General features: G+C 65.5%; 101 protein-coding genes, 1 tRNA gene and 1 pseudogene (1 of these 103 running past the window's edge). 60 read left to right on the top strand and 43 right to left on the bottom strand.

All coding sequences use genetic code 11. From position 1 onward, the window contains the following. The 9 genes from sucC to sdhC all read right to left on the bottom strand — a co-directional run. Positions 1–726 carry the 5' portion of an ADP-forming succinate--CoA ligase subunit beta gene (gene sucC / locus ATB98_RS11885; protein WP_066873809.1) on the bottom strand. Its footprint begins 471 nt before the window's first position, so only the first 726 of its 1,197 coding nucleotides appear in the window; its start codon is at positions 724–726; the stop codon falls past the left edge of the window. 33 nt (positions 727–759) lie between these two features. Beyond that, complete coding sequence (gene mdh, locus ATB98_RS11880; RefSeq protein WP_066873807.1) at positions 760–1,722, bottom strand: malate dehydrogenase; 963 nt, start codon at positions 1,720–1,722, stop codon at positions 760–762. Between the two features lie 180 nt (positions 1,723–1,902). Continuing rightward, the gene (gene zapE / locus ATB98_RS11875; protein ID WP_066873805.1) at positions 1,903–3,057 is read right to left on the bottom strand and encodes a cell division protein ZapE; all 1,155 of its coding nucleotides are present in this window, start codon (positions 3,055–3,057) and stop codon (positions 1,903–1,905) included. A 156-nt stretch (positions 3,058–3,213) separates the two neighbouring features. Continuing rightward, on the bottom strand, positions 3,214–3,753 hold the full coding sequence (locus ATB98_RS11870; RefSeq protein ID WP_066873803.1) for a protease inhibitor Inh/omp19 family protein: 540 nt from the start codon (positions 3,751–3,753) through the stop codon (positions 3,214–3,216). 389 nt (positions 3,754–4,142) lie between these two features. Beyond that, positions 4,143–4,736, bottom strand: coding sequence for a peptide-methionine (S)-S-oxide reductase MsrA (gene msrA / locus ATB98_RS11865; protein ID WP_066873800.1), 594 nt, complete (start codon positions 4,734–4,736; stop codon positions 4,143–4,145). A 152-nt stretch (positions 4,737–4,888) separates the two neighbouring features. Next, on the bottom strand, positions 4,889–5,668 hold the full coding sequence (locus tag ATB98_RS11860) for a succinate dehydrogenase iron-sulfur subunit (RefSeq protein ID WP_066873798.1): 780 nt from the start codon (positions 5,666–5,668) through the stop codon (positions 4,889–4,891). Between the two features lie 18 nt (positions 5,669–5,686). Further along, positions 5,687–7,528 (bottom strand): succinate dehydrogenase flavoprotein subunit, encoded by a 1,842-nt coding sequence (sdhA, locus tag ATB98_RS11855; protein WP_066873796.1) that lies wholly within the window; start codon positions 7,526–7,528, stop codon positions 5,687–5,689. A gap of 7 nt (positions 7,529–7,535) precedes the next feature. Then, positions 7,536–7,916 (bottom strand): succinate dehydrogenase, hydrophobic membrane anchor protein, encoded by a 381-nt coding sequence (gene sdhD, locus ATB98_RS11850; protein WP_066873795.1) that lies wholly within the window; start codon positions 7,914–7,916, stop codon positions 7,536–7,538. A gap of 12 nt (positions 7,917–7,928) precedes the next feature. Further along, a complete protein-coding gene (sdhC, locus tag ATB98_RS11845; protein ID WP_066873793.1) occupies positions 7,929–8,321 on the bottom strand; it encodes a succinate dehydrogenase, cytochrome b556 subunit in 393 nt (130 codons plus the stop codon). A 307-nt stretch (positions 8,322–8,628) separates the two neighbouring features. Between sdhC and ATB98_RS11840 the strand changes: the two genes are divergently transcribed. Further along, the gene (locus ATB98_RS11840) at positions 8,629–9,270 is read left to right on the top strand and encodes a hypothetical protein (protein ID WP_066873791.1); all 642 of its coding nucleotides are present in this window, start codon (positions 8,629–8,631) and stop codon (positions 9,268–9,270) included. A 109-nt stretch (positions 9,271–9,379) separates the two neighbouring features. Here ATB98_RS11840 and ATB98_RS11835 read toward each other — a convergent pair whose 3' ends face one another. From ATB98_RS11835 to tsaD, 5 genes are all read right to left on the bottom strand, one after another. Next, on the bottom strand, positions 9,380–10,036 hold the full coding sequence (locus tag ATB98_RS11835) for a class I SAM-dependent methyltransferase (RefSeq protein ID WP_066873789.1): 657 nt from the start codon (positions 10,034–10,036) through the stop codon (positions 9,380–9,382). Positions 10,037–10,104: 68 nt separating this feature from the next. Next, on the bottom strand, positions 10,105–10,536 hold the full coding sequence (locus tag ATB98_RS11830) for an EVE domain-containing protein (protein WP_066873788.1): 432 nt from the start codon (positions 10,534–10,536) through the stop codon (positions 10,105–10,107). A 7-nt stretch (positions 10,537–10,543) separates the two neighbouring features. After that, a complete protein-coding gene (locus tag ATB98_RS11825; protein WP_066873786.1) occupies positions 10,544–10,837 on the bottom strand; it encodes a YciI-like protein in 294 nt (97 codons plus the stop codon). Between the two features lie 79 nt (positions 10,838–10,916). After that, positions 10,917–11,906: an NAD(P)H-dependent glycerol-3-phosphate dehydrogenase gene (locus tag ATB98_RS11820; RefSeq protein WP_066873784.1), complete on the bottom strand. Its 990-nt coding sequence runs from the start codon at positions 11,904–11,906 to the stop codon at positions 10,917–10,919. A 10-nt stretch (positions 11,907–11,916) separates the two neighbouring features. Further along, a complete protein-coding gene (gene tsaD, locus ATB98_RS11815) occupies positions 11,917–13,020 on the bottom strand; it encodes a tRNA (adenosine(37)-N6)-threonylcarbamoyltransferase complex transferase subunit TsaD (RefSeq protein ID WP_066873782.1) in 1,104 nt (367 codons plus the stop codon). Positions 13,021–13,195: 175 nt separating this feature from the next. Here tsaD and hemC point away from each other — a divergent pair, with 175 nt between their 5' ends. The 8 genes from hemC (at position 13,196) to ATB98_RS11775 (ending at position 20,228) form a co-directional block, all read left to right on the top strand. After that, positions 13,196–14,125, top strand: a complete 930-nt coding sequence (hemC, locus tag ATB98_RS11810; RefSeq protein WP_066873781.1) for a hydroxymethylbilane synthase — start codon at positions 13,196–13,198, stop codon at positions 14,123–14,125. Positions 14,126–14,129: 4 nt separating this feature from the next. Then, the gene (locus ATB98_RS11805; protein ID WP_066873779.1) at positions 14,130–14,837 is read left to right on the top strand and encodes a uroporphyrinogen-III synthase; all 708 of its coding nucleotides are present in this window, start codon (positions 14,130–14,132) and stop codon (positions 14,835–14,837) included. 235 nt (positions 14,838–15,072) lie between these two features. Continuing rightward, positions 15,073–16,332, top strand: coding sequence for a COG4223 family protein (locus ATB98_RS11800; protein ID WP_066873928.1), 1,260 nt, complete (start codon positions 15,073–15,075; stop codon positions 16,330–16,332). Positions 16,333–16,353: 21 nt separating this feature from the next. Next, positions 16,354–17,934: a heme biosynthesis protein HemY gene (locus ATB98_RS11795; protein ID WP_066873777.1), complete on the top strand. Its 1,581-nt coding sequence runs from the start codon at positions 16,354–16,356 to the stop codon at positions 17,932–17,934. Between the two features lie 98 nt (positions 17,935–18,032). Further along, positions 18,033–18,515, top strand: a complete 483-nt coding sequence (locus ATB98_RS11790; protein WP_066873775.1) for a tellurite resistance TerB family protein — start codon at positions 18,033–18,035, stop codon at positions 18,513–18,515. 2 nt (positions 18,516–18,517) lie between these two features. Continuing rightward, complete coding sequence (locus ATB98_RS11785; RefSeq protein ID WP_066873774.1) at positions 18,518–19,246, top strand: glutamine amidotransferase; 729 nt, start codon at positions 18,518–18,520, stop codon at positions 19,244–19,246. A 364-nt stretch (positions 19,247–19,610) separates the two neighbouring features. Continuing rightward, a complete protein-coding gene (locus ATB98_RS11780; RefSeq protein ID WP_153435933.1) occupies positions 19,611–19,907 on the top strand; it encodes a YggT family protein in 297 nt (98 codons plus the stop codon). Beyond that, on the top strand, positions 19,908–20,228 hold the full coding sequence (locus tag ATB98_RS11775; protein ID WP_066873770.1) for a DUF167 domain-containing protein: 321 nt from the start codon (positions 19,908–19,910) through the stop codon (positions 20,226–20,228). It abuts the gene before it with no gap. Here the strand turns inward: ATB98_RS11775 and ppa are convergent, their stop codons facing one another. The 4 genes from ppa to ATB98_RS28915 all read right to left on the bottom strand — a co-directional run bounded on the left by ppa (position 20,229) and on the right by ATB98_RS28915 (position 23,966). After that, positions 20,229–20,762: an inorganic diphosphatase gene (gene ppa / locus ATB98_RS11770; RefSeq protein WP_066873768.1), complete on the bottom strand. Its 534-nt coding sequence runs from the start codon at positions 20,760–20,762 to the stop codon at positions 20,229–20,231. 175 nt (positions 20,763–20,937) lie between these two features. Continuing rightward, the gene (locus ATB98_RS11765) at positions 20,938–21,444 is read right to left on the bottom strand and encodes a GNAT family N-acetyltransferase (RefSeq protein ID WP_066873766.1); all 507 of its coding nucleotides are present in this window, start codon (positions 21,442–21,444) and stop codon (positions 20,938–20,940) included. Positions 21,445–21,838: 394 nt separating this feature from the next. Continuing rightward, entirely contained in the window at positions 21,839–23,665 is a 1,827-nt protein-coding gene (gene typA, locus ATB98_RS11760; RefSeq protein ID WP_066873764.1) for a translational GTPase TypA, read from the bottom strand. A gap of 139 nt (positions 23,666–23,804) precedes the next feature. Further along, a complete protein-coding gene (locus tag ATB98_RS28915) occupies positions 23,805–23,966 on the bottom strand; it encodes a hypothetical protein (protein ID WP_153435934.1) in 162 nt (53 codons plus the stop codon). Positions 23,967–24,308: 342 nt separating this feature from the next. Here ATB98_RS28915 and ATB98_RS11755 point away from each other — a divergent pair, with 342 nt between their 5' ends. Then, positions 24,309–24,815 carry a hypothetical protein gene (locus ATB98_RS11755; RefSeq protein WP_066873762.1) on the top strand — a complete coding sequence of 169 codons (507 nt, stop codon included), beginning with the start codon at positions 24,309–24,311 and terminating at the stop codon, positions 24,813–24,815. Positions 24,816–24,888: 73 nt separating this feature from the next. Here ATB98_RS11755 and ATB98_RS11750 read toward each other — a convergent pair whose 3' ends face one another. Further along, a complete protein-coding gene (locus ATB98_RS11750; RefSeq protein WP_153435935.1) occupies positions 24,889–26,154 on the bottom strand; it encodes a hypothetical protein in 1,266 nt (421 codons plus the stop codon). Between the two features lie 185 nt (positions 26,155–26,339). Then, positions 26,340–26,429, bottom strand: a tRNA-Ser gene (locus ATB98_RS11745). A gap of 304 nt (positions 26,430–26,733) precedes the next feature. Here ATB98_RS11745 and rplU point away from each other — a divergent pair. The 14 genes from rplU (at position 26,734) to ATB98_RS11675 (ending at position 39,213) form a co-directional block, all read left to right on the top strand. Further along, positions 26,734–27,108, top strand: a complete 375-nt coding sequence (gene rplU, locus ATB98_RS11740; protein ID WP_066873758.1) for a 50S ribosomal protein L21 — start codon at positions 26,734–26,736, stop codon at positions 27,106–27,108. Positions 27,109–27,141: 33 nt separating this feature from the next. Beyond that, the gene (gene rpmA, locus ATB98_RS11735) at positions 27,142–27,411 is read left to right on the top strand and encodes a 50S ribosomal protein L27 (RefSeq protein ID WP_026615463.1); all 270 of its coding nucleotides are present in this window, start codon (positions 27,142–27,144) and stop codon (positions 27,409–27,411) included. Positions 27,412–27,541: 130 nt separating this feature from the next. Beyond that, positions 27,542–28,174, top strand: a complete 633-nt coding sequence (locus ATB98_RS11730; RefSeq protein WP_066873756.1) for a GNAT family N-acetyltransferase — start codon at positions 27,542–27,544, stop codon at positions 28,172–28,174. Beyond that, entirely contained in the window at positions 28,171–28,755 is a 585-nt protein-coding gene (locus tag ATB98_RS11725) for a GNAT family N-acetyltransferase (RefSeq protein WP_066873754.1), read from the top strand. Before ATB98_RS11730 ends, ATB98_RS11725 begins: the two co-directional genes overlap by 4 nt. Before the next feature lie 116 nt (positions 28,756–28,871). Further along, positions 28,872–29,882 (top strand): GTPase ObgE, encoded by a 1,011-nt coding sequence (gene obgE, locus ATB98_RS11720; RefSeq protein ID WP_066873752.1) that lies wholly within the window; start codon positions 28,872–28,874, stop codon positions 29,880–29,882. 1 nt (position 29,883) lies between these two features. Next, positions 29,884–31,065 carry a glutamate 5-kinase gene (proB, locus tag ATB98_RS11715; RefSeq protein ID WP_066873750.1) on the top strand — a complete coding sequence of 394 codons (1,182 nt, stop codon included), beginning with the start codon at positions 29,884–29,886 and terminating at the stop codon, positions 31,063–31,065. Beyond that, positions 31,058–32,341, top strand: a complete 1,284-nt coding sequence (locus ATB98_RS11710) for a glutamate-5-semialdehyde dehydrogenase (protein ID WP_066873748.1) — start codon at positions 31,058–31,060, stop codon at positions 32,339–32,341. The genes proB and ATB98_RS11710 overlap by 8 nt, the downstream gene beginning before the upstream one ends. A gap of 68 nt (positions 32,342–32,409) precedes the next feature. After that, positions 32,410–33,003, top strand: coding sequence for a nicotinate-nucleotide adenylyltransferase (locus ATB98_RS11705; RefSeq protein WP_066873926.1), 594 nt, complete (start codon positions 32,410–32,412; stop codon positions 33,001–33,003). A 142-nt stretch (positions 33,004–33,145) separates the two neighbouring features. After that, complete coding sequence (gene rsfS, locus ATB98_RS11700; RefSeq protein WP_174551904.1) at positions 33,146–33,637, top strand: ribosome silencing factor; 492 nt, start codon at positions 33,146–33,148, stop codon at positions 33,635–33,637. Positions 33,638–33,799: 162 nt separating this feature from the next. Beyond that, the gene (gene rlmH / locus ATB98_RS11695; protein WP_066873746.1) at positions 33,800–34,282 is read left to right on the top strand and encodes a 23S rRNA (pseudouridine(1915)-N(3))-methyltransferase RlmH; all 483 of its coding nucleotides are present in this window, start codon (positions 33,800–33,802) and stop codon (positions 34,280–34,282) included. A gap of 169 nt (positions 34,283–34,451) precedes the next feature. Continuing rightward, positions 34,452–35,885: a murein hydrolase activator EnvC family protein gene (locus tag ATB98_RS11690; protein ID WP_066873744.1), complete on the top strand. Its 1,434-nt coding sequence runs from the start codon at positions 34,452–34,454 to the stop codon at positions 35,883–35,885. After that, complete coding sequence (locus ATB98_RS11685) at positions 35,875–37,200, top strand: S41 family peptidase (protein WP_066873742.1); 1,326 nt, start codon at positions 35,875–35,877, stop codon at positions 37,198–37,200. The genes ATB98_RS11690 and ATB98_RS11685 overlap by 11 nt, the downstream gene beginning before the upstream one ends. A 221-nt stretch (positions 37,201–37,421) precedes the next feature. After that, complete coding sequence (locus tag ATB98_RS11680) at positions 37,422–38,621, top strand: divergent polysaccharide deacetylase family protein (RefSeq protein ID WP_066873740.1); 1,200 nt, start codon at positions 37,422–37,424, stop codon at positions 38,619–38,621. A 64-nt stretch (positions 38,622–38,685) separates the two neighbouring features. After that, positions 38,686–39,213: an RNA pyrophosphohydrolase gene (locus tag ATB98_RS11675; RefSeq protein ID WP_066873739.1), complete on the top strand. Its 528-nt coding sequence runs from the start codon at positions 38,686–38,688 to the stop codon at positions 39,211–39,213. Positions 39,214–39,428: 215 nt separating this feature from the next. Here ATB98_RS11675 and bfr read toward each other — a convergent pair whose 3' ends face one another. The 5 genes from bfr to ATB98_RS29980 form a co-directional block, all read right to left on the bottom strand. Continuing rightward, the gene (gene bfr / locus ATB98_RS11670; RefSeq protein ID WP_066873737.1) at positions 39,429–39,914 is read right to left on the bottom strand and encodes a bacterioferritin; all 486 of its coding nucleotides are present in this window, start codon (positions 39,912–39,914) and stop codon (positions 39,429–39,431) included. Further along, the gene (locus ATB98_RS11665; RefSeq protein ID WP_066873735.1) at positions 39,880–40,191 is read right to left on the bottom strand and encodes a (2Fe-2S)-binding protein; all 312 of its coding nucleotides are present in this window, start codon (positions 40,189–40,191) and stop codon (positions 39,880–39,882) included. Before ATB98_RS11665 ends, bfr begins: the two co-directional genes overlap by 35 nt. A gap of 402 nt (positions 40,192–40,593) precedes the next feature. Continuing rightward, a complete protein-coding gene (locus ATB98_RS11660; protein WP_066873733.1) occupies positions 40,594–43,944 on the bottom strand; it encodes an error-prone DNA polymerase in 3,351 nt (1,116 codons plus the stop codon). Then, positions 43,941–45,440, bottom strand: a complete 1,500-nt coding sequence (locus tag ATB98_RS11655; RefSeq protein WP_268801788.1) for a DUF6504 family protein — start codon at positions 45,438–45,440, stop codon at positions 43,941–43,943. Before ATB98_RS11655 ends, ATB98_RS11660 begins: the two co-directional genes overlap by 4 nt. Further along, on the bottom strand, positions 45,391–46,344 hold the full coding sequence (locus ATB98_RS29980) for an ImuA family protein (RefSeq protein WP_066873729.1): 954 nt from the start codon (positions 46,342–46,344) through the stop codon (positions 45,391–45,393). The genes ATB98_RS11655 and ATB98_RS29980 overlap by 50 nt, the downstream gene beginning before the upstream one ends. A gap of 209 nt (positions 46,345–46,553) precedes the next feature. On the opposite strand from ATB98_RS29980, the gene ATB98_RS11645 reads away from it, so the two are divergent. Further along, positions 46,554–46,988 carry a metallopeptidase family protein gene (locus ATB98_RS11645; RefSeq protein ID WP_066873727.1) on the top strand — a complete coding sequence of 145 codons (435 nt, stop codon included), beginning with the start codon at positions 46,554–46,556 and terminating at the stop codon, positions 46,986–46,988. A gap of 219 nt (positions 46,989–47,207) precedes the next feature. On the opposite strand, the gene ATB98_RS11640 is transcribed toward ATB98_RS11645, so the two are convergent. After that, a complete protein-coding gene (locus ATB98_RS11640; RefSeq protein WP_066873725.1) occupies positions 47,208–47,414 on the bottom strand; it encodes a DUF1737 domain-containing protein in 207 nt (68 codons plus the stop codon). Beyond that, positions 47,411–48,316 carry an HpcH/HpaI aldolase/citrate lyase family protein gene (locus ATB98_RS11635; RefSeq protein WP_066873721.1) on the bottom strand — a complete coding sequence of 302 codons (906 nt, stop codon included), beginning with the start codon at positions 48,314–48,316 and terminating at the stop codon, positions 47,411–47,413. Before ATB98_RS11635 ends, ATB98_RS11640 begins: the two co-directional genes overlap by 4 nt. A 107-nt stretch (positions 48,317–48,423) precedes the next feature. Between ATB98_RS11635 and ATB98_RS11630 the strand changes: the two genes are divergently transcribed. The 3 genes from ATB98_RS11630 (at position 48,424) to ATB98_RS11620 (ending at position 49,830) form a co-directional block, all read left to right on the top strand. Further along, positions 48,424–48,669, top strand: a complete 246-nt coding sequence (locus tag ATB98_RS11630; RefSeq protein WP_066873719.1) for a hypothetical protein — start codon at positions 48,424–48,426, stop codon at positions 48,667–48,669. Positions 48,670–48,826: 157 nt separating this feature from the next. Beyond that, positions 48,827–49,432, top strand: coding sequence for a 3-isopropylmalate dehydratase small subunit (leuD, locus tag ATB98_RS11625; protein ID WP_066873717.1), 606 nt, complete (start codon positions 48,827–48,829; stop codon positions 49,430–49,432). A 14-nt stretch (positions 49,433–49,446) separates the two neighbouring features. Next, a complete protein-coding gene (locus ATB98_RS11620) occupies positions 49,447–49,830 on the top strand; it encodes a RidA family protein (protein WP_066873715.1) in 384 nt (127 codons plus the stop codon). Positions 49,831–50,097: 267 nt separating this feature from the next. On the opposite strand, the gene ATB98_RS11615 is transcribed toward ATB98_RS11620, so the two are convergent. The 4 genes from ATB98_RS11615 to rlmN all read right to left on the bottom strand — a co-directional run bounded on the left by ATB98_RS11615 (position 50,098) and on the right by rlmN (position 54,348). Then, positions 50,098–50,892 carry an ABC transporter ATP-binding protein gene (locus tag ATB98_RS11615; RefSeq protein WP_066873713.1) on the bottom strand — a complete coding sequence of 265 codons (795 nt, stop codon included), beginning with the start codon at positions 50,890–50,892 and terminating at the stop codon, positions 50,098–50,100. Then, positions 50,889–51,767, bottom strand: a complete 879-nt coding sequence (locus ATB98_RS11610) for an ABC transporter permease (protein ID WP_066873711.1) — start codon at positions 51,765–51,767, stop codon at positions 50,889–50,891. The genes ATB98_RS11615 and ATB98_RS11610 overlap by 4 nt, the downstream gene beginning before the upstream one ends. A 181-nt stretch (positions 51,768–51,948) precedes the next feature. Further along, a complete protein-coding gene (locus ATB98_RS11605; RefSeq protein ID WP_066873709.1) occupies positions 51,949–52,902 on the bottom strand; it encodes an ABC transporter substrate-binding protein in 954 nt (317 codons plus the stop codon). 210 nt (positions 52,903–53,112) lie between these two features. Next, positions 53,113–54,348: a 23S rRNA (adenine(2503)-C(2))-methyltransferase RlmN gene (rlmN, locus tag ATB98_RS11600; RefSeq protein ID WP_066873707.1), complete on the bottom strand. Its 1,236-nt coding sequence runs from the start codon at positions 54,346–54,348 to the stop codon at positions 53,113–53,115. Between the two features lie 344 nt (positions 54,349–54,692). Here rlmN and pyc point away from each other — a divergent pair, with 344 nt between their 5' ends. Together pyc and ATB98_RS11590 are read left to right on the top strand one after the other, a co-directional pair. Then, positions 54,693–58,151, top strand: a complete 3,459-nt coding sequence (pyc, locus tag ATB98_RS11595) for a pyruvate carboxylase (protein ID WP_066873705.1) — start codon at positions 54,693–54,695, stop codon at positions 58,149–58,151. Positions 58,152–58,316: 165 nt separating this feature from the next. Further along, a complete protein-coding gene (locus ATB98_RS11590) occupies positions 58,317–59,093 on the top strand; it encodes a hypothetical protein (protein ID WP_234781909.1) in 777 nt (258 codons plus the stop codon). Between the two features lie 211 nt (positions 59,094–59,304). On the opposite strand, the gene ATB98_RS11585 is transcribed toward ATB98_RS11590, so the two are convergent. The 3 genes from ATB98_RS11585 to ATB98_RS11575 form a co-directional block, all read right to left on the bottom strand. After that, complete coding sequence (locus ATB98_RS11585; protein WP_066873701.1) at positions 59,305–60,066, bottom strand: amino acid ABC transporter ATP-binding protein; 762 nt, start codon at positions 60,064–60,066, stop codon at positions 59,305–59,307. Continuing rightward, a complete protein-coding gene (locus ATB98_RS11580; protein ID WP_066873699.1) occupies positions 60,063–60,743 on the bottom strand; it encodes an amino acid ABC transporter permease in 681 nt (226 codons plus the stop codon). The genes ATB98_RS11585 and ATB98_RS11580 overlap by 4 nt, the downstream gene beginning before the upstream one ends. 331 nt (positions 60,744–61,074) lie before the next feature. Further along, positions 61,075–61,848 (bottom strand): amino acid ABC transporter substrate-binding protein, encoded by a 774-nt coding sequence (locus ATB98_RS11575; RefSeq protein ID WP_066873697.1) that lies wholly within the window; start codon positions 61,846–61,848, stop codon positions 61,075–61,077. A gap of 270 nt (positions 61,849–62,118) precedes the next feature. Between ATB98_RS11575 and ATB98_RS11570 the strand changes: the two genes are divergently transcribed. From ATB98_RS11570 to ispG, 3 genes are all read left to right on the top strand, one after another. Then, positions 62,119–62,901, top strand: coding sequence for a DeoR/GlpR family DNA-binding transcription regulator (locus tag ATB98_RS11570; RefSeq protein WP_066873695.1), 783 nt, complete (start codon positions 62,119–62,121; stop codon positions 62,899–62,901). Positions 62,902–62,970: 69 nt separating this feature from the next. Continuing rightward, complete coding sequence (locus ATB98_RS11565) at positions 62,971–64,164, top strand: MFS transporter (RefSeq protein ID WP_066873694.1); 1,194 nt, start codon at positions 62,971–62,973, stop codon at positions 64,162–64,164. Positions 64,165–64,610: 446 nt separating this feature from the next. Beyond that, positions 64,611–65,864: a flavodoxin-dependent (E)-4-hydroxy-3-methylbut-2-enyl-diphosphate synthase gene (gene ispG, locus ATB98_RS11560; RefSeq protein ID WP_066873693.1), complete on the top strand. Its 1,254-nt coding sequence runs from the start codon at positions 64,611–64,613 to the stop codon at positions 65,862–65,864. A gap of 384 nt (positions 65,865–66,248) precedes the next feature. Here ispG and hisC read toward each other — a convergent pair whose 3' ends face one another. Both hisC and ATB98_RS11550 read right to left on the bottom strand, forming a co-directional pair. Then, positions 66,249–67,304, bottom strand: a complete 1,056-nt coding sequence (hisC, locus tag ATB98_RS11555) for a histidinol-phosphate transaminase (protein WP_066873691.1) — start codon at positions 67,302–67,304, stop codon at positions 66,249–66,251. Positions 67,305–67,308: 4 nt separating this feature from the next. Further along, positions 67,309–68,223, bottom strand: a complete 915-nt coding sequence (locus tag ATB98_RS11550; RefSeq protein ID WP_066873689.1) for a polyprenyl synthetase family protein — start codon at positions 68,221–68,223, stop codon at positions 67,309–67,311. A 171-nt stretch (positions 68,224–68,394) separates the two neighbouring features. Between ATB98_RS11550 and mtgA the strand changes: the two genes are divergently transcribed. The 3 genes from mtgA to rpmF all read left to right on the top strand — a co-directional run bounded on the left by mtgA (position 68,395) and on the right by rpmF (position 70,213). Then, positions 68,395–69,141, top strand: a complete 747-nt coding sequence (gene mtgA / locus ATB98_RS11545; RefSeq protein WP_407695292.1) for a monofunctional biosynthetic peptidoglycan transglycosylase — start codon at positions 68,395–68,397, stop codon at positions 69,139–69,141. A gap of 76 nt (positions 69,142–69,217) precedes the next feature. Continuing rightward, positions 69,218–69,865, top strand: coding sequence for a glutathione S-transferase family protein (locus tag ATB98_RS11540; protein WP_066873685.1), 648 nt, complete (start codon positions 69,218–69,220; stop codon positions 69,863–69,865). A 162-nt stretch (positions 69,866–70,027) separates the two neighbouring features. Beyond that, positions 70,028–70,213, top strand: a complete 186-nt coding sequence (gene rpmF / locus ATB98_RS11535; RefSeq protein ID WP_012067326.1) for a 50S ribosomal protein L32 — start codon at positions 70,028–70,030, stop codon at positions 70,211–70,213. Between the two features lie 245 nt (positions 70,214–70,458). Here the strand turns inward: rpmF and phaR are convergent, their stop codons facing one another. After that, on the bottom strand, positions 70,459–71,037 hold the full coding sequence (phaR, locus tag ATB98_RS11530; RefSeq protein ID WP_065997962.1) for a polyhydroxyalkanoate synthesis repressor PhaR: 579 nt from the start codon (positions 71,035–71,037) through the stop codon (positions 70,459–70,461). Positions 71,038–71,263: 226 nt separating this feature from the next. On the opposite strand from phaR, the gene ATB98_RS11525 reads away from it, so the two are divergent. The 8 genes from ATB98_RS11525 to ATB98_RS11495 all read left to right on the top strand — a co-directional run bounded on the left by ATB98_RS11525 (position 71,264) and on the right by ATB98_RS11495 (position 80,642). Continuing rightward, positions 71,264–72,445: an acetyl-CoA C-acetyltransferase gene (locus ATB98_RS11525; RefSeq protein ID WP_066873683.1), complete on the top strand. Its 1,182-nt coding sequence runs from the start codon at positions 71,264–71,266 to the stop codon at positions 72,443–72,445. A gap of 112 nt (positions 72,446–72,557) precedes the next feature. Beyond that, positions 72,558–73,283, top strand: a complete 726-nt coding sequence (phbB, locus tag ATB98_RS11520; RefSeq protein WP_066873681.1) for a beta-ketoacyl-ACP reductase — start codon at positions 72,558–72,560, stop codon at positions 73,281–73,283. Next, complete coding sequence (locus ATB98_RS30640) at positions 73,261–73,452, top strand: YunG family protein (protein WP_084435443.1); 192 nt, start codon at positions 73,261–73,263, stop codon at positions 73,450–73,452. The genes phbB and ATB98_RS30640 overlap by 23 nt, the downstream gene beginning before the upstream one ends. A gap of 677 nt (positions 73,453–74,129) precedes the next feature. Continuing rightward, positions 74,130–77,168, top strand: coding sequence for a helicase-related protein (locus ATB98_RS11515; protein ID WP_066873921.1), 3,039 nt, complete (start codon positions 74,130–74,132; stop codon positions 77,166–77,168). A 9-nt stretch (positions 77,169–77,177) separates the two neighbouring features. Continuing rightward, on the top strand, positions 77,178–77,591 hold the full coding sequence (locus ATB98_RS11510) for an RNA-binding S4 domain-containing protein (protein ID WP_066873679.1): 414 nt from the start codon (positions 77,178–77,180) through the stop codon (positions 77,589–77,591). 503 nt (positions 77,592–78,094) lie between these two features. Continuing rightward, positions 78,095–78,433, top strand: a complete 339-nt coding sequence (fdxA, locus tag ATB98_RS11505) for a ferredoxin FdxA (protein WP_066873677.1) — start codon at positions 78,095–78,097, stop codon at positions 78,431–78,433. Positions 78,434–78,839: 406 nt separating this feature from the next. Then, positions 78,840–79,409, top strand: coding sequence for a CarD family transcriptional regulator (locus tag ATB98_RS11500; protein WP_026615362.1), 570 nt, complete (start codon positions 78,840–78,842; stop codon positions 79,407–79,409). A 366-nt stretch (positions 79,410–79,775) separates the two neighbouring features. Further along, positions 79,776–80,642, top strand: coding sequence for an RNA polymerase factor sigma-32 (locus ATB98_RS11495; protein ID WP_066873675.1), 867 nt, complete (start codon positions 79,776–79,778; stop codon positions 80,640–80,642). A gap of 189 nt (positions 80,643–80,831) precedes the next feature. On the opposite strand, the gene ATB98_RS11490 is transcribed toward ATB98_RS11495, so the two are convergent. Next, a complete protein-coding gene (locus ATB98_RS11490; protein ID WP_066873673.1) occupies positions 80,832–82,004 on the bottom strand; it encodes a dihydrodipicolinate synthase family protein in 1,173 nt (390 codons plus the stop codon). 310 nt (positions 82,005–82,314) lie between these two features. Here ATB98_RS11490 and ATB98_RS11485 point away from each other — a divergent pair, with 310 nt between their 5' ends. The 13 genes from ATB98_RS11485 to ATB98_RS11425 all read left to right on the top strand — a co-directional run bounded on the left by ATB98_RS11485 (position 82,315) and on the right by ATB98_RS11425 (position 98,392). After that, positions 82,315–83,358 (top strand): LacI family DNA-binding transcriptional regulator, encoded by a 1,044-nt coding sequence (locus ATB98_RS11485; protein WP_066873671.1) that lies wholly within the window; start codon positions 82,315–82,317, stop codon positions 83,356–83,358. Next, a complete protein-coding gene (locus ATB98_RS11480; protein ID WP_066873670.1) occupies positions 83,355–84,356 on the top strand; it encodes a Gfo/Idh/MocA family protein in 1,002 nt (333 codons plus the stop codon). The genes ATB98_RS11485 and ATB98_RS11480 overlap by 4 nt, the downstream gene beginning before the upstream one ends. A 5-nt stretch (positions 84,357–84,361) precedes the next feature. After that, positions 84,362–85,981 carry an acyl CoA:acetate/3-ketoacid CoA transferase gene (locus ATB98_RS11475; protein WP_066873668.1) on the top strand — a complete coding sequence of 540 codons (1,620 nt, stop codon included), beginning with the start codon at positions 84,362–84,364 and terminating at the stop codon, positions 85,979–85,981. Continuing rightward, a complete protein-coding gene (locus ATB98_RS11470; protein WP_066873666.1) occupies positions 85,974–86,753 on the top strand; it encodes an enoyl-CoA hydratase/isomerase family protein in 780 nt (259 codons plus the stop codon). Before ATB98_RS11475 ends, ATB98_RS11470 begins: the two co-directional genes overlap by 8 nt. After that, positions 86,753–88,261: an aldehyde dehydrogenase family protein gene (locus ATB98_RS11465; protein WP_066873664.1), complete on the top strand. Its 1,509-nt coding sequence runs from the start codon at positions 86,753–86,755 to the stop codon at positions 88,259–88,261. Before ATB98_RS11470 ends, ATB98_RS11465 begins: the two co-directional genes overlap by 1 nt. A 229-nt stretch (positions 88,262–88,490) precedes the next feature. After that, positions 88,491–89,735 (top strand): ABC transporter substrate-binding protein, encoded by a 1,245-nt coding sequence (locus ATB98_RS11460; protein WP_066873662.1) that lies wholly within the window; start codon positions 88,491–88,493, stop codon positions 89,733–89,735. Between the two features lie 217 nt (positions 89,736–89,952). Further along, positions 89,953–90,831 (top strand): carbohydrate ABC transporter permease, encoded by an 879-nt coding sequence (locus tag ATB98_RS11455; protein WP_066873660.1) that lies wholly within the window; start codon positions 89,953–89,955, stop codon positions 90,829–90,831. After that, positions 90,831–91,712 (top strand): carbohydrate ABC transporter permease, encoded by an 882-nt coding sequence (locus ATB98_RS11450; RefSeq protein ID WP_066873658.1) that lies wholly within the window; start codon positions 90,831–90,833, stop codon positions 91,710–91,712. Before ATB98_RS11455 ends, ATB98_RS11450 begins: the two co-directional genes overlap by 1 nt. Positions 91,713–91,716: 4 nt before the next feature. Then, complete coding sequence (locus ATB98_RS11445; protein WP_066873656.1) at positions 91,717–92,829, top strand: ABC transporter ATP-binding protein; 1,113 nt, start codon at positions 91,717–91,719, stop codon at positions 92,827–92,829. Further along, positions 92,826–94,328, top strand: coding sequence for a GMC oxidoreductase (locus ATB98_RS11440; RefSeq protein WP_066873654.1), 1,503 nt, complete (start codon positions 92,826–92,828; stop codon positions 94,326–94,328). The genes ATB98_RS11445 and ATB98_RS11440 overlap by 4 nt, the downstream gene beginning before the upstream one ends. Next, positions 94,328–95,101, top strand: coding sequence for a 3-ketoacyl-ACP reductase (locus tag ATB98_RS11435; protein WP_066873653.1), 774 nt, complete (start codon positions 94,328–94,330; stop codon positions 95,099–95,101). The genes ATB98_RS11440 and ATB98_RS11435 overlap by 1 nt, the downstream gene beginning before the upstream one ends. A gap of 225 nt (positions 95,102–95,326) precedes the next feature. Further along, a complete protein-coding gene (locus ATB98_RS11430) occupies positions 95,327–96,982 on the top strand; it encodes a GMC family oxidoreductase (protein ID WP_066873651.1) in 1,656 nt (551 codons plus the stop codon). A 138-nt stretch (positions 96,983–97,120) separates the two neighbouring features. After that, positions 97,121–98,392, top strand: a complete 1,272-nt coding sequence (locus ATB98_RS11425) for a glycerate kinase type-2 family protein (protein WP_066873648.1) — start codon at positions 97,121–97,123, stop codon at positions 98,390–98,392. A gap of 212 nt (positions 98,393–98,604) precedes the next feature. On the opposite strand, the gene ATB98_RS11420 is transcribed toward ATB98_RS11425, so the two are convergent. After that, a complete protein-coding gene (locus ATB98_RS11420) occupies positions 98,605–99,942 on the bottom strand; it encodes an aspartate aminotransferase family protein (protein ID WP_066873646.1) in 1,338 nt (445 codons plus the stop codon). A 148-nt stretch (positions 99,943–100,090) separates the two neighbouring features. On the opposite strand from ATB98_RS11420, the gene ATB98_RS11415 reads away from it, so the two are divergent. Continuing rightward, a complete protein-coding gene (locus ATB98_RS11415) occupies positions 100,091–100,639 on the top strand; it encodes a cupin domain-containing protein (protein WP_066873643.1) in 549 nt (182 codons plus the stop codon). Between the two features lie 211 nt (positions 100,640–100,850). Here the strand turns inward: ATB98_RS11415 and ATB98_RS11410 are convergent, their stop codons facing one another. The 4 genes from ATB98_RS11410 to hglS are packed head-to-tail and all read right to left on the bottom strand — an operon-like array spanning position 100,851 to position 106,529. Next, positions 100,851–102,083, bottom strand: coding sequence for a pyridoxal phosphate-dependent aminotransferase (locus ATB98_RS11410; protein WP_066873640.1), 1,233 nt, complete (start codon positions 102,081–102,083; stop codon positions 100,851–100,853). A gap of 50 nt (positions 102,084–102,133) precedes the next feature. Continuing rightward, positions 102,134–103,666 (bottom strand): L-piperidine-6-carboxylate dehydrogenase, encoded by a 1,533-nt coding sequence (gene amaB / locus ATB98_RS11405; protein ID WP_066873637.1) that lies wholly within the window; start codon positions 103,664–103,666, stop codon positions 102,134–102,136. A gap of 30 nt (positions 103,667–103,696) precedes the next feature. Continuing rightward, the gene (locus ATB98_RS11400) at positions 103,697–105,118 is read right to left on the bottom strand and encodes an FAD-binding oxidoreductase (protein ID WP_066873919.1); all 1,422 of its coding nucleotides are present in this window, start codon (positions 105,116–105,118) and stop codon (positions 103,697–103,699) included. A 10-nt stretch (positions 105,119–105,128) separates the two neighbouring features. Beyond that, on the bottom strand, positions 105,129–106,529 hold the full coding sequence (gene hglS, locus ATB98_RS11395) for a 2-oxoadipate dioxygenase/decarboxylase HglS (protein ID WP_066873634.1): 1,401 nt from the start codon (positions 106,527–106,529) through the stop codon (positions 105,129–105,131). A gap of 113 nt (positions 106,530–106,642) precedes the next feature. Here hglS and ATB98_RS11390 point away from each other — a divergent pair, with 113 nt between their 5' ends. Next, positions 106,643–107,536, top strand: coding sequence for a LysR family transcriptional regulator (locus ATB98_RS11390; protein ID WP_066873630.1), 894 nt, complete (start codon positions 106,643–106,645; stop codon positions 107,534–107,536). Between the two features lie 502 nt (positions 107,537–108,038). Then, positions 108,039–115,262: pseudogene (gene ndvB / locus ATB98_RS11385) on the top strand (cyclic beta-(1,2)-glucan synthase); the annotation flags it as partial. Positions 115,263–115,343: the final 81 nt, after the last annotated feature.

Below are 115,343 nucleotides of genomic sequence, written 5' to 3'. Positions count from 1 at the left end.
CAGCGCGACGACGTCCTCGTGGCGGAAGAGCGCATTACCGTCGAACGAGACCTTGGCGTCGAGGACGCGCATGCGGCCGTTCTTCATGACGATCAGCGGGTTGACCTCGAGCAGGCTCATGTCCTTCTCGACGAAGGCCTTGTAGAGGATCGGGAAGAGCTTCTCGGCGTCGGCGCGCGCCTCGCCTTCGAGCTTCAGCGCGTCGGCGAGCGTCTTCAGGTCTTGCGCCGTGACGCCCTTGTCCGGGTCGATGGCGACCGTGACGATCTTCTCCGGCGTATGCTCGGCAACCGCCTCGATGTCCATGCCGCCCTCGGTCGAGACGACGAAGGCGACGCGGCCGACGGAACGGTCGACGAGGATCGAGAGGTAGAGCTCACGGTCGATGTCGGCGCCGTCCTCGATATAGAGGCGGTTGACCTGCTTGCCGGCCGGACCGGTCTGCTTGGTCACCAGCGTGTTGCCGAGCATTTCCCTGGCGTTGGAGACGACCTCTTCCACCGACTTCGCCAGGCGCACGCCGCCCTTGGCGTCGGGGCCGAGTTCCTTGAACTTGCCCTTGCCGCGGCCGCCGGCATGGATCTGGCTCTTCACCACGTAAAGCGGTCCCGGCAGCTTTTTCGCGGCCGCCTCGGCCTCGTCGGCGGAGAAGATCGCGACGCCTTCGGCGACCGGCGCGCCGTAGCTCTTCAGGAGAGCCTTGGCCTGGTATTCATGAATGTTCATGGTTCTTTCCTGTCTGATAGGCCGGTTCGGCGATTACTTCAGGCTGGGTGCGATGTTGATGCAGGCCTCGCAGAGACCGGCGACGGCCGCGACCGACTTGTCGAAGGCTTCCTTCTCGCCCTTGTTGAGGTCGATCTCGATGATGCGCTCGACGCCGCCGGCACCGATGACGGTCGGCACGCCGACATACATGTCCTTGACGCCGTACTGGCCGGAGAGGTGCGCCGCGCAGGGCAGCACGCGCTTCTTGTCCTTGAGGTAGGCTTCGGCCATCTCGATCGCGGAGGCGGCCGGCGCGTAGTAGGCCGAGCCGGACTTCAGGAGGCCGACGATCTCGGCGCCGCCGTCACGGGTGCGCTGGATGATCTGGTCGAGCTTCTCCCGGGTGGTCCAGCCCATCTGGACGAGGTCGGGCAGCGGAATGCCGGCGACCGTCGAGTAGCGGGCGAGCGGCACCATCGTGTCGCCATGGCCGCCGAGCACGAAGGCGGTGATGTCCTTGACGGAAACGTTGAATTCCTGGGCGAGGAACAGGCGGAAGCGCGACGAGTCGAGGACGCCGGCCATGCCGACGACCTTGTTCTTCGGCAGGCCGGAGAACTTCTGCAGCGCCCAGACCATGGCGTCGAGCGGGTTGGTGATGCAGATGACGAAGGCGTTCGGCGCGTATTTCTTGATGCCGGCGCCGACCTGTTCCATGACCTTCAGGTTGATGCCGAGCAGGTCGTCGCGGCTCATGCCGGGCTTGCGCGGCACGCCGGCGGTGACGATGCAGACGTCGGCGCCTTCGATCGCCACATAGTCGCTGGCGCCCGTAAGCGATGCATCGAAGCCTTCGACCGGGGACGACTGGGCGATGTCGAGGCCCTTACCCTGCGGGATGCCGTCGGCAATGTCGAACAGGACGATATCGCCCAGTTCCTTGAGGCCGGCGAGATGGGCCAGCGTGCCACCAATCATCCCTGAACCAATAAGTGCGATCTTGTTGCGGGCCATGAAAGTGCTTCCTTTGTGATCCATGATCGAGGCCTGGAACGCGGCAAACGCCAAACCTTCGCGGACAGCCACTTAAACGCCAAATGGTAAAATATCAATCGATACTTTTCGGCGAAGCAAATTCAATCGGTTAGATCATAAAGTTCTTACGTAAACGTAAGAACTGCTGCCGTCATTGTGTCATTCGGCTGGCGATTCCGCCGGATGCGCGGCGGCATATTCCTCGCTCTGCATCTCGATCAGGCGCGAAACGGTGCGGTCGAACTCGAAGCCTTCGGTGCCTTTCCTGGCGGTCAGGAGGTCCTGCGGCTCGGCGGCCGCCGAGGCGAAGAGCCGGGCGCCGCGATCGTAAAGGGCGTCGACGAGAATGATGAACCGCTTCGTCTCGTTGCGCATGTGCGGGCCGAGATGCGGCACGTGGTCGAGGAAAATCGTGCTGTAATGCGCGAGGATGGCGAGGTAGTCGGCAGCGCCGAGCGGCTGGGCGCAAAGATCGGCAAAGGTGAAACGCGCGCTGCGGCCGGCGGCGGCCGGCACGCGGATCATGCGCCCCTTGCGGCCGATCTCGGCCGCCGACACCGGCGCCCCGCCCGTCTCGCGATACCAGGCCCGGTCCATCGCCGCCTCCGCCTCGGGCCCGAGCGGCGACAGCCAGACGGGCGTGCCATCCGTCTTCTGCAGGCGATAGTCCGTCTCCGTGTCGAGCGAGACCACTTCCGCATTCACCTTCAGGAGATCGATGAAGGGCAGGAAGAGGCCGCGGTTGAGACCGTCGCGGTAGAGATTGTCCGGCTCGACATTGGAGGTCGCGACGAGCACGCAGCCCTTGGCGAAGAGTTCGCCGAAGAGTCGCGCCAGGATCATCGCATCGGCGATGTCGGTGACGGTGAACTCGTCGAAGCACAGGAGCCGCGCCTCGCCGAAAAGCTCGGCGGCGACCGGCGGGATCGGGTCGGCCTGCTTCGTCTCGCCGTTCTTGAGCTTCTGCCGATGCTTGTAGATGCGCTCGTGCACATCGGCCATGAACGCATGGAAATGCGCGCGGCGCTTGCGCTGGATCGGCACCGCGTCGAAGAACATGTCCATCAGCATGGTCTTGCCGCGGCCGACGCCGCCATGGATGTAAAGCCCCTTGACCGGCGCGTGATCCCTCTTGCGGGCGGCGAACAGCCAGCCGAGCGCATTGGCCTTGCGCGAGGGGCGGCTGGCGAGCAGCTCCGCCGTCAGATGGTCGAGCCGTCTGGCGATCGCAGATTGGGCGGGGTCACGCTGCCGCTCGCCGGCCGTGACGAGGGCTTCGAGCTTGTGGTGGATGCTGTCGTCGGGATTGAGCACGATAGGTCCGGGGTGCGCTGCTGCAGGTTCCTCAAATCGACGCCGATCCAAGGATGTGGGGCCGCTTGCACGAAGCCGGATCAGCGGCGGGCCGGGGAAACCACCCTGCCGCAGGCCGCTTCGTCTCCCGGCCATGAAGCCGGCGTGAAGTGATCCTTAGCGGCTGAGGCTGACCGGCTGTCCGCTGTTGGTCGAGCCGTCGAAGCGCGAATCGGCCGTCTTGTAGAGCCGGGCGATCGGATTGCCGCCGCGGTCCTTGAGCACGACCTGCTTGCCCGCCACTTCCCAGGATCCCATCGTCGTCAGCTCGCCGGCGCAGCCGCGGGTGCCGCCGCGCGAGCCGCTGCCGAGATTGGTGAGCGTCAGGAACATGTCGCAGGAGCTGCCGGCGCTCGAAACGCGCCAGTTGCCGACCATCGATTCCTTGGTGACGTCGAGCGCATTGGTCGCCGCCGCCACCTCGGTGCCGGCAGCAGCGCCGGGCGCTGCGGTGCCGGCCGCCGGTGCGGCCGGGAACTGCGATGCGCCGGCCGGCGGCGGCAGCTGGCCCGCCGAAACCGACGGCACGGGCTGGGCCTGCAAGGGCGCGGGAGCGGGAGAAACATCCTGAGAACCGAAACCGCCGAAGGACGTCCGCTGGCACCCGGTCAGCGCAAGTACAACCGCCAGCCCGGCCGCCGCATGAGAAACCCGCATATCTTCACCCCCAAATATTGTCCGCGAACCATGATGCAACGCGATAATAAAGGCCGAATTACAGCAAAACCACCTTTCAAATCAAGGCGAGCCTCTTCACTCTTGTTGGTTGCACGGCACAAACGCCGACGAAGTTGATCATCATCGGAAGTTCCGTGGCGAGCCGGATGGTCGCCATAGACGACGGCAATTATCTTCGCCGGCTGGCGCCGGGAGGGCGTCTCAGCCGCACGCCGCCGTCGCCGACGAATGCGCCTGGCTGAGCACGGCGCGGGGCTGGAATCGATTGGGATCGAGGAGGAGTCGGCATGCGCAAGGTATGGGCCGAATTCCGTCCTCTGGCGAGAACGGCGCGAGGTGCTTGCGAGCGGAAGAACAGGACCGGCCGATCAGTGATTGACGCCGGCATAGGCGCGGTCGCCCCAGAGCGTCTCGACAGCCCGGTTCCGGCCGCAGCCGTTGCGATAGTACCAGTAGCGGATCGGATTTCGCGCCCCGAAATCCTGGTGGTAGTCTTCCGCCGGCCAGAATTTGACCGGCCCTTCGACCGGCGTGACGATCGGCCTGCCGAGTTCCGCCTCGGCCTTGATCTTCTCCGCCTTGGCGTCCATCGCCTGGCGGTCGTTCAGGGCATAAATCGCCGTGCTATAGGCAAAGCCGCGGTCGCAGAACTGGCCGCCGGCATCGGTCGGGTCGGTCGTGCGGAAGAGAACGCCGACGAGCTCCGCATAGGAGACCCGGTCGGGATCGAACTTGATCCGCACCACTTCGCGGTGGCCGGCCTTCGCATAGTCTTCATAGGTGGGCTTCTCCCTCTTGCCGCCCGCATAGCCGGAGATGGTCTCGAGAACGCCCGGAACATTGTCGAAATCGCTCTCGACGCACCAGAAGCAGCCGCCTGCAAAGATCGCATATTGCGGCTCGGCCGCCCGCGCAGGCAACAGCAGGCAAGTCGCGGCAAGTCCAATGAGCAGGCGACGCATCGGCAATCTCCATCCCCCGGATTATTACCTATGCGTCTCGCTGCGGCTTTCAAATCACTTACCGACACGTCGGTGTGAGCGTCGTGAAAACTGAAAACGGCGGGCTGGAGGCCCGCCGCCGAATTCGCCATGTCGAACTGGAGAGGCGCCGGTCAGAGCCTCCGTTCGACCAGCATCTTCTTGATCTCGCCGATCGCCCTCGCCGGGTTCAGCCCCTTCGGACAGGCCTGGGCGCAGTTCATGATCGTGTGGCAGCGATAGAGCCGGAACGGATCCTCGAGATTGTCGAGCCGCTCGCCGGTCGCCTCGTCGCGGCTATCGATCAGCCAGCGATAGGCCTGCAGCAGCACGGCCGGCCCGAGATAGCGGTCGCCGTTCCACCAGTAGCTCGGACAGGATGTCGAGCAGCAGGCGCAGAGGATGCATTCATAGAGGCCGTCGAGCTTCTGGCGGTCCTCATGGCTCTGCCGCCATTCCTTGGCCGGCGTCGGCGACACCGTCTTGAGCCAGGGCTCGATCGACCGGTGCTGGGCGTAGAAATTGGTGAGATCCGGCACCAGGTCCTTCACCACCGGCATGTGCGGCAGCGGATAGATCTTCACCGCACCGTTGATCTCGTCCATGCCCTTGGTGCAGGCGAGCGTGTTGGTGCCGTCGATGTTCATCGCGCAGGAGCCGCAGATGCCTTCGCGGCAGGAGCGGCGGAGCGTCAGCGTCGGGTCGATCTTGTTCTTGATGTAGAGCAGGCCGTCGAGCACCATCGGCCCGCAATCATCGATGTCGATGTAATAGGTGTCGATGCGCGGGTTGCGGCCGTCGTCCGGGTTCCAGCGGTAGACGCGGTATTCGCGGAGATTGGTCGCGCCTGCCGGCTTCGGCCAGACCTTGCCTTCGGTGATCTGCGAGTTCTTGGGAAGAGCGAGTTCAACCATGTGCCTTAATCCTCGAGATCAGTAGACGCGCGCCTTCGGCTCGATCTTCTTGGGATCGATGCCGTCGGCGATGAGCTCGGTGTGGACCGGGCGATAGTCGAGCCGGACGTCGCCCGCCTCGTTGACCCAGGCGAGCGTGTGCTTGCGCCAGTTCACGTCGTCGCGGCCGCCGAGCGGGCCTTGTGAATAGTCCTCGCGTGCATGCGAGCCGCGGCTCTCCTTGCGGGCCTCGGCGCCGTAGATCGTCGTGATGGCATTGGCCATCAGGTTTTCGAGTTCCAGCGTCTCGACGAGGTCGGAATTCCAGATCATCGAACGGTCGGTGACCTTGACGTCCGGCAGCTCCTTCCAGATCGCCGACAGGCGGCGGCAGCCGGATTCGAGCGATTCCTGCGTGCGGAACACCGCCGCGTCCTCCTGCATGGCGCGCTGCATCTTGTCGCGCAGCACCGCCGTCGGCGTGCCGCCATTGGCGTTCCGCAGCCGGTCGAAGCGGTCCATGATCCGGTCGCAGGCGGCCGTGTCGACCGCCGGCACCGACTCGTTGCGGTCGATGATCTGGCCGGCGCGGATCGCCGCGGCGCGGCCGAAGACGACGAGGTCGATCAGCGAGTTCGAACCGAGCCGGTTGGCGCCGTGCACCGAGGCGCAGCCCGCCTCGCCGACGGCCATGAGGCCGGGCGCGATGCGCTCCGGGTTCTGGGCGTCGGCATTCAGCACCTCGCCCCAATAGTTGGTCGGCACGCCGCCCATGTTGTAGTGCACCGTCGGCAGCACCGGGATCGGTTCGCGGGTGACGTCGACGCCGGCGAAGATCTTCGCCGATTCCGAGATGCCCGGCAGGCGCTCGGCGAGCACCGCCGGATCGAGGTGGTCGAGATGCAGGAAGATGTGGTCCTTGTTCTTGCCGACGCCGCGGCCCTCGCGGATTTCCATCGTCATGCAGCGCGAGACGACGTCACGCGAGGCAAGGTCCTTGGCCGACGGGGCGTAGCGCTCCATGAAGCGCTCGCCTTCCGAGTTGACGAGATACCCGCCCTCGCCGCGGGCGCCTTCGGTGATCAGGCAGCCGGCGCCGTAGATGCCGGTCGGATGGAACTGCACGAACTCCATGTCCTGCAGCGGCAGGCCGGCACGCGCGATCATGCCGCCGCCGTCGCCGGTGCAGGTATGCGCCGAGGTCGCCGAGAAATAGGCGCGGCCGTAGCCGCCGGTCGCCAGCACCACCATCTTGGCGGCGAAGCGGTGGATCGTGCCGTCATCGAGGTTCCAGGCGACGACGCCGGTGCAGCGGCCGTCGTCCGACATGATCAGGTCGATGGCGAAATATTCGATGAAGAACTCGGCGTTGTTCCTGAGCGACTGGCCGTAGAGCGTGTGCAGGATCGCGTGGCCGGTGCGGTCGGCGGCCGCGCAGGTGCGCTGCACCGGCGGGCCTTCGCCGTAGTTCTGCATGTGGCCGCCGAAGGGGCGCTGGTAGATCTTGCCTTCCTCGTTGCGCGAGAAGGGCACGCCGTAATGCTCGAGCTCATAGACCGCCTTCGGCGCCTCCATGGCGAGATATTGCATGGCATCGACGTCGCCGAGCCAGTCCGAGCCCTTCACCGTGTCGTAGAGGTGCCACTGCCAGCAGTCCGGCGTCATGTTCCTGAGCGAAGCTGCGATGCCTCCTTGCGCCGCGACCGTGTGCGAGCGGGTCGGGAAGACCTTGGTGACGCAGGCGGTCTTGAGCCCCTGCTCGGCCATGCCGAGCGTCGCGCGAAGCCCCGCGCCGCCGGCGCCGACGACGACGACGTCGAAGGAATGATCGACATACTGGTAGGCCTTGCCGTTTGCAGCGGGTGAACTGATCGAAGCCATGACGAAATTACCCTGCAAAAGCGATCTTCAGGATGGCGAAAAGACAGAGCCCGCCGACCAGGATCGCGAAGAATGTGTTGAGCATGAGAAGCGCGATCTTGGCGCCCTCCGCATGAACGTAGTCCTCGATGATGACCTGCATGCCGATCCGCATGTGGACGAGCGCGGACGTGACGACCAGGCCCATGATCACGGCGACGAACGGGTTCGAGAGCGCGGCGACGAGATCGGCATGCGGCGCGCCGGCATAGCGGGCGACGAAGAAGACGAAGAAGATCAAGAGCGGAACATTGGCGACGGCCGTCAGCCGCTGCCGCCAGAAGTGCTCCGTGCCCTCCTTGGCGGAGCCGAGACCGCGGACCTTGCCGAGGGGTGTGCGCATATCCATGATTTGTCCCCCTCAGCGAACCAGGTAGCCGACGATCCAGATGATGAGCGTCAGCGTCGCCGATCCGATGATCGTCGCCTTCGCCATCTTGGTCGCGAAATGCTTTTCGTAGCCGTAGCCGAGGTCCCAGATGAAGTGGCGGATGCCGCCGAGCATGTGATGCACCAGCACCCAGGTATAGCCGAAGAGCACGATCTTGCCGATCAGCGTGCCGAACAGCCAGCTCACCCAGTCGTAATGGGCCGCGCCCGAGGCGGCGGCGATCAACCACCAGGCGACCAGGATCGTGCCGAAGTAGAGCGCGCCGCCGGTGATGCGGTGCATGATCGACATGACCATGGTGGGAATCGGCTTGTAGATTTGAAGATGCGGCGAGAGCGGCCGGCTTCTTGTGACATTCGTCATCGGAACCTCACGGAATGACCGGATAGATCCCCTCAAAACTAGAGATTTACCATCCGGTTTCGCACCCGATTGTGCGCAATTCAGTCCTTCGGACCTTTAATCACCATAATGCTTAACGACAAGTGTGTTTGCAGTGCAAAATAAATAAAATCGATTAGACGAAAAACGCCATTTTCCGGCCTCGCAGAGACATGCGCCGGCGTTAACGATCAGCGCGAAAAACCCAAGCAATTCCGTGACATTCGCCCGCTTTTGCCGCAGGATGCGGTCTTAATGATTTGTTAACCCGATCGGAGGCGAGGGCAGAATGAGTCTGTTGCGAGCGGCCCGTGCGACCAAAGTTCTACTTCTGGCGTTCGCGCTTGCGATGCCGGTTGGCCTGCCGGCGGAAACCGTTGCCGCTGAGGGCTTCTCCGAGGCGCAGACGCGTGTCCGCCATGTCCGGCTCAAGCATCGGCTCCCCCATCACGCCTTTCGCAAGCGCCATCACGGCGCCCGCTTCTTTGCCGCTCACAGGCGGCACCGCTCGGTCATGCGCGGCATCGATGATTTCCCGTCCTTCGTGTCGGGCGGTCTCCCGGATGTCAGCACCCGCACACGGCATGTCCGGCTGAAACACCGCTCGAGGCACTTCGCGCGGCGCGGGTGGAATGGTGGTTCCCTGATCGTCATCGACGCCGGCGGTCATGGCTTTGACGGCGATAGCGGTTACCTGGGCTACGGCCTTCCCTCCCCGGTCTCGGGAATCGGCACCTATGCCGGCAGCCTCTCGGCCTTCCGCGAGGACGGTAACGGCATCTTTTTCAGCCGCGAAGACGGCTACGGCTATTTTCCGGGGGAGTCGTCCGGGGCCGCACCGTCGAAACGCGCCAAGATCATCATCGTCTCGCCGCAAACGAACGCCAGCGCCTGCGCATGGGAGCACGGCGTCTGCATCGTCCGGCCGTAGGTGTTCGCGGCTTTACCCCTCCCCAACTTTTCCACACAAGGGGTCCACAAGGGGGAGGGCTTGAGGAGGGGGTCTTCGAAGGGGTCTTCCTGGCGAATCGAGAGGCACCTCAACCGGCCGCCGGCCCGAACCGCCAGACCGTCGTGCGTTTCACCTCGCTGTCCTCGAGCGCTCGCGTCACCGGCACCTCGTAGGTCGCAAGCGCCGTCATCCGCTCGCGCGGGCAGTAGGCGCGCCCCGGATCGCCGACGAGAACGGCGGCGCCGGCGCCTTCGAGCGCGTCGAACCAGGGGATCAGCAGGTCAGCGAAGCCCTTGTCGTAGAACACGTCGCCGGCCAGGTAGACGTCGGCCGCCCTTTCTTCGCCGACGATGTCCGCGCCCGTGAAGGCAATCTCGACCCCATTCAGCTCGGCATTGAGCCGTACCGCCGTTTCGGCCCAGGGGTCGATGTCGGCGGCGACCACCTGCGCGGCGCCGGCGAGCCTGGCCGCGATGGCGACGAGGCCGGAGCCGGAGGCGAAGTCGATGACGCGCCGGCCGCGCACCGTTTCCGGATGATCGAGGACATAGCGGGCAAGCCCCTGCCCGCCGGCCCAGGCGAAGGCCCAGAAGGGCGGCGGCAGGCCGATCGCCTCGAGTTCCTCCTCGGTCTTCAGCCAGAGGTCATGCGCCTCGCTGGCGAGGTGCAACCGGACTTCCGGCACATGCGGCGGCGCGAGGATGGCGGTATTGGCGCGGATGAAGCTTTCGGGGTCGGTTTTCAAACGGGGACTCTCGAGCGCGAACCGACAACCGGGAGCCGGTTCTCGGACAAATCATGCGGCAAACAAAGCTACTTCGGCGGGTTGTCGAGCCCGCCCATGCGGCAGACCTCGATCCACTCGTCCTCCGTCACCGGCTGCACCGAAAGACGCATCGAGGTGACGAGCGACATCTTGGCGAGCTTGGGGTTCTCCTTGATCGCCTTCAGCGAGACCGGACGCGGCATGTCGGTGACGGCGCGGATGTCGACGCAGTCCCAGCGGGCGTCACCCTCGGCCGTCGAATCCGGATGCGAGAGGGCGCAGACCTCGGTGATGCCGACGATCTCCAGCCCCTCGTTGGAGTGATAGAAGAAGCCCTTGTCGCCGATCTTCATGGCCCGCATGTTGTTGCGCGCCAGGTAGTTGCGCACGCCGGTCCATTCGGTGCCCTTCTCGCCGGCGTCCTTCTGCATCTGCCAGGACCATTTGTTGGGTTCGGATTTATAGAGCCAGTACGCCATCGCCGCCTCAAGCCTCGGGATTGTTGAAGACCCAGTTGTAGGCCTTGATCTCGACATTCGAGAAGAGCCCTGCCTTCGCGTAGGGATCGGCCGCGGCGAGCGCCTGCGCCTCCTCGATCGTTTCGGCCCTGACGATCACCAGGCTTCCCGTCGGCTTGCCGTCTTCACCGAGAAAGGGCCCGGCGATCTTCAGGATACCCCGGGCGTTGAGCTCGTTGAGATAGGCGAGGTGGTCGGGGCGCGTGTCGAGCCTGAGCTGCAGCGCGCCGGGCTTGTCCGTGCAGATGAGTGCGAAGAGCATGGTTCCTCCTGATTTTGATGACTGGTGCGGGATACGGGGAACGAAAACCCGCTTCACTCGTCCCCATCCCGCTGCCGGATTATTCCTGAGTGATCGGCCGCGACATCAATTGTTCGAGCGCCGTGCGGACGTCGAGTTTTCCCTCGATGATGGCGGCGACGGCCTCGGTGATCGGCATGTCGACGCCGAGGTCCTTCGCGACGCGAGCGGCGACGGACGCGGCAAAGGCGCCCTCGACGAGTTCCCCGCCCTGCCCGTCGGAACGCCCGTTCCGCCCGAGCGCAATGCCGAAGCGCAGGTTGCGCGACTGGTGGCTCGTCGCCGTCAGCACGAGGTCGCCGAGGCCGGAAAGGCCGCGCACCGTATCCCCCTCGCCGCCCTTCGCAGCGATGAAGCGCGACATTTCCGCAAGCCCGCGGGAGATCAGCGCCGCGCGGGCCGAATCGCCGAGTCCCGCCCCTTCGACGATGCCGCAGGCGATCGCCAGCACGTTCTTGAGGGCGCCGCCGAGCTGCACGCCGATGCGGTCGGCCGATGGATAAAGCCTGAACGTCGGCCCCGACAGGATGCCGGCAAGCTCCGCGGCGACATCGCCGTCCGCTGCCGCGACCACCATCGCCGTCGGCAGCCCCTTGGCGATATCGGCGGCAAATCCGGGACCCGAGAGCACGCCGATGGTGTGGCCCGGGAGCTCCTCGTCGAGCACGTCGGTCAGGAGCCGGCCGGTCGATTGCTCCATGCCCTTGGCGCAGGTGACGATCGTCGCGTCGGTACGGATGGAGGCGCCATAGCTCTGGGCCGCCGCCCGCTGCTCCTGCGACGGCATGGCGAAGAGGACGATATCGGCATCCATGAGAACTGCGGTATCGGCGGAGAAGGCAAGGCCGGCCGGCAGCTCGATGCCGGGCAGGACAGCCTCGTTGCGCCCGGTCCGGCGGCATTCGGCAGCCACCTCCTCCCGCCGTGAAAGCAGGGTGACGTCCGCCTTCTCCTTTGCCGCCGCGACGGCCGCGAGCGCCGTTCCGAAAGCGCCCGCACCAACGACCACGATCTTCGGATTACCGTCCATCTTCCATCCATCACGCCTTGGCGCCGCGTTTGCCGGAGCCGATCAATGCCTGAGCCTCGCTGTCGAGCGGCCAGCGCGAGCGCGGTGCCGCATCGAGACCGTCCGCCGGCAGCCCCGCCGCCAGCCGCTCGGCCCCGGCCCAGGCGATCATCGCCGCATTGTCGGTGCAGAGCGCGAGCGGCGGCGCAACGAAGCGGAAGCCGAGCGCGTCGCAGAGCGACTGCAGCGTCGTCCTCAGCATCTCGTTGGCGGCGACGCCGCCGGCGACGACCAGAGCGGGATGAGCCGCCTCGCCGGCCGCGGCAAACTCGGCCTTGAACCGCTTCAGCCCCCGACCGACGCGGTCCTTCAGCGTGCGCGAGATGGCGCGCTGGAACGAGGCGCAGATATCGGCGATATCCTTGTCCGTCACCGGCTCCAGCGCCTGCGCCGCCTGGCGCACCGCCGTCTTCAGGCCGGAAAAGGAGAAGTCGAGCCGGGCGTCGCCGACGAGCGGCCGCGGGAAATCGAAGCGCTCCGGATCGCCGGCCCGCGCCGCCCGCTCCACGGCCGGCCCGCCAGGATAGGGAAGGCCGAGCAGCTTGGCGGTCTTGTCGAAGGCCTCGCCGAGCGCGTCGTCGATCGTCGTGCCCCAGCGCTCGTAGCGGCCGACGCCCTTGACGAGGATGAGCTGCGTGTGGCCGCCGGAGACGAGCAGCATCAGATAGGGAAAGGAAAGCCCGTCCGTCAGCCGTGCCGTCAGGGCGTGCCCTTCGAGGTGGTTGACGGCATAGAGCGGCTTGCCGGTCGCCCGGGCGATCGCCTTGCCGGTCATCAGCCCGACGATCAGGCCGCCGATCAGGCCGGGACCACTTGTCGCAGCGATCGCGTCGATCTCCCGGAGCGTCACGCCGGCGCGCAGGAGCGCCTCCGCGATCAGCGCGTCCAAGGCCTCCACATGGGCGCGCGCCGCGATCTCGGGAACGACGCCGCCATAGGCGCTGTGCTCCTCCAGCTGGCTCAGCACCACATCGCCGAGAATCCGGCCGCCGCCCTCGTCATCGCGCAGCACGACCGAAGCCGCGGTTTCGTCGCAGCTTGTCTCTATGCCGAGAATGCGCAAGGGCGGGGACATCGCGTGATATACTCAAAGATTGCGGTCGCCGTGAAAGGTGGCTACACGAAACTCTCCGGCGCCGTGCGTCTTTCAGGCGCACAAAGGACGCTGTAACGCATTGAAGTGCTGCATGGTTTAGTCCTTAAATCGATTCCGATTTAAGGAACCATGCAGTAACAACGGATGGCCACGGATGCAAACAAAACCTTTCCGCATCGGCACGCGCGGCAGCCCGCTGGCGCTCGCCCAGACGCATGAAGTGCGCGACCGGCTCGCCGCCGCGCACGGTCTGCCGCCGGAAATGTTCGAGGTCGTCGTTCTTTCGACGAAGGGCGACCGGATCACCGACCGGGCGCTCTCGGAAATCGGCGGCAAGGGCCTGTTCACCGAGGAACTCGAGCAGCAGCTGTCGTCGGGCGATCTGGATTTCGCCGTGCATTCGTCGAAGGACATGCCGACGCGGCTGCCGGACGGCCTCATCCTCTCCGCCTTCCTGCCGCGCGAGGATGTCCGCGACGCCTTCGTCGGCCGCACCGCGAAGCGGCTCGTGGAACTTCCGCAGGGCGCCACCGTCGGCTCCTCGTCGCTGCGCCGCCAGGCCCTGATCCGGCGGCTCAGGCCCGACATCAACGTCATCACCTATCGCGGCCTGGTCGAAACGCGGCTGCGCAAGCTCGCGGAAGGCCAGGTCGACGGCACGCTGCTGGCTTACGCCGGCCTCAAAAGGCTCGGCCTCGCCGACGTACCGACCGAGCTCCTCGACCCGGAAGAGTTCCTGCCGGCACCGGCCCAGGGGGCGATCTGCATCGAGAGCCGCATCGGCGACGAGCGCGTCAACGCTCTTCTCGCCGCGGTCGACGACGCCAGGACGCATCAGGCCGTTTCCTGCGAGCGCGGCTTCCTCGCAACGCTCGACGGCTCCTGCCGCACGCCGATCGCCGGCTACGCCCGGTCGGACGGAACGCATGTCCGCTTTTCCGGGATGATCCTGACGCCGGACGGCACCACCTGCCATCGGATCGCGATCGAGGGCAAGGCGGCGGACGCGGCGGAGCTCGGCCGCAAGGCCGGCGAACGGATCCGGGCGAAGGCCGGACCGGGATTCTTCTCGAGCTGGACTTGATTCAATGCGCGTGCTGGTGACCCGGCCCCACCCGGCGGCCGAAAGGACGGCGGCCAGGCTCGAAGCAAGAGGACACCAAGCGGTCATCCTGCCGATGATGCAGGCCGAGCATTCTGTGGCAGTGGTGCGGGCGGCGCTCGACAGGCGTCACGACGCGATCGCCGTCACCAGCGCCGAGGCAATCCGCGTGCTCGCGGCACTCGGACCCGCGCTCCACCCGCATCTCGCGACACCGCTCTTTTCGGTCGGCGACGCGACCGCGCGCGCTGCCGCCGATCTCGGCTTTGCCGATATCCACGCCGGACCGGGAACCGGCGAAGGCCTCGCCGGGACGATTGCCGCCCGCATGCGCCCGGGCGGGACGCTGCTCTACCTCGCCGGGTCGCCGCGCGCCGACGGCCTCGAGCGCCGCCTGCGCCAAGGCCGGATCGACCACGTCACCGTCGAATGCTACCGGATGGCGCCGGTCGCCCATCAGCCGGATACGCTTGCCGAGCTCATCCGCAACGGAGCTTTCGACGCGGTGCTCCTCTATTCGCGCGAGACCGCGCGGCGCTTCGCCGCCCTCCTTGACGAGAACGGCGTCGACGCCGCCGCCTTCGCCGCCCGCTATCTCTGCCTGAGCGCGTCAGCCGCGAAGGTTCTGCCGGGCGGCATCGCCGCCGAGGTCGCCGCAGCGCCCGACGAGGACAGTCTTTTCCGGTTGATTTGACGCGCGATGCGGATCGAGGACGGGATCAGCACAGTCGGCAGCGGATTCCCGCCCGCATCGGGTCCGCGACTGAGGTCATCTGATGCGATTCTTCTAAAAAGGGGGGTGCAGGGACTTTCCCCGCCGGATTTCCCTGACTAGGTTTGGCGTCAGAGGAAGAGGAGAATGCGGTTTGACCCGCATCCTGCTTCGACTGGATCTGCCGCCCGAAGGCAACGAGAAGCAAGAGGTCACCATGGTATCGGAAAAGCCGCCGCGCCGCTCGAAACCCGAGAAGGAACCGCTGACGATCGACCTCGAGGCGGAGAGAACCGCGGCCGAGGAGACCGAGTCCCTCGCCGACCGGGAGGCAGTGACCGACGAGCCGGCGGAGATTTCCGCGAGCCAGGCGTCCGAGGCAGGCAAGGCGGCGGAAGCGGAGCCCGTGCAAACCGAGGCGGCGGCCGAAGCGACGGAAGAAACGGAGGAGGCGCGCGCCGACGCCGCCGCGGCGGCCTTCGACGAAGAGCCGCCGCACCTGAGCGAGAGCGCCGCCCCCGAGCCGCAGCGGAAACAGGCGACGAGTGCCGGCGCGCTCGCCGCCGGCATCCTCGGCGGTCTGGTGGCGCTCGCCGGCGCCGGCGTCCTTCAATATGCCGGCTATGTGCCGGCGCCCGGTCCGCAGCGGCCCGGCGTAGAGCAGGACCTCGCGAGCGAGATCGAGGCGATCAAGGCCGAGCTGCAATCGCGGCCGGCGCCGGCGGCGGTGGATGTCGCCCCGCTGGAAAGCCGCCTCGCCGCGCTGGAGGCCCGCGAGCCGGGCGCGGCCGGAGCGCCTGACGTGAAGGCCCTCGAAGCCGAGGTCACCAATCTCACCAGTGAAATCGCTGCCCTGAAGACCGCCCTTGCCGAGGCGCGGCAGGCGGCGGATGCCGCCAGAGCCGAGCTCGCCGGCCGCATCGACCAGGCGGAACAGAAGCTGAATGCACCACTGAACGACATCGAGATGGCGAAGGCCGTGGCCGTGACCGCGCTGAAGACGGCGATCGACCGCGGCGGACCTTTCCTCGCCGAGCTCGATGCCCTGCGCAGCGTTGCGCCGGAGGACGCGGCGGTGAAGGAGCTGACGGAGGTCGCCGCAACCGGCGTCGCGACGCGGACGGAGCTCCGGGAGAGCTTCCCGGCAGCGGCGGACGCGATGCTCGACGCCCTCCAGCAGCCAGATCCGAATGAGGGCATCTTCTCCAGGCTCTATTCCAGCGCCCTTTCGGGCATCCGCATACGCCCCGTCGGCAGCGTCGAGGGCGACACGCCGGAGGCGGTGATCGCCCGCATCGAGGACAAGCTCGACAACGGCGACCTCAAGGGGGCATCGCTGGAATGGGCGAGCCTCCCCGAGCCGGCAAAATCCGCCGGCGAGGCGTTCAAGGCCAAGCTCGACCGCCGGCTCAAGGTCGAGTCCGTCATCGATGCGGCCGTCGCCGCGACGATGACGCGAACCGGGACGCAGGGCTAAGGGGCAAGGAAAGAAGACCACATGATCCGAATTCTGTTCTTCATCCTCCTCGTCCTCGCGCTTGCCCTCGGCTTTGCATGGCTTGCGGATCGTCCGGGAGAGTTGTCGCTGATCTGGCAGGGGCAGCTCATCGAAATGAGCCTGATGCGCGCCGCGTCGATCCTGATCTCGCTCTTTGCCGCGGTTCTGATCGTCATCTGGCTGGTCCGCGCGGTCTGGCAGTCGCCGCACACCGTCACCCGCTATTTTCGCGCCCGCAAGCGCGATCGCGGCTACCAGGCGCTGTCGACCGGACTGATCGCGGCCGGCGCCGGCGATGCCAGCCTCGCCCGCAAGATGGCGCTTCGCACGCGCAGCCTCATCAGTGCCGACCAGGAGCCGCTCATTCATCTGCTCGAGGCACAGACGGCGCTGATAGAAGGCAAATACGACGACGCGCGCAAGAAATTCGAGCTGATGGCGGACGATCCCGAGACGCGCGAACTCGGGCTGCGCGGGCTCTTTCTCGAGGCCAGGCGGCTCGGCGCCCATGAGGCCGCCCGCCAATATGCCGAGCGCGCCGCCGAAAAGGCGCCGCACCTCCCGTGGGCGACGCTCGCCACCCTCGATCATCGCGGCCAGGCCGGCGAGTGGGACGAGGCGATCCGGCTCCTCGACCAGAGCCGCGCCGCCCGTGTTCTCGAAAAGAAGGAGGCGGACCGCAAGAAGGCGGTTCTCCTCACCGCGCGGGCGATGGAGAAGTTTGACCGGGATGCCAGGGGCGCGCGCGACGATGCGTTGGCGGCGCTGAAGCTCGACGACAGCCTGGTGCCCGCCGCCCTCATTGCCGCCAAGGCGCTGTTTCGCGAGGACAATCTCCGCAAGGGCGCCTCGATCCTCGAAAAGATCTGGAAGCTGGGGCCGCATCCGGAAGTGGCGCGCCTCTATGTCAGGGCGCGCGGCGGCGATTCCGCCGTCGACCGGCTGAAGCGCGCCAAAAGGCTCGAATCCATCCGCAGCAACAACGCCGTCGCGCTCGCCACGGTCGCCGAGGCGGCGCTCGAGGCGCGCGAGCTTGCGCTCGCCCGGGAGAAGGCCGAGGCCGCCGCCCGGCTCGAGCCGACCGAGAGCATCTTCCTCCTGCTCGCCGATATCGAGGAGGCGGATACCGGCGACGAAGGGCGCATCCGCCACTGGATGGCGCAGGCGCTGCGCAGCCCGCGGGACCCGGCCTGGACCGCCGACGGCGTGACCTCGCCGACATGGCTGCCGGTCTCGCCGGTCAGCGGCCGGCTCGACGCCTTCGAATGGAAGGCGCCGCCATTGCAGCTTTCGGGCGCGACCGAAGACGGTCATCCGAACGCCGACGAGGCGATCCGCAGCCTGCCGCCGGTATCGGCGACGCCCCCGGCACCGGAGCCGGAGCCCGCCAAGCCCCCGGCCACCATCGAAGCCGAGCCGGCGATCCGGGTTCCGGAACAGAGCGAGCCGAGCGAGGCAGCCGGCAAGGCAAAAGAGCCCGAAGAGGCCCCGGATCCCTTCTTCGGCCGCCCGCCGGACGATCCGGGCGTCCGCGACCCGGCCGCGGGGAACAAGGACAAGGCCGGCTTGCGGCTTTTCTGAACTTCGATAGCGCGCGATCACGGAAAGTCGCCTCGGCTTTCCGCCGGCCATCGCGCGTCTCAACTCTTGGACTTGATCGGGCTTGCGGGCAGGAAGACATGTTTGAACGGTTTCGAGCGTTTCTCGAAGGATTGACGGGACCCGGCCCGCGGATCGAAAAGGATGATCCGCGCATTGCCGTGATCGGGCTCTGTTTCCAGGTCATGGAGGCGGACGGCGCGGTCCGCTTCTCCGAGCGCCGCAAGATGCGCAAGCTCATCAAGGAGCACTACAGGCTCGACAAAGCAGCCCTCGATGCGCTCATCGAGGCGGGAGAGACGGCCGAAAACGAGGCGATCGACTTCTATCGCTTCACCGCGGAGATCAAGCGCCACCTTTCGGAGGAGCAACGGATCGAACTCGTCGGCATGCTGTGGGAAATCGTCTATGCCGACGGCAAGCGCAGCGAGATGGAAGACCACGCCATCTGGCGGATCGCCGACCTGCTCGGCGTCTCCGGGCGCGACCGGGTCTTGAAACGGCGGGAAGCTGCCGCCAAGATCGACATCGAGGAGGACAACGAGGCGCAACAGGAAAGCTGACGATGCCGCAGGAAGCGAGCGACGCCAAAAGACCCGTCCTCATCGTGCTCCACCAGGAGCGGTCGAGTGCTGGCCGGGTGGGCCACATTCTGCAGCAGAAGGGCTTCCCGCTCGATATCCGCCGCCCGGCGCTGGGCGACGAGTTGCCGCCGACGCTCGAGGGCCACTCGGGCACGATCATCTTCGGCGGACCGATGAGCGCGAACGACGAGGAGGACTTCGTCCGCCGCGAGATCGACTGGCTGTCGGTGCCGCTTCTCGAAAACAAGCCCTATCTCGGCATATGCCTCGGGGCGCAGATGCTCGCCCGCAATCTCGGCGGCAAGGTCGCGCCCCACCACGAGGGCATGACCGAGATCGGCTGGTATCCGTTGCGGGCCACGGAGGCCGGCAGGGCGCTGATGGACTGGCCGGCCATGGTCTATCATTTCCACCGCGAGGGCTTCGACCTGCCCAAGGGGGCAGAGCTCTTGGCAACCGGCGATACCTACCCGAACCAGGCCTTCCGCTACGGCGAGAACGCCTGGGGCATCCAGTTCCACGGCGAGCTGACGCGGGCGATGATGCACCGCTGGGTCGTGCACGGCGCCCACCGCTTCGTCCTCCCGGGCGCCCAGATGGGCAAGGCGCATCTCGAGGGCCGGATGCTCCACGACCACCCCTTGCGCACCTGGATGGAGAATTTCCTCGAATTGATCTTCCTGCGCGGCGAGGCGACAGAAACGCCCTGAGTGGCAACAAATGCCCCTCACCCCAGCCCTCTCCCCGTTTTGACGGGGAGAAGGGGCTGAGGCGGCGCCGCGTGTCCCCTCTCCCCGCCAAAACGGGGAGAAGGTGCCAGCAGGCGGATGAGGGGCCTTCTCCAACGGTACGATCACCCCCAACATAGAAAGAAGATGCGCGGCAAGCGAAAGACGCCCCTCGCCCGGAAGAGGCCGCCGCTCCATCTGTTTGTTTGTGCCGCATTTGTGCCACGTCAGGTGATTCCACCTGGCTGCAAAATGCTCCAAACATGATCGCGCCGCGCCCCGCAGCGCACTTGCCCGTTCAGTTCCCAATGTCTACATGTCGGTAGACAACGAATTGGAGACTGGCATGATTGCTGTCATCGCAACCTTGAACTTCATTATCAACATAGCCTGGTTCCTGATCATAGCCTCGGCCATCTTCTCCTGGCTCTATGCCTTCAACGTGATCAACGTGAACAACCACGCGATCAACATGATCGGCCGCTCGCTCTATCAACTGACCGAGCCGCTCTACAGGCCGATCCGCCGCGTGCTGCCGGACATGGGCGGCGTCGATCTCTCGCCGCTGGTCGTTTTGGTTATCCTCTATTTCATCTGGTACTTCCTCAACACCACGGTCGCTTCGGCGGTGATCGGCATATAAGTGCACGCGGCGCTGACCAGCCACGAAGACCATGTCCGCCTGACCGTGCGGCTGACGCCGAACGGCGGCCGCGACGCGATCGACGGCTTTGAAACGGCGGCCGACGGCGCGGAGCACCTCAAGGTGCGGGTGCGCGCGGTACCGGAAAAGGGCAAGGCGAACGAGGCGCTGGTCATCGTCCTCGCCAAGGCGCTCGGCATCGCCAGGAACCGGATCACGCTCGTCTCCGGCGACACGCAGCGCAAAAAAATCCTCCGGATCGAGGCCGACCCGGAGGAGATCAGGAAACGCCTCGCCGAACTCGTCGGCGGGACGGAATGATTACTTCTTCGCCTTGGCGCGCTCGATCGCCTCGACGATCAGCTGACGGGCGACGCTCGCATCCTTCCAGCCGAAGATCTTCACCCACTTGCCGGGCTCCAGATCCTTGTAGTGCTCGAAGAAGTGCTCGATCTGCTTGAGGGTGATTTCCGGCAGGTCGGTATAGTCGTGCACCTTGTCGTAACGCTTGGTGAGATGTCCCGACGGCACGGCGATGACCTTCTCGTCCTTGCCGGAATTGTCTTCCATCATCATCACGCCGATCGGCCGGACATTGATGACGCAGCCCGGGATGAGCGGACGCGTATTGCAGATCAGCACGTCGATCGGATCGCCGTCATCGGAAAGCGTGTGCGGGACGAAGCCGTAATTGCCCGGATAGGTCATAGGCGTATAGAGGAAGCGGTCGACGACCAGCGTGCCGGCCTCCTTGTCCATCTCGTACTTGATCGGATGCCCGCCGACGGGGACTTCCACGATCACATTGACATCTTCCGGTGGATTCTTTCCGATGGAAATCGCGTCGATCCGCATGAGCACCTCCAGGTTATTGAAAAGTCGCCCCGTCGGATAAAGGGAAACATGCCGCGATGCAACATGACTTTCGTCCGACGGGCAGATTGCTCTAGGCGGACGACGCGGCCAAATGTGGGCGAAGCCGCGCCGGGGCGTCCGCCTACCGTGGAACGCGCAGAGACGGTGGAAGCACTCACTTCCAGACGAAGCCGACCTTCTTCAGGTGCTTTTCGCCAAAGTCTTCCATGCCCTCGGCGACATCGCGGCCGCCGGCCGAAAGGAAGAAGTTATAGGCGAGCTCGCTGTCCTCGAGGCACCAGACGACGAGGCCCTCGCAGCCGAGCGAATTGAGGAGGCTCTTTGCCTCGCCGAAGAGGATGCGGCCGAGGCCGATGCCCTGATATTCCGGGCGCAGGTAGATCTCGTAGATCTCGCCCTCCTGCGGCAGCGCCCGCGCCCGGCTCAAGCCCAGCGTCGCATAGCCGGCTATCGTCCCCGCAACGTCGACGACGAGCAGCGTCGCCGGCCCCCGCGTCGCCTTCCGCCACCACGTTTCGCCGCGGCGGTTGACCATCCGGACCAGGGGGCGGTGCGGGATGAGACCGCCATAGGTCTGCAGCCAGGAAACGCGATGCACGTCGGCGATCGCCGCCGCCTCATGCGGCTCCCCGGGCCTGACCTCGATCGAAACAGTCTTCATGACTCGACTCTAACCACACGCTCCGCCGAACCGGAATCCCGCCGGCCCGCCGCCTGGCGTTAACCCACAGGCAACTTTAACGGCTTCTTGCCGAAGGTTAACGCCTTTTTAACTTTGTCCGCAAGCCGGTCGCGAAAGGCACACACAGCAAAAAACCCCGGATCGCTCCGGGGTTTGCAAACGCGGCGGACGGGCATGTGTTTGCCCCTCGATTGGCCTGCCGGCCACCTTCGCCCCGTAAAGACGGGCGAAGGGAGTTCGCGGGCAGCACCGTGGTTTATTTCCGTATTCGCCGGGGACTTTAACGGCGCGGCATACCCCTTCTCCCCGTCAGAACGGGGAGAAGGTCGCGGCAGCGGGATGAGGGGCGTCCCCCTAAGAATAAGAAGGCCGCTTACGCCGCGCCGGCCGTGCGGGCCTTCTCGAAGCGCTTGCGCTCGTGCGGGTCGAGGTGGAGCTTCCTCAGCCGGATCGACTTCGGCGTCACTTCGACGAGCTCGTCGTCCTGGATCCAGGAGAGCGCCCGCTCGAGCGTCATTCGGATCGGCGGCGTCAGGCGGACGGCCTCGTCCTTGCCGGCGGCGCGCATGTTGGTGAGCTTCTTGCCCTTCAAGACGTTGACCTCGAGGTCGTTGTCGCGGGTGTGGATGCCGACGATCATGCCCTCATAGACCTTCTCGCCCGGCTCGATCACCATCGGGCCGCGGTCTTCGAGGTTGAAGAGCGCGTAGGCGACCGCCTCGCCCGGCTCATTGGCGAGCAGCACGCCGTTGATGCGGCCGCCGATCTCGCCCTTGTAGGGCTGATAATCGTGGAACAGCCGGTTCATGATCGCCGTGCCGCGCGTGTCGGTCAGAAGCTCCGACTGGTAGCCGATGAGGCCGCGGGTCGGGGCGAAGAAGACGAGGCGGACGCGGTTGCCGCCCGACGGACGCAGTTCCACCATCTCGGCCTTGCGCTCCGACATCTTCTGCACGACGACGCCGGAATGCTCCTCGTCGACGTCGATGACCACTTCCTCGATCGGCTCGAGAAGCTGGCCGCTCTCGTCCTTGTGCATGACGACGCGCGGCCGCGAGACGGCAAGCTCGAACCCTTCGCGGCGCATCGTCTCGATCAGCACCGCGAGCTGCAGTTCGCCGCGGCCGGAAACGTAGAAGGAATCCTTCTCGGAGGATTCCTCGATCTTCAGCGCGACGTTGCCCTCCGCCTCCTTGAACAGCCGGTCGCGGATGACGCGCGAGGTCACCTTGTCGCCCTCAGTGCCGGCAAGCGGCGAATCGTTGACGATGAAGGACATGGTGACGGTCGGCGGATCGATCGGCTGCGCCTTCAACGGCTCGGTGACAGAGGGATCGCAGAAGGTGTCGGCGACGGTGCCCTTGGTGAGGCCGGCAATCGCGACGATGTCGCCCGCCTGGCCTTCCTCGATCGGCTGGCGCTCGATGCCGCGGAAGGCGAGGATCTTCGAAATACGCCCGGATTCGAGCACCGTGCCGTCCTGCGCCAGAACCTTGACCGACTGGTTGGGCTTGACCGAGCCCGAATGGATGCGGCCGGTGATGATGCGGCCGAGGAAGGGGTTCGCCTCGAGGATCGTGCCGATCATCCGGAACGGGCCTTCGGCCACCGTCGGCTCCGGCACGTGCTTCAGCACGAGGTCGAAGAGCGGCGCCATGCCCTGGTCCTTCGGCCCTTCCGGATTGACGTTCATCCAGCCGTCGCGGCCAGAACCGTAGAGTATCGGGAAGTCGAGCTGCTCGTCGGTCGCGTCGAGATTGGCGAAGAGGTCGAACACCTCGTTGATGACTTCCTCGTGACGGCCATCCGGGCGGTCGATCTTGTTGATCGCGACGATCGGCTTCAGCCCCACCTTCAGCGCCTTGCCGACGACGAATTTCGTCTGCGGCATCGGCCCCTCGGAGGCATCGACGAGCACGATCGCGCCGTCCACCATGTTGAGGATGCGCTCGACCTCGCCGCCGAAATCGGCGTGGCCGGGGGTGTCGACGATATTGATGCGCACGCCCTTCCAGACGACCGAGGTCGCCTTGGCGAGGATGGTGATGCCGCGTTCCTTTTCCAGGTCGTTGGAGTCCATGACGCGCTCGGCGACGCGCTGGTTGTCGCGAAACGCGCCCGACTGCTTCAGAAGCTCGTCGACGAGCGTCGTTTTCCCATGGTCGACGTGCGCGATGATCGCGATGTTACGAATGCTCATTTTTTCTCTCGGAAAGTTCTGGGCACGCGCAGCAAGGCGGGCACCGCTTTTTCAGTTGCCGCGCTCATACAGGTTTTTTTGCGATCGCGAAAGGGGCCAGAGGGGTCACTCAGCCGCACATTGCCGCTTGGGCGTCGCCTCAATGCATGGTCCGCGACGGCCACTCCTCGTCGAGGATGCGCAATGCGTCCTCGAGCGCGGCGACCAGGACATCGGTCAGTTCGTCGCCGTCATTGTTCAGGAGAAACAGCGCAACGGCCGCGTCCTGCGGGTCGCTGTAAGGCTCAACATCGTCAGACATCTCATCGTCCTTCCTTCGCCGGATTGCATTCCGGCCGTGCCCGCGACGATAGGAAGGCTGACTTGCGCAAAACTTGAGCGCGGCATTTGCTCGCGCCGCCCTTCTGCGCGCTGGAGCGGGATGCGGTCCCATGCGTTCGCGCCGCTCATCTGTCTGTTTTTGCCGCATTCGTGCGCCGTCAGGTGATTCCACCTCCATGCAAAATGCTCTAATGCCTGTCGCCCGAAAGGGTGCAGCGGTCTTGCGACACGACAGGCATGAAAGCAGGGCCCTGAAGCGCGTCGCCTGAATGCATTCGAGCGCGGCGCTTTCGGACGACGGAAATCACCTTCGGAGCAGACGATGGCGAAGAAGACGAAGCGCGACGAGGCCTATCACCTGCAGCGGCTCAAGGCCGAGTTTCCGGACCTCCACGCCGCCTTCGCGGCCGGCCGGATCCCGTCATTGCGCCAGGCGCTCGTGCTTGCCGGCCTGAAGCCCGAGCGCACGCGGCTGGAGAAGCTCAAGAATTCCTGGCTGAAGGCGAGCGACGCCGAGCGCGACGGCTTCCTCGCCTGGCTCGCCGCCACCGGCGCGCTCCCCCCGGCCGACGCAGCCCCCTCCACCGTCTGTCCGGCCGACCTGTTGGCCGCGCCGATCGCCAGCGGCCGCTACCTGCTTCCCGCGACGGTGGCCGCGATCCGGTCGATAATGGCGCGGCGCCGGCTGAAAGCCGACGAGGTAATGGCCGAGCTGGGCTTCCCGCCCGACGGTCGCCCGCTCGCCCGCGCGCTCACCCGCAACGCCAGTCTGAGACTATCGGTAATCGCGGCCTTGGAGCCGTGGCTGAAGAGGAATGCAGGAGAATAACGCGAAAGGCTGTGTCGCCGGCGCCAGGCCAGGGCACCGCACGAGGCGCGAACGCATGTGAGCGCATCCCGGTCTAATTGAGCGCTGAGGTGCCGCATATCCTTGAATTGACAAGAACCTCGCCGATCGGCGCGTTGGTCTCGGTCGTGTAGACACCGCGGATGTCGAGGTCCACCGCCATCATTGCCTTGAACTGATCAGTCTGGCACCACCTGTTCTTCATGTATTCTTTCCACGCAGGATCCCGCGGCAGCAAAGCAAACGTGTAGTAGTAGCTGAAGGTGCCGTCCTTGTAGTCGGCGCCCATCAATGTGGTGACCTCATCGAGCTTGGTCGGTCCCTTTATGGCGTTGGCGGCGTCCTCCATGGCCTTCTGGAACTGGGATCGCCATTGCTCACACAACGCCGTGCTGACCCGCAAGCTGGCAAGCTGTTGTCCGTCTTGCGATACGTACTTTCCTTCGACGGTTGCGCCTAAGTCGATCATCGCCTTGAAGTCCGGCGACTTGCACCACCTATTTGTCATTATATCCTGCCAACTACTGGAAAAATTGGCGTTTTTATCCGAAATTTCATAAACGTAACGGAACGTCTCCTTGTCGACCTCTACCGCCTTCAGGCTGGTGATGGCATCGAGCTTCGCTGGCACGGGAATGGCTTCCGCCGCTTCCTTCAGAGATGCCTCCAAGCCATTATTCTGCACCTCGTACCGGATGACTTTATCTTGCAATTGCGCATCATTCTGTGCTCCGTCGGCTGCCTGAGCCGCCTGCCTCTCGACCCACCGGCTAACCCCTTCTGCTGCTCCCATCATCAGGACGCCCAACGTGACGAGCACGATGCTCCTCACGACCCGCGGGATACCCGATTCCGGCCTTTCCAGGGACGCCGCGAACAGCAAGGCCAGGTTCGCGAATGGGACAAAGGACAGGAACCACTTGTCTCGCGTGCCATAAGCATCGTTCGACCGCGCCGCTGCGCTGATCCCGGCAAGAGCCCCGATTGGGATTAGCGAACCATAGCTCAGGGCGACGATTGCCGCGAGGTAGTCATTCTTAATGGCGTCCTGGATTCCAAGAGCAAAAAGCGAAGTCATTGCACAAAGGAGGAACGACAGACCCGTTATCAGGAAGTATGCTGGCCGGCTGAGCTTAAGTTCGTACTTTGTGAAAGCCAGGGCGGCCGCCGCCGAGACGAATAGGACCGCCCATGCCAACGCGAGCGAGCCTAATTCTCCGATCTGTAGAATTCGATAAGCTAAAGCTTCCATGTCGCCGCCTCGGTAGAATTGTGGCACACCTTTCCTAGCCTGCAGGTGCTCTGAACCGACAACGTCCATGGTAAGAGCGCGCCTCTCGGCAAGTTATGCGAGAAATACCGGTTCCACATGACTGATGAGTAAACGGACGCGGGAAAGAATCTCCGCGCGAAACGTCAGCCGTAACTAAGCGTGTGAGCCAGACGGCATCCCGGGTGTGAGCTGGGGACAGATCCGCATTTGGGGCGATCGCCGAGATTTGCCTATGGCGGAGAGGGGGGGATTCGAACCCCCGATGGGCTTGCACCCATGCCGCATTTCGAGTGCGGTGCATTCAACCACTCTGCCACCTCTCCGCGGGGCCGGTTGGCGCTGTTTGAGCGCGGGCGGTACATAGCGGCAGTTTTTGCCGCTGGCAAGGGCTCTTTGGAAGAATATCTGCCATCGGGCGGCTTCCGCCTTGACAAGCAAGGGCGACTCCCGTAATCCGCGCCATGAGGTGGTGTGGGGTCATCCCGCGCCGCGACCCGGGTGTTCGTGCCCGTTCACTGGCGAAGGTCGAGGGTTTCCCGAGGCGCTTCGCTCTAATGTAACGACTGATAAAAAGACGGCCTTGCCTTTTTAAGGCAAAGAGCCGGACCGAACATGAAAGGACAAAATATGTTCGCAGTCATCAAGACCGGCGGTAAGCAGTACCGCGTGGCGGCCAACGACGTCATCACCATCGAGAAGCTGGAAGGCGTCCAAGGCGACAAGATCGAATTCACCGAGATCCTGATGGTCGGCACCGGCGCCGATGCCACCATCGGCGCTCCGTTTGTCGAAGGTGCCGTCGTCAGCGCCGAGGTCGTGGGACAGGGCCGCGCCAAGAAGGTCATCGCCTTCAAGAAGCGCCGCCGCCAGAACTCCAAGCGCTCGCGCGGCCATCGCCAGCATCAGACGACCGTCCGCATCCTGGACGTCGCAGCCAGCGGCGGCAAGGCGAAGAAGGCTTCGAAGAAGACCGAAGCCGCCGCCGAAGAAGCCGCAAACTGAGTTCCGGGATCGAAGGTTTAAAGGAGAACACCAATGGCACACAAGAAAGCTGGCGGTTCGTCGCGCAACGGTCGCGATTCTGAGTCCAAGCGCCTTGGCGTGAAGAAGTTCGGCGGCGAAGCCGTCGTTGCAGGCAACATCATCGTGCGCCAGCGCGGCACCAAGTGGCATGCCGGCGCCAATGTCGGCCTGGGCAAGGATCATACGATTTTCGCGCTTACGGCAGGCAACGTGGACTTCCGTACGAAGGCCAACGGCCGAGTCTACGTGTCTGTAATGCCAAAAGCCGAAGCAGCGGAATAAGCCGGTAGCGCTCTAAAACAGCCGGCGTCTCATCGACCCGGCTGACGCACCTGCAAGGTTCAAGGCCAGACTTCAAAGGGGAGATGGGACGGTACCCAACTCCCCTTTTCGCATGTCTGGAGGAAGAACCATGCAAACCGAGCTCTTGAGGGAAGACCAATCCCGGTCTCCCGAACAAAGGCTGAGGCCTCTAAGGTCAAGGACCGACTGCCCGATATTGTTATCGCCCCGGCTCGTTTTGCGTGCGCCGCATGAAGACGATATCGACGCCCTTGCCCATCTTGCCAACAACGCCAACATCGCCACCATGGTCTCGCGCATGCCGCACCCCTACACCACGGCGGATGCGGCCGATTTCGTGCGACGCGCAAAAGCCGGCACGATTGGCAAGTGCGTCTACGCGATCACGAAAGCGGACAATGGCGCATTCCTCGGCTGCTGCGGGATCGAGCCGCATTCCGACCAGAGGACAGTCGAGCTCGGCTACTGGCTGGGCGAGCCCTACTGGAACCAGGGCTATGCGACGGAAGCCGCGCAAACCCTGACCGACATGGCCTTCCGCACCCGCGACATCGACCAGATCGATGCGCGCTGCCGGGTCATGAACGTCGCCTCGCGCCGGGTCATCCAGAAGTGCGGCTTCCAGTTCCAGGGCTCCGGCATGGTCGGCAGCCTCGCTGTCGGGGGCATGGTCCCGGTCGAGTGGTACCGGCTCGACCGCAAGACCTGGGTATCGCTCAGGAGCTGGGGAGGAAGCCGATGAACGCGCACGTTTCTGAACGCGCGCGCGTCGTCGCGCGTCATGATCCCGGCCCCTGCCCCTCGATCGAGACGGCGCGGCTGAAGCTTCGGCCGCACCGGCTTTCCGATGCGCCGGCGATCGCCGGATCGCTTGGCGACTTCGAGGTCGCGCGAATGCTTTCGCGCGTGCCGGCGCCCTATCACCAACAGGACGCACTCGACTGGCTCACCCGCCAGAGCGCCAGGGCGCTGCCCGATTGGACCCTCGCCGTCACCACGGGCGAGGATGTCCATATCGGCTGCGTCGGCATCGAGCTCAGGAACGGCGAATGGCATGTCGGCTATTGGCTGAACCGCTTCCATTGGGGCAAGGGGCTGATGAGCGAGGCGGTCCATGCCGCGGTCGAGCGCTTCTTTTGCCACATGCCGGAGGCGGTGCTCCGGTCCGGCGTCTTCGCCGACAATCCCGCCTCGCTCAAGGTGCAGGAGAAGCTCGGCTTCAAGATCACCGGCTGCAGCCAGATCTATGCGCTCGCCCGCAATGCAATGGTGGCGCATATCGAAACGCGGCTGACGGCCGAGGACCTCCGGCGGCCGAATTGAACACGCGAGAACCCGCCGGAGCCACGCGTCGGCGGGTTCTTTTTACACGATAATCTTTGACCTCTGCGGGAAGCGCCTATATCGATGGCGGCCTACTGAAATGAGATGGCGAGCCGATGAAATTCCTCGATGAAGCAAGAGTCTATATCCGGTCCGGGGATGGCGGCGCGGGCGCCGTCTCCTTCCGCCGCGAGAAATTCATCGAGTTCGGCGGCCCTGACGGCGGCGACGGCGGCCGCGGCGGCGATGTTTGGGTCGAGGCGGTCAACGGCCTCAACACGCTGATCGACTTCCGCTACCAGCAGCATTTCAAGGCGAAGACCGGCATGCACGGCATGGGCCGCAACCGTACCGGCGCCAAGGGTGCCGACGTGACGCTGAAGGTCCCCGTCGGTACGCAGATCTTCGAGGAGGACAACGAGACGCTTATCGTCGACATGGTGGAGGAAGGCCAGCGCTATCGGCTCGCCGCCGGCGGCAATGGCGGCTTCGGCAATGCGCACTTCAAGTCGTCGACGAACCAGGCGCCGAACTGGGCCAATCCCGGCCTCGAGGGCGAGGAGAAGACGATCTGGCTGCGGCTGAAGCTGATCGCCGATGCCGGTCTCGTCGGCCTGCCGAATGCCGGCAAGTCGACATTCCTCGCCGCCTGCACCCGGGCAAGGCCGAAGATCGCCAATTATCCGTTCACGACGCTCCACCCGAACCTCGGCGTCGCCACCATCGACGAGCAGGAGTTCATCATCGCCGACATCCCGGGCCTGATCGAGGGCGCCCATGAGGGCGTCGGCATCGGCGACCGCTTCCTCGGCCATGTCGAGCGCACCCGCGTGCTCCTGCATCTCGTCTCCGCGCAGGAGGAGGATGTCGCCCAGGCCTACAGGACCGTGAAGCACGAACTCGAGGCCTATGGCGGCGGTCTGGCGGAAAAACCGCAGATCGTCGCGCTCACGCAGATCGACGTGCTTACCGACGAGGATCTGAAGGCGAAAGCGAAGGCGCTCGCCAAGGCCTGCGGCGCGCCGCCGCTCCTCATCTCCGCCGTCACCAACAAGGGCATGAAGGAGGCGCTTCGGGCGCTGCGCGACGTGATTGCCGCCGCCAAGGCCGGCGAGGAGAAGGCGTGAGATGACGAAGACCCGCAAGGCGCTCGAGAAATACCGCCGGGTCGTCATCAAGACCGGCTCTGCCCTCCTCGTCGACCGCAAGAGCGGGCTGAAGAAGGCCTGGCTCGACGCGCTGTGCGCCGATATCGCGGCGCTGAGGGCCAAGGGCGTCGAGGTGCTCGTCGTCTCCTCCGGCGCCATCGCGATGGGCCGCACCGTGCTCGACCTCGCCTCGGGCGCCCTGAAGCTCGAGGAAAGCCAGGCGGCCGCGGCCGTCGGCCAGATCGCGCTTGCGCGCGCCTGGTCGGAAAGTCTGTCCACCCATGCGATCGTCGCGGGCCAGATCCTGCTGACGCTCGGCGACACCGAGGAGCGCCGCCGCTACCTGAATGCCCGCGCGACGATCGGACAATTGCTGAAGCTCGGCTCCGTGCCGATCATCAACGAGAACGACACGGTCGCGACGACCGAGATCCGCTACGGCGACAACGACCGGCTCGCCGCAAGGGTCGCGACCATGGTCGGTGCCGACCTGCTCGTGCTCCTCTCCGACATCGACGGGCTTTATACCGCGCCGCCGCATCTCGACCCGAATGCCCGCTTCCTCGAGACGATCGCCGAGATCACGCCCGAGATTGAGGCGATGGCCGGGGGTGCCGCCTCCGAGCTCTCGCGCGGCGGCATGCGCACCAAGATCGACGCCGGCAAGATCGCCACCACCGCCGGCTGCGCGATGATCATCGCCTCCGGCAAGCCGGAGCATCCGCTGGCCGCCATCGAAGCGGGCGCCCGCTCCTCCTGGTTCGCGCCGTCGGGATCGCCGGTGACCGCGCGAAAAACCTGGATCGCCGGGCAGCTTCTGCCGGCGGGTTCCGTCGCGATCGATGCCGGCGCCGAAGCGGCCCTCCGCTCCGGCAAGAGCCTGCTTCCGGCCGGCGTCCGGCAGGTGACGGGAAGCTTCAGCCGCGGCGACACGATCGCCATCCTCGGCGCGTCCGGCCGCGAGGTCGCGCGCGGGCTTGCCGGCTACGACGCGGACGAGGCGCGCCAGATCGCCGGCAAGAAATCGGCCGAAATCGGCGTGGTCCTCGGTTATGCCGGCCGCGCCGCGATGGTGCATCGCGACGACATGGTGATGACCGCCCCGGCCGCCGCGAGGGCCCAGGAGGAAAAGGATGAAAGAGAGGGCAAGCTCCATGCCTGACAGAATCGAGAACGGCGACGACGTCAACGCGATCATGCTGGAGATCGGCCGGCGTGCGAAAGCGGCCGCCCGACCGCTTTCGATCGCCGGCGCCGAGCGCAAGCGCGCGGCGCTCGTCGCGATCGCCGATGCGGTGATCGCCAGGAGCGGTGAAATCCTCGCGGCCAATGCCATCGATCTCGAAAACGCGCGCGAAACCGGCGTCGCCAAGGCCTTCATCGACCGGCTGACGCTGACGGACGGCCGCATCCGCGACATGGCGGACGGCATTCGCGCGATCGCCGGGTTCAAGGACCCGGTCGGCGAGGTGATCGCCGAATGGGACCGCCCCAACGGCCTGCACATCGAGCGCGTACGCACGCCGCTCGGCGTCATCGGCGTCATCTATGAAAGCCGGCCGAACGTCACGGCCGATGCCGGCGCGCTCTGCCTCAAGGCCGGCAATGCGGTGATCCTGCGCGGCGGCTCCGACAGCTTCCACTCGTCGCGGGCGATCCACGCCTGCCTCGCCGAAGGGCTGAGGGCCGCGGGGCTGCCGGAAGACGCGATCCAGATGGTGCCGGTCGCCGATCGCGCCGCCGTCGGCGCCATGCTTTCGGGCCTCGAGGGCGCGATCGACGTGATCGTGCCGCGCGGGGGAAAAAGCCTCGTCGCCCGCGTCCAGACCGAGGCGCGGGTGCCGGTCTTCGCCCATCTCGAGGGCCTCTGCCACATCTATGTCGACGCCTCGGCCGACCTCGACATGGCGCAGAGGATCGTCGTCAACGCCAAGATGCGCCGCACCGGCATCTGCGGCGCCGCCGAAACGCTGCTGATCGACCGGAACGCCGCCGGCAAGCTCGCGAAGCCGCTCCTCCAGGCGCTCGTCGATGCCGGCTGCGAGGTGCGCGTCACCGACGATCTCAAGGATCTCGCTCCCGGCTTGAAGAGTGCCCGCGACGAGGACTGGGCGACCGAATATCTCGACGCCATCATCTCGGCGAAACTGGTCGACGGCATTGCCGGCGCCATCGAGCACATCAACACCTGGTCCTCGGCCCACACCGAAGCGGTGATCGCCGAGGATCCGGCCGTCGTCAAGCGCTTCTTCTCCGAGATCGATTCCGCCATCCTCCTGCACAATGCCTCGACGCAATTTGCCGATGGCGGCGAGTTCGGCATGGGCGGCGAGATCGGCATCGCCACCGGCAAGATGCATGCGCGCGGGCCGGTCGGCGTCGAGCAGCTCACCTCGTTCAAATATCGCGTGCGCGGCACGGGACAGGTGCGGCCCTGACGACGGCGAGTGACCTGACGACGGCAAGTGACCTGACGCCGGGCGCAGTGGATGCGCGCTACCTGCGCATGCCCCATGTCGAAGGCGGCATGACGGTCGGCCTTTTCGGCGGATCCTTCAATCCGCCGCATGAGGGCCATGCGCTCGTCGCCGAGACGGCCTTGCGCCGGCTCGCGCTGGACCAGCTCTGGTGGCTGGTGACGCCCGGCAACCCGCTGAAGAACAACAGCAACCTCGCGCCGCTCAGCGAACGCATCGCCATGAGCGAGAAGATCGCCCCCAACCCGCGCATCAAGGTCACCGCCTTCGAGCAGGCGCTCGGCCAGAGCTACACGGCGCGCACGCTCGAAATCGTCCGGGCCCGCAATCGCGACGTGCGCTTCGTCTGGGTCATGGGGGCGGACAACCTGAAGAACTTTCACCGCTGGCAGAACTGGCGCAAGATCGTCGCCACCTTCCCGATCGCCGTCATCGACCGGCCGGGCTCCACCCTTGCCTATCTCTCGTCCCCGATGGCGAGGGCGTTCGGCTACGCCCGCATCGACGAGGTCGATGCGCAGACCCTCGCCTTCCGCCGCCCGCCCGCCTGGACCTTCATCCACGGCCCCCGCTCGGGCTTGAGCTCGACGGCGCTGCGCGCAACGGCGCCGCCGCGCGCCTGACGTCGCACGAATGCGGCAACAAACAGATAAGGGGAGGCGCGAACGCATGCGAGTGCATCCCGCTCTTGAGAAACAGGCAGCAAACCAAATCCGGGTCAATTGCGGCGATTCATGTCTCGTGTCTTGAAACAGGTGGGGTTTGGTGCCTACATTTACGGACGGTTCGAATTATGACCTCGAATCGCACGTGCTTGTTCTGTTCATTTGGAAAGGAAAGACCCTGACAACAGCACACGCCAAGGGATATGCGATCTCCGCAATCCCGCGCCGCACGGAATCGAGCGACGAAGCCGCTGTCCGTGCGCTTCAACTGGTCCTCGAAAGCCTAGAGGACTCAAAGGCAGAGGATATCGTTACCATCGACATTGCCGGAAAATCGGCGCTGGGAGACTTCATGGTCGTCGTCTCCGGGCGATCGAACAGGCATGTCATGGCGATTGCCGATCACCTGACCACGGACCTGAAGGACGAGGGGTTTGGCACCCCGCGGGTCGAGGGTCTCGAGGGTGGTGACTGGGTGCTGATCGACACCGGCGATGTGATCATCCACATCTTCCGGCCGGAAATCCGGGAGTTCTACAACATCGAAAAGATGTGGGCGGCTCCCGAGATCGAGGACGGCACCCTGCACTGAGACGCGCCGCCCGTACCTGACCCGTTAGCCTCGGGACGGAGCGACGACCGGTGCCGGATTTGCAATGCGGCTGTCATTGCCCGGACGGGTCAATGGCAGCAAGAAGAGTTTTGCCGGTCGAAAATCTTGGTCGACCGCGCACCGGTGGGGGCAGTTCGGGTCATGCGTATCGGACTTTTCGCAGTCGGCCGCCTCAAGGCGGGGCCGGAAAAGGACCTTGCGGGCCGCTATCTCGACCGTTTCGCCAAGGCGGGGCCGGCCGTTGGCCTTGAACTCGCGCGCGTGGTGGAGGTGGGCGAGAGCCGCGCCGCCAACGCGGAGACGCGCAAGCGCGACGAGGCCGCACAGCTCGAAAAGGCGCTTCCCGACGGCAGCCTGCTGGTGCTCCTCGACGAGCGCGGCAAGGCGGTGGATTCGGAAGCCTTCGCCGCCCTGCTCGGCGGCTTCCGGGACGGCGGCAAGCGCGATCTGATGATCGCGATCGGCGGCGCCGACGGGTTGGACCCGGCCCTCCATGCACGCGCCGACGCCGTCCTTTGCCTCGGCAAGATGACCTGGCCGCACCAGCTCGTCCGCATCCTGATCGCCGAACAGCTCTACCGGGCCGTCACCATTCTGTCCGGCCACCCCTATCACCGTGCGTGAACGACTCGAGCCGCGGCTTTTCATCGGGAAAAGGTGGCCGGCAGGCCGGATGAGGGGCGCCCCCCAGCCATGACAAGCAGCGCTCTCGAAGCAATAACAAGAATATGTCTTGGTGGGCCCCCCAAATCAGATTAGGGTCTCCTAACTTTATCGCCATGCATGTGACGGAATGAGAGCCCGGAAGAAAAGAGCCGATGTGACGGGAACGAGGCCGAGCGCCGTCGGCCGACCGGTGGCCCTTGTGGCCCTTGTCGCCCTGCTCCTTTCGACGGCCGCGCCGGTGCTTGGCCAGGATGCGGTGAGCGTGCCTGCCGCGCCCGCCGCGGCAAAGCAGGGCCCGCCGGACCCGGCCGCCGATCTTGCGCTCAGGCGCGACAGCACGCGCAGCGAGCTCGAGGCGCTGTCGAAGACGATCACGCTCTCTCGCGAACGGGCCGAGGCGCTCGAGCAGACGATTGCCGAAATCGACAAGAGCAACGAGGCCTTGCGCGACGCCATCGTCGAATCGGCGAGGAAGCGCCAGGAGCTGGAACGGCAGATCGCCGATGGCGAAAGAAAGCTCAACGAGCTGCGCGCGAAGGAGGATGTGGTGCGGCGGTCGCTCCGCGGCCGGCGCGGGGTGCTCGCCGAGGTGCTCGCCGCGCTGCAGCGGATGGGGCGAAATCCGCCGCCGGCGATCCTGGTGACGCCGGAGGACGCGCTTGCCTCGGTCCGCAGCGCCATTCTGCTCGGCGCCGTCGTTCCGGAAATACGCGAGCAGACGGAAAGCCTCGTCGCCGACCTGAAGGCGCTTGCAAACATTCGCAACGGCATCAACGCCCAACGCGGCGAACTGACGGCGGCGATGACGGCGAGCGTCGAGGAGGAGCGGCGGATGTCGATGCTCGTCGCCGAGAAGGAGAAGCTGCGCCGGCAGAACGCGACCGAACTGGCGGCCGAACAGCGCAAGACCGGCGAACTCGCCTCGCAGGCGACCAACCTCGAGGGCCTGATCGCCTCGATCGAGAACGAGATCTCGTCGGTGCGCGAGGCGGCCGCGGCGGCACGGGCTCAGGAGGAGGAGCGCCGGCGGATGACCGAGGCCGAGCGCGAGGCGGCGCGCGAGCGGGCGAGAAGCGCCGTGCCCGACAAAAACCGCATTGCACCGGCATACGTCTTCTCGGAGTTGCGGGCGAGGCTGGCCTATCCCGTCGCGGGTTCGCTCGTGCGCCAGTTTGGCGACGCGGACGGCACCGGGCATTCACTGCAGGGGATCATGCTCGAAACCAATGCAGGCGCACTGGTGACGACGCCGGCGGACGGGTGGATCGTCTATGCCGGCAGTTTCCGCAGTTACGGACAGATGATCATCCTCAACGCCGGTGACGGATATCACATCGTTCTTGCCGGCATGGAGAGCGTCGGCGTCCGGCCGGGGCAGTTCGTCGTGGCGGGGGAGCCGGTGGCGACGATGGGTGCAAAAAGAGTCGCGAGTGCGGCGGCCTTGGCGCTGGAAACGGACCGGCCAACGCTTTACATTGAATTCCGAAAAGACGGGAAACCGGTTGATTCCCGACCGTGGTGGACCGCAGCAGAGGTTGGAAAGGCGCGAAATGATACGTAGAGCTTCACTTGTTCTGGTCGGGGCGCTGATGGGGGCGACGGCAATGGGCGTCGTCTATTCGGCGGCCATCCCCGCCGTGGCGGCGAATTCGTCGACATACCGGGAACTGGCGATCTTCGGCGATGTCTTCGAGCGCGTCCGCGCGCAATATGTGACGCCTCCTCAGGACGACAAGCTGATCGAGAACGCCATCAACGGCATGCTCTCGTCGCTCGACCCGCACTCGAGCTACATGAACGCGACCGATGCCGAAGACATGCGCACGCAGACGCGCGGCGAGTTCGGCGGCCTCGGCATCGAGGTGACGATGGAAGAGGATCTCGTCAAGGTGACGAGCCCCATCGACGACACGCCCGCCGCCCGCGCCGGGGTGCTCGCCGGCGACCTCATCTCCAAGATCGACGGCCAGGATGTCCGCGGGCTGAAGCTCGAGGAAGCGGTCGACAAGATGCGCGGCGCCGTCGGAACGCCGATCAAGCTGACGATCCTGCGCAAGGGCGCCGAAAAGCCGATCGAAGTGACGATCGTGCGTGACGTGATCGCCGTGCGCGCGGTCAAGTTCCGTGTCGAAGGCGGCGACGTCGGCTACCTCCGGGTGATCTCCTTCACCGAGAAGACCTTCGACGACCTGAAGAAGGGCATCGACAAGATCAAGTCGGAAGTCCCGGCGGACAAGCTCAAGGGCTATGTCCTCGACCTGCGCCTCAACCCGGGCGGCCTGCTCGACCAGGCGATCAATGTTTCGGATGCCTTCCTCGAGCGTGGCGAAGTGGTTTCGACCCGCGGCCGCAACCCGGACGAGACGCGCCGCTTCAATGCGACGCCGGGCGACCTCATCGACGGCAAGCCCGTCATCGTGCTCGTCAATGGCGGCTCGGCCTCGGCCTCGGAGATCGTCGCCGGCGCGCTCCAGGACTTGAAGCGCGCGACCGTGCTCGGCACGCGCTCCTTCGGCAAGGGCTCGGTGCAGACGATCATTCCGCTCGGCGACGCCGGCGCGCTCAGGCTGACGACGGCGCTCTATTACACGCCGTCCGGCAAGTCGATCCAGGGCACCGGCATCACGCCGGACATCAAGGTCGAGCAGCCGCTGCCGCCCGAACTCCTCGGCAAGGTGGAAGCACAGGGCGAGTCGGATCTGCGCGGCCATATCAAGGGCCAGAACGAGGGCGACGAGGGCTCCGGCTCGGTTGCCTACGTGCCGCCGGAAACCAAGGACGACCTGCAGCTGAACTACGCACTCGACCTGCTGCACGGCAAGAAGACGGATCCGGCCTTCCCGGCCAATCCGGAACAGGCCGTGCTCAAGAAATAAGGTCCGTAACGGGACCGATCGGAGGCGCCGGGCTGTTCAACCCGGCGCCTTTCTATTATCCATCGGCGATATAGCCGGATGTGCGATGATTCTCCTTGCACCCCTCGCCCGCTGCCGACGGCTTGTCGGGCTCGTGGGATGCGCCGGGTTCTCCCGCCGGCCTTTCCGAGTGACCCCGCGACGGCGGCGGGCGATGATTGCAGAGACGACCGAGGCTCCGTTTGGGAACTGATCTCAATGCCCCGCTTGGCCAGCACCGGAAGGAGAGGCCGGCGCGCAGGCATCGCCTGCGCCACATCCTTCGCTATTCGGGCCTCGGCGCCGCCGCATTTGCCATCATCGGTCTCTCCGCATGGAGCGCCCTTTCCCCCGACGGCCTGACGCGCGCACCGGCGACGCCGGCCGGAACGGAAGCAGCCGCGATCGCCGAGCGGACGGCACCTGCGGGGGAACCTGACAAGCAGAGGGGATTGAAGCGCAGCGGCGCGCTTTCCGGTGCGCAGGTCGAGGAAGTGCTGACCGACGATGGCGCGACCGTCACGAAATACACCCCGCGCTCGCGCGAAAACGGCGGCCCGGCGCTGATCGATGTCGGGGCGGCACGCGGCCAGGACCCGCGCATGGCGGCGCTGCCGAACGAGGATCTGCTCGAGGATGCTCCGGAGGGCCGGCTGCCGATCATCGGTCCGGACGGGCTGAGGCCGATGGATCAATATGCCCGGCCCTGGTCCGGCGCCCGCGGCACGCGCATCGCCATCGTCGTCGGCGGCCTCGGCCTCAGCCAGACCGGGACCCAGCGGGCGATCCGCGACCTGCCGGGCGAGGTGACGCTCGCCTTCGCCGCGGCCGGCAACAGCCTGCAACGCTGGATGCAGGAGGCGAGACGCGACGGCCACGAGATCCTGTTGCAGATCCCGATGGAGCCGTTCGACTTCCCCGACAACGACCCGGGCCCGCATGCGCTGCGCGTTTCCCTCGGGGCCAAGAAGAACCTCGCGGAACTGCACCGCAGCATGGCTGAGATCACCAATTACACCGGCATCATGAACTATCTCGGCGGACGCTTTCTCGCCGACGCCGACGCGCTCGAGCCGGTGATGCGCGACCTCGCCAAGCGGGGCCTCCTGTTCCTCGACGACGGCAGCTCGGCGCAGTCGCTCTCCGGCACGCTCGCCGGCGCCTTCGACGTGCCGCACGGCTTCGCCGACCTCGTCCTCGACAGCGAGATCAGCGAGACCGCCATCCTGCGCAGGCTCGACGAACTGGAGCGCATCGCGCAGCGAAACGGCACGGCGATCGGTGTCGCTTCGGCCTTCGACGAAAGCATCGCGGCCATCGCCGCATGGATGGAGGAGGCCCGGGGACGCGGTATCGAAATCGTCGGCGCATCGGCGCTCGTCGACGATCCGCGGCAAAAATGACCGAGGGCGGATCGCCGCGCGTCTTGTCAGGCGGCGGGTATGCAGGCACGAAAAGGAAGGACGCATGGGTAAGGACAAAGGCAGGATCGTGACGGCGGAGGATTTGCCCTACCGGCCTTGCGTCGGCGTCATGGTCCTCAATCGGCAGGGGCTCGTCTGGGCCGGGCACCGGGTCGCTGTCGGCAATTCGGAATATGACGGCTCGCCGCAGCTCTGGCAGATGCCGCAGGGCGGCATCGACGAAGGCGAGGAGCCGCTCGCGGCCGCCTATCGCGAGCTTTACGAGGAGACCGGCATCCGCTCGGTTTCGCTGCTCGCCGAGGCGCCGGACTGGATCCATTACGACCTGCCGCCGCAATTGATCGGCATCGGGCTGAAGGGCAAGTACCGTGGCCAGACACAGCGCTGGTACGCCTTCCGCTTCGAGGGCGACGAAAGCGAGATCGCCATCGATCCGCCGCCCGGCGGCCACGCCCCGGAGTTCGATGCCTGGGAATGGAAGCCGATGCACGAACTGCCCGACCTGATCGTGCCGTTCAAGCGCAAGGTCTACGAACAGGTCGTCGCCGCCTTCTCGCATCTGGCGGGCTGAGAGTAAAAAGCGTCCGCATCGCCCCTCATCCGCCTGCCGGCACCTTCTCCCCGCACGCGGGGCGAAGGGGACTCGCGGCGGCGCCTCAGGCCCCTCTGCCCGTCAGAACGGGGAGAGGGTTATTCCTCGGGTCCAAGGAGAGGGGGCTGATTTCTCGAGCGAAGAACGCGCCGCGCCCTGAACCGCGCGGCGCCCGCAGTCGCAAAGCCGGGCGCTTACTCGGCCTCGTTGGCGGGGGCGGCGTTGAGCTGGCCGTATTTCTCCTCGCCGATGGTTTCGAGCAACTGGATCTGCGATTCGAGGAAGTCGATGTGGCCCTCCTCGTCGGCGAGCAGTTCCTCGAAAAGCTTCATCGAGACATAGTCGCCGGCGGCATGGCAGATGTCGCGGGAATTCTTGTAGGCGGTGCGGGCATCGTATTCGCCGGCGAGGTCCGCCTTCAAGACTTCCTTGACGTTCTGCCCGATGCGCAGCGGCGCGACCGTCTGGAGGTTCGGGTGACCCTCGAGGAAGATGATCCGCGCGATGAGCTTGTCGGCATGGTGCATTTCCTCGATCGACTCGGCGCGCTCCTTCTTCGCGAGCAGCGTGTAACCCCAGTCTTCGAGAAGACGGTAATGGACCCAGTACTGGTTTACGGCCCCGAGTTCGAGAAAGAGCGCTTCGTTAAGCTGCTCGATGACCTTTGCGTCGCCTTTCAAGATCCGCCCTCCGGTTTTCTTCGTGGAATTGTTTTAGGCGGGTCATGAAATCAAATATCTCGGCTTCCGTCGAGGGGCGGCTGGCGTGATAGGCTTCGGTGGTGCGGATGATGATGTCGACGACATTGGGGAAGCAGCCGCAGCAGCGGCCGCGCTTTTCCATCGCGTGATAGACTTTCGCCGGCACGATCAACTGCCAGCAGTCCTCGTCGAGGAGGCTGACGATCGTATCCTCGATCTCTTTCTCGGTGATGAAATTGCAGCTGCAAACCAGCATTTCGTCTTGCCTGTTAAACGCAACGCCCTGATTTCCCGCATAAAGCAAAAGAGGATATTTGCCGTCAACAAAAAACTCCTCTCCATAAAGTTGAGCGGCATCTTAGACCGGTTCTAAACTTGATGAAAAACGTCGCATTTACAGAATATTAGACGATTCTAAGGAGAAGATTTTGCTTCCGCAAAGTGCAGCATCGGTTGCGCATGCTGCGACATTTTTACACAGGCATGTTCTGCCGGCGGAGACCGGCAAGGCGGGACCCCTGCTACGACCGTGTGGCGGCGCTGCCGTCACGCTAGAGCGCGTCGCATTCAATCGAATTCACGCGGCGCGCTTCAGGTCTTGTTTTTACGCATGTCGTTATCGCAAAAGCGCGCACTTTTGCGCGGCATGCATGAGGGCTCAATGGAAGTTGCGCCCTTTCGGCATCACCTCCGCCATCTCGGCGGCTGCATCACCGTCCGGCGCCGGGCTCGGCAGGCCCAGGCGCAATTGCCGGAGTTTCTTCTTGTCGCGCGCATCCATCGTCGGCCGGAAGGCCTCGTCCGCGCGGTCATTGGCGCCGAAACGCCGGGCCTCCTGGCGCAGGAGGCCGAGCATCGGCGTCATGTCCTCGATGTGGTCGGCAACGACATGGATGACACCGCTCTGGCTCTGCAAGCGGCCGCGCACCTTCACAAGCCGCGATCCCATGACCTGCAGCCGGTATTTCTTGAACGTCCTTTCCCAGACGATGATGTTGGCAATCCCGGTCTCGTCCTCGATCGTCATGAAGATGACGCCGTTGGCGGAACCCGGCCGCTGGCGAACGAGCACAAGGCCCGCCACCGTGACCCATCTTCCCGCCGGGGTCCTCGCCAGGGCGCGACTGGAGACAATGCCCATCCGGGCAAAACCCTCCCGCATGAAGGAAACCGGATGGGCCTTGAGCGAGAGCGTCAGGAAACGATAGTCATGGACGACATGCTCGCCCGCGGGCATGTCGGGGAGGGTGACCGCGGGCTCTGCCTGCAGATCCTCGGAACCCGCCTCACCGAAAAGCGGCAGGCGCTCGATCGCCGACTGCTCGTCCAGCGCCTTCACCGCCCAAAGGGCCGCGCGCCGGTCGAGGCCGATGGAGCGGAAGGCATCGGCATCGGCAAGGCGCTCCAGGACGGCGCGGGAAAGGCCGGAGCGGACCCAGAGATCGTGGACGGAGCGGTATCCCTTGCCGCGGCGCCTGGCGAGCGCCTCCATATCCGTCTGCCTCAGCCCCTTGACCAGCCGGAAGCCGAGCCGGACGGCCTTCCCGGACTTGATAACCTCCCGCATTTCGGCATGGCGCGGATCGATCGCATCCTTGTTGAACATCCCCTCGCCTTCGAGCAGGGCATCCCAATCCGAATGGTTGATATCGACCGGCAACAGCTTCACCCCGTGCTCGCGGGCATCGCGGACGAGCTGTGCGGGCGCATAAAAGCCCATCGGCTGCGAATTCAGGAGCGCCGCGCAGAAAATGTCCGGATAATAGGTCTTGAACCAGGCCGAGGCATAGACGAGGGAGGCGAAGGAGGCGGCATGGCTTTCGGGGAAACCGTATTCGCCGAACCCCTTGATCTGGTTGAAGCAGCGCTCGGCGAAGTCCCTCTCGTAGCCGTTCGCGACCATGCCCTCGATCATGTTCCGCTCAAAGGTATGGATCGTGCCGGTGCGCTTGAAGGTCGCCATGGCGCGGCGCAGGCGGTCGGCCTCGCTCGGCGAGAAACCGGCGGCGGTAATGGCGATCTGCATCGCCTGTTCCTGGAACAGCGGCACGCCCAGCGTCCTTTCGAGGACGGGCCGCAACTCCGGTTTCGGAAAGTCGAAGACGTTTTCGCCCCTGCGCTGCGCCTCGCGCCGCTTCAGATAGGGGTGCACCATGTTGCCCTGGATGGGACCCGGCCGGACGATCGCGACCTCGATCACCAGGTCGTACATTTCACGCGGGCGGAGGCGCGGCAGCATGCTCATCTGCGCCCGGCTTTCGATCTGGAAGACCCCGACCGTATCGGCGCGGCAGATCATGTCGTACACGGCCTCCCGATGATCCTGATAGATTTCGGCCAGGATCTTCTCCTCCCCGTAATGCGCCTTGAGGAGCTTGAAGGCCTTGGCGAGGCAGGTCAGCATGCCGAGCGCCAGCACGTCGACCTTGAGGATCTTCAACTGGTCGAGATCGTCCTTGTCCCATTCGATCATGTAGCGGTCGGGCATGGCCGTGTTCATGATCGGCACGACCTCGTCGAGCCGATCACGGGTGATCACGAAGCCGCCCACATGCTGCGACAGATGCCGTGGAAAGTTCATGAGCAGGCTGGCATAGGCAAGGACGCGTTTGGTGAGTGGGTCCGCCGCATCGAGGCCGGCGCCCTTCGCCTGCTCTTCGGTGAAGGGTGAGGTTCCCCAGCCCCAGATCGAGCTCACCAGCGCGGACTGCACATCCTCCGAGAGGCCGAAGGCCTTGGCGACCTCGCGGCCCGCCGAGCGCGAACGATAGCTGATCACCGCGGCGGTGAGTCCGGCATGCTCCTTGCCATAGGTCTCGTAGATATACTGGATGACCTCTTCACGCCGCTCGTGCTCGAAATCGACGTCGATATCGGGCGGCTCGTCGCGGTCGCGCGACAGGAAACGGTCGAAGAGCAGCGTGAACTTCTGCGGGTCGACATCGGTGATGCGAAGGCAGAAGCAGACCGAGGAATTGGCCGCCGAGCCCCGCCCCTGGCAAAGGATTTCCTTGCTGCGGGCGAACTTCACCAGCTTGTGGACGGTGAGGAAATAGGGCTCGTATTTCTTGTCGTGGATGAGTTCGAGTTCGTATTCGATCTGGCGCTTCACCTTTTCCGGCACGCCGTCGGGATAGCGCTCCTCTGCCCCTTCCGCGACGAGCCGCCGCAGGCTTTCGGCCGGCGTCTCGCCTTCGGCGCTCTCATCCGGATATTGATGGCTGAGCTCGTCGAGGCTGAAGGCGAGCTCCTTGTAGAACTTGCGCGTATTGGCGACCGCCTCGGGGTAGTCGCTGAAAAGCCGGGCCATTTCCTTGGGGCCCTTCAGATGCCGTTCGGCATTCCTCTGGGCGAGGAAACCGGCGTCGGCGATCGGCACATGCTCGCGAATGGCGGTCACGACATCGGCAAGCGGGCGGTAGTGCGGATCGTGATAGAGCGCGTCATTGGTGGCGAGAAGCCGGATGCCGGCCCCGCGGGCGACCGCCGCAAGCACGGCGAAATCATGCCGGTCGAAGCCGTCATAATGCGGCGTCAGGCCGAGATAGAGCCTGCCGCCTGCATGCTCCTTTAATTTTTCCAGCAGTGCGCAGAGGCTTTCCGGCTCCGGCCGCCCCGCGCCCTGCAGGACGATCAGCAGAAGCTCCTCCTGCCATTCGAGGAGATCGGCGAGATAAAGCGTGCAGTCGCCCTTCTTCGAGCGCAGGTTGCCGGCACTGAGCAGGCGGCAGAGATGCCCCCAGCCGCGCCTGTTTTTCGGATAGGCGAGAATCTCCGGCGTGCCGTCGGCAAAGGAGAGGCGGGCGCCCGGCTGGAAGGGAAACCCCTCCACCTTCGCCTTGGCATGGGCCCGCACGACGCCGGCGACGCTGTTGCGGTCGGCGATGCCGAGGCCCGAAAGCCCGACCTTCTTGGCGAAGACGACCATCTCCTCGGCCGGCGCCGCCCCCTCGAGGAAGGAGAAGTTCGTGCGTGCGCCCAGCTCGTAGAAAACAGGCTCTCCGCTCATGCGAAAACTCCGTGCATGAACCAGCGGGGCGAGGCGGTTTCCCGGCCGTAAAGGCCTTCGCGGAACAGCCAGAAGCGGCGGCCCTCCTGATCCTCGACCCGGAAATAATCGCGCGTCGGATGGTTTTCGCCATCGATCCACCACTCGGCGGCGATGCGTTCCGGCCCCTCGGCACGGGCGACGCGGTACTGGGTCTTGCGCCAGTTGAAGCTGCGCGGCGCGCCTTCGGGCACTTCGGCCGTCGCCTCGACCCGCTCCGGATGCGCGAAAATCCGAAGCGGGCGGTTTTCAGGAAGGGCTCTATCGACGGCAGGTGCCAGGACCGCGGCCACGTCCCTCACGGGCGCAAAGCCGCCCGCCCGCTCCGGCAGGTGGCTTTCGAAAAGAGCCGCCTGCATCAGGCAATCCGGTCCGAACCGGGCGGAAACCTTGTCGACAAAGGCGGCCAGCGGCTGGCTTTCGTCCGGAACGCCGGAAAAATCCTCCTGCGTCGGATCGAGCCTTTCGCTTCTGATGACGGAAAGCCGGAGGATTTCGAAGCCGTATCCGGCATCGAGATCGTCATGGACCGCCTGCAGCCGCTCGCGAAAGAGGGCGGCGATGCGATCGGCGTCATTGAGCGCGACGGCCGCATGGGCCCGGACGCGGAACACCCGGCCGTCGACGCGAAACAGGAGGAGCTCGAACAGGCGCCCGCCTTCGCCATGCCGCTCCAGCAAGGCGCGGACCTCCTTGGCGAGGTGGCGCGTGAGTTCAAGAATGTACTCTTCGTCCTGAAGCGGTTCGGCAAGCCGGCGCTCGGAGGAAAAGCTCGGCACCGGCAGGCGGGGCGACAGCGGCTCGTCGACCTCGCCTCTCGCCTGGTCGAGGCGCAGGAGGAGGAAGGAGCCGAAGCGGCGGGCGAGCGGCGCCCGCGGCGCCTCGAGCAGATCGCCGACCTGCTTCAGCCCGACCCTTTCGAGTGCGGCGGCCGTTTCCGCCGGCAGACGCAGCGCGGCGACCGGCAGGGGTGCAAGCACCCGGTCGGCATCCCCGGGCGCGATGACGGCGACATTGCCATGGCGGACGGCCGCCCAGGAGAGGCCGGCCGCGGAGGAAACGGTCGCCCGCGCCTCGACGCCGAGCGAAAAGAGCCGCGACAGGACATCGCTGACGAACGCCTTCTCGCCGCCATGGAGATGCGCGCAACCGGTGATGTCGAGGAAGAGGCCGTCCTTGCCGTCGAGCGCGACCAGCGGCGTATAGCGATCGCACCAGTCGGCAAGCGCTTCCAGAAAGGCCTGGTCCGCCGCCGGATCGGCGGCGATCACGTCGAGCGACGGACACATGGCGCGGGCTTCCGCCGCCCCCTGCCCGCGCTTCAGGCCGATGCGCTCCGCAAGCGTGTCGAGCGCGACGAGGCGCATGGCATTGTCGATCTTGGCGGTAAAGACGACGGGCGGATGGTCAGGACGCCCGCGCGAAAGCCAGGAGGCGCCCCATCGGCTGCGCGCGATGCGATCGGCCGGCAGATGCGGAAAGTGGATCGCGAGGATCCGCTGGCTCGTCGTTTGCCTGAAGAGCGGCGCTGCGGCGCTCGTCGAGGGAGTAGAAGCGGCAGTCATGGGCGTTCCATTCCAGAAAGATGCCGAGAGGGGCGTGAGCCCTGCTTTTTTCGACAAGGAGGTGAAAGGCGGGATGGCCGATGCTGCCGCAAAGCATCGAACCACCGGGGAGAGGACGCTCGCCGGCCGGCGCCGGCCTGACCTGGAAGCGGAAGAAGGCGCTGCTCGCCTCCTCCTCGCCCGCCTGGCGAAAGACGAGGAGAGGCACGCCGCCCGCCCGGGCTCTCACATGCAGGCGCCGGCTCTCGCTTAAGGTCAGACAGGCGGGATTGCCGCGGATTTCCAGGACGACCGCGGCGAAGACCGGCACCGAAAGCGCCGTCTCGGCGATCCAGAGCACATCCTTGACCGTGCGCACCGAGACGAAGAGGAAGCGTTCGGCGTCGAGCCCATGGGCCTTGAGCCCCGGCGCATAAGGCTGGCCCGCCTCCTGGGCGGCAAGCGACTGGCTGATCCAGAGCACCGGAGCGAGGCTGCCCTTCTCCTTCTTCTCCCGCTGATAGAGCACCGCGAGCGCCGCCACGAAACCGGCGGCCGCGCCCGCGTCGCGGGTTTCGGCATTGCGGATTTCCGTCATGCCCTCGAGCGGCAACCCGCCGTTCAGGACGACGTCGAGCTCCGGGATTCCAACCGGCAGGACCCTGCGGCGGGAAGTCTCATCCCTGCCCCGCCGGAAGCCGGCGGGATCGGCCGCGCTCGCCGCCCGGACACTTCCCGGCAGCCTCTGATCTTCAATCCGCGCTATGGTCTCGCGAAGGGAAAGAACGGTTTGCCGTTGCACGGCATCTGCGGCCATGACGGTCAACTCCACCAAATGTTCCTGTTATGTTCTTATTGATTCCAGAGCTTGGCGGGAGAGTCAACAGCGGAACATAGGAATTTATGCCTCATCCCTGCACAGATCGTCCCATAACCGCCCTACGCTTTTGGGCGACAGGCACCGGCCGAATTCAATACTCGAAATGCAAAGGCAAAATCGCTATATGAGGGCGACAAGGAGTGCCCATGGCCCGCATTGACCAGACCGATGATTGGCGGGAACGCCACGCACCGACGCTTTCCACATTCGAGCAGCTCGCGTTTGAAGCCTACAGCCATCTGCCTGAGGAATTCCGCAAGCTGACGACGGATCTCATTATCGAAGTCGCCGATTTCCCGAGCGACGACGTCTTCGAAGACATGGCGCTCGAGACGCCCTTCGACCTGCTCGGCCTCTTCGAAGGCCGCGGCATCGGCGAACGCTTCACCATGGAAACCGGCGAGTTTCCGAACCGCATCACCCTCTATCGCCGCCCGATCCTCGACTATTGGGCGGAAAACGAGGAAACGCTCGGCGACATCATCACCCATGTGCTGATCCACGAGATCGGCCACCACTTCGGCCTTTCCGACGACGACATGGATCGGATCGAGGCAAGCGTCGAGCACGTCGGCGGCTGAGGCAGCCTTCCGACCGGATTCGCCCCTCATCCGCCTGCCGGCACCTTCTCCCCGTTCTGACGGGGAGAAGGGACAAGTGGCGATGCCTCGCGCCAAACGCGTCCCCTCTCCCCGCGCGCGGGGAGAGGGTTAGGGTGAGGGGCAAACCGCCGCCATATAGGAAGAAGTTGTCAGCCGATCGCAGCCCAAGGGGCAAGCCAAGACAATAAAGAGTCGCGCCTACTGCTCCGACAGCTTCATGTCCGGATGATAGTCCTTGCCCGCCACCTCCTTCACCACCGCCTGACCGCACTGCATGTGCTGGGTGTCGGCGTTGAAGGCGTAGGTGGGCGAGCCGTGCAGTGCCCATCCCTGGTTCAAGGCCGCCGTCACCTTGTGGCAGAACGACGCGTCGTCGGGTCCCGTGAGAAAGCGGTAGAGTTTCAAGATGTTGCCTTTCGTCTTTCGATGATGTCCGCCTTGGCCGCGAGTTTTACCGCCTGATCGAGATGCAGGCGCTCGACCATCCGGCCGTGAAGGTTGATCACGCCCCTGCCGGCATTTTCCGGCTGCGCAAAGGCCGCGATGATGGCGCGCGCTTCCTCGACCGCCGCCTCGTCGACGCCGAAGCATCGATTGGCCTCGTCGATCTGCGCCGGATGGATCAGCATCTTGCCGTCATAGCCCATGTCGCGCCCCTGGCGGCATTCGGCCGCGAAGCCCGCCGCATCGCGGAAATCGTTGAAGACCGCGTCGATCGCGTCGAGGCCGCTGCCGCGCGCGGCAAGCAGGACCTGCATCAGCCAGGGGACGAGATAGGTGCGGCCGGGAAGAGCGGGAACGCCCGTCTCCTTGCGCAGATCGTTCAGGCCCACGACGAAGCAGTCGAGCCGGCCGCCGGACGTGCGGCCGGTCTCGGCGATCGCCGGCGCGTTGATGATGCCGCGCGGCGTTTCGATCATCGCCCAGAGCCTCAACTCCTCCGGCGCGTCGTTCTCCGCGAGCCAGTCGAGCGCGGCCTGAATATCGGCGGGGCTTTCGACCTTTGGGAGTAGGAGCGCATCGGGCCTTGCCGCAAGGGCGGCGGCGAAGTCCTTTTCGCGGAAACCCGACTCCGCCGCATTGACGCGGATGATCGCTTCGCCCGTGGGCCGGCTCGAGGCCAGATGCCTGACGAGCGCGTCGCGCGCTTCAGCCTTGCGGTCCGGCGCGACCGCATCCTCGAGATCGAAGATCACCGCATCGGCGTCGAGAGCGCTGACCTTGGCGAGGGCACGCTGATTGTCGGCCGGAACGGAAAGCACCGAACGGCGCAGCCGCACGGGATGATGGTGTGTCGCTCTTGTCATGCACTTCGTTGTGCCCGCCTTTCCACCTTTGCGCAAGCGGACACAAATCGGCCCCTCTTGTAAGGTCCCCATCGAGCACCCACATCGGCCTTGGAAAGGTGACGTTCATGCAAAGCATCCGCTCTGTCCTCTTCACGGCCGCAGCCATCGCCGTCACGCTTGCGGCTTTCGTCTTCACCGCCTCGCTGGCCCTGGCGCTGGCCGGCATCGCCGCCGTTGTCGCCATCGGCAGCGCGATCGCCACGAGACTGAATGGCCGGTCGGTGCACGCGCGCAGCCGCGCACGGCCTGCCGGCGCCGCGCGCGAAATGCGGATCTGGAACGACGGACGCGGCACGATCATCGATCTCTAGGCGCGAGACGGGATAAGGAGAGCGGTGAAGCGCTTTTCCGCCCCGATGCCGCGCGCTTCAGGGCCTGCGGGACGCTCAACGCAGATTCTCCTTCATTTCGGCACAAAACTGATCTAAACGCTCTTTCAACGTTTCCGCTGAAATCGAAGGCCAAGTCATGGACAAGTTCGTCAAGCTCACCGGCGTCGCCGCCCCCCTGCCCGTCGTCAATATCGACACGGACATGATCATTCCGAAGGATTACCTGAAGACGATCAAGCGCACCGGTCTTGGCAAGGGCCTTTTCGCCGAATCCCGCTACAACGAGGACGGCACGCCGAACCCGGATTTCGTGCTCAACAAGCCGGCCTACCAGAATGCCAAGATCCTCGTCGCCGGCGACAATTTCGGCTGCGGCTCCTCGCGCGAGCATGCGCCCTGGGCGCTCCTCGATTTCGGCATCCGCTGCGTGATCTCCACCTCCTTCGCCGACATCTTCTACAACAACTGCTTCAAGAACGGCATCCTGCCGATCGTCGTCAGCCAGGAGAACCTCGACAAGCTGATGGACGACGCCAGCCGCGGCTCCAACGCCATCCTGACGGTCGACCTCGAAGCGCAGGAAATCACCGGCCCCGACGGCGGCTCGATCAAGTTCGAGATCGACGCCTTCAAGCGCCACTGCCTGTTGAACGGCCTCGACGATATCGGCCTGACGCTCGAGAAGGGCAGCGCCATCGACAGCTTCGAGAAGAAGAACGCCTCCTCACATCCCTGGGCCTGAGCGCGCGCGCCGCGATGACGCGCAAGCTCATCTCCTCCGGCTCGCCTTTCGAAAAGACGGCAGGCTATTCGCGTGCCGTCGTCAAGGGCGACTGGTGCTTCGTCTCCGGCACGACCGGCTACGACTACGCCACCATGACCATGCCGGAAACGCTGGAGGAACAGGCGCGCAACTGCCTGAAGACGATCGAGAACGCGCTGAGGCAAGCGGGCTTCTCGCTCGCCGACGTCGTGCGCAATCACTACTACGTCACCGATGCCAGCTTCGCCGACCGGGTCTTCCCGATCCTCGGCGAGGTCTTCGGCGAAATCCGCCCGGCCGCGACGATGGTCGTCTGCGACCTCATCCGCCCGGAAATGCTGATCGAAATCGAGGTCACGGCCTTCCGGGGCGCTTGATCGGAAGCGTCTTCAAGACCACGGACGCCCCTCACCCTGGAGCATTTTGCAATCAGGTGGATTCCCCCCGACGTCGCACAAATGCGGCAAATCAAACAGATAGGGCGGTGGCGCGAACGCATGTGAGCGCATCCCGCCCCCGGCCTTTTCCCCCACGCGAACCGCACGCGGGGCGAGGTAATACGGCGCCGCGGCATACCCCTTCTCCCCGTCAGGACGGGGAGAAGGTGCCGGCAGGCGGATGAGGGGCAATACCCGGAAATCGCCTCAGCCGATCAGCAGCGCATCGTCGTCGAGCGTCTGGCCGCGGATGCGGCGGAACATGGCGATCAGGTCCTCGACCTCGAGCGTCTTGCGGCTGTCGCCGGCGACGTCGAGGACGATTTCGCCGCCGTGCAGCATGATCGTGCGGTGGCCGAAGTCGAGCGCCTGTCGCATCGAGTGTGTCACCATCAGCGTCGTCAGCTTGCGCTCGGCGACGATCTTCTGCGTGAGGTTCATGATGAACTCGGCCATGCCGGGGTCGAGCGCCGCCGTGTGCTCGTCGAGGAGCAGCACCTTCGAGCCGGCGAGTGTTGCCATCACCAGCGAGACCGCCTGCCGCTGGCCGCCCGAAAGCAGGTCCATGCGGTCGCGCATGCGGTCCTCGAGCCCGAGATTGAGTTCGGCGATACGCTCGCGGAAATGCGCCCGCCGCCTGCTCCCGAGCGCCGGCGTCAGGCCGCGGCTTTCGCCGCGCCTGGCGGCAAGCGCGAGGTTCTCCTCGATCGAGAGCGCGCCGCAACTGCCGGCGAGCGGATCCTGGAAGACACGGGCGACGAGGCCGGCGCGGGCGGCCGTGCCCTTACGCGTCACCTCGGTGTTGCCAATCGTCACCCGGCCGCCGCTCGGCAGCACGTCGCCGGCCAGGACGCCGAGCAGCGTCGATTTGCCGGCGCCGTTCGAGCCGATCACGGTGACGAAGGAGCCCTGCTCGATCGTCAGGCTGACGCCGTTCAGCGCCTGCTTCTGCAGCGGCGTGCCCTTGCCGAAGACGACCTGGATGTTGTCGAGGATGATCATGCGGCACCTCCACGACGCAAGCGGGGCAGGACGAGCGCCACCGTGACAAGCACCGCGGTCACGAAATTGAGGTCGGAAGCCTGGAGCCCGAGCGTATCGGTCGAAAGCGCCACCTGTATGGCGATGCGGTAGAGGATCGACCCGAGCACGCAGCCGACGAGCGCGATCAGCGTGCCGCGGGCGCCGAGCAGCGTCTCGCCGATGATCACCGCGGCAAGCCCGACGACGATCGTTCCGACGCCCGAGGTCACGTCGGCAAAGCCGTTGGTCTGCGCGAAGAGCGCGCCGGCGAGGGCGACGAGCGCGTTGGAAATCGCCATGCCGAGATAGATCTGCCGGCTGGTGTCGACCCCTTGCGCCCGCGCCATCCGGGCATTGGCTCCCGTCGCCCGCATGGCAAGCCCCGCGTCGCTTTCGAGGAAGCGCCAGACGAGGACGACCGCGACGAGCACGAGGACGCCGACGAAAAGCGGACGCACGTAGAAATCCCTCAAGCCGAGACCGTAGAAGGGCGAGAGCATGGTGTCGGCGTTGATCAAGGCGACGTTGGGCTTGCCCATGACCCTGAGGTTGACGGAGAAGAGCGCGATCATCGTCAGGATCGAGGCGAGCAGGTTCAAGATCTTGAACCGCACGTTCAGGATCGCCGTGGCGATCCCCGCCGCGGCGCCGGCGGCCATCGCCACCGCCGCCGCCAGCCACGGATTGACGCCGGCGATGATCAGCACCGCGGTGACGGCAGCGCCGAGCGGAAAGGAGCCGTCGACGGTGAGGTCGGGAAAGTCGAGCACCCGGAAGGCGAGGAACACGCCGACCGCGACGAAGGCATAGACGAGCCCCAGTTCGACGGCTCCCCAGAAAGCGATTTGACTCAACGCCGGTAGTCCTCTTCTCCGATGTTCCGCAGGCTCGCGGCGAGATGCGGAACATGCATTTTTGAAGTTGGCGCGGGATGCGGACGGAAACCGCGCATGCATTTCAGCTCCCGCTCGATAAGCGAACCGCCCCAGTATGGAACGGAGGCGGCAAGAAGGCAACAAAAAGGCCGCGGGCCCGTTACTCGATCGTGCGGGTCGCCCGGCCGACGATGCTTTCCGGCAGCGTCACGCCCATCCGGGTGGCCGCGCCCTTGTTGATGACGAGGTCGGTGCCGGCGGCAACCTTGACCGGGATATCGCCCGGATTCTCGCCCTTGAGAACGCGCACGACCACTTCGCCCGTCTGCTTGCCGACGTCGTAGTAGTTGAAGCCGAGGGCGGCGAGCGCGCCGCGGGAAACCGAATCCGTGTCGGCGGTGAAGAGCGGCAGCTTGCTTTCCTCGGCAACGGCGACCGCACCTTCCAGGGCGGAAACGATCGTGTTGTCGGTCGGCACATAGATCGCGTCGGCGCGGCCGACGAGCGCGCGGGCCGCACCCTGCACCTCGGCCGACTTGGTCGCGGCGGATTCGACCACGGTCAACCCGGCCTTCTCGGCCTCTGCCTTGAGCGCCGCCAACAGCGATACGGAGTTCGCTTCGCCGGAATTGTAGAGATAGCCGATCGTCTTGGCGTTCGGCAGGATCTCCTTGATCAGCGCCACGTGCTCGGCGACCGGCGACATGTCCGAAAGGCCGGTGACGTTGCCGCCGGGCTTCTCCATGTCCTTGACGAGCTGGGCGCCGAGGGGATCGGAGACGGCGGTGAAGACCACCGGGATATCGCGGGTGGAGGAGACCACGGCCTGGGCCGACGGCGTCGAGATCGGCACGATCACGTCCGGCGCCTCGCCGGCGAACTGCCGGGCGATCTGCGCCGCGGTCGCCGGATTGCCCTGGGCGGACTCGTAGATGAACTTCAGGTTCTCGCCTTCCTTGTAGCCGGCGGCGGCAAGCGCATCCTTGACGCCGTCGCGGGCGGCATCGAGCGCCGGATGCTCGACGATCGCCGTCACGGCGACCGTGACCTCGTCGGCACGCGCCGGCAGGGAGAGCGCCACCGTGGCGGCGAGCGCAATGAGAAGTGAACGCATGGTTGGTCCTCCGATCTCTGCGAGCGGGAGCCGGGCCGAATATCCGCTCAGGATGATTTGCCGCTTTCTTAGGCAGGCGGATGGATGAAATCAATCGATGGCACGAGCTTCACCCATCAAAGTTTTTGATTCTGCCCCATTCACACGCATCCTCAAGCCCCTCTGGCCGGCAGGCCAGAGGGGGTAGCGCCGTCGCCACGCTCTCCGCGATCAATCCTCGCCGTGGTTCGCGATCATCATCGCCTCGAAGGCGAGGCGGTCGACCTTGCGCATGCGCTCCGATTCCGACTTCAGCTGGCCGCAGGCGGCGAGGATGTCGCGGCCGCGCGGGGTGCGGATCGGCGAGGCATAGCCGGCCTGGTTGATGAAGTCGGCGAAGGCCTCGATCTGCTCCCAGTCCGAGCACTGGTAGTTGGTGCCCGGCCAGGGGTTGAAGGGAATGAGGTTGATCTTGGCCGGGATGCCCTTCAGGAGCTTCACCAGCGCCTTGGCGTCTTCCAGGCTGTCGTTGACGTCCTTCAGCATCACATATTCGAAGGTGATGCGGCGGGCATTCGAAAGGCCGGGATAGGCACGGCAGGCCTTCATCAGCTCTTCGAGCGGATATTTCCTGTTGATCGGCACCAGCATGTCGCGCAACTCGTCGTTGACGGCGTGAAGCGAGATCGCCAGCATGACGCCGATCTCCTCGCCGGTGCGGTAGATCTCCGGCACGATGCCCGAGGTCGAAAGCGTGATGCGCCGCTTCGACAGCGACAGCCCGTCTCCGTCCGAGGCGATCAGCAGCGCCGTCTTGACGTTGTCGAAATTGTAGAGCGGCTCGCCCATCCCCATCATGACGATATTGGTGATCTTGCGGCCCTCGGCCGGCACGATCGCGCCCTGCGGCGTGTCGCGCTCGGGGAAGTCGCCGAGCCGGTCGCGGGCGAGCAGGAGCTGCGAGAGGATTTCCTCGGCCGTCAGGTTGCGCACGAGCTTCTGCGTGCCGGTGTGACAGAAGGAGCAGGTGAGCGTGCAGCCGACCTGGCTCGAGATGCAGAGCGTGCCGCGGCCTTCCTCGGGGATGTAGACGGTTTCGATCTCGACCGGCCGGCCGGCGCCGCGCGGCGGAAAGCGCAGCAGCCACTTGCGGGTGCCGTCGTTCGAGACCTGCTCCTCGACGATCTCCGGCCGGGCGACGGTGAAATGCGCCTTCAGCATCTCGCGCATGTCCTTGGAGACGTTCGACATCTGATCGAAGTCCGAGACCCCGCGGACATAGAGCCAGTGCCAGAGCTGGCTGACGCGCATCTTGACCTGCCGCTCGGGCACGCCCTTCTCGACGAGCAGCTTCGCCATGTCCTCGCGCAAGAGACCGATCAGCGACGGCTTTTCCGGCTGCGGAACGGGACGCGCCTCCGGCGCCTTGACGATGTCCGACCTGTTCAAGATCCCGGTCACTGCCATGCTCATGATGTCCTGTCGTAAAGCGACGGCCCGCCCGGAGACGTTTCCGGATCCTGTTCCGATGCTCGAATTGAAATCTGGCGAGCCTTGAGGCGCGCTCGATCGGGGCGCAGGGCTCTCTATCGCCGGCGCTTTAGCATTCTTTTCGCCGGGAGTCACCATGGGACCCGCGTGGCACCAGGATAGCCGCCGACGGCGGGCACTTCCCGCGCCATCGCACCCGCCCTGACCGAATGGGTTAGGGTCGGTGTCGCATCTGAAATTGCACTTCATTCCGTGACTCGCTAATAGTTCCCTTCGCGGGTGCAGCATTCCCGCGTGTCCAAGTCCATGAGGAGTCCGACTTGTCCATCTCGAAGATCCTTGTTGCCAACCGATCCGAAATCGCCATCCGCGTCTTCCGCGCGGCCAATGAGCTGGGGCTTAAAACGGTCGCGATCTGGGCTGAGGAGGACAAGCTGGCGCTGCACCGCTTCAAGGCGGACGAGAGTTACCAGGTCGGGCGCGGGCCGCATCTCGCCCGCGATCTCGGCCCGATCGAGAGCTATCTTTCGATCGACGAGGTGATCCGCGTCGCCAGGCTGTCGGGTGCCGATGCCATCCACCCGGGCTACGGTCTTCTCTCCGAAAGCCCGGAATTCGCCGAGGCCTGCGCCGAGAACGGCATCACCTTCATCGGCCCGAAGCCGGAGACGATGCGCCAGCTCGGCAACAAGGTGGCGGCCCGCAACCTGGCCATCTCGATCGGCGTGCCGGTGGTGCCGGCGACCGAGCCGCTGCCGGACGATCCGGCGGAGATCACCCGGCTTGCGGACGAGATCGGCTATCCGGTGATGCTGAAGGCCTCCTGGGGCGGCGGCGGCCGCGGCATGCGGGCGATCCGCGAGCCAAAGGACCTGATCCGCGAGGTGACCGAGGCCAAGCGCGAGGCGAAGGCCGCCTTCGGCAAGGACGAGGTCTATCTCGAAAAGCTGGTCGAACGCGCCCGCCACGTCGAAAGCCAGATTCTCGGCGACACGCACGGCAACGTCGTCCATCTCTTCGAGCGCGACTGCTCGATCCAGCGGCGCAACCAGAAGGTCGTCGAGCGGGCGCCTGCCCCCTACCTGACCGACGCCCAGCGCCAGGAACTCGCCGATTATTCGCTGAAGATCGCCCGGGCGACCAGCTATATCGGCGCCGGCACCGTCGAGTACCTGATGGATGCCGACACCGGCAAGTTCTACTTCATCGAGGTCAATCCGCGCATCCAGGTCGAGCACACGGTGACCGAACAGGTGACCGGCATCGACATCGTCAAGGCGCAGATCCACATCCTCGACGGCTTTGCCATCGGCACGCCGGAATCGGGCGTGCCGCAGCAAGGGGACATCCGCCTCAACGGCCATGCGCTGCAGTGCCGCATCACGACGGAAGACCCGGAGCAGAACTTCATTCCGGACTATGGCCGCATCACCGCGTATCGCGGCGCCACCGGTTTCGGCATCCGCCTCGACGGCGGCACCGCCTATTCCGGCGCGGTCATCACCCGCTATTACGATCCGCTCTTGGAAAAGGTCACCGCCTGGGCGCCGAACCCGGAGGAGGCGATCCGCCGCATGGACCGGGCGCTGCGCGAATTCCGCATCCGCGGGGTCGCCACCAACCTCACCTTCCTCGAAGCGATCATCGGCCACCCGAAGTTCCGCGACAACAGCTACACGACCCGCTTCATCGACACGACGCCTGAGTTGTTCCAGCAGGTCAAGCGCCAGGACCGCGCCACCAAGCTCCTCACCTATCTCGCCGACGTCACCGTCAACGGCCACCCGGAGGCGAAGGGCCGGCCGAAGCCCAACGACGACATCGCCGCCCCGGTGGTGCCGTTCATCAACGGCGAGGTGAAGCCGGGCACCAAGCAGAAACTCGACGAGCTCGGCCCGAAAAAATTCGCCGAATGGGTGAAGGCTGAGAAGCAGGTGCTCATCACCGACACGACGATGCGCGACGGCCACCAGTCGCTGCTCGCCACCCGCATGCGCACCTATGACATCGCCCGCATCGCCGGCACCTATGCGCGGGCGCTGCCCAATTTGTTTTCGCTCGAATGCTGGGGCGGCGCCACCTTCGACGTGTCGATGCGCTTCCTGACCGAAGACCCGTGGGAGCGGCTGGCAATGGTGCGCGAGGGCGCCCCGAACCTCTTGCTGCAGATGCTGCTGCGCGGCGCCAACGGCGTCGGCTACAAGAACTATCCGGACAACGTCGTCAAATACTTCGTTCGCCAGGCGGCCAAGGGCGGCATCGACGTCTTCCGCGTCTTCGACTGCCTGAACTGGGTCGACAACATGCGGGTGTCGATGGACGCGGTCGGCGAGGAGAACCGCATCTGCGAGGCGGCGATCTGCTATACCGGCGACATCCTGAATTCCGCCCGCCCGAAATACGACCTCAAATACTATACGGCGCTCGCGGCGGAACTCGAGAAGGCCGGCGCCCATATCATCGCCGTCAAGGACATGGCCGGGCTGCTGAAGCCCGCCGCCGCCCGGGTGCTGTTCAAGGCGCTGAAGGAAGCGACCGACCTGCCGATCCATTTCCATACGCACGACACCTCGGGCATTGCGGCCGCGACGGTGCTGGCGGCGGTCGAATCCGGCGCCGACATCGTCGACGCGGCGATGGATGCGCTCTCCGGCAACACCTCGCAGCCCTGCCTCGGCTCGATCGTCGAGGCGCTGTCCGGCACCGAGCGCGACCCGGGCCTCAATCCGGAATGGATCCGCCGCATCTCCTTCTACTGGGAGGCGGTGCGTCACCAATATGCCGCCTTCGAAAGCGACCTCAAGGGGCCGGCCTCGGAAGTCTACCTACACGAGATGCCGGGCGGCCAGTTCACCAATCTGAAGGAACAGGCCCGCTCGCTCGGGCTCGAGACCCGCTGGCACGAGGTGGCGCAGGCCTATGCCGACGCCAACCGGATGTTCGGCGACATCGTCAAGGTGACGCCGTCCTCCAAGGTCGTTGGTGACATGGCGCTGATGATGGTCTCCCAGGACCTGACCGTCGCCGATGTCGAGAACCCGGCGAAAGACATCGCCTTTCCGGATTCGGTCGTGTCGATGCTGAAGGGCGATCTCGGCCAGCCGCCGGGCGGCTGGCCGGAGGCGCTGCAGAAGAAGGCGCTGAAGGGCGAAGCACCCTATACGGCCGTCCCCGGCTCGCTGCTGCCGCCGGCCGATCTCGACCAGGAGCGGAAAAGCATCGAGGAGAAGCTCGGCCGCAGCGTCGATGATTTCGAGTTCGCCTCCTACCTCATGTATCCGAAGGTCTTCACCGACTATGCGATGGCCTGCGAGACCTATGGCCCGGTGAGCGTCCTGCCGACGCCCGCCTATTTCTACGGCATGGCGCCGGGCGAGGAACTCTTCGCCGACATCGAGAAGGGCAAGACGCTGGTGATCCTCAACCAGGCCCAGGGCGAGATCGACGAGAAGGGCATGGTCAAGATGTTCTTCGAATTGAACGGCCAGCCGCGCTCGATCAAGGTCCCGGACAGGAACCGCGGCGCTTCCGCCGCCATCCGCCGCAAGGCCGAGACCGGCAACGCCGCCCATCTCGGCGCACCGATGCCGGGGGTCATCTCGACCGTCGCCGTCGTCACCGGTCAGCCGGTCAAGGCCGGCGACGTGCTCTTGTCGATCGAGGCGATGAAGATGGAGACGGCACTGCACGCCGAGAAGGACGGCACGATCGCCGAGGTGCTGGTGCGCGCCGGCGACCAGATCGATGCCAAGGATTTGTTGGTCGTGTTTGGCGGGTAGGCTTTACTCGCGGGGTCGGTGGGAGTGACCGGCCTTTCCACTGGCCGACACCGACAACGTGGGATCAGACTGCTTACGAGAGGCGGTGCGAATTGGAGCCAATTGTGTCACTCCTCCTGACATTCCCGGCCCTATTCTGGCATTGGTCGCTGCGGGAATTGGGAATTGATTCTTGGAATAAAGGCTGTTCAGCTGCGCTCTGATCGCGACCATAGGCCTGCTAGCTGGCGCCGCGTCAATGGCCGCAATCCTTTTCGCAGTAAACACTCGCAGTTGCTTTTTATGGGCAGTTTTTGCGTCAGATCATGCGAAGATTTCGCCTCGCAGCAACGAACAATTAGAGGTGATCAATTGAAGTGGCCGCTAGTCTTCAAGAAGAACAAGAAGAATCCGTCAGTCGTCGTAGCCAGTTTGAACGCTCGACTGCAGCCAGTTCACCGCGGGGAACTTGAAGATGCACTCGATGCCGTGATGAAGAGGCACGGACATGGTGTTCGTGTCCTTGGGGGCGGTACTTTATTGCAATCCAATGGAGAGGTCGAGCATTGCGACATCGAGATCGAGTTGGATCATCTGTCTGATGTCACGATCGACATCGTTGTCAGAGCCTTGGAAGCCATGCTTGCTCCAAAAGGCTCGCGCCTACATGTCCCAGATCAGAACCGGGTCATCGAGTTCGGTGCTCACGAGGGGTTAGCCTTGTACCTCAACGGTACCGACCTCCCACAGGAGGTCTATGCCACGAGTGACGTCAATTTCGTCTATCAGGAATGCGAGCGACTGTTGAGCGGCATCGGGATAGTGAAGAGCCACTGGCAAGGGCAGCACGAAACCGCACTCTACATGTACGGATCAGATTTCCAAACTATGCGAGATTGCCTGACATCCTTCTTGCAGACATATCCGCTGTGCCAGCAGTGCCGGATTGAGCAGATTGCGTAAAGTGCTTTCTGAGCGATGCCGGTCGCACTAGCGGAGATCAGATTCCCCGTTTGCATTCATCGCCAGGCATCACCTCGGCCGTCATGCACGGCGGGAAAGGCTCCTCAGTCGAAAGATTCGACACCGTTTGCCAGGAAGACCGGTATGGTTTTCGCGGCCGCGCCGACAACACTGGGGTTTCTCCAGGCTCGTCTAACCTCTTCATGCACGCTCAGATATCATAGCTCATCGGCGCGCTCAGCGATGAAATGAACCGCTTCGTCCGCTCGCGCTCCGGCGTCGAGAAAATCTTGCGCGGCGGGCCGCTTTCGACGACGACGCCGGCGTCGAGGAAGACGACGTGGTCGGCGACGCGCGAGGCGAGGCGCAGGTCGTGGGTCGCCATGATCATTGTCGTGCCTTCGCGGGCGAGACGGCTCAGCACCTCGACCACTTCCTCGGCAAGTTCCGGGTCGAGCGCGGAAGTCGGCTCGTCGCAGAGAAGGACGCGCGGCGATGGCGCAAGCGCCCGGGCGATCGCGACGCGCTGCTGCTGGCCGCCGGAAAGCGTCGACGGCCAGGCGTCGGCCTTGTGCGCCATGCCGACCTTTTCAAGGAGTTCCATCGCCCGGGCGCGGGCGCGGTCGGCCGGCCATTTGAGAACGGTTACAAGGCCTTCCATCACGTTGCCGAGCGCGGTCTGGTGCGGAAAGAGTTGAAAATTCTGGAACACCATGCCGGTTTGGCGGCGAAGTTTCTGGATCGCCCTCCAGCCGACCGTGCGGTGAGGCGCGAACTCCAGCCGTTCCTCGCCAAGCCGGATCGCCCCGTGTGTAGGGATCTCCAAAAGGTTGACGCATCTGAGCAGCGTGCTCTTGCCGCCCCCGGATGGGCCGACCAGCGCCGTTACCGAGCCCTCGGCCATCGTCACGCTGATTCCCTTGAGCACCAGGTTGGTGCCGAAACGCTTTTCGATGTCGGTGAGTTCGATCATGCGCGCGCCTCCAGGAAGCCGCCATAGCGGGCGAAGCGCTGTTCCAGCTTCACCTGCAACGCCGAAAGGGCGGAACTCATGACAAGATAGATCAGCGCCGCTTCGATGTAGAGGATCAACGGCTCATAGGTGGTGGCGACGATGCGCTGCGCCGTCTGGAAGAGCTCCGGCACGGTGATTGCTGCTGCGAGCGAAGTGTCCTTCACCAGCGAAATGAAGGTGTTCGAGAGAGGCGGGATTGCGACCCGGGTCGCCTGCGGCAGGATCGTGCGGCGCATGACCTGGCTCCAGCTCATCCCGATCGAATAGGCCGCCTCCCATTGGCCGCGCGGCACGGAGGAGATCGTTGCGCGGATGATTTCGGATGTATAGGCGCCGATGTTGAGCGTGAAACCGATCAGCGCAGCGGGGAAGGCATCGAGCAATATGTTCATGCTCGGCAGGCCGTAGAAGATGACGAAGAGCTGGACGAGGAGCGGCGTTCCGCGGAACACCCAGACATAGAACCGCGCCACGGCGACAAAAGGAGCCGGTGCGAAGAGACGGACGAGCGCCGTGACAAGTCCGAGCGAAAGACCAAGCACGAAGGAAAGCAGGGTCAACGGAACCGTGAAGATCAGCCCGGCCCAAAGCAGGGTCGGCAGCGAGTCCGCCATCAATTGAAGCCAGTTGGGCAAGGGAGAGCCTTTCGAAACGCGCGATCCGCTCCGATGCCGGAACGGATCACGATACATAAAGCAGGACGGGGAAAGCTGTGAAGCCTGCAGGCAGGCTGGACACCGCCCCTCACCCTAGCCCTCTCCCCGCTTCCGGCCGCTTGCGGGGAGAGGGGACGAGGACACCGCAACGCACGGCGTGCCGGCGGAGGGGTGAGACGTTGCCGCGTCCACCTGCTACCGCGCTTGTTAAGGGCAGACTGGGAGGGTGCGGCTTGCCCCTTCTCCCCGCCTTTGCGGGGAGAAGGTGCCGGCAGGCGGATGAGGGGCCGCTCACGGCGTTTCCCATAGGCTATTTCGAGACGTCGGCGCCGAAATATTTCTGCGAGATCTTCTCGTAGGTGCCGTCCGCCCTGATCTCGGCGAGCGCCTTGTTGATGGCGTCGAGCAGCTCCGGTTCGCCCTTGCGGATGATGATGCCGGAATAGTCGGCGTCCGGCTTTTCTGCGGCGACCTTCACGTTCGCGTCCGGCTTCTGCTTCTTGAAATCGAGGAAGGAGAGGCTGTCGTTGATCGTCGCGTCGGCGCGGCCGGTCAGGACCAGCTGGATCGACTGGTCGAAACCGTCGGTGCCGACGAGCTCGGCGCCCGAAGCCTGGGCGAGCTTGCCGAAGTTGCTGGTCAGCGACTGAGCGGACTTTTTGCCCTTGAGATCGGCGAAGTCCTTGATCTCGTCATTATCGCCCTTGACGATCAGCACCGCCTTGGAGGCGATATAGGGGTCGGAGAAATCGTATTTCTTCTTGCGTTCCTCGGTGATGCCGACCTGGTTGATGACCGTGTCGTAGCGATTGGCATCGAGGCCGGCGATCAGCCCGTCCCACTTGCCTTCGAGGAATTCCGCCTTGACGCCGAGGCGCTCGGCGACCGCCTGGCCGATCTCGACGTCGAAGCCGACTAGGGCGCCGCTGGCGTCGTGATAGGTGAAGGGGGCATAGGTGCCCTCGGTGCCGATCTTCAGCACGCCGGCGGACTTGATCTCGTCGAGGTTCGAGCCGGCCTCGGCCGGCATGAAGGCGGCAAGTTGCAGAAGGGCGGCAGCGAAAAGCGTCGGAAGGAGTTTCATTGTCTTGTTTCCATCTCGTTTGTTCTCCGGCCCGTCATCCGGATTGTGGCGAGATTCGCACAAAATCCGGCGCGCCTGAGCGCATAAACGACCAAATCACGACTGCTTCGATGAAGATTTTTCTCGCGTGAGCGACTTTCCACGGAAAACGCTCCGATGAGAAACCCGCGACACCAATACGTGTTCCAAGCGATCCGCGGTTGAAATGGCCGAGCGAGAGCGCTATTCACGTTTTCACCGATTCATACACGTTTATGCACGATTTCAAATATGTCGACGGAACTGCTGCTGCGCGAAAGAAAATCCCTGATCCAGGAACGCCTGAGGACGGAGGGCCGGGTGCTCGCGGCCGACCTTGCCCGCCAATTCAACGTCTCCGAGGACACGATCCGCCGCGACCTGCGCGAGATGGCAGCGGCCGGGCTTTGCGAGCGCGTCTATGGCGGGGCCTTGCCGCTCGCCCCGGATGCCGGTTCCTTGAGCGAGCGGGCGTCGCTCGCCCCGGAGCGAAAGCTGGCACTGGCGCAGGCCTCGATCGGCTTCATCGGCCGGGGCATGACGGTCTTCCTCGACGCCGGCTCGACCAACCTGGCGATCGCGCGGGCGGTGGCACCCACGCTTTCGGCGACGATCGTTACCAACACGCCGCTGATCGCCGCCGCGCTGATGGAAAAGCCGGGCCTCGACGTCATCCTCATCGGCGGCACTCTCAACCGCGCCGTCGGCGCTGCGGTGGGCGCGCGGGCGCGGCGCGATGCCGAACTCCTGAGGCCCGATCTCTCGATTCTCGGCGCCTGCGGCGCCGATGCCGAGGCGGGACTGACGGCCTTCCACTTCGAGGATGCGGAATTCAAGCGGCTGATCGCCGCAAGGAGCCGCTCCCTGCTGGCAGCGGTCACCAGCGACAAGCTCGGCACGGCGGCGCCATACGCGGTGATCGGCATCGAGGCCGTGTCGACGCTGGTCCTGGAGGCGGATGCGCCGGAGGCTCACGTTGCCGCTCTTGCGGCGCGCGGGGCCAAGGTCGTTCTCGCCGGCGATCCGAGGCAATGATCCGCGATCCGGCGGCAATCTGATCGAAATCACCATTTGAGCCGGATGGTCCGGCAAGCGGAGACAACCATGGATCAACGTATCGACACCGCCCGGCCCGTCGTCCGGCAGGGCTACATGTCGAAGAACCGGCTCGCCGTGTCGCTCCTCTTCCTGTTGAACGGCTTCGTCAACGGTAGCTGGGCGCCGAAAATTCCGGAATTCAAGGACCGGCTTGCGATCGGCGAGGGCGTCCTCGGGCTCCTGATCCTCGTGTTCGGCGTCGGCTCGCTGGTGCTGATGCCGATCGCCGGCGGGCTCATCGCCCGGCTCGGCTCGCAGACGGTGGCCAAGGTCACGGCGATCATCCTCTCGCCCCTGCTCCTGGTCCTGACCCTCGTGCCGAACGTCTTCGCGGCGGCGATCGGCATGTTTCTGCTCGGCGGCTTCGTCGGCGCCATGGATGTGGCGATGAACGCCAATGCGGTCGAGGTGGAAAGATCGATGCGCCGGGCGATCATGTCGTCCTGCCACGCCTATTGGAGCCTCGGCGGGCTGATCGGCGCCGGCACCGGCGGCTTCCTGATGGCGCGCATCGGCGTGCTGCCGCATGCGATCGCCGTCACCGGCCTCTGCCTCGCCATCCTTGCCGTCGCCTGGCCGATGATTCTCGCCGACCGTCCCCATCCCGCCGCGGCGAGGGAGAAACTCCGGCTGCCGCTGACGCCGCTTCCCTGGCTGATCGGCATCATGGCGCTGTTCTCGATGGTGCCGGAGGGCGCCGTGCTCGACTGGGGCGCGCTCTACCTTCGCAACGAACTCGGCGCCTCGACCGAACTCTCGGGCTTCGGTTTCGCCGCCTTCTCGGCGACCATGGCGGCGATGCGCTTTGCCGGCGATCACCTGCGTGATCTGCTCGGCGCGAAGCGGACCTTGCGCATTTGCACCGTGACCGCGCTTGTCGGCCTGGTCCTTGCCGGGCTCGCCCCGAACGCGGTATTGGCGATCCTCGGCTTTGCGGTCGCCGGCATCGGCATCTCCAACATGGTGCCGATCGCCTTCTCGGCGGCCGGCAACATGCCGGGCCTGCAGCCGGGCATCGGCCTCGCGGTCGCCACCACCATGGGCTATTCCGGCATGCTGTTCGCACCGTCGCTGATCGGCTTCGTCGCCGAGCACAGCGGCTTTGCGATCATCTTCACCGCCGTCCCCGCTCTCTTCGTCGTCGTGCTCCTGCTCTCGCATCACGCCGTCCATGCGGATCACGGCAAGGAGCATTCCTAGAGCGGAGTGCGCTCACATATGATCGCGCCGCCGATCTAACCATTTGGTGTTGCTGCATTTGTGCGACGTCAGGTGTTTCCGCCTGACTGCAAAAAGCTCTAAGTTGGCACGATGCGTCGCGGAGGCGATTGCCCCTCATCCGGCCTGCCGGCCACCTTCTCCCCGCAGGTGGGGCGAAGGGGACTCGCAGCATGCGTCTCGACTCCCCGCTGGCGCCTGCGTGAGAGGGGACTTCAACGGTGCGGCAAGTCCCTTCGCCCCGTGAGAACGGGGAGAAGGTGCCGGCAGGCGGATGAGGGGCCATCGCGCGCTCGACACCTACCCTGCCATCAATTCGCCGTCAGCGCGTGATGTTGCCGTTGACAAGCACGCTTTCCTCCGCCACCTGAAAAGCGAAAGCTCGGCGCGCGAAGCCGCACCAGCAAAAGGACCAAGAAGAGGCCTTCATGTCTTCTGCCTTCGATTTCGAGCCAAAGCCGCGCCGCGCCTCGGTCGCCGTCGATGTCGGCGGCGTGATCGTCGGCGGCGGCGCGCCGGTCGTCGTCCAGTCGATGACGAACACGGATACGGCCGATGTCGACCAGACCGTCGCCCAAGTTGCGGCCCTCCACAAGGCAGGCTCGGAGCTCGTGCGCATCACCGTCGACCGCGACGAGAGTGCGGCCGCCGTGCCGAAGATCCGCGAGCGGCTCCTGAGGCTCGGCATGGACGTGCCGCTCGTCGGCGACTTTCACTATATCGGCCACAAGCTCTTGGCCGACCATCCGGCCTGCGCCGAGGCGCTGGCGAAATACCGCATCAATCCCGGCAATGTCGGCTTCAAGGACAAGAAGGATAAGCAGTTCGCCGAGATCATCGAGATGGCGATCCGCTACGACAAGCCGGTGCGCATCGGCGTCAACTGGGGCTCGCTCGACCAGGAGCTCCTGACGCGGCTGATGGACGAGAACCAGGCCAAGGGCTCGCCGCTGACGGCGCAGCAGGTGACGCGCGAGACGATCGTGCAGTCGGCGCTCCTTTCGGCGGAACTTGCCGAGGAGCTCGGCCTGCCGCGCAACCGCATCATCCTTTCCGCCAAGGTCTCCGGCGTCCAGGACCTGATCGCCGTCTATGCGATGCTCGCCGCCCGCTCCGACCATGCGCTGCATCTCGGGCTCACCGAGGCCGGCATGGGCACCAAGGGCATCGTCGCCTCCTCCGCCTCGCTCGGCATCCTGATGCAACAGGGCATCGGCGACACGATCCGCATTTCGCTCACCCCCGAGCCCGGCGGCGACCGCACCCGCGAGGTGCAGGTGGGGCAGGAACTGCTGCAGGTCATGGGCTTCCGCCAGTTCATTCCGGTCGTCGCCGCCTGTCCCGGCTGCGGCCGCACCACCTCGACCGTCTTCCAGGAGCTTGCCCAGAAGATCCAGGAGGACATCCGTTCGAGCATGCCGGTCTGGCGCGAGAAATATCCCGGCGTCGAGGCGCTGAAGGTCGCGGTCATGGGCTGCATCGTCAACGGTCCCGGCGAGAGCAAGCACGCCGATATCGGCATCTCGCTCCCCGGCACCGGCGAGACGCCGGCCGCCCCCGTCTTCATCGACGGCCAGAAGGCGATGACCTTGCGCGGCCCGAAGATCGCCGAGGAATTCCAGCTCCTCGTCGCCGACTATATCGACAAGCGCTTCGGCCGCGGCCGGGCGGCGGCGGAGTAAGGCGACGAGCGTATCTCCTTCAGCCGGATAGCCGGCCGGAATTGCCCCTCATCCGGCCTGCCGGCCACCTTCTCCCCGCAAGCGGGGCGAAGGGGACTCGCGGCCCGCTATCAATCCCTCGCAACGCCCCTCCGCGCAAGCGAAACGGCGGAGCAAGCGGGTGCCTCATGCCCCTCATCCGGCCTGCCGGCCACCTTCGCCCCGCAAGCGGGGCGAAGGGGACGCGCGGCGCCGCTATGAACCCCTCGCAACCGCCCCCTCCGCGCAAGCGAAGCGGGGGAGCAAGCGGGCGCCCCATGCCCCTTCTCCCCGTCACGACGGGGAGAAGGTCGCGGCAGCGGGATGAGGGGCAGGACGTGCTGCGCCGCTGCGTCCGGTTCAACCTCACAAAATCGCGTCGAGCGCCGCGATCAGCCTTCCGCATTCCTCGTCGGTGCCGATGGTGATGCGCATGAAATCCGCGATCCGCGGCTTGGCGAAGTGGCGGACGATGACGGCGTGCTCGCGGAGCCTGGCGGCGAGCGTCTGGCCGGCATGGCCCGGGTGGCGGGCGAAGACGAAGTTTGCCTGCGACGGCAGGACCTCGAAGCCGCGTCGTTCCAGTTCGGCCGTCAACCTCGCCCGCGAGGCGATGATCTTGCCCCGCGTTGCCTCGAACCATGCCTCGTCCTTAATCGCGGCGGTGGCGCCCGCCTGGGCGGCGCGTCCGAGCGGGTAGGAGTTGAAGCTGTCCTTGACGCGCTCCAGCGCCTCGATCAGCGGCCGCTGACCGATGGCGAAGCCGACGCGCAGGCCCGCAAGGGCGCGCGACTTGGAGAAGGTCTGGACCACGAGCAGGTTGTCGTATTTCGGCACGAGCGCGGTCGCCGACTCGCCGCCGAAGTCGATATAGGCCTCGTCGATCACCACCGGCTGGTCCGGGTGTCTGGCGACCAGCGCCTCGATTTCGGCGAGCGGCAGGCCGATGCCGGTCGGGGCGTTGGGGTTCGGCAGGATGATCGCGCCGGCGGGGCGGCGGTAGTCGGCGATGCCGATGCGGAAGGCCGCGTCGAGCGGCACCTCGACCGCATCGATGCCGAAGAGGCCCGCATAGGTCGGATAGAAGCTGTAGGAGATGTCCGGATAGAGCAGCGGATCGTCGTGCTTCAGGAGTGCGGCAAAGGCATGGGCCAACACCTCGTCCGAGCCGTTGCCGACGAAGACTTCGCCGGCCGAGACGCCGTATCTCGCCGCGATCGCTTCCCTCAGGCCCAGCGCCACCGGATCCGGATAGAGCCGGAGATCGGCGCCTGCCGCCGCCCGGATCGCCTCGATCGCCTTTTCCGAGGGGGGATAAGGGCTCTCGTTGGTGTTCAGCTTGACGAGGTTCGCCATGCGCGGCTGCTCGCCCGGAACATAGGGCTTCAGCGTCGAAACGATCGGCGACCAGAATTTGCTCACGGCTCTAGCTCCTGCGGTTGGCGATGAAACGGGCGGCCTCGGCAAGGATGGCCGAGCGGGCGCCGTAGGGCGCCAGCAGCTCTTCCGCCTCCCGGACCAGCCTTTCGAGCGCGCGCTCGGCCCAGGCCTGGCCGTGAAGGGCGACGAGCGTGCCCTTGCCGCGGGTGGCATCCTTGCCGGTCGCCTTGCCGATCACCGCGGCGTCGGCGGTGAGGTCCAGGAGGTCGTCGGCAAGCTGGAAGGCGAGGCCGATCTTCTCGCCGAAGGCGCGCATCCGCCGGCGGTCCTCCGGCCCGGCATCGGCGATGATCGCGCCGGCCTCGCAGGCAAAGCGGATAAGTGCCCCGGTCTTCATCGCCTGCAGCAGGACGATGCCGGCTTCGTCCGGGGCCCGTCTCTCGGCCGCGAGATCGAGCGCCTGCCCGCCGGCCATGCCGCCGTGGCCGGCGGCGCGCGCCAGCGCCAGCACGAGCGTCGTCTTCTGGCTGTCGGAAAGCGCCGTCTCCGGCGCCGCGATGATGTCGAAGGCGAAGGTCAGCAGGCTGTCGCCGGCGAGGATCGCCGTTGCCTCGTCGAAGGCGATGTGGACCGTCGGCTTGCCGCGCCGGACGTCGTCGTCGTCCATCGCCGGCAGGTCGTCATGGACGAGCGAATAGCAATGCACGCATTCGAGCGCCGCGCCGATCCTCAAGCCCGCATCGGCGTTTCCGCCGAGAAGGGCGGCGCTCTCCGTGACGAGGAAGGGGCGCAGCCGCTTGCCGCCGTTCAGCACGCCGTGGCGCATCGCATCGAGCAGCGTTTCCGGGCGGGCGATTTCGTCCGGCAAGGCGGCCGGGCCGAGAAGCGTCGCGAGCAGCGCTTCGACCGCGGCCGCATTGGCCTTGAGCCGCGCCGAAAAGGATGAGGTCTCGTCTGTCATGCTGCGCTCTTTGACACGAGGCGGCGCCGCTTTCAACGGCCATCGGCGTCGCGGCCCGAAGCTTTGTCCGGGATGACCGCCCCCGGCCGCTTGCCTTTTGCATGAAAGACCGTTCAACTTTCTTTCGGCATGGCCTATGAGGGGATGGAAAAAGAGGTGGACGGTCGGGGCGTGGACATCGTTTCGGAAGAGCGCGAGGAGAGGGAGATGCCCATGGGCCGCAGGGCCGCCATGCGCCAGACATGGCGGACGCGGTGGCGGCGCCTCGCTCTCATCGCCCTTTCCATCCTGCTCTTGCCCTATGTGCTGGTCGTCCTCTACCTCCTCGATTTCATCCATCCGGTTTCGACGCTGATGCTGCGCGATCTCGTGTTGCTGCGCGGCTACGATCGCCAATGGGTCGAATTCGACGCCATCGCGCCGGTGCTGGTGCGCTCGGTGATGATGTCGGAGGACGGCCAGTTCTGCTCGCATGCCGGCGTCGACTGGGGCCAGATGCGCGGCGTCGTCGAGGACGCGTTGGACGGCGAGCAGACGCGCGGCGCCAGCACCATTCCGATGCAGACGGTCAAGAACCTGTTCCTCTGGAACGGCCGCTCCTTCGTGCGCAAGGCGATGGAGCTGCCGCTCGCGATCGCCGCCGATTTCGTCTGGAGCAAGCGGCGGATGATGGAGATTTACTTGAACGTCGCCGAATGGGGCGACGGCATCTATGGGATCGAGGCCGCCGCGCGGCATCATTTCGGCGTTCCGGCGTCCAAGCTTTCCCGCCGCCAGGCAGCTTTGCTTGCCGTTGCGCTGCCCAACCCGATCGACCGCAATGCCGGCAAGCCCGGGCGGGGCTTGAGGCGCCTCGCCTCCGTGATCGAGCGGCGCGCCAGCCGGTCCGGCGACTACATCACGTGCCTTTATGAATGAGATGAAGGCAATTCATTGGTCTTGCGGCCGCTGATATGGCAAGCCTGCCTCTCGACACGGCAGGGAGACACAGTAGATGGCCAAGCTCGTTCTTTACGTCGGCAACAAGAATTATTCGTCCTGGTCGCTGCGGCCATGGCTCGCCCTCGAAGGCTGCGGCATCCCGTTCGAGGACGTCGTGATCCCCTTCGACTTTGCCGCGGGCAATCCGCGCTTCCGCGAGATCTCGCCGACGGGCCGCGTGCCGGTGCTGCACCATGGCGACACCCAGGTTTGGGAGTCACTGGCGATCATCGAATATGTGGCGGAGCTCTTCCCGCAGGCCGGCCTCTGGCCCGAGGACCGCGAGGCCCGTGCCCGCGCCCGCAGCTATTCGATGGAGATGCTCTCCGGATTCCGGGCGCTGCGTGGCGCCTGCCCGATGAACATCCGCCGGCCGGTAAAGGCGATCGCGCTGCCGGAGGGCGTAGCGGACGATGTCGCGCGGATCGAGGCGATCTGGCGCGAGGCGATCGCCCGTTCCGGCGGCCCCTTCCTCTTCGGCCGCTTCACCGCGGCCGACGCGATGTTCGCCCCGGTCGTCAACCGCTTCGACGTCTACGAACTCGTGACCGATCCGGGCACCCGCGCCTATATGGAGGCCGTCAAGGCGCATCCCGCTTTCCGCAAGTGGGAGGAGGCGGCAAGGGCCGAGCCCTGGATCGTGCCCGAGGACGAAGCCTGAACGGGAAGGGCGCTTCCCCGCGGAGTCGAAAATTTCCGTGCGGGGACTGGTCAAACCCCGGCAGGCCATGTATAAGCGCGCGAAATTTCCGAGATCGACATCTGTTTGACCCGGCCATTTTCGGCTGCTGAACAGTGTTTTGCCCGATAAGTGGAGAATGAAATGGCTGTACCGAAAAGAAAAACGAGCCCGTCCAAGCGTGGCATGCGCCGTTCCGCTGACGCCCTCAAGGCTCCGACCTACATCGAAGACAAGAACTCCGGCGAACTGCGCCGTCCGCACCACATCGATCTGAAGACCGGCATGTATCGCGGCCGCCAGGTCCTGACGCCGAAGGAAAGCGCATAAGCGCTTCTGTATGCGGATGAAGTTGAAGGGTCGGCTCTGCCGGCCCTTTTCTTTTGCGGCTTAAATTCCCCTCCCCAACCTTTCTTCACAAGGGGGAGGAGCTTTGGCGCCCGCGGCGATCGTGAGCAACCGATGAGCCGCCGAGCCTGCCGCGAAGTCGAAAAAGAAGCCGGCGCGGCAGCTTAAGCCCCTCCCCCTTGTGGGGAGGGGTTGGGTAGGGGTCTTTTTCCTAAGAGGAATCTATCTCAGCCGAGATTGTCGAGCTTCGTCTGCAGCGCCCGCAGTTGTTCCTTGAGCTCGTCGATGTCCTTTGCCTCGGCCTTCTTGGTTTCCTTGGCCGGAGGCGCCGCCATGAAGGGCGAGAACATCTGCATGGCCTGGTGGAACATTTCGGTGTTGCGGCGCACCTGCTCCTCGACGAGCTGCAGCGGCACCTGCAGGTTCTTGCCGAGCGGCGTGTCGCCGAAGGCCTTGTTGATCTGCTCGCGCATCTGCGCCTGCTGTTCGGTGAAGGCCTGCATGGAGTGTTCGAGATAGCTCGGCACGACCATCTGCATCTGGTCGCCATAGAAGGAGATCAGTTGGCGCAGGAACGAGATCGGCAGAAGCGTGTTTCCGGTCTTCGACTCCTGCTCGAAGATGATCTGCGTCAGCACGGAATGGGTGATGTCCTCGCCGGACTTGGCGTCCTGGACGACGAAGTCCTCTCCCCTCTTCACCATCACCGCCAGATCGTCGAGGGTCACATAGGTGCTCGTGCCGGTGTTGTAGAGACGCCGGTTCGCATATTTCTTGATAACGATCTGGCCTTCATTCTTCGCCATCAGGGTCTCCTCTACCCATCGTCCCGTCTCTATTGTGTTTTTTTGAGAGTATCCGCAAAAGAGCGCCGCTGACAATCTCTTTGTGCGTTGCGGCGACGCAGGTGCGAACTTGGAAGATCGACCTCGAGGATGAAGCTTTTGCGGCAGTGCACATAGGCGTTTGACTTGCGCCCTCCGCTTTGCCAGTCTGCTCGTGTCAGGCAAAGCAAAGATGAGGAAACGTCCCATGAGCACTCCCTCCATCGTCATCGCCAGCGCGGCGCGTACCGCCGTCGGTTCCTTCAACGGCGCATTCGCGAACACGCCCGCGCACGAATTGGGCGCAACAGCCATCAAGGCGGTGCTCGAGCGGGCGGGCGTCGAGGCGGGAGAGGTGGACGAGGTGATCCTCGGCCAGGTGCTGCAGGCGGGCGAAGGGCAGAATCCGGCGCGCCAGGCGGCGATCAAGGCCGGCATTCCGCAGGAGAAGACCGCCTGGGGCATGAACCAGCTTTGCGGCTCCGGCCTCAGGGCCGTGGCGCTCGGCATGCAGCAGATCGCCACCGGTGACGCCGACATCATCGTCGCCGGCGGCATGGAATCGATGTCGATGGCGCCGCATTGCGCCCACCTGCGCGCCGGCGTCAAGATGGGCGACTACAAGATGATCGACACGATGATCAAGGACGGCCTCACGGACGCCTTCTACGGCTACCACATGGGCATCACCGCCGAGAACGTCGCGCGCAAATGGCAGCTGACCCGCGAGGAGCAGGACGAATTCGCGCTTGCCTCGCAGAACAAGGCGGAAGCGGCGCAGAAGGCCGGCCGGTTTGCCGACGAGATCGTGCCCTTCATCGTCAAGACGCGCAAGGGCGACGTCACCGTCGACCAGGACGAATATATCCGCCACGGCGCGACCCTCGATTCCATGGCGAAGCTGCGCCCGGCCTTCGACAAGGAGGGAACGGTGACCGCCGGCAACGCCTCCGGCCTCAATGACGGCGCCGCCGCGACGCTGCTGATGACCGAAGCGGAAGCCGGCCGGCGCGGTATCCAGCCCCTCGCCCGCATCGTCTCCTGGGCGACGGCCGGCGTCGACCCGCAGATCATGGGCACGGGCCCGATTCCCGCCTCCCGCAAGGCGCTCGAGAAGGCCGGCTGGTCGGTCGGCGACGTCCAACTCGTCGAGGCCAACGAAGCCTTCGCGGCGCAGGCCTGCGCGGTCAACAAGGATCTCGGCTGGGATCCGTCGATCGTCAACGTCAACGGCGGCGCGATCGCCATCGGCCATCCGATCGGCGCGTCCGGCGCCCGCGTCCTCAACACGCTGCTCTTCGAGATGAAGCGGCGCGGCGTTTCCAAGGGCCTTGCGACGCTGTGCATCGGCGGCGGCATGGGCGTCGCCATGTGCGTCGAGCGCCTGTAACCGGTCGGCCCGTGTACGGGCTCCTCCGAATTTCGATCATGCGTGAGCGGCCCGGCTTCGGGCCGCACGGGACTGATTTGCCAATTTGAGTTAACCCACGTGGGAGGCGAGCATGAGCAGGGTAGCATTGGTTACGGGCGGGTCGCGCGGTATCGGTGCGGCGATTTCCGTGGCGCTGAAGGCAGCCGGCTACAAGGTGGCCGCGAACTATGCCGGCAATGACGAAAAGGCCCTGGCCTTCAAGCAGGAGACGGGCATTCCCGTCTATAAATGGGACGTGTCGAGCTATCAGGCCTGCGTCGAGGGCATTGCCAAGGTGGAGGCGGACCTCGGACCGGTCGACATCCTCGTCAACAATGCCGGCATCACCCGCGATGCGATGTTCCACAAGATGACGCCGGAACAATGGGGAGAGGTCATCAACACCAATCTCACCGGTCTCTTCAACATGACGCATCCGCTCTGGTCGGGCATGCGCGACCGCGGCTTCGGCCGGATCATCAACATCTCGTCGATCAACGGCCAGAAGGGCCAGATGGGCCAGGCCAACTACTCCGCCGCCAAGGCGGGCGACCTCGGCTTCACCAAGGCGCTGGCCCAGGAAGGGGCGGCGAAGGGGATTACCGTCAACGCCATCTGCCCGGGCTATATCGGCACCGAAATGGTGCGGGCCGTGCCGGAGAAGGTCTTGAACGAGCGGATCATCCCTCAGATCCCCGTCGGCCGCCTCGGCGAACCGGAAGAGGTCGCGCGCTGCGTCGTCTTCCTTGCCTCCGACGACGCCGGCTTCATCACCGGCTCGACGATCTCGGCCAATGGCGGACAGTACTTCGCCTGACCGGAAGGGGGTAGGGTTCTATCGTTCGATAGCCGCCCTTCAAGAGGCCCTGATGCAGGCGTGGTCGCCGGCAAGCTCCGGCAAATACGCGGCCGAGAATCCGGCGCGCGGCCAGTGCGGTGTCACCGCGCTGGTCGTGCAGGACGTCTTCTGTCGACCGCGTCCGTGATGAATCGCTTCCGGTGAATGCCGCCGGCGTTACGAATCCAGCGAATTGCCTGCAATTTGAAGCGCGGCGCCAAAGCGCGTTTCCATCTACATCTTGTGGAGAACAAAAGCGGAAAACGGTGCTGCCGGCGATTCCGCTCCGGGCGCGCCGATCCATCGTGGAACGCCGGCTGGCGATTCTCATTTCGCATTTCGCGGAGTCGGAGCGCGAATCCGGGCTAAAATTTTCCAAACATTCCAGACTCTTGGATTCGGAATCCTTGCGAGCCGCCGGGCCGCCGGCATCGGAACCCGAGGCAAATAGCGGCGGTAGAACAGGCTCGTTGGCTCCGGATTCAGCATCTGGTGCGAATCTGGATATTGAAATCTATATCTAGTCGTGAACATACAGTGAATCGACGAGAGTCAGCGATTCGTCGCTGATTCGTTCCATCGCTGTTCCAGATATTGGGGTGGAGGTTCGAGACGGGGACGCTAGATATGGCCATGGCACCCCGACCGGTTCCCGCGCCCCTTGCGTTTGGCATGGCGCGTGGGCATCTGTTCCCCGCCGGCGCATGAGAGCGTGCCGGCGCACCGCATGCAATCGAAAGCGCTGCAGCGCCTCCTTGTGCGTCTGAAGGGACGCGACGGCGCTGCGGAGACTGCCCGGGATCGATGACCTTGTCCTTTCAATCCATGATCCTGAGCGGCCGCGGCGTGACCGCGGTGCTCGGGCCCACCAATACCGGCAAGACGCACTACGCGATCGAGCGCATGGTCGCCCATGACAGCGGCGTCATCGGGCTGCCGCTGCGATTGCTGGCGCGCGAGGTCTATACCCGCCTCGTCGAGAAGGTCGGCCACCACAATGTCGCGCTGATCACCGGCGAGGAAAAGATCACCCCGCACCGCGCCCGCTACTCGGTCTGCACGGTCGAGGCGATGCCGCGCGAGACGACCGCCTCCTTCGTGGCGATCGACGAGGTGCAGCTTGCCGGCGACCTCGAGCGCGGCCACATCTTCACCGACAGGATCCTGCATCTGCGCGGCCGGGGCGAGACGCTGCTCCTCGGCGCGGCGACGATGCGGCCGATCCTCGAACACCTCCTGCCCGGCATCACCGTCACCGAGCGGCCGCGCATGTCGCAGCTCCTCTATGCCGGCTCGAAGAAGATCACCCGGCTGCCGAACCGTTCGGCGATCGTCGCCTTTTCGGCCGACGAGGTCTACGCCATCGCCGAGCTCATCCGCCGCCAGCGCGGCGGCGCCGCGGTGGTGCTGGGGGCGCTGTCGCCGCGCACCCGCAATGCGCAGGTGGCGCTCTACCAGGAAGGCGACGTCGATTACCTGGTGGCGACCGACGCCATCGGCATGGGGCTCAATCTCGACGTCGACCACGTCGCCTTCGCCCAGGACCGGAAGTTCGACGGCTATCAGTACCGCAACCTCAATCCGGCCGAGCTCGCCCAGGTCGCCGGCCGCGCGGGCCGCCACATCCGCGACGGCAGCTTCGGCGTGACCGGACGCGTCGATCCCTTCGAGGACGAGTTGGTGCACCGGATCGAATCGCACGAGTTCGATCCCGTGCGGGTGCTGCAATGGCGCTCCAAGGCGCTGGACTACTCCTCGCTCAAGGCATTGAAGCACAGCCTTGACGCAGCACCGGCCGTTTCCGGCCTCACGCGTGCGCTGCCGGCCGTCGACCAGCAGGCGCTCGAGCATCTGGCGCGCTATCCGGAAGTGGTGGATGTCGCCACCACGGCCGAGCGCGTCGAAAAGCTGTGGGAAGCCTGCGCCCTCCCCGACTATCGCCGCATCACCCCGGCACAGCATGCGGACCTCATTTCGACCATCTATGCCGATCTCGTTCGCCACGGCACGGTCAACGAGGACTTCATGGCCGAACAGGTCCGCCGCGCCGACCACACGGATGGCGAGATCGACACACTTTCGGCGCGAATTGCGCAGATCAGAACTTGGACCTATGTGTCCAATCGGCCCGGCTGGCTTGCCGATCCGACACACTGGCAGGAAAAGACGCGGGAAATCGAAGATCGGTTGTCCGACGCGTTACATGAAAGGTTGACGAAACGCTTTGTTGATCGCAGGACATCTGTGCTCATGAAGCGCCTGAGAGAGAATGCGATGCTGGAAGCAGAAATCAGTGTGAATGGTGATGTCTTCGTCGAGGGGCACCACGTGGGTCAGCTAACCGGTTTCCGGTTCACATTGGCCTCGGGTAGCGAGGGGTCGGACGCCAAGGCCGTTCAGGGCGCCGCCCACAAGGCGCTTGCGCTGGAATTCGAGGCGCGCGCCGCCCGCTTGCATGCGGCCGGCAACAACGACCTGGCGCTGTCGTCGGACGGTCTCGTGCGCTGGCTCGGCGATCCCGTGGCGCGGCTGGCGGCAAGCGACCACGTCATGCGTCCGCGCGTCATCCTGCTCGCCGACGAACAGCTCCAGGCCAACGCCCGCGAGCACGTGGTCGCCCGCATCGAGCGCTTCGTCAACCACCACATCAGCACGGTCCTGAAGCCGCTCGACGACATTTCCCGCGCGGAGGATCTCGAGGGCCTCGCCAAGGGACTGGCGTTCCAGCTCGTCGAAAACCTCGGCGTGCTTTTCCGCCGCGACGTCGCCGACGAGGTGAAGTCGCTCGACCAGGAAAGCCGCGCGTCGATCCGCAAATACGGCGTCCGCTTCGGCGCCTACCATATCTTCCTGCCCGCGCTCCTGAAGCCGGCGCCGGCGGAACTCATCACGCTGCTCTGGGCGCTGAAGAACGACGGGCTCGACAAGCCCGGCTATGGCGAGCTTATCCCGATGCTCGCCGCCGGCCGCACCTCGGTGGTCACCGACCCGTCCTTCGAGCGCACCTTCTACAAGCTGGCGGGCTTCCGCTTCCTCGGCAAGCGCGCCGTGCGCATCGATATCCTCGAGCGTCTCGCCGACCTCATCCGTCCGCTCCTGCAGTGGAAGCCGGGCACGTCGCCGCGCCCGGACGGCGCTTACGACGGCCGCCGTTTCATGGCCACGACCTCGATGCTGTCCATCCTCGGCGCGACGCCGGACGATATGGAAGAGATCCTGAAGGGTCTCGGTTATCGGGCCGACGTGGCGACGGCCGAGGAGGCCGCGGCCTTCCTCGCGAGCCAGGCCGGCGCGCCGGCCGAGACCGAGGCCGCCGCCGCGACGCCGGCCGAGAATGGTGAGGTGGATGCGGGCAGCGACGTCGATGTTGCCGAAAGCCCGGCTGGCGAAGCTGCGGCTGGCGATGCCGCGACGGCCGACGCGCCTGCCGTAGAGGCTCAGACCGCGGAGGCATCGGCCGCGGAGGCACCGGCCGCCGAGGCGGGCGAGGACGTCGCCGCGACGCCGCCGGAAGCGCCGGCCGAAGCCAGGCCCGTGCTGCTCTGGCGCCCCGGAACGCGCCAGGACAATCAGCGTCAAGGCGGCCGCCAGCACGGGGATCAGCGCCGCGGCGGCCAGCGCCACGGCCAGGCCGAGGCGCGCGAAGGCGGTCGCCGGGCCGGCGCCGCGCACGGCAGGCCGCAGGAGGGCAAGGCGCAGGACGGCCGTCCTGGCGGCCAGCGCAAGGATCGGGCCGACCGGCACGAGCGCGGCAAGCCGGCGGGCGGCAAGTTCGACGCCCGTCCGCCGCGCAAGGAGAAGCCGATCGATCCGGATTCGCCCTTTGCCAAGCTCGCCGCTCTCAAGGAGCAGCTCAAGAAATAGGGAAGGCCCATGGAGAAAGAGCCGCCGTCCGCCCCTGCATCGCGCCAGCGGCTCGACAAGTGGCTGTTCTTCGCCCGGCTCATCAAGTCGCGCTCGCTCGCGCAGAAGGCGATCGAGGCCGGTCACGTCGCGATCAACGGCGAGCGGGCGACGCAGTCGTCGAGCCAGGTCAAGCCGGGCGACACGCTCGAACTGTCGCTCGAGCGGCGCGACCTCGTCGTGCGCGTGCTGCTGCCGGGGTCCAGGCGCGGCCCCTATGAGGAGGCACGCCTCCTCTACGAGGACCTGACGCCCGCCCCAGCCGCCGGCCGGCGCACGCCGTTCGAGCAGGCGACCCGCGACCGCGGCGCCGGACGTCCGACGAAACGCGAGCGCCGCGAAACGGACCGCCTGAAGCCCGGCGTCGGCGGTGACGACGAATAGCGCGGCAAGAGAATGAATTGAGTCGCAGGAATGTGGCGATTCCACCCCCCAACCCTCTCGCCACAAGGGGCCGCCCGCGGGGGCTCGCGGGGAGAAGGAGGCGGAGCGCCGCCGAGCCGATCCGGGGGATAGGGAGCTTGAGCGGGCTATGCTTGCCCCTTCGCCCCGCTTGCGGGGAGAAGGTGCCGGCAGGCGGCTGAGGGGCGGATGCCGCGCTCATTCGCCGGTGCCGATGCACGCCCCTTTCCCCTCGGCAAGGTATTTGAACGCCTCGATCTCAACCAGCGACAGGGCTTGAAAAACTCTGTCCGTTTCGCGACAAATCGCGCATGGTTTATCCTTGCAAAGGGCGGCCAAAGCCTTTACGTGACTAGCCAAGTCAGGTGGCATCCGGGTCTGTTTCGGCAGCTATGCGCGCCGGTCATTCCTAGCATGCACGGACGATCGAGCCTCACCCTTGATTGCCGGCTGCCACCAAATGTGAGCATTGGCTGGAGTACCTCATGACGTATGTCGTGACCGACAATTGCATTCGCTGCAAGTATACGGACTGCGTGGAAGTCTGCCCGGTGGATTGCTTCTACGAGGGGGAGAACTTCCTCGTCATCCATCCCGACGAATGTATCGACTGCGGCGTCTGCGAGCCGGAATGTCCGGCCGGGGCGATCAAGCCGGACACCGAGCCTGGCCTTGATATGTGGCTGAAATTGAACGCGGATTTTGCCACCAAGTGGCCGAATATCACGGTAAAGCGCGAGCCCCTGCCGGAAGCCAAGGAGATGGACGGCGTCGAAGGAAAATACGAGAAGTTTTTCTCTGCCGAGCCCGGGCAGGGCGACTGAGGCGGCGCTGACGGTTCGTTCGTCGCGGCTGACGAGCGAGAACATACGAAGGCCGGAAAGTTGGGGAAATCCCGCCGGCACTTCGCGCCTGCGAGCGCGGTGACTTGATCGTTGCCGTGCAGCAAATTATTGATTTCCGCACTTTTTTATGATAGTTTCATCATACTGATCCACAGAGGGTGCTTTTGCGCGCCCGAAAACCAGCACGAAAGCAAACGATCTCCACCGCGCGGCACCTTTCAGATATGCAACGTACCGTTGCCTGTGACCGCAGCATAAGCTTGTTTGCGCTTCGTTGGACGGACCAGGATGGACCCACCCGGCGGTATCCCCGTCTATCCCGGGCCTGACCGACCCGGCCCCGGCTCATGAGAACCGGGTGCGCACTAGGGAGTGTTTGAAACGAATGACGATCCAGCAGAAAAAATCTTCAACGCGCCAGGGCTTCAAGACCGGTGAATCGATCGTATATCCGGCTCATGGCGTTGGCCAGATTGTCGCGATTGAGGAGCAGGAAGTCGCAGGCATGAAGCTCGAGCTTTTTGTCATCGACTTCGAGAAGGACAAGATGCGTCTCAAGGTGCCGGTCGCGAAGGCCGTGAGCATCGGCATGCGCAAGCTGTCCGAAACCGATTTCGTCGACCGTGCGTTGAAGGTTGTGCAGGGCAAGGCGCGCGTCAAGCGGACCATGTGGTCGCGCCGCGCCCAGGAATACGATGCCAAGATCAACTCCGGCGATCTCATTTCCATCGCGGAAGTGGTGCGCGACCTCTATCGCGCCGAGAACCAGCCGGAACAGTCCTATTCCGAGCGCCAGCTCTACGAAGCCGCTCTTGACCGCATGGCGCGCGAAATCGCTGCCGTGAACAAGATGTCCGAAACCGAGGCCGTCCGCCTCGTCGAGGCCAATCTCAACAAGGGGCCGAAACGCGGCAAGGCCATCGAAGAAGAGGATGCCCAGGACGAAGCCGCCTAACCGGCCTCCCGAGACTCCATCAACAAAGCCCGGCTCATGCGCCGGGCTTTTTTTGTGCGTGCGCAAAGGGCCGCTGCAGCGGTTCCGTGCATATGAGGCACGCTGCAATCCGAAATCGTCATCGTCCGGGGAACTTTTCGAGCCGGCGCACGTTTATCACTCCCGGCAGGTGGGCGTGCGCCTGGGCTGCCGGGCGTTCTTGGTTCTGTGAATTTCCTCACCGTCTCAGGTTCGTACGCTGCGATTTAGGGCGCCCTGCCGTTTCGTCAAGCGGCGCCCGCCATCCCCTCGCCGACGCCCCCAACATGCGCTCGGCCCTTCGAGTTCAATCGTCAACGGCGCCTTGCGCCAGCCACGGAGCGATCGATGAAGACCCTCACTGCAGACAGGCGCATGATCAAGATTGCCATGGACGCACCCTATCTCGAGCGGGACGAGGAACATGCGCTCGCCGAGGCCTGGCGCAACGACAACGACCAGGAGGCCCGCAACAAGATCGCGATGTCGCACATGCGCCTGGTGATCGCGATGGCGGCAAAGTTCCGCAGCTTCGGCCTGCCGATGGGGGATCTGGTGCAGGAGGGGCATATCGGCCTGCTGGAGGCCGCCGCACGCTTCGAGCCGAGCCGCGAGGTGCGCTTCTCGACCTATGCGACCTGGTGGATCCGCGCCTCGATGCAGGACTATGTGCTGCGCAACTGGTCGATCGTGCGCGGCGGCACCAGTTCGGCGCAGAAGGCGCTGTTCTTCAACCTGCGCCGCCTGCGGGCGCGGCTCGCCCAGGGCGACAGGCAACTGACCTCGCAGGCGATGCATGAGGAGATCGCTGCGGCCCTCGGCGTCAGCCTCGCCGACGTGCAGACGATGGATGCCCGCCTTTCCGGCAACGACGCCTCGCTGCAGGCTCCGGTCGGCGGAAGCGATTCGGAGGGCGGGGTCCGGCTCGATTTCCTGGCGAGCGATGCACCCCTGCCGGACGAGCAGGTGAGCGACATGATCGACGGCGAGCGCGCGCGACGCTGGCTCAACATCGCGCTCGAGGAACTCAGCGAACGCGAGATGAAGATCATCCGCGCGCGACGTCTCACCGAAGAGGGCGCGACGCTGGAGGAACTCGGCCTCGCCCTCGGCATATCGAAGGAGCGGGTGCGGCAGATCGAGACGCGGGCGCTCGAAAAATTGCGCGTGGCGCTGAACGCCAAGGCGCCGGCGCTGACGGCGGCGATGCACTAGACATTTTGCAGTCGGGTGGAATCACCTGAGGTCGCACAAATACGGCGAAAACAAACAGATAGAGCGGTGGCGCGAACGCATGTGAGTGCACACCGCCCTAGTTTTCGCCGATCCCTCACCCCGCAAGCCTGTGTGGTACCTAACTCTTTGCAGGACCGGCATGCGGGGGGCGATATGATCGCCCCCGCGCTATACCCCCTGCTCCACGCCCAGTACGCCAAGCAGGTTCCGCATCCGTGCCGTTGCCAGCTCCGGCTTGTCGAGCACATCGGCCCGATCGGCCAGACGAAAGATGTCGGCGTAATGCAGGAGCCCGCGGGCTGATTGCAGGCCGGCCGGCAGGGTGAAATGGCGCTGGTGGCCGTTCAGCCAGGCGAGGAAGACGACGCCGGCCTTGTAATATTGCGTCGGCGCCTCGAAGATCTTGCGCGACAGGGGCACGGTCGGCTCGATCACGCCGCGGAAGGTTGCAAGATCGCCGCCCGCCAGTGCGGCCAGTGCCTTCGAGGCGGACGGCGCGACCGCGTCGAAGATGCCGAGCAGCGCGTGGCTGTACCTCGTGCCGTCGCCCTCGATCAGTTCGGCATAGTTGAAGTCGTCGCCGGTGAAGCAGAGCGCGCCCTCCGGCAGGCCGTTGCGAAGCGCCACCTCCTTGGCATTGTCGAGCAGCGAGATCTTGATGCCCTCGACCTTGGCACTGTTCTCGGCAATGATCGCGAGCACGGTTTCGAGCGCCTCCTCGAAATTCTCCGAGCCCCAATAGCCCTTGAGTTGCGGGTCGAACATGTCGCCGAGCCAGTGGAGCACGACCTTGTCCTTCGCCTGTTCGAGAATGCGGCCATAGACGCGCCGGTAGTCGTCGGCGGAACGCGCCACCCGCGCAAGCGCGCGGCTCGCCATCATGATCGCCCGGCCGCCCTCGCCCTCGACGAAACCGATCTGCTCTTCATAGGCGGCAATCACGTCCTCGATCGACCGGGCGTCGGCGGGAGCCAGATGGTCGGTGCCGGCGCCGCAGGCAAGATCGGCGCCGGCAACGCTCCTTGCCTCGGCAAGCGAGCGGCGGATCAGCTCCTGGGCGGCCGGCCAGGCGAGCCCCATGCCGCGCTGGGCGGTATCCATCGCCTCGGCGATCTTGAAGCCGAGGCCCCAGAGATGGTGGCGAAAGGCCATCGTCGCCTCCCAGTCGATCGCCGGATTGCCCCAGGGGTCGGCGTCGCGCAGCGGATCGGAAACGACGTGGGCGGCGGCATAGGCGATGCGGTTGAACGTCGGAACCGTGCCTGGCCGGGCGATCGGCGTTCCCTGCAGCCGGTATTCTTCGAGCGAGCCATCCCGGCGCGGCAGCATCAGACTGGTCATCGGCGTATCCTCCTCTGTTTGCGGCACCGAATAATTTAGATCGTTCCAAATTTCAAGACAGAAATTGCTTTGCTCCCGCGCCCTCGAGAAAATTGCCCGTGTCGCCTGATGGCCCCTGAAGCTCCGAAGCCATTCCTTCTAACGCTTAGATACCTGAAAACGCCTGATGTTTTTTGCAGTCATCCGTCGTTTCAAGGCGATTCTGCCCGACTGCGACGCATGAAAAAAGTGAACGGCGGCCTCTTGACGAAATTGGAACGTTCCAACTAAAAGGGTGCATAAGCTGAAATTGACCGGTGGGAGAACATTTATGGCGAAGGAGCGGGTGACGGTCGTCGACATTGCGCGCGCCGCCGGCGTGTCGAAGTCGACCGTGTCGCTCGTGCTGCAGGGAAGCCCGCTCGTCAACGAGGCGACGCGGGCGAAGGTGAATGCGGCGATCCGCGAGCTCGGCTATGTCTACAATCGCGGTGCGGCCAACCTGCGCCAGGCGAAATCGAAGATCATCGGCATCGTCGTCAACGACCTGACGAACAGCTTCTTCGCGGAGCTTGCCGTCGGCGTCGACGCGGTGGTGCAGTCCGCCGGCTTCGTCCAGTTCCTCGCCAATACGGGCGAAAAGATCGAGCGCCAGCGCGAGGTCATCGCCTCGATGCGCGAACACGGCGTCTCGGGCCTGATCATCTCGCCGGCGCGCGGCACGGAAGCCGCCGATCTCGCGCCACTCGTCGCGAGCGGCATCCCGGTCGTGCTTGTCGTTCGCGACATTGCCGGCGCCGGCGTTTCTTCGCTGACCTCGGACAATCGCGCCGGCGCGCTGGCTGCGGTGCGGCACCTGATCGAGCGCGGCCATCGGCGCATCGCCTTTCTCGGCGGCTTCGCCGATACGGCCGTCTTCGAGGCGCGCGTGCGCGGCTATCGCGACGCGCTGCGGGAGGCGGGCCTCGACGCAAGCGACGAACTCGTCATCGGCTCGGCTCCGTCGCGTGCCGGCGGGGTTACGGCGATCGAGCAGGCGATGATGCTGGAGGATCGCCCGACCGCGGCGCTCTGCTTCAACGATGCCGTCGCCTTCGGCGTCTGTGACGGCTTGCGCGCGCGGCGCCTCGATCCGGGTCAGGATTTCGCGGTCATCGGCTTCGACGACGTGATCGAGGCGAAGACGGCGGTGCCGGCGCTGACGACGGTCTCGGTCGATCCGCAGGGCATGGGCGAGCGCGCGGCGGAACTGCTGTTGAAGCAGATCAATGCGGGGCGCGCCGAGGCGCAGGCGATCGTCAGTCCGGTGCGGCTCGTCGTGCGCCAGAGCTGTGGCGCCGCCATCGAGCGCAGATTGAAGGAGATTTCGTCATGATACGCTGGGGATTGATCGGCGCGAGCACGATCGCGCGCGAATGGGTGATCGGCGCCATCCGCGCCGCGGGCGGCGAGGTCGTCTCGGTGATGAGTTCGAGCGCGGAGCGGGGCGAGGCCTACGCGGCCGAAAACGGCATCGCCAAGGCCGTCACCGGCGTCGACGAGCTCGTCGGCGATCCGGATGTCGACGCGGTCTATATCTCCACCACCAACGAGCGCCACCACGACCAGGCGCTTGCGGCGATCCGTGCCGGCAAGCACGTGCTTTGCGAGAAGCCGCTGGCGCTGAACTTGAACGACGGCTGCGAAATGGTGCTGACGGCCTGCGAGGCGGGCGTCGTGCTCGCCACCAACCATCACCTGAGGAATGCCGCCACCCATCGCGCCATGCGGGAAGCGATCGCTGCCGGCCGGATCGGCCGGCCGGTCGCGGCGCGGGTCTTCCACGCCGTCTACCTGCCGCCGCATCTCCAGGGCTGGCGGCTCGACAGGCCCGAGGCTGGTGGCGGCGTCATCCTCGACATCACCGTGCACGATGCCGACACGCTGCGTTTCGTCCTCGACGACGATCCGATCGAAGCCGTGGCGATCAGCCATAGCGCCGGCATGAGCAAGGAAGGGCTCGAGGATGGCGTCATGGGCGTGCTCCGTTTCCGCTCCGGCGTCATCGCCCAGTTCCACGATGCCTTTACCACGAAATATGCCGAGACCGGCCTCGAAGTGCACGGCACCGAGGGCTCGCTGATCGGCCGCAACGTGATGACGCAGCGACCGGTCGGAACCGTGACGCTCAGGAACGAAGAGGGTGAAAGCGAGCTGCCGCTCGATCATCACGATCTCTACGAGACGGGGCTCAGGAGTTTCCATGCCGCCATTGAAGGAAACGGCCGCCCCTCGGCCACCGGCGAGGACGGTGTCTGGTCGCTAGCGACGGGCCTCGCCGTCGCCAGGGCGGCGGCCACCGGCACGGCCGTGCAGATCGAGACGGGACTTTGAGGCGCATGTCCGACAGCAAGCATATCTCCCCGGCCGAAGCGGCCGCCTTGATCCCGGACGGAGCCGTCGTTTCGGTCTCCTCCTCCAGCGGCCTCGGCTGCCCGGACCTGATGCTGAAGGCGATCGGCGAGCGCTTCGAGGCGACCGGCCACCCGCGGGACCTGACGACGCTGCACCCGATCGCCGCCGGCGACATGAGCGGCATCAAGGGCGTCGACCACATCGCCAGGAAGGGCCTGTTGAAGAAGATCATCGGCGGCTCCTACCCGTCCGGCCCGTCGAGCGCCGAGCCGCCGCTGATCTGGCAGATGGTCGGCGCCAACGAGGTGGCCGCCTACAACATCCCGTCCGGCATTCTCTTCGACATGCACCGCGAGGCGGCGGCGAAACGGCCGGGGGTGATGACCAAGGTCGGGCTCGACACCTTCGTCGATCCGTCGCGCGAAGGCTGCGCCATGAACGCGGCCGCCGCCGCGGAACCGGTGGTGAAGAAGATTACCTTCGAGGGCGAGGACTGGCTCTATTTCAAGGCGATCGCGCCGCAAGTGGCGATCATCCGCGCCACGACGGCCGACGAGCGCGGCAATCTCACCTACGAGCACGAGGGCGCCTATCTCGGCGGGCTCGACCAGGCGCTTGCCGCCCGCAACAATGGCGGCATCGTCATCGCCCAGGTGAAACGCATCGCCAAGGAAGGCTCGTTCAAGCCGCACGACGTGCGCGTGCCGGGCGTGCTCGTCGACTATGTCGTCGTCGATCCGGACCAGAAGCAGACGACCCAGACGCTCTACGATCCAGCTATTTCCGGCGAGATCTTCCGGCCGCTCGACAGTTTCCGCGTCCCGGAATTCAACATCCAGAAGGTGATCGCGCGCCGCGTCGCCCAGGAGCTCGAAGCGGGCAGCGCCGTCAATCTCGGCTTCGGCATTTCCGCCAATGTACCGCGCATCCTCTTGGAAGAGGGGCTGCACGGCGCCGTCACCTGGGTGATCGAGCAGGGCGCGGTCGGCGGCGTGCCGCTCCTCGACTTCGCCTTCGGCTGCGCGTCGAATGCCGACGCCTTCATGCCGTCGCCCTACCAGTTCACCTATTTCCAGGGCGCCGGCTTCGATGCCTCGCTGCTCTCCTTCCTGGAGATCGACCGCACCGGTTCCGTCAACGTCTCGAAGCTCAGCTTCCGCCCGCATGTGACGGCCGGTGCCGGCGGCTTCGTCGACATCACCGCGCGGGCGAGGAAAATCGTCTTCTCCGGCATGTACAATGCCGGCGCGAAACTCGCCGTCGCCGACGGCCGGCTCGTCATCGAGAAGGAAGGCAAGCTGAAGAAGCTCGTCAGCGCGGTCGAGCACGTCACCTTTTCCGGCCGCCGGGCGATCGAGCAGGGGCAGGACATCACCTATGTCACCGAGCGCGCCGTGATGAAGCTGACGTCCGAGGGCATCGTGCTCACCGAAATCGCGCCCGGCGTCGATCTCCAGACGCATATCCTCGACCAGTCGGAATTCCCGCTGATCGTCTCCGACAGTCTGAAGGTCATGGACGCGGGCCTGTTCCATGAAGCGCCGATCGGCCTGACGCTGCCGGCCAAACCCGAGCGCGAGATCGCGGGAGGCGCAAATGGCTGACGAACGCATCCGCGTTGAGTTCGAGGGTGCCGTCGCGACGATGACCATCGCGCGGCCGGAAAAACTCAATGCCTTCGACATTGACATGCTGAGGGCGCTCGCCTCCGCCTGCGATACGATCGAGTCGAACCGCGTCGTGCGGGTCGTGATCCTCACCGGCGAGGGCAAGGCCTTTTCCGCCGGCGGCGACATCAAGGCCTGGGGCGGCATGGACGCGGCCGAATTCGGGCACGACTGGGTGCGCTTCGGCCACCGCGTCTTCGAGCGCCTGGCGACCTTGCGCATGCCGGTGATCGCGGCCTTGAACGGCCACGCGCTCGGCGGCGGCCTGGAGCTTGCGGCGGCCGCGGACATCCGCATTGCCGAACGCCAGGTGAAGATCGGCCTGCCGGAAACCAGTCTCGGCATGGTGCCCGGCTGGTCCGGCACGCAACGCCTCGTTTCGCGCTTCGGCGCGCAGATCGTCCGCCGCATGGTGCTGGGCGGCGAGATGTTCTCGGCCGACGAGGCGAAGGCCGAAGGTCTCGTCGATGCCGTCGCCGAGACGGGGGCGGTCATGGCGGCGGCGCGGAACTATGCCGCGCGTGTCGCGGCCCGTGGTCCGGCAGCGCTCGAAATATCGAAGCTGATGATCGCTTCGGCGAACGGCGAGGACAAAGGCGCGGCCGTCGAGGCGCTGGGCTCGATCCTTGTCGCCAAGACCGGCGACCTCAAGGAGGGCGTCGCCGCCTTCAGCGAAAGGCGCGAAGCGCGCTTCAAGGGAGAATGGTAATGACCGTACTGGTGAGGCCGAAGCCGCTCGGCGACGACAAGGTCCGCGAGTTCCGGATGCTGATCGACGGCAAGTGGGTCGATGGCGCCGAAGGTGGGACGATCGAACGCGTGGCGCCCGGCCACGGCGTCGTCGTCAGCCGCTACCAGGCGGCGACGAAGGCGGATGCGGAGCGCGCCATCGCCGCGGCGCGGCGTGCCTTCGACGACGGCCCCTGGCCGCGCATGACCGCATCGGAACGCTCGCTGATTCTCTTACGCGCGGCCGACATGATCGCCGCGCGGGCCGACGAGCTCGCCTTTCTCGACGCGATCGAGTCGGGCAAGCCGATCAGCCAGGCGAAGGGCGAACTGGCGGGTGCGGCCGATCTCTGGCGCTATGCCGCGGCCCTTGCCCGCGAGCTCTCCGGCGAGAGCTACAACACGCTCGGCGAAGGCACGCTCGGGGTCGTGCTGCGCGAGCCGATCGGCGTCGTCTCGATCATCACGCCGTGGAACTTCCCCTTCCTGATCGTCAGCCAGAAATTGCCCTTCGCGCTCGCCGCCGGCTGCACCACGGTGGTGAAGCCGTCGGAGCTGACCTCCGCCTCGACGCTCGTCCTCGGCGGAATCCTCGAGGCGGCGGGCGTGCCGGCCGGCGCCGTCAACATCATCGTCGGCACGGGACCGGAGGCGGGCGCGCCACTCACCACTCATCCGGACGTCGACATGGTCTCCTTCACCGGCTCGACCGGTATCGGCCGGCTGACGATGGCGAACGCGGCGCAAACCCTGAAGAAGGTCTCGCTCGAACTCGGCGGCAAGAACCCGCAGATCGTCTTTCCCGACGCGGATCTCGACGCGTTCGTCGATGCGGCGGTCTTCGGTGCCTATTTCAATGCCGGCGAATGCTGCAATGCCGGCTCCCGGCTGATCCTCCATCGCGATATCGCCGAGGAGGTGACGGCGCGCATCGCCAGCCTCTCCGCCAAGGTCAAGGTCGGCGATCCGCTCGATCCCGAGACGCAGGTCGGCGCGATCATCACGCCGCAGCATCTGGAAAAGATCGCCGGCTATGTTTCCGCCGCTGCCGGTGACGGTGCGACGGTGGCCCATGGCGGAAGGCCGCTCGATCTCGGCATCGGCCAGTTCATGGCGCCGACCATTCTCTCGGCCGTCCGGCCGGAGATGGCGGTGGCTCGCGAGGAGGTGTTCGGGCCGGTCCTCTCGGTGCTGACCTTCGAGACGACGGAGGAGGCGGTCCGCATCGCCAACTCGATCGACTACGGGCTTTCGGCCGGCGTCTGGAGCCGCGATTTCGACACCTGTCTCACGATCGGGCGGCGCGTGCGCGCCGGGACGATCTGGATGAACACCTTCATGGACGGTGCTTCTGAGTTGCCCTTCGGCGGCTATCGGCAGTCGGGGCTCGGCCGCGAACTCGGGCGGCACGCGGTCGAGGATTACACCGAGACCAAGACGCTCAACATGCATATCGGCCGGCGCACCAGCTGGTGGATGCCGCGCTGAGGCCGGAGGGGAAGGGATGATTCAGATGGGCTCCCGCCTGCCGGCCAGCGCCTTGAAAGTGCAGGAGATATCCGGCGAAGGGCGATGTCGTCGTAGCCGGCGAAAGGGTGTAACGTCTTGAATCGGGCCGGGCGGCCGACGCCGCAGGCCATGCCGTCCGCAGGAGAGGGCGGCTTAAAAAGGGGCGGAGAAGGTTTCGCCTCGATAACTTGCAAACGGGAGGAAAACGATGCGCAAGTTGATGACGACGACGGCTGTTGCAGCACTGATGTTGGCCGCGACGGCCGTGCGTGCAGCAGAGAACGTGGAAGTGCTGCACTGGTGGACGTCCGGCGGCGAGGCGGCGGCGCTCGACGTCCTGAAGAAGGATCTGGAAAGCAAGGGCATCACCTGGACCGACATGCCGGTCGCCGGCGGCGGTGGCACCGAGGCGATGACCGTGCTGCGCGCCCGCGTCACCTCCGGCAACGCGCCGACGGCGGTGCAGATGCTCGGCTTCGACATTCTCGACTGGGCGAAGGAAGGCGCGCTCGGCAATCTCGACGAGATCGCCGCCAAGGAAGGCTGGGACAAGGTGGTGCCGGCCGCCCTGCAGCAGTTCTCCAAATATGACGGCCACTGGATCGCCGCACCGGTGAACGTCCATTCGACCAACTGGGTCTGGATCAACAAGGCCGCGCTCGACAAGGCCGGCGGCAAGGAGCCGACGACCTGGGAGGAACTGATCGCGCTGCTCGACAAGTTCAAGGAGCAGGGCATCACGCCTGTCGCCCATGGCGGCCAGGCCTGGCAGGACGCGACGATCTTCGACGCGGTCGTGCTCGCGCTCGGCAACGACTTCTACAAGCAGGCCTTCATCGACCTCGACCCGGCGGCGCTCGGCTCGGACAAGATGAAGGAGGCCTTCGACCGGATGACGAAGCTCAGATCCTACGTGGACGACAACTTCTCCGGCCGCGACTGGAACCTCGCCTCGGCGATGGTGATCGAGAACAAGGCCGGCCTGCAGTTCATGGGCGACTGGGCCAAGGGCGAATTCCTGAAGGCGGGCAAGAAGCCGGGTACCGATTTCGTCTGCATCCGCTTCCCGGGAACGCAAGGGTCCGTCACCTTCAACTCCGACCAGTTCGCAATGTTCAAGGTCTCTGACGAGAAGGTCCCGGCGCAATTGCAGATGGCCTCGGCGATCGAGAGCCCGACCTTCCAGTCGGCCTTCAACGTCGTCAAGGGCTCGGTTCCGGCCCGCACCGACGTTCCGGACACGGACTTCGACGATTGCGGCAAGAAGGGCATCAAGGACCTGGCCGAAGCCAATGCCAACGGCACGCTTTACGGCTCCATGGCGCATGGCCACGCCAACCCGGCCGCCGTCAAGAATGCGATCTACGACGTCGTGACCCGCCAGTTCAACGGCGAACTGAGCTCGGAAGACGCGGTGAAGGAACTCGTCGCGGCGGTCGAGGCGGCGAAGTAAGCGACGCGAGGGGGGACACGCCCCTCACCCCGCTGCCGCGACCTTCTCCCCGCTTGCGGGGAGAAGGGGCAAGCGGCGAGCCCGTTGCCACTCATTACCGTCCGGAGGGGACGGAGGCGCTGCGGCATAAACCTTCTCCCCGCAAGCGGGGAGAAGGTGCCGGCAGGCGGATGAGGGGCAGACCCCGCCTAAGAGAAACGATACGGTGGTAACAAACATGGATAGCCGAACCCGGCTGCAGGAGCTTCTGCCGAAGCTCGTGCTCGCCCCTAGCTTCGTCATCGTCCTGGTGTTCGTCTACGGCTTCATCGCCTATACGGGATTCCTGTCGCTGACGGACAGCAAGATGCTGCCGTCCTACAACTTCGTCGGCTTGAGCAATTACAGCCGCCTCTGGGCGCTGCCGCACTGGTGGCGGGCGATCAGCAACCTCGCCATTTTCGCCACGCTCTATATCGCCATCTGCTCGGTGCTGGGCCTGGCGCTCGCGATCCTTCTCGATCAGAAGATCCGAGCCGAAGGATTCCTCCGGCCGATCTATCTCTATCCGATGGCGCTTTCCTTCATCGTCACGGGAACCGCCTGGAAGTGGTTCCTCGATCCCGGCATCGGGCTCGAAAACACCATGCACCTCTGGGGCTGGGAGAGCTTCTCCTTCAACTGGATCAAGGACCGCAACTTCGCGATCTACTGCGTCGTCATCGCCGCCGTCTGGCAGTCGACCGGCTTCGTCATGGCGATGTTCCTGGCGGGCTTGCGCGGCGTCGACAACGAGATCATCAAGGCCGCCCAGATCGACGGGGCGACGACGCCGACCATCTACCGGCGGATCATCATCCCCCTGATGCGGCCGGTCTTCCTTTCCGCCTTCGTCGTCCTCGCCCATCTCGCCATCAAGGCCTATGACCTGATCATCGCCTTGACCGGCGGCGGGCCGGGGCAGGCGACCGAACTGCCGGCGACCTTCATGTATTCCTACACCTTCACCCGCAACCAGATGGCGATCGGCGCCTCGTCGGCGATCATCATGATGGTGATGATCTTCTCGATCATCATTCCCTATCTCTATTCCGAAGTCCGGGGAGGAAAACGCTGATGGGCGCTCCCAGTCCTGACAACGTCATTTCGCACAACCGCCTGACGCGGGCGCTGATCTACCTGGCGCTGATCCTCTTCGCGCTCTACTCGCTGCTGCCGCTCTATGTGATGGTGGTGAATTCCCTGAAGCCGCTCGACGAGATCCGCCAGGGCGGCATGCTGAACCTGCCCGAGACCTGGACGGTCGCGCCCTGGCTATCCGCCTGGTCGACGGCGCAGATCGGCGTGCAGCCGACGGGGCTGCGCCCCTTCTTCATCAACTCGATCCTGATGGTCGTGCCGGCCGTGGCGATCTCGACGATCATCGGCGCGCTGAACGGCTACGTGCTGACCAAGTGGCGCTTCCCCGGGGCGAACGTCTTCTTCGGCATGCTGCTCTTGTCCTGCTTCATCCCGTTCCAGATCGTGCTGATCCCGATGGCGCGCATCCTCGGCATTCTCGGCCTTGCCGGCTCCATCTGGGGGCTGATCCTCGTCCACGTCGTCTACGGCATCGGTTTCACCACGCTCTATTTCCGCAACTATTACGAGGCCTTCCCGACCGAACTGGTGCGCGCCGCGCAGATCGACGGCGCGAGCTTCTTCCAGATCTTCCGGCGCATCCTGCTGCCGTCTTCCGGACCGATCATCGTCGTCTCGGTCATCTGGCAGTTCACCAATATCTGGAACGACTTCCTGTTCGGCGCCTCTTTCTCCGGTCCGTTCTCGACGCCGATGACCGTGGCGCTCAACAACCTCGTGAGCTCGTCGACAGGCGTCAAGGAATACAACGTCCACTTCGCGGGCGCGATCCTCGCCGCCCTGCCAACGCTCATCGTCTACATCGTGTCCGGCCGCTACTTCGTCCGCGGGCTGATGTCCGGCGCCGTGAAAGGATAAGCCCATGTCATTCCTGAAAATCACCAACCTGCGCAAATCCTACGGCTCGCTCGAGATCCTGAAGGACATCAACCTCGAGATCGAGGAGGGCGGCTTCCTGGTGCTCGTCGGCCCGTCCGGCTGCGGCAAGTCGACATTGCTCAACACGATCGCCGGGCTCGAGCCGATCACCTCCGGCGACATCGCCATCAACGGCCGCTCGGTGTCGGGGCTGCACCCGTCGAAGCGCGACATCGCCATGGTGTTCCAGTCCTATGCGCTCTATCCGAACATGACGGTCGCCGGAAACATCGCCTTCGGCATGGAGATCCGCGGCGTGCCGAAGGAGCAGCGCGACAAGGCGATCAAGCAGGTCGCCGACATGCTGCAGATCGGCCATCTGCTCGACCGCAAGCCGAGCCAGCTCTCCGGCGGCCAGCGCCAGCGCGTCGCTATGGGCCGCGCGCTGGTGCGCGAACCGCAGGTCTTCCTCTTCGACGAGCCCCTGTCGAATCTCGACGCCAAGCTGCGCGTCGACATGCGCACCGAGATCAAGCGGCTGCACGGCCGCATGAAGACGACGATCGTCTACGTGACCCACGACCAGATCGAGGCGATGACGCTCGCGACCAAGATCGCGGTGCTGAAGGACGGCGTGCTGCAGCAGTTCGGGACGCCCGCCGAGATCTACAACAACCCCGCCAACATGTTCGTCGCCGACTTCATGGGCTCGCCGGCAATGAACCTGCTCAAGGCCCAGGTCGAGCGCTTCGGCGCCGACCTCGTCGTCACTCTGGCGCGGCCGAACACCGAGCCGCTGAAACTCGCCGTGCCGCATAATGGCGCCCTCTCCGCCTATGCCGGCCGCGAGGTCGTCTTCGGCATCCGTCCGGAGGCGCTGACCGATCCGGATGGGGCCGACCGCAATGCGAGGTTCGTCGCCGAGGGCGATTGCCTGATCGAGGTCGTCGAGCCGGCCGGTTCCGATACCTTCGCGGTCACCCGCCTCGGCGGCAAGGAGATCGTCGCGCGGCTGCGGGCCGACGCCCGCATCGCCCCCGGCCAGACGTCGCGGCTCGCCTTCAACCTCGACAAGGCGGTGTTCTTCGATCCCGAGAGCGAGAAGCGGATCGCATGAGCCAGCCCGATATCGTCATCATCGGGTCGGGAATCGGCGGCGCGACCACGGCGGCGGGCCTTGCCGCCTCCGGTGCCGAGATCCTGATCCTCGAAGCCGGTCATCATATCGAGGACCTGCCCATCAACCGCGACCAGCGGGCGATCTTCCAGCGCGGCCATTTCCGTCCGAAGGAGACCTGGTACGAGGCAGGCGGTCTCGGCTTCAATCCCGGCAACTACTACAATGTCGGCGGCAATTCGAAATTCTACGGCGCCGTGCTCACCCGCTACCGCCGCGAGGATTTCGAGGAGATGCGGCATCGCGACGGCATCTCGCCCGCCTGGCCCTTCCCCTATGACGAGCTCGAGCCCTGGTATTCGAGGGCGGAAGAGCTCTACCAGGTGCGCGGGCGCCTCGGCGAGGATCCGACCGAGCCCGCCCACTCGCGCGACTACGCCTACGCCCCGGTGCCGGACGAGCCGCCGATCGCAAGGGTGCGCGAGCGCCTGCGCGACCTCGGGCTCCACCCCTACTCGCTGCCGCTCGGCATCGATATCGAGCGCTGGCTTGCCAAGGGCAGGACGCCCTGGGACGCGCACCCGAACGCTTTCGACGGCAAAATGGACGCTGAGACCGCGGCGATGACGGTGGCGCTCGAACATCCGAACGTCCGGCTTGCGACCGGCGCGCGCGTGAACCGGCTCCGGGCCGCCCCGGACGGCAAGGCGATCGAGACCGTGCACTACGTCAAGGACGGGACGGAGCACCGCGTCTCGCCGAAGCTCGTGATCCTCTCGGCCGGCGCGGTGCAATCCGCCGTCCTGCTTCTGCGCTCGGCCGACGAGCGCAATCCCGCGGGGCTCGCCAACCGCTCCGACCAGGTCGGCCGCAACTTCATGAATCACAATTCGAGCGCCGTCATCGCGCTCAGCCCCTGGTACCGAAACGATTCCGTCTACCAGAAGACCTTCGGCCTCAACGACTTCTATCTCTCCGACGGAGCCGGCGGCCCGCCGCTCGGCAACATCCAGCTCCTCGGCCGCGTCTCCGGCGCGATCCTGAAGGCGAACATGCCGGCGATGCCGGAATGGCTGTTGAACCAGGTCTCCGCCCGCGGCATCGATTTCTATGCGATGAGCGAGGACCTGCCGTCGCCGGAGAGCCGGGTGATGGTCGACGGCGACCGCGTCGTGCTGAAATGGGTGCGCACCAACTGGCAGGCGCATCTCGACCTCGTCGCCAGGCTGAAGGCGGTCTTGAAGAAGGCGGGCTTCCCGGTCGTGCTTGCCCGCGCCTTCGACAAGCGGACGCCGTCGCATCAGTGCGGCACGGTGCGGATCGGCAATGATCCGGAACAGGCACCGCTCGACGTCCATTGCCGCGCCTTCGACCATCCGAACCTCTTTGTCGTCGACGCGGGCTTCCTGCCGACCTCGGCCGCCGTCAATCCGGCGCTCACCGTCGCGGCGCAGGCGCTGCGGGTCGCCGATCACATCGTGAAAGAGGATTTGCGGTGATGACGGAAAAGACACGCCCCGTCGCGATCGTCACCGGCGGCCGCCGCGGCATCGGCCTCGGCATCGCCCGGGCGCTGGCCGCCGACGGCTTCGACGTCGCCGTCACCGGCGTCGGCGATGCGGAAGGCGTCGCTCCGGTCATTGCCGAACTCGGCGCGCTCGGCGCGCGGGCGATCTTCCTGAAGGCGGATCTCGCCGACCTTTCGAGCCATCAGGCGACCGTCGATGCGGTCGTCGCGCAATTCGGCCGGATCGACTGCCTCGTCAACAATGCCGGCATCGCCTCGGTGGTGCGCGGCGATTTCCTCGATCTGAAGCCCGAGAATTTCGACACGATCGTCGGCGTCAACCTGCGCGGCACGGTCTTCTTCACGCAGGCCGTGCTGAAGGCGATGCTTCGGGCTGAGGCCGATCGGCCCCGTTCGATCATCAACATCACTTCCGTGTCGGCGGCGATGACCTCGCCGGAGCGGCTCGACTATTGCATGAGCAAGGCGGGGCTCGCGGCCTTCAGCCAGGGCCTGGCGCTGAGGCTCGCCGGCACCGGCATCGCCGTCTTCGAGGTCCGCCCCGGCATCATCCGCTCCGACATGACGGCGGCCGTGTCCGGCAAATACGACGCGCTGATCGCCGGCGGGCTGGTGCCGATGCGCCGCTGGGGGGAACCGGACGACATCGGCAACACCGTCGCCGGCCTCGCCAGCGGCAAGTTCGCCTTCGCCACGGGCTCGGTCATCCAGGCGGATGGAGGCCTGTCGATCAGCCGGTTGTAAACTTGTCGGGGGAGGCAGCCCCCTCTCCTCGGGTTTAACCCGAGGACTAACCCACTCCCCGCCTGCGGGGAGAGGGGACGCGGTCGGCGATAGGTCGGGGAGATGGCTAAGGCGGTGCCGCGAGTCCCTTCTCCCCGCGCGCGGGGAGAAGGTGGCGGCAGCCGGATGAGGGGCAAATGCTGAGTATCTGACCGCGCGCAGACGCGTAAGCTTGAGGACGTATGAATGACCTACGACTACATCATCACCGGCGCTGGCCCGGCCGGCTGCGTGCTCGCCAATCGCTTGAGCGAGGATCCGACCGTCAAGGTGCTGCTGCTCGAGGCGGGCGGCGGCGACTGGAACCCGCTGTTCCACATGCCGGCCGGCTTCGCCAGGATGACCAAGGGGGTGGCGAGCTGGGGCTGGAACACGGTGCCGCAGAAGCACATGAAGGGCCGGGTGCTGCGCTATACCCAGGCCAAGGTGATCGGCGGCGGCTCGTCCATCAACGCGCAGCTCTATACCCGCGGCAATGCCGTCGACTACGATCTCTGGGCGAGCGAGGACGGCTGCACCGGCTGGGACTATCGCAGCGTCCTTCCCTATTTCAAGCGCGCCGAGGACAACCAGCGTTTCGCCGACGACTATCATGCCTATGGCGGGCCGCTCGGCGTCTCGATGCCGGTCTCGACGCTGCCGATCTGCGATGCCTATATCCGCGCCGGCCAGGAGCTCGGCATCCCCTATAACCACGATTTCAACGGCAGGCAGCAGGCGGGTGTCGGCTTCTACCAGCTGACCCAGCGCAACCGGCGGCGTTCCTCCGCCTCGCTCGCCTATCTTTCGCCGATCAGAAAGCGCAAGAACCTGACGGTGCGCACCGGCGCCCGCGTCGCCCGCATCCTGCTCGAGGGCAGCCGCGCCGTCGGCGTCGAAGTGGCGACGGCGAAGGGCAGCGAGACGATCCGCGCCGGAAGGGAGGTGCTGGTCTCCTCCGGCGCCATCGGTTCGCCGAAGCTGCTCCTGCAATCCGGCATCGGCCCAGCCGATCACCTGCGCTCGGTGGGCGTCGAGGTGCGGCACGACCTCCCCGGCGTCGGCGGCAATCTCCAGGACCATCTCGATCTCTTCGTGATTTCCGAATGCACCGGCGATCACACCTACGACAATGTCGCCAAGCTCCACCGCACGCTCTGGGCCGGCCTGCAATACGTGCTCTTCCGCACCGGCCCGGTCGCCTCGTCGCTCTTCGAGACCGGCGGCTTCTGGTATGCCGATCCGGATGCCCGCTCGCCGGACATCCAGTTCCATCTCGGCCTCGGATCCGGCATCGAGGCCGGCGTCGCGCGGCTGAAGAACGCCGGCGTCACCCTCAACTCCGCCTATCTGCACCCGCGCTCGCGCGGCACGGTCAGGCTTTCCTCGGCCGACCCGGCTGCAGCACCGCTGATCGACCCGAACTATTGGGAGGATCCGCACGACCGCAGGATGTCGCTCGAGGGGCTGCAGATCGCCCGCGAGATCATGCAGCAGCCGGCATTGGAGCCCTACGTGCTCGCCGAACGTCTGCCGGGCAAGGACGTGAAAACCGGGGAGCAGCTCTTCGACTATGGCTGCGCCAATGCCAAGACCGACCACCACCCGGTCGGCACCTGCAAGATGGGAACGGACGCCATGGCGGTCGTCGACCTGGAGCTCAAGGTCCGCGGGCTCGAAGGGTTGCGCGTCTGCGACAGCTCGGTAATGCCGCGCGTTCCCTCCTGCAACACGAACGGGCCGACGATCATGGTCGGCGAAAAGGGGGCGGACATCATCCGCGGACTGCCGCCCTTGCCGCAGGCGGTGTTTCAGCATGAGCGCAACGACACGCGGCCGCGGGCGCGCGCTGACGTTCGTTGAGACGGCGGCGATGATCCGCCGTCGCCAACCTGTCTCAACGGCGCAGATCATCGCCGTACCGGCGCAAAATTGGTTGCGGCGGCCGAAGGCCGCGTCCAAGGTGCGCACGTTTACGACCTCGAACTTCCGGATTGATTCATGACATCGATCGAGCCGCGCTCCTTCCTGACCTCCCTCTTCGAGACTGCCGTCGCCGCGGCCGATCCTGAAGCCGCCATTCGGGCGCATCTGCCGCAGCGGCCGAAAGGGCGCACGATCGTCGTCGGCGCCGGCAAGGCGGCAAGCCAGATGGCGGCCGCCTTCGAGCGCCTCTGGGACGGACCGCTCGAAGGCAACGTCGTCGCGCGCCATGGCCCGATCGAAGAATGCGAGCGCATCCGGGTGCTGCAATCGGCCCATCCGGTGCCGGACGAGGCAGGCCTCGTCGCCTCCTCGTCGCTCCTCAAGCAGGTCGAGGGCCTGACGGCGGACGACCTCGTCGTGGCGCTCGTCTCCGGCGGCGGCTCGGCGCTGCTGCCGGCGCCGCCGGATGGATTGACGCTCGAGGACGAGATCGCCGTCAACCGGGCGCTGCTTGCCTCCGGGGCGCCGATCTCGGCGATGAACGTCGTGCGCAAGCATGTCTCCAGGATCAAGGGCGGGCGGCTTGCCTTGGCCGCCGCGCCGGCCCGCGTCGTCAGCCTCGTCGTCTCCGACGTTCCGGGCGACGACCCCGCCTTCGTCGCCTCCGGCCCGACCGTGCCGGACCGGTCGAGCCTCGAAGAGGCGCGCGAGATCGTCGCGCGTTATGGCATGGCGCTCCCCGAGCGGGTGATGGCGCATCTTTCCTCCGAAGCCGCGCGCGCACCGCAGCCCGACGATCCCGGCTTTGCCGGCAACGAAATTCACGTGATCGCCTCGGCGAGCGTGTCGCTCGAAGCGGCGGCGGCGCGCGCCCGGGCACTCGGCCTCGAGGCGATGATCCTTTCCGATGCGATCGAGGGCGAGGCGCGCGACATCGGCCGCATGCATGCCGCGCTCGCCCGCGAGGTGGCCTTGCGCGGTCGGCCGTTTGGCAAGCCGGTCGTGCTGCTTTCCGGCGGCGAGACGACGGTGACGATCTCCGGCAACGATTACGGCAAGGGCGGGCGCAACAGCGAGTTCCTCCTGTCGCTGGCGCTCGATATCGACGGAGTTACGGGCATCGATGCGCTGGCAGCGGACACGGACGGCATCGACGGCTCGGAGGACAATGCCGGCGCCTTCGCCGACGGGAAAAGCGTCGCCCGCATGCGCGCGGCCGGCATCGACCCGCGCGCCCATCTCGCCCGCCACGACGCCTGGTCGGCCTTCGCGGCGAGCAACGACCTTTTCGTTCCCGGCCCGACCGGCACCAACGTCAATGATTTCCGGGCGATATTGATCCGGTGATTTGGTTCAGGGCATCGGGTGGAGCAAGACCCCTCCCCAACCAGGTGGGAGGGGCTTCGGTGCGCGCTGCAGCCGCCTGCCATCATCGAGCCGTCCAACCCGTCGAAACGACGAAACTGGGTGGAGACGGTGCCGCAGGCAAGCCCCTCCCACCTGTGGGGAGGGGTGGGGAGGGGCCTTGTCCTGCGATTCACTTGCAGGTATCGAACCGGTTACTTCACCCGCTTCAGCGCGTCGCCGAGGATCGAGACGATCTCGCCGATATGCTGCTTCTCGACGATCAGCGGCGGCGAGAAGGCGATGATGTCGCCGGTGACGCGGATCATCAGGCCGCGCTCGAAGCAATCGACGAAGACGTCGTAGGCGCGCGCTCCCGGCGCGCCGTCGCGTGGGCTGAGCTCGATGCCGGCGATGAGGCCGATGGTGCGGATGTCGATGACGTGCGGCAGGCCGTTCAGCGAATGCATCGCCGCGTGCCAGTCCTCCTGCAGCTCGGCGGCGCGGGTCATAAGGCCCTCGTCGCGATAGATGTCGAGGGTGGCGATGCCGGCGGCGCAGGCGGCCGGGTGGCCGGAATAGGTGTAGCCGTGGAAGAGCTCGATCTGGCCTTCCGGCCCGTGCATCAGCGCGTCGTGCACCTTGCGGCTCGCAAAGACCGCGCCCATCGGGATCGCGCCGTTGGTCAGCCCCTTGGCGGTGGTGACGATATCCGGCGTGACGCCGAAATAGTCGGCCGCGAAGGTGGCGCCGAGACGGCCGAAGCCGGTGATCACCTCGTCGAAGATCAACAGGATGCCGTGCCTGTCGCAGATTGCGCGCAGCCGCTCGAGATAGCCCTTCGGCGGGATCAGCACGCCGGTCGAGCCGGCCACCGGCTCGACGATGCAGGCGGCGATCGTCTCGGCGCCGTGCAGCGCCACGAGCCTTTCGAGGTCGTCGGCAAGCTCGGCGCTATGCTCCGGCTGGCCCTTGACGAAGGCGTTCTTCGCAAGGTCGTGGGTGTGGCGCAGGTGGTCGGAGCCGGCAAGCTGCGGGAAGACGCGGCGGTTGTTGAGGATGCCGCCGACCGAAATGCCGCCGAAGCCGACGCCGTGATAGCCGCGCTCACGGCCGATCAGCCGGGTGCGGGTGCCCTGGCCGATCGAGCGCTGATAGGCGAGCGCGATCTTCAAGGCCGTGTCGACCGATTCCGAGCCGGAGCCGGTGAAGAAGATCCGGTCGAGCTTGGCGCCGGCCGGGCCCGGGGCGATCTCGGCCAGCCGCTCGGCGAAATCGAAGGCGATCGGATGGCCCAATTGGAAGGAGGGGGCATAATCCATCGTCGTCAGCTGCCGCTCGACGGCGGCGGCGATCTGCCGGCGGCCGTGCCCCGCATTGACGCACCAGAGACCGGCGGTGCCGTCGAGGATCGTCCGGCCGTCGATGCTTGTGTAGTGCATGCCCTCGGCCGAGGCGAGCAGGCGGGGTGCGGCCTTGAACTGGCGGTTGGCGGTGAAGGGCATCCAGTAGCTGTCGAGAACCGGGGCGTTGGGCTTGTCGTGGGCGTTCATGGGCAATCCTCCTGTCGGTGAGGCGATTGACGCCATGATTTGGATTTCCGAACAAGTCCTTTTCTGAAGTCGCCTAAGCTATTGTATTTCCTAGATCGTGTTTGGTAGAGTTTCGGTATTCCGAACAAGGTCAACACCGGAGTACGCGATGAGCGTCGATATCGGCAACCGCCTGCGCCATGTGCGGCTGGCGCACAATCTCTCCCAGCGCGAGCTTGCCAAGCGGGCGGGCGTCACCAACTCCACCATCTCGCTGATCGAATCGAATGCCTCCAACCCTTCGGTCGGGGCGCTCAAGCGCATTCTCGACGGCATTCCGATCGGGCTCGCGGAGTTCTTCTCCTTCGAGCCGGAGAAGCCGCGCAAGGCCTTCTATGCGGCCGACGAGCTGGTCGAAATCGGCAAAGGGCCGATCTCCTATCGCCAGATCGGCGACAATCTCTTCGGCCGCAGCCTGCAGATATTGAAGGAGTGCTACCAGCCGGGCGCCGACACCGGCAAGGTACCGCTCGTGCACGAGGGCGAGGAGGGCGGCATCGTGCTTTCCGGCCGGCTGGAGGTAACCGTCGACGACGAGCGGCGCGTCCTCGGGCCGGGAGACGCCTATTATTTCGAAAGCCGCCGTCCCCACCGCTTCCGCTGCGTCGGGCCGGTCCCCTGCGAGGTGATCAGCGCCTGCACGCCGCCGACGTTTTGACCCTGTTCAATAGGCGCAAAGAGACCCCTCCCCAACCCCTCCCCACAAGGGGGAGGGGCTTTGGCGCCTGCTGCGCCCGACTGCCATTTTCCAAGCTCGAGTTCGTTGAAACGGTCCAAAGTAGAGGGGGAGTGGGTGCGGCAGGTTAAGCCCCTCCCCCTTGTGGGGAGGGGTTGGGGAGGGGCTTTTTTCCGCGACTCTTCCGTCTAACTCACGAAAGCCGCGCGCAGGCGGCGGCGATGCGGGTGAGCGCTTCCGTGAGCTCCGCCTCGGACGTCGCATAGGAGATGCGGAAATAGGGCGAAAGGCCGAAGGCCGAGCCCGGGACGACGGCGACGTGGGCGTCGTCGAGCAGATAGGCGCAGAAGTCCGTATCCGTCTCGATCGTCCTGCCGCCGGGCGTCACCCGGCCGAGCATGCCGGCGCAGCCCGAGAAGGTGTAGAAGGCGCCTTCCGGAACCCGGCAATCGAGGCCGTCGATGGCGTTCAGCCCTTTGACGACGAGATCCCGGCGGCGCTGGAAGCTCGCGGTGCGCTCCTTCAGGAAATCCTGCGGGCCGTTGAGTGCGGCGACCGAGGCTGCCTGGCTCACGGATGACGGGCAGGAGGTCGCCTGGCTCTGGACGACGGCCATCGCCTTGATGAGATCGCGCGGGCCGCCGGCATAGCCGATGCGCCAGCCGGTCATCGCATAGGCCTTGGAGACGCCGTTGACGGTGAGCGTGCGTTCTTTCAGCCGCGGCTCGAGCTCAGCCGGCGTGACGAAGCGGAAGCCGTCATAGACGATGTGCTCGTACATGTCGTCGACGAGCAGCCAGACATGCGGATGCTTCAGCAGCACGTCGAGGAGCGGCCGGTAGTCGATAGCGCCGTAGGCGGCGCCGGACGGGTTCGAGGGGGAATTCAACAGCACCCAGCGCGTCCTCGGCGTGATCGCCGCCTCGAGCTTGTCCGCAGTCAGGCGGAAGCCGGACGAGGCATCGCAGGCGATCAGCACCGGCTTGCCTTCTGCGATCTGGACGATGTCCGAATAGGAGGTCCAGTAGGGCGTCGGGATGATCACCTCGTCGCCGGGATTGATCGACGCCATCATGGCGTTGAACAGGATCTGCTTGGCGCCGGTCGCGACCGTGATCTCGTCGAGCTCGTAGGCGAGGCCGTTCTCGCGCTGGAACTTTTCGCGGATCGCCTTCTTCAGTTCCGGCGTGCCGTCGAGGGCCGTATATTTCGTCTCGCCACGCCAGATCGCTTCCGCAGCGGCTTCCTTGACGTGGTCGGGCGTGTCGAAATCCGGCTCGCCGGCGCCGAGAATGATCACCGGCTTGCCCTCGCGCTTCATCGCGCTGGCGCGGGCGCCGATCTTCAGGATTTCCGAAACGCCGATCGAGGCGATCCGCGAGGCGGGCCGAAAGCCCGCCTCCTTGACCGTTGCATTGATGGTCATGGCCGATCCTATTCGATTATTCGATGCCGCCAATCATTCGATGTCGCCAACTATTCAATGTCGAACGAGACGCCCTGCGCCAGCGGCAGAGCCTTCGAATAGTTCACCGTGTTGGTGGCCCGGCGCATATAGGCCTTCCAGGCGTCGGAGCCGGATTCGCGGCCGCCGCCGGTCTCCTTCTCGCCACCGAAGGCGCCGCCGATTTCCGCGCCCGAGGTGCCGATGTTGACGTTGGCGATGCCGCAATCGGAGCCGTCGGCCGCGAGGAAGCGCTCCGATTCCTGCATGTCGCGGGTGAAGATCGAGGAGGAAAGCCCCGCGGCAACCGCATTGTGCTCGGCGAGCACCGCGTCGAAGTCGCTGTACTTGATGACATAGAGGATCGGCGCGAAGGTCTCTTCCAGCACCGGGCCCTCCTGCTTCGGCATTTCGACGAGCGCCGGCTTGACGTAGAAGCCGTTCTCGTAGCCGAGTTCGACGCGTTCTCCGCCGGTGACCACGCCGCCGTGCCCTTTCGCCTCGGCGATCGCCTTCTGCATGTTGTCGAAGGCGGCCTTGTCGACGAGCGGGCCGACGAGCGCGGTCGTCTCCAGCGGGTTGCCGACGGAGACCGACTGGTAGGCCTTCTTCAGCCGCGGCACGAGCTGGTCATAGACGCTCTCATGGACGAAGAGACGGCGCAGCGTCGTGCAGCGCTGGCCGGCGGTGCCCATGGCGCCGAAGGCGATGGCGCGGAGCGCCATGTCGAGATCGGCGGACGGGCAGACGATGCCGGCATTGTTGCCGCCGAGCTCGAGGATGGCGCGGGCGAAGCGCTTGGCAAGCCGCGGACCGACCTCGCGGCCCATGCGGGTGGAGCCGGTCGCCGAGACCAGCGGCACCTTCGGATGGTCGACGAGGACCTCGCCGATCGCCCGGTCGCCGATCAGCACCTGCGACAGGCCTTCGGGCGCATCGCCGAAGCGGGCGATGGCGCGTTCGAGGATCGCCTGGCAGGCAAGCGCGGTGAGCGGCGTCTTTTCCGACGGCTTCCAGACGACCGCATCGCCGCAGACGAGCGCCAGCGCCGCGTTCCACGACCAGACGGCGACGGGGAAGTTGAAGGCCGAGATGATGCCGACGACGCCGAGCGGGTGCCAGGTCTCCATCATCCGGTGGCCGGGACGCTCGGTGGCGATCGTCAGGCCGTAGAGCTGGCGCGAAAGCCCGACGGCGAAATCGCAGATGTCGATCATCTCCTGTACTTCGCCGAGCCCTTCCGACGGGATCTTGCCGGCCTCGATCGAGACGAGCCGGCCGAGATCGGCCTTGACGGCACGCAGTTCCTCGCCGAGCAGGCGGACGAGCTCGCCGCGCTTCGGCGCCGGCACCAGCCGCCAGGCGCGGAAGGCCGCGTCGGCCTTTTCGATCTTCTCCGCGGCCCCTGCGGCCGAGACGGTCTTCAGGCTGGCGATCTGCTCGCCGGTGACCGGGCTGAAGGACGGCATGGCGCCGCCGGTATAGAGATCGCTCGCGACGCCCAGTTTCTCGAGGAGGACGGCCGCCTCCCTGGCGACGTCGACTTTCTTGGCTGCAATGTTCATGTCATCTGACTCCCATCTTGCTTGGGCGGCCTAGCCGAAGCGCGCGCTGCCGAGCTTTCCCGGCGAGGTGAACGTCTTCAGGCCGGCGGCCATCTCTTTCATTTTTTCCGGTGTGTAGAAATCGTAAACTGCCTGGTTGCGGCGGCCGATCGCGTGTTCCGCGCTGAAGCTGCCGTGATACTGCTCGACCGCGACCGCGAAGACCCATTCGCGCAGCCGCTCATCGAAGGTCGGATCGGCCGCAAGCGGACTGTCCTTCGCGACGACCAGGTTGAAATGGACGCCGCCGTCGCCGATATGGCCGAAGTCGCAGACGGTGACGCCCGGGAACTTCTCCGGCATTTCCGCCTTCATATGGTCGCAGAAGGCCATGATGTCACCCCGGCGGAAGGAAAGATCGAAGGCGATCAGCTTGCCGAGGTGCTTGACCCCTTCCGACAACGCGTGGCGCAGCGCCCAGATCTCGTGGGGCGGGCCGACAAAGGCATCGGCGAGCGGCGCTCCTTCCATCTCCCAGATTTCCGCAAGCACGCTTTCGAGGACCGCGTCGAGCGGCTGCTCGCCCTCGCGCGGCGCGGAGGTGCGGGCGATTTCGGCGAGGATCACGTAGTCGGGGATCCTGCCGCCCTGGAACGGGTTTTTGAGCGACGGCACATGGGCGAAGGCTGCGGCGACCGCATTCCTCGACATGCCCTCGAAGGCCGAGAGATAGGCGCCGAGGCGCTCTTCCATGGCGTTCAGGAGCGGCAGCACGTGCGCTCCGCTCGCCGGCACCAGCAGCGCGGTCGCCGCCTGCTTCGGGACGCGCTCGAGATTGAGGACGCATTCGGTGACGATGCCGAAGGCGCCGGACGTGCCGATGAAGAGCTGCTTCCAGTCGACCCCGGTATTGTTCTTGCGCAGCTCCGAGCCGAGGTCGAGCACCGTGCCCGCCGCGTCGGCGAGCACCACCTTCAGCCCCAGCGTGTTGCGGCGCACGTCACCATATTTCAGGAAGCGCGAGCCGCCCGTGTTGGTGGCGATCATGCCGCCGAGACGCGGGTCGGCGCCAAGGTCGATCGGGAAGAACAGGCCGTGCTCCTCCAGGCGCCGGTTGAGGTCGGACAGGCGAAAGCCCGCATCGATGCGGATCGAACGATTGTCGAGGTCGAGCGCGAATTGCCGGGTCAGCCGGTCGAGGCTCAGCACCACCTCGTCGCCGGAACCGTCCGGCGTCGATCCGGAGACGAGACCGGTATTGCCGGACTGCGGGACGAGGGCGATGCCGTTGCGCACGCAATAGGAGACCGCGGCGGAAACCTCCGCCGTCGTCGCCGGGCGCAGGACGGCGGCGGCGCGGCCGCGGTCGTAGCGCGCGCCCACCTCATAGGCTTCCCTGTCCTCGGGGCGCGTGACGACGCCCTTGTCGCCAAGAAGCCTGGTCAGCGCGTCGATATGGTGCTCGTCAATCATCGTCGGCATGTCATTCCGCTGCTACGGCGGCAGTCAGTGCCCTGAGGCAGCTTTCGATCGATGCCTGCTCGATGCCTGCATAGTGGTCGAATTCGTTGAGCACGGCGACGCCGAGGTCGGCCTCGAAGCGCTTCTGGTTCGGGCTTGCGACGAATTCCTGCTGCGCGCCGTCGCCGAGGTTCGACTGGAAGATACCGGCGGCGCTCACCGGAAGGAAGTCCTCGTAGACGATCGGGTCGAACCGAACAAGGCCGTCGGCGATCAGCGAGTCGATGTCGCGGCGGCCGGGAAGCTTCGTCTGCCGGCCCTTTTCCGTCAGAGAATAGCTGAAATAGCCGAGCCCGGCTCGGCGAATTTCCGCCCAGCTGTCCGGGAAGCCCTGGAAGGCCTCCGCCAGGGCGCCCTCGTATGCCCGGGCGTTGGAGCCGTCCGCGGCGGGGCGCACGACCTTGCGCGATTCCTCGAGCAGGCGGTCGTAGAGGCCGCGGCCCTTCGGCGTCAGCGCCAGGCCGCGCTGCTCGATCTCGCCGAAACGCGCCGTGTGCGAGCCGGCCTTCCAGCCGCCGCCGGCATCGCGGAAGGAAACCGGTTCCTCCAGCGCCTTGAAGGAGGTCTGGCGGAGCAGGATCGGGCATTTGCGGGTCGGCGGCCCTTCGACGACCGCCTTGGGGGCGATGCCGTATTCGGGCATCAGCGCCTGCACCTTGTCGATGTCGAGCGTGCGCGGCGTCAGATGATTGATGTGCGGCCCCTTGAAGGAGACGACGTCGGCGACCAGCCGGTGGGCGTCATGGAGCCGCTCGTACATGTCGGCACCGACACTGGCCTTGTCGTGCCAGCGGAAGGTTTCGAGGACTTCCGCCACGAAGCGGTCGGCATCGGCCTTGGCGAGCCCGCCGTCGCGCTCGGCTTTTCCGGTGAGCTCGATCGCGGCCGGAGTGAAGATGCGCCGCTCCTTGAGGATCGCTTCGGCTTCCGCGCGCAGCCGCTCGTCGGCGATGAGATCGAGCCTCAGCAGCGATGTGAAGACGCGGAAGGGGTTGCGCTTCAGCGCCGCCTCGCCGACGGGGCGGAAGGCGGTCGAATGCACCGGCACGCCGGCGGTCGAAAGATCGTAGTAACCGACCGGATACATCCCCATCACGGCGAAGACGCGGCGCATCGTCGAAAGTTCCGCCGGGGTGCCGAGGCGGATCGCGCCGTGGCGTTCCTCGCTGATGCGGTCGAGCGAATCCGTCGCCTCCAGGCGCTCCTTGAGCGTTGCATCGGCCGAAAGCGTATCGGCATTGACCTTGGCCACCAGTTCCATGAGCGTGCCGTAGGCGGGCACCTCCTCGCGATACATCTGGGACATCGCGGCGGAAAAGGCCGAGCGGATATCGTCGGCCGAAACGAAACTATTCTCTTTCACTGGGGCTCGCCTCGCGCTAAGGGTGAAGGACAAGGTCATTCTTAATTCTGATCATATCGGAAGGTGACGGCCTTGGATCGCGCTGCTTCTGACTATGTTGATGCGAGGCCGGAATGAAGTTGAGCCGCCGACTGGTTCCCGACGTGACGACGCTGCAGGCCTTCGAATGCGCGGCGCGCCACGGCAGCTTCACCCAGGCCGCGGCCGAGCTCAACCTGACGCAAAGCGCCGTCAGCCGCCAGATCAAGGATCTCGAGACGCAGCTCGGCGTGCTGCTCTTCGAGCGCGTGCGCCAGCGGGTCATCCTTTCGGAAGCCGGGCAGAAGTTCCTGCCGGAGGTGCGCCGGCTCTTGAGCCAGACCGAGGAACTGATGGTGCGCGCCATGGCGTCGGCCCGCGCCGACTCGAGCCTGTCGATCGCGTCGCTGCCGACCTTCGGCAGCCGCTGGCTGGTGCCGCGTCTGCCGGATTTCCTGCGCCGCCACCCCGGCACCGTCGTCAACATCGCCTCCCGTTCCGAGCCCTTCGACTTCGAGGAGCAGAATTTCGACCTGGCGATCCATTACGGCCAGCCGGTCTGGGCTCGGGCGACCTGCAGCTATCTCTGCAGCGAGATCATCGTACCGGTTGCGAGCCCTCCCCTTTTCGCGGCGAATCCGGTCGCGACGCCGGAGGATCTCGGCGCCCGGCCGCTGCTCCAGCTCGCGACGAGACCCAAGCTCTGGGCGCAATGGTTCGAGGCAAACGGGATCGACAGCCAGGGCGCCTATCGCGGCAACCGGTTCGACCAATTCTCGATGGTGATCGAGGCGGCGACTGCAGGTCTCGGTTTTGCCCTTTTGCCTCGTTATCTGATCGAGCAGGAACTGACGGCAGGCACGCTGCGGATCGTTCTCGACCGGCCGATGCAGACGGAGAACAGCTATTATCTCGCCATTCCCGAAGGCAAGCTCGAGAACCCGATCAGCCACGCGTTCCGGGAATGGATCACCGAACAGGTCGGCTGATCCGGCGCAGGGGAGCCCGGGCAGAGCGCCTGCGAGGTTTCGGCCTGCCGCAGGATCTTGAAACGCGACATGTTTCCCTGAACGGCTTCGAGCCTCGAGGAACCATGCATCAGGAAGGGGCGAACTTGACCAAGCTATCCGTTGAGCCGAGGGAGCGCCGAGGCATGTCCTGCGTCTCCCGTCCCGCGCCCCGACAATTCGCCGGAAGCAGCGCCGGCAATTCTTGCAACCTGCTGACACTACGGCTAAAAAATGCCATCTTCATGCACCACGCGGCCGTGAAATCCAGCGCGCCGCCGGCTTTGCGATCTCCAAGCCCCAGGTCCCCGTCGGCGCCGGCTTCCGCCGGATCCCGCCTCCCGGGACGATAGGGGCGGAAGGAGGACACATGACCGTGTCCAGGAACGCGCCGGCGACGCATGGGCCTTCAGGGGCGCAGCCACTCCGGCAGAACAACGAAAACCGGATCGACCGATCCCGGCTGGAAACAGAACCCGTACCCATGCTTCAACATACAACGCCGTCCAATTCACCGCGCGAACCGGAAGCGAAGCAGATCGACTATAACGATTCGATCCGCTCGACCTATTTCTCGATCGACGAGCTGCGGGGATGTGGTGCAAGCCTCGCCCAGAACGGCATTTCCGCGCTGCCGGGCTTCTTTTCCTTCGAGTTCCGCGCCCGGCATCGGGAGAACGAGAAGGAAATCCTGCGGGTCTACCGGGCGACGGCGGCCGACGTCGAGGCCGGCGCTTCGATCACCCCTGCGGCCGAATGGCTGCTCGACAACCACCATGTGGTGGAGGAGGCGATCCAGGAGGTCCGGCGCGACTTCCCGCGCCGGTTCTACCGGCAATTGCCGACGATCCAGATCAACAGCACGGTCATCCCGCGCACCATGGCGCTTGCCTGGCTCTATGTCGCCCATACCCACAGCACCGTCTCGCGGGAAAGCATCACCGCCATGGTCGAGGGCTTCCAGGAGCACGAGACCTTCAAGATCGGTGAACTCTGGGCGCTGCCGTCGATCCTGCGCTTCGTTCTCATCGAAAACCTGCGCCGGATCGCCATCCGCGTCGAGCGCTCCCGCGGCATGCGGCGAAAGGCGAACGACGTTGCCGACCAGATCATCCGCCTGGGCGACCCGGAAGGGTGCCGGGCGCTTCTGGCCGAATCCGAGGCGCTGGCCGCCGACAACACCTTCATCGCCCAGCTCCTCTATCGCATGCGCGACGGATCGCAGACCTCGGGCGCGGTGATCGGCTGGATCGAGGAGCAGCTCGAGCGGCGCGGCACCGATGTCGAGGAAGCGCTGGTCGCCGAGCAGAACCGCCTGTCGTCGGGCAATGCGACGATGAGCAACATCATCCGCAGCCTGCGCGAGATCGACGACACCGACTGGGCCGTCTGGTTCGAAAGCGTCAGCAAGATCGATGCGACGCTGCGCGAGGGTTCCGACTACGCCGCCCTCGATTTCGGTTCACGCAACAACTATCGCGACACGATCGAGAAGCTCGCCCGCCGCTCCGGCTACAGCGAGCACGAAGTCACCAAGATCGCCATCGAGATGGTCGAGGAAGCCAAGGCGGCCGCCGCCGTCGAGGCGCCGCTGCAGGAGCCGAATGTCGGCTCCTTCCTCGTCGGCTTGCAGCGCAAGGCGCTGGAGAAGCGGATCGGCTATTCGCCCTCCGTGTTCCAGTACCTCATCCGCTTCGCGCGCAGGCTCGACTGGTTCGCGATCGCCGGGCCCAACATTCTCCTGACGATCCTGGCGATGGTCGCCGTCTACGCCTTCGTGAGCCCGATGGACATTCCGGACGGCGCGATGCTGATCATGCTCCTGCTGTTCGCGCTGCCGGCCTCCGAAGGCGCGATGGGTCTGTTCAACACGCTGATCACGCTGTTCGTCAAACCCTCGCGCCTCGTCGGCTACGAATTCCTCGACGGCATTCCGGAGGATGCGCGCACGCTGGTCGTGGTGCCCTGCCTCATTTCCAAGCGCGACCATGTCGACGAGCTCGTGCGCAATCTCGAGGTCCACTATCTCGCCAATCCGCGCGGCGAGATCTATTTCGCGCTCCTGAGCGACTGGGCCGACAGCAAGTTCGAGGAGACGCCCGCCGACGCGGATGTGCTCGATTATGCCAAGCGCGAAGTGGCGTCGCTCGCCTCCCGCTACGCCTATGACGGCAAGACGCGCTTCTTCCTCCTGCACCGCCGCCGGCTCTACAACGAGTCCGAAGGCGCCTGGATGGGGTGGGAGCGCAAGCGCGGCAAGCTGCACGAGCTGAACCTGCTCCTGCGCGGCGACCGCGACACCTCGTTCCTGCCGGGCGCCAACGTGGTGCCGGAGGGCGTGCAATATGTCATGACGCTCGATTCCGACACGCGCCTGATGCGCGACGCGGTCACCAAGCTCGTCGGCAAGCTCTACCACCCGATCAACCGGCCCGTCGTGAATCCGCGGACCCAGGAGGTGGTGACCGGCTACAGCCTGCTGCAGCCGCGCGTGACGCCCTCCCTGACGACCGGCAGCGAGGCCTCCGCCTTCCAGCGCATCTTCACCATCAATCGCGGCATCGACCCTTACGTCTTCACCGTCTCCGACGTCTACCAGGACATCACCGGCGAAGGCAGCTTCACCGGCAAGGGCCTCTATCATGTCGATGCCTTCGAGGCCGCGCTCAAGGGCCGGATCGAAGAGAATGCGGTGCTGAGCCACGATCTGCTCGAGGGCTCCTATGCGCGCTGCGCGCTGGTGACCGATGTCGAGCTCGTCGAGGACTTCCCGACCCGCTACGAGGTCGAGATGTCGCGCCAGCATCGCTGGGCGCGCGGCGACTGGCAGCTCCTGCCCTATATCTTCAGCCCGGCGAACGGCCTGTCGATGCTCGGCCGCTGGAAGATGTACGACAACCTGCGCCGGTCGCTCATCCCCGTCGCCTGGCTCGCGGCTTCGGTCATGGGCTGGTACTACATGGAACCGGCCGAGGCGCTGATCTGGCAGATCGTGCTGATCTTCAGCCTTTTCGTCGCCCCCACCCTGTCGCTTATCAACGGCATCATGCCGCGGCGCAACGACATCGTCGCGAGGGCTCACCTCCACACCGTCCTGTCCGACATCCGCGCCGCCAACGCGCAGGTGGCGCTCAGGATCGTCTTCATCGCCCACAATGCCGCGATGATGGCGGATGCGATCGTCCGCGCGCTCTACCGCACCTTCGCCAGCCGCAAGCTGATGCTCGAATGGCGCACGGCGGCGCAGGTGCAGAGCGCCGGCCACGGTTCCATCGGCGATTATTTCCGCGCCATGTGGACGGCGCCGGTCCTGTCGGTCGTCTCGCTGGCGCTGGCGGCCATCTCCGACACGGGGCTGCCCTACATCGGCATTCCCTTCGCGCTGATCTGGGCGCTCTCGCCCGCGGTGGCCTGGTTCGTCAGCCAATCGGCCGAGACCGAGGACCAGCTCGCGGTTTCCGACGAGGCGATCGGCGAGATGCGCAAGATCGCCCGCCGGACCTGGCGTTATTTCGAGACCTTCGTCACGGCCGAGCAGAACTTCCTGCCGCCGGACAACTTCCAGGAGACGCCGCAGCCGGTGCTGGCCGAGCGCACCTCGCCGACGAATATCGGCGTCTATCTTCTCTCGGTGATGTCCGCGCGCTCCTTCGGCTGGATCGGCTTTGAAGAGACGATCACGCGGCTCGAACAGACCATCGGCACGATCGACCGCATGCCGAAATATCGCGGCCATCTCTTCAACTGGTATCGCACGCGCGGCCTCGAAACGATGGAGCCGCGTTATGTCTCCTCCGTCGACAGCGGCAACCTTGCGGGCCATCTCATTGCCGTTTCGTCCATGTGCCGGGAATGGGCCGAAGCGCCTTCCGCCCATGTCCAGGGCAATCTCGACGGCATCGGCGATGTCGCCGCCATCCTCGAGGAGGCGCTCGGCGAGCTTCCCGACGACCGCAAGACGGTGCGGCCGCTCCGCCGCCTGATCGAGGAGCGCATCGCCGGCTTCCAGAACGCGCTTGCCGCGGTCAAGCGCGAGCACGAATTCGCGTCCATAAGGGTGATCAACCTAGCCGTGCTGGCGCGCGACATGCACAAGCTCGCGGTCAACCTCGATCATGAGGTGCGCAGCGCGCAGAGTGGCGAAATGGCGAAATGGGCGAGCTCGCTGGTCTCGACCTGCGAGGCGCATATCGCCGACGGCGTCTTCGATCTCGGCGCCATCGAGGCGCTGCGCCAGCGCCTGCTGGTGCTCAAGGAACGGGCCCGCGACATCGCCTTCTCGATGGATTTCGGCTTCCTGTTCCGGCCGGAGCGGCGGCTGCTGTCGATCGGCTACCGCGTGCACGCCAACGAGCTCGACGAGGCCTGCTACGATCTTCTGGCATCCGAGGCGCGCCTGACGAGCCTCTTCGCCATCGCCAAGGGCGATCTGCCGACCGAGCACTGGTACAAGCTCGGCCGTCCGATCGTACCGGTCGGCGCGCGTGGCGCGCTGGTCTCCTGGTCGGGCTCGATGTTCGAATATCTGATGCCTCCGCTCGTCATGCAGGAGCGCCAGGGCGGCATCCTCAACCAGACCAACAATCTGGTGGTGCAGGAGCAGATCAACCACGGCCGGCGCCTCGGAACCCCCTGGGGCATCTCCGAGGCGGCGTTCAACGCCCGCGACCACGAGCTCACCTACCAGTACACGAATTTCGGCGTGCCGACGCTGGGCCTGAAGCGCGGCCTCGGGCAGAATGCGGTCATCGCCCCCTATGCGTCGATCCTCGCCTGCATGTACGACCCGAAATCGGCGCTCGCCAATCTGGCAAAGCTCCGGGAGGTCGGCGCGCTCGGCGCCTATGGTTTCCACGACGCCGTCGACTTCACGCCGACGCGCGTGCCGGAAGGGCAGAAATGCGCCGTGGTGCGCAACTACTACGCCCACCATCACGGCATGTCGATCGCGGCGATCGCCAACGTGGTTTTCACCGGGCAGTTGCGCGAGTGGTTCCATGCCGACCCGGTGATCGAGGCCGCCGAGCTGCTGCTGCAGGAGAAGGCGCCGCGCGACATCCCGGTCATGGCCGCCAAGCGCGAGCCGGAATCGCTCGGAAAGGGCCAGGCCGACCTCTTGCGCCCGGAGGTCCGCATCGTCGAGGAACCGCTGCGGGAAGATCGCGAGACGGTGCTCCTCTCCAACGGTCACTATTCGATCATGCTGACGGCGACCGGCGCCGGCTATGCGCGCTGGAACGGCCAGTCGGTCACCCGCTGGAACCCGGACCCCGTCGAGGACAGGACCGGCACCTTCATCTTCCTGCGCGACACCGTCACGGGAGAGTGGTGGTCGGCCACCGCCGAACCCCGGCGTGCGCCCGGCGAAAAGACCCTCACCCGCTTCGGCGACGACAAGGCCGAATTCGTCAAGACCGTCGGCGACCTGACGAGCGAGGTCGAGTGCATCGTCGCCACCGAGCACGATGCGGAGGGCCGGCGGGTGATCCTCTTGAACACGGGCACGGAAGACCGGTTCATAGAGGTGACCTCCTATGCCGAGCCGGTGCTCGCCTATGACGACGCCGACAGCGCACACCCGGCCTTCTCGAAGATGTTCCTGCGCACCGAGATCAGCCGCCAGGGCGACGTGATCCGCGTCTCGCGCAACAAGCGCGGCCCCGGCGACCCGGACATCGAGGTCGCGCATCTGATCACCGACAATGCCGGCAGCGATCGCCACACCCAGGTGGAAACCGATCGCCGGCGCTTCCTCGGCCAGGGCCGCACGCTCGCGGAGGCGGCCGCCTTCGATCCGGGCGCCACGCTGTCGGGGACCGACGGCTTCACGCTCGACCCGATCATGTCGCTTCGCCGCGTCGTGCGTGTTCCGGCGGGCAAGAAGGTGAGCGTCATCTTCTGGACGATCGCCGCGCCGGACCGGGAGGGGATCGACCGGGCGATCGACCGCTATCGCCATCCGGAGACCTTCAACCACGAGCTCATCCATGCCTGGACCCGCAGCCAGGTGCAGATGCGCCATGTCGGGATCACCTCGCAGGAGGCGGCAAGCTTCCAGATGCTCGGCCGCTATCTGGTCTATCCGGACATGCACCTTCGTGCCGACACGGCGACCGTCAAGGCGGGGCTCGCCTCGCAGTCGGCGCTCTGGCCGCTGGCGATCTCCGGCGACTTCCCGATCTTCTGCCTCAGGATCAACGACGACGGCGATCTCGGCATTGCCCGCGAGGCCCTGCGTGCGCAGGAATACTTGAGGGCGCGCGGCATCACCGCCGATCTGGTGGTCGTCAACGAGCGCGCCTCTTCCTACGCGCAGGACCTGCAGCACACGCTCGATTCCATGTGCGAGAACCTGAGGCTTCGGGGCCTCTCCGACGGTCCGCGCCAGCACATCTTCGCGGTCCGCCGCGACCTGATGGAGCCGGAGACCTGGTCGACGCTGATCGCGGCATCGCGGGCCGTCTTCCACGCCCGCAACGGCACGATCTCCGACCAGATCGCCCGCGCCACGGCGCTCTACGCGACCCCGGCGGAAACGGCGGGGGAAGGTACGTCGATGCTGGTGCCGGTGATCGAGGAGCCGGCCGAGCGCGCCGCCGCCCATGTCGACGGCGAAGGGCTGGAGTTCTGGAACGGCTTCGGCGGCTTCGCCGAGGACGGCCGCGAATATGTCGTGCGGCTGCGCGGCGGCGAGTCGACGCCGCATCCGTGGATCAACGTCATTTCCAACGAGCAGTTCGGCTTCCATATCTCCGCCGAGGGCGCGGCCTTCTCCTGGAGCCGCAATTCGCGCGACTACCAGCTGACGCCCTGGACCAACGATGCGGTCGTTAATCGCCCCGGCGAGGCGATCTTCATCCGCGACATGGCAAGCGGCGCCGTGCTGACGCCCTATGCCGCGCTGTCGCGGCGCAAGTCCGTCGTCTTCGAGGGCCGTCACGGGCTCGGCTATTCACGCTTCTTGAGCACCCAGGACGACTTGCAGATCGAGGCGGCGCATACCGTGCATGCCACACTTCCGGCCAAGCTCGTGCGGCTGACGATCCGCAACCGCGGTTCGTCGGCGCGCAAGCTGCGGGTCTACGGCTATGCCGAATGGGTCCTCGGCAACAATCGCGGCCGCACCGCCCCGTTCGTCGTCAGCGAGTGGGACGAGGCGTCGAAGGCGCTCGTCGCCAGCAATCCCTACAGCATCGATTATGCGGGCCGGTCCGCGTTTTTCGCCATTGACGGCGATGTCACCGGCTATACGGCAAGCCGGCGGGAATTCCTCGGCCGTGCCCAAGGCATTCTCGCGCCGAAGGCGGTGCTCGCCGGCGCCGGACTGGCGGGATCGACCGAGGTGGACGGAGACGCCTGTGCGGCGCTTGTGACCGATCTGACGATCGAGCCGGGCGCGGAGCGGCAGGTCACCTTCTTCCTCGGCGACGCCGACAATGCCGATCAGGTGCAGGCGATCCTCGACGAATTGAGGGCGAACACCTTCGATGCGGCACTGGAAGCGGCGCAGGCATTCTGGACCGAGTTCACCGGCGTGGTGAAGGTCGAGACGCCCGACCGCGCCTTCGACCACATGATCAACCACTGGCTTCCCTACCAGAGCCTCGGCTGCCGGATCATGGCACGCTCGGCCTTCTACCAGGCGAGCGGCGCCTTCGGCTTCCGCGACCAATTGCAGGATACGCTCGCCTTCCTCATCCACCGGCCGGGCTCAGGACTCATTAATCGAGATAGAAGCAGCATGTTGCGGCGATGAGGATAGCTGAGAAGAAGGTGTGGGCGCATCGGT

Origin of the sequence: Sinorhizobium saheli (assembly GCF_001651875.1) — a bacterium.
GTDB classification, from domain to species: domain Bacteria; phylum Pseudomonadota; class Alphaproteobacteria; order Rhizobiales; family Rhizobiaceae; genus Sinorhizobium; species Sinorhizobium saheli.
The sequence above is the reverse complement of the archived record's forward strand: the minus strand, read 5'-3'. Positions and strand labels throughout refer to the sequence as shown.

Bases quoted from the DNA above. Each gene is read 5' to 3' on its own strand.
- mdh (WP_066873807.1), bottom strand. From the start codon at position 1,722: ATGGCCCGCAACAAGATCGCACTTATTGGTTCAGGGATGATTGGTGGC.
- ATB98_RS11870 (WP_066873803.1), bottom strand. From the start codon at position 3,753: ATGCGGGTTTCTCATGCGGCGGCCGGGCTGGCGGTTGTACTTGCGCTG.
- msrA (WP_066873800.1), bottom strand. From the start codon at position 4,736: ATGCGTCGCCTGCTCATTGGACTTGCCGCGACTTGCCTGCTGTTGCCT.
- ATB98_RS11860 (WP_066873798.1), bottom strand. From the start codon at position 5,668: ATGGTTGAACTCGCTCTTCCCAAGAACTCGCAGATCACCGAAGGCAAG.
- sdhA (WP_066873796.1), bottom strand. From the start codon at position 7,528: ATGGCTTCGATCAGTTCACCCGCTGCAAACGGCAAGGCCTACCAGTAT.
- sdhD (WP_066873795.1), bottom strand. From the start codon at position 7,916: ATGGATATGCGCACACCCCTCGGCAAGGTCCGCGGTCTCGGCTCCGCC.
- sdhC (WP_066873793.1), bottom strand. From the start codon at position 8,321: ATGACGAATGTCACAAGAAGCCGGCCGCTCTCGCCGCATCTTCAAATC.
- ATB98_RS11840 (WP_066873791.1), top strand. From the start codon at position 8,629: ATGAGTCTGTTGCGAGCGGCCCGTGCGACCAAAGTTCTACTTCTGGCG.
- ATB98_RS11830 (WP_066873788.1), bottom strand. From the start codon at position 10,536: ATGGCGTACTGGCTCTATAAATCCGAACCCAACAAATGGTCCTGGCAG.
- ATB98_RS11825 (WP_066873786.1), bottom strand. From the start codon at position 10,837: ATGCTCTTCGCACTCATCTGCACGGACAAGCCCGGCGCGCTGCAGCTC.
- ATB98_RS11820 (WP_066873784.1), bottom strand. From the start codon at position 11,906: ATGGACGGTAATCCGAAGATCGTGGTCGTTGGTGCGGGCGCTTTCGGA.
- tsaD (WP_066873782.1), bottom strand. From the start codon at position 13,020: ATGTCCCCGCCCTTGCGCATTCTCGGCATAGAGACAAGCTGCGACGAA.
- hemC (WP_066873781.1), top strand. From the start codon at position 13,196: ATGCAAACAAAACCTTTCCGCATCGGCACGCGCGGCAGCCCGCTGGCG.
- ATB98_RS11805 (WP_066873779.1), top strand. From the start codon at position 14,130: ATGCGCGTGCTGGTGACCCGGCCCCACCCGGCGGCCGAAAGGACGGCG.
- ATB98_RS11800 (WP_066873928.1), top strand. From the start codon at position 15,073: ATGGTATCGGAAAAGCCGCCGCGCCGCTCGAAACCCGAGAAGGAACCG.
- ATB98_RS11795 (WP_066873777.1), top strand. From the start codon at position 16,354: ATGATCCGAATTCTGTTCTTCATCCTCCTCGTCCTCGCGCTTGCCCTC.
- ATB98_RS11790 (WP_066873775.1), top strand. From the start codon at position 18,033: ATGTTTGAACGGTTTCGAGCGTTTCTCGAAGGATTGACGGGACCCGGC.
- ATB98_RS11785 (WP_066873774.1), top strand. From the start codon at position 18,518: ATGCCGCAGGAAGCGAGCGACGCCAAAAGACCCGTCCTCATCGTGCTC.
- ATB98_RS11780 (WP_153435933.1), top strand. From the start codon at position 19,611: ATGATTGCTGTCATCGCAACCTTGAACTTCATTATCAACATAGCCTGG.
- ppa (WP_066873768.1), bottom strand. From the start codon at position 20,762: ATGCGGATCGACGCGATTTCCATCGGAAAGAATCCACCGGAAGATGTC.
- ATB98_RS11765 (WP_066873766.1), bottom strand. From the start codon at position 21,444: ATGAAGACTGTTTCGATCGAGGTCAGGCCCGGGGAGCCGCATGAGGCG.
- typA (WP_066873764.1), bottom strand. From the start codon at position 23,665: ATGAGCATTCGTAACATCGCGATCATCGCGCACGTCGACCATGGGAAA.
- ATB98_RS28915 (WP_153435934.1), bottom strand. From the start codon at position 23,966: ATGTCTGACGATGTTGAGCCTTACAGCGACCCGCAGGACGCGGCCGTT.
- ATB98_RS11755 (WP_066873762.1), top strand. From the start codon at position 24,309: ATGGCGAAGAAGACGAAGCGCGACGAGGCCTATCACCTGCAGCGGCTC.
- ATB98_RS11750 (WP_153435935.1), bottom strand. From the start codon at position 26,154: ATGGACGTTGTCGGTTCAGAGCACCTGCAGGCTAGGAAAGGTGTGCCA.
- rplU (WP_066873758.1), top strand. From the start codon at position 26,734: ATGTTCGCAGTCATCAAGACCGGCGGTAAGCAGTACCGCGTGGCGGCC.
- rpmA (WP_026615463.1), top strand. From the start codon at position 27,142: ATGGCACACAAGAAAGCTGGCGGTTCGTCGCGCAACGGTCGCGATTCT.
- ATB98_RS11730 (WP_066873756.1), top strand. From the start codon at position 27,542: ATGCAAACCGAGCTCTTGAGGGAAGACCAATCCCGGTCTCCCGAACAA.
- ATB98_RS11725 (WP_066873754.1), top strand. From the start codon at position 28,171: ATGAACGCGCACGTTTCTGAACGCGCGCGCGTCGTCGCGCGTCATGAT.
- obgE (WP_066873752.1), top strand. From the start codon at position 28,872: ATGAAATTCCTCGATGAAGCAAGAGTCTATATCCGGTCCGGGGATGGC.
- proB (WP_066873750.1), top strand. From the start codon at position 29,884: ATGACGAAGACCCGCAAGGCGCTCGAGAAATACCGCCGGGTCGTCATC.
- ATB98_RS11710 (WP_066873748.1), top strand. From the start codon at position 31,058: ATGCCTGACAGAATCGAGAACGGCGACGACGTCAACGCGATCATGCTG.
- ATB98_RS11705 (WP_066873926.1), top strand. From the start codon at position 32,410: ATGCCCCATGTCGAAGGCGGCATGACGGTCGGCCTTTTCGGCGGATCC.
- rlmH (WP_066873746.1), top strand. From the start codon at position 33,800: ATGCGTATCGGACTTTTCGCAGTCGGCCGCCTCAAGGCGGGGCCGGAA.
- ATB98_RS11690 (WP_066873744.1), top strand. From the start codon at position 34,452: ATGAGAGCCCGGAAGAAAAGAGCCGATGTGACGGGAACGAGGCCGAGC.
- ATB98_RS11685 (WP_066873742.1), top strand. From the start codon at position 35,875: ATGATACGTAGAGCTTCACTTGTTCTGGTCGGGGCGCTGATGGGGGCG.
- ATB98_RS11675 (WP_066873739.1), top strand. From the start codon at position 38,686: ATGGGTAAGGACAAAGGCAGGATCGTGACGGCGGAGGATTTGCCCTAC.
- ATB98_RS11665 (WP_066873735.1), bottom strand. From the start codon at position 40,191: ATGCTGGTTTGCAGCTGCAATTTCATCACCGAGAAAGAGATCGAGGAT.
- ATB98_RS11660 (WP_066873733.1), bottom strand. From the start codon at position 43,944: ATGAGCGGAGAGCCTGTTTTCTACGAGCTGGGCGCACGCACGAACTTC.
- ATB98_RS29980 (WP_066873729.1), bottom strand. From the start codon at position 46,344: ATGGCCGCAGATGCCGTGCAACGGCAAACCGTTCTTTCCCTTCGCGAG.
- ATB98_RS11645 (WP_066873727.1), top strand. From the start codon at position 46,554: ATGGCCCGCATTGACCAGACCGATGATTGGCGGGAACGCCACGCACCG.
- ATB98_RS11635 (WP_066873721.1), bottom strand. From the start codon at position 48,316: ATGACAAGAGCGACACACCATCATCCCGTGCGGCTGCGCCGTTCGGTG.
- ATB98_RS11630 (WP_066873719.1), top strand. From the start codon at position 48,424: ATGCAAAGCATCCGCTCTGTCCTCTTCACGGCCGCAGCCATCGCCGTC.
- leuD (WP_066873717.1), top strand. From the start codon at position 48,827: ATGGACAAGTTCGTCAAGCTCACCGGCGTCGCCGCCCCCCTGCCCGTC.
- ATB98_RS11620 (WP_066873715.1), top strand. From the start codon at position 49,447: ATGACGCGCAAGCTCATCTCCTCCGGCTCGCCTTTCGAAAAGACGGCA.
- ATB98_RS11615 (WP_066873713.1), bottom strand. From the start codon at position 50,892: ATGATCATCCTCGACAACATCCAGGTCGTCTTCGGCAAGGGCACGCCG.
- ATB98_RS11605 (WP_066873709.1), bottom strand. From the start codon at position 52,902: ATGCGTTCACTTCTCATTGCGCTCGCCGCCACGGTGGCGCTCTCCCTG.
- rlmN (WP_066873707.1), bottom strand. From the start codon at position 54,348: ATGGCAGTGACCGGGATCTTGAACAGGTCGGACATCGTCAAGGCGCCG.
- ATB98_RS11585 (WP_066873701.1), bottom strand. From the start codon at position 60,066: ATGATCGAACTCACCGACATCGAAAAGCGTTTCGGCACCAACCTGGTG.
- ATB98_RS11575 (WP_066873697.1), bottom strand. From the start codon at position 61,848: ATGAAACTCCTTCCGACGCTTTTCGCTGCCGCCCTTCTGCAACTTGCC.
- ATB98_RS11570 (WP_066873695.1), top strand. From the start codon at position 62,119: ATGTCGACGGAACTGCTGCTGCGCGAAAGAAAATCCCTGATCCAGGAA.
- ATB98_RS11565 (WP_066873694.1), top strand. From the start codon at position 62,971: ATGGATCAACGTATCGACACCGCCCGGCCCGTCGTCCGGCAGGGCTAC.
- ispG (WP_066873693.1), top strand. From the start codon at position 64,611: ATGTCTTCTGCCTTCGATTTCGAGCCAAAGCCGCGCCGCGCCTCGGTC.
- ATB98_RS11550 (WP_066873689.1), bottom strand. From the start codon at position 68,223: ATGACAGACGAGACCTCATCCTTTTCGGCGCGGCTCAAGGCCAATGCG.
- ATB98_RS11540 (WP_066873685.1), top strand. From the start codon at position 69,218: ATGGCCAAGCTCGTTCTTTACGTCGGCAACAAGAATTATTCGTCCTGG.
- rpmF (WP_012067326.1), top strand. From the start codon at position 70,028: ATGGCTGTACCGAAAAGAAAAACGAGCCCGTCCAAGCGTGGCATGCGC.
- phaR (WP_065997962.1), bottom strand. From the start codon at position 71,037: ATGGCGAAGAATGAAGGCCAGATCGTTATCAAGAAATATGCGAACCGG.
- ATB98_RS11525 (WP_066873683.1), top strand. From the start codon at position 71,264: ATGAGCACTCCCTCCATCGTCATCGCCAGCGCGGCGCGTACCGCCGTC.
- phbB (WP_066873681.1), top strand. From the start codon at position 72,558: ATGAGCAGGGTAGCATTGGTTACGGGCGGGTCGCGCGGTATCGGTGCG.
- ATB98_RS30640 (WP_084435443.1), top strand. From the start codon at position 73,261: ATGGCGGACAGTACTTCGCCTGACCGGAAGGGGGTAGGGTTCTATCGT.
- ATB98_RS11515 (WP_066873921.1), top strand. From the start codon at position 74,130: ATGATCCTGAGCGGCCGCGGCGTGACCGCGGTGCTCGGGCCCACCAAT.
- ATB98_RS11510 (WP_066873679.1), top strand. From the start codon at position 77,178: ATGGAGAAAGAGCCGCCGTCCGCCCCTGCATCGCGCCAGCGGCTCGAC.
- fdxA (WP_066873677.1), top strand. From the start codon at position 78,095: ATGACGTATGTCGTGACCGACAATTGCATTCGCTGCAAGTATACGGAC.
- ATB98_RS11500 (WP_026615362.1), top strand. From the start codon at position 78,840: ATGACGATCCAGCAGAAAAAATCTTCAACGCGCCAGGGCTTCAAGACC.
- ATB98_RS11495 (WP_066873675.1), top strand. From the start codon at position 79,776: ATGAAGACCCTCACTGCAGACAGGCGCATGATCAAGATTGCCATGGAC.
- ATB98_RS11490 (WP_066873673.1), bottom strand. From the start codon at position 82,004: ATGACCAGTCTGATGCTGCCGCGCCGGGATGGCTCGCTCGAAGAATAC.
- ATB98_RS11485 (WP_066873671.1), top strand. From the start codon at position 82,315: ATGGCGAAGGAGCGGGTGACGGTCGTCGACATTGCGCGCGCCGCCGGC.
- ATB98_RS11480 (WP_066873670.1), top strand. From the start codon at position 83,355: ATGATACGCTGGGGATTGATCGGCGCGAGCACGATCGCGCGCGAATGG.
- ATB98_RS11475 (WP_066873668.1), top strand. From the start codon at position 84,362: ATGTCCGACAGCAAGCATATCTCCCCGGCCGAAGCGGCCGCCTTGATC.
- ATB98_RS11470 (WP_066873666.1), top strand. From the start codon at position 85,974: ATGGCTGACGAACGCATCCGCGTTGAGTTCGAGGGTGCCGTCGCGACG.
- ATB98_RS11465 (WP_066873664.1), top strand. From the start codon at position 86,753: ATGACCGTACTGGTGAGGCCGAAGCCGCTCGGCGACGACAAGGTCCGC.
- ATB98_RS11460 (WP_066873662.1), top strand. From the start codon at position 88,491: ATGCGCAAGTTGATGACGACGACGGCTGTTGCAGCACTGATGTTGGCC.
- ATB98_RS11455 (WP_066873660.1), top strand. From the start codon at position 89,953: ATGGATAGCCGAACCCGGCTGCAGGAGCTTCTGCCGAAGCTCGTGCTC.
- ATB98_RS11450 (WP_066873658.1), top strand. From the start codon at position 90,831: ATGGGCGCTCCCAGTCCTGACAACGTCATTTCGCACAACCGCCTGACG.
- ATB98_RS11445 (WP_066873656.1), top strand. From the start codon at position 91,717: ATGTCATTCCTGAAAATCACCAACCTGCGCAAATCCTACGGCTCGCTC.
- ATB98_RS11440 (WP_066873654.1), top strand. From the start codon at position 92,826: ATGAGCCAGCCCGATATCGTCATCATCGGGTCGGGAATCGGCGGCGCG.
- ATB98_RS11435 (WP_066873653.1), top strand. From the start codon at position 94,328: ATGACGGAAAAGACACGCCCCGTCGCGATCGTCACCGGCGGCCGCCGC.
- ATB98_RS11430 (WP_066873651.1), top strand. From the start codon at position 95,327: ATGACCTACGACTACATCATCACCGGCGCTGGCCCGGCCGGCTGCGTG.
- ATB98_RS11425 (WP_066873648.1), top strand. From the start codon at position 97,121: ATGACATCGATCGAGCCGCGCTCCTTCCTGACCTCCCTCTTCGAGACT.
- ATB98_RS11420 (WP_066873646.1), bottom strand. From the start codon at position 99,942: ATGAACGCCCACGACAAGCCCAACGCCCCGGTTCTCGACAGCTACTGG.
- ATB98_RS11415 (WP_066873643.1), top strand. From the start codon at position 100,091: ATGAGCGTCGATATCGGCAACCGCCTGCGCCATGTGCGGCTGGCGCAC.
- ATB98_RS11410 (WP_066873640.1), bottom strand. From the start codon at position 102,083: ATGACCATCAATGCAACGGTCAAGGAGGCGGGCTTTCGGCCCGCCTCG.
- amaB (WP_066873637.1), bottom strand. From the start codon at position 103,666: ATGAACATTGCAGCCAAGAAAGTCGACGTCGCCAGGGAGGCGGCCGTC.
- ATB98_RS11400 (WP_066873919.1), bottom strand. From the start codon at position 105,118: ATGATTGACGAGCACCATATCGACGCGCTGACCAGGCTTCTTGGCGAC.
- ATB98_RS11390 (WP_066873630.1), top strand. From the start codon at position 106,643: ATGAAGTTGAGCCGCCGACTGGTTCCCGACGTGACGACGCTGCAGGCC.